This window comes from Streptomyces sp. GESEQ-35, assembly GCF_017948485.1.
Taxonomy (GTDB): Bacteria; Actinomycetota; Actinomycetes; order Streptomycetales; family Streptomycetaceae; genus Streptomyces.
This window is the reverse complement of sequence record NZ_JAFFSX010000001.1, coordinates 396,488-510,488: the sequence shown is the minus strand read 5'-3', so window position 1 is coordinate 510,488 and position 114,001 is coordinate 396,488. Positions and strand designations below refer to the sequence as shown.

The following is a 114,001-nucleotide window of genomic DNA, read 5'->3' as shown; positions in this document are numbered from 1 at the left end:
CTATCTGCGCGACGAACTCGGTATCAGCGACGACGTGCTGTCCCGGGTGAACGCGAAGATCGAAGACGTCGAGTCGCTCCTCGGTGCACTGAGCCTCGACGAATCCATGAAATCCAGTATCGCGCTGCGCCTTCAGGGCCTGGTGGCCAGGTGCAATGGAGTGGTCGAGCAGACGGACGTTTCCACGGTGGCGGACAAGCTGGAATCCGCTTCGGCCGACGAAGTCCTCGACTTCATCGATGAGGAACTCGGGCTCGTGTGAGACCGATTCAGGATCTCCGGCTTCATCAAAATTCTCGTGAGGACTGAAGAATGGCCACGGACGAAAAACTCCTCCAATACCTCAAGCGCGTCACCACCGAATTGCACAACCTGAAGAAACAGGGTTCGTCGCATGCGGGTGAGCCCATAGCGATCGTGGGCATGGCATGCCGGCTGCCGGGCGGTGTGGCGGGTCCCGAGGATCTGTGGCAGCTGGTCCGCGACGGCCGGGACGCCGTTGCGGGGTTCCCCGACGACCGTGGCTGGGAGCTGGAGGGCCTGTTCGACCCGGACCCCGACAACCCGGGCACCTCCTACACCGACCAGGGCGGCTTCCTGAAGGGGGCGGGCCTCTTCGACGCCGGATTCTTCGGGATCTCGCCGCGTGAGGCGCTGGCGATGGACCCGCAGCAGCGGCTGCTCCTGGAGTCGTCGTGGGAGGCGCTGGAGGGGGCGGGCATCGACCCGGTCTCGCTGAAGGGCACCGACGTCGGCGTGTTCACCGGGGTGTCCAGCCAGGGCTACGGCTCCGGTGCCGGTGGGGTCGCACCGGAGCTGGAGAGTTTCACCGGTACCGGAGTCGCATCGAGCGTGGCCTCTGGCCGGGTGTCGTACGTCTTCGGCTTCGAGGGTCCTGCCGTGTCCGTGGACACGGCCTGCTCGTCGTCCCTCGTCGCCATCCACCTGGCCGCGCAGGCCCTGCGGCAGGGCGACTGCTCGCTGGCCCTGGCCGGCGGCTCGATGGTGATGGCGACACCCGGCACCTTCGTGGTGTTCTCCCGGCAGCAGGGCATGGCCGGCGACGGCCGCTGCAAGGCGTTCGCGGACGGCGCGGACGGAATGGGCCTGTCCGAGGGCGCGGGCGTGGTGGTCCTGGAGCGGCTCTCGGAGGCACGGGAGCGCGGGCACCGGATCCTCGCGGTCATACGGGGCAGCGCCGTCAACCAGGACGGCGCCTCCAACGGTCTGACGGCTCCGAACGGTCCGTCCCAGCAGCGGGTGATCCGCAAGGCGCTGGCCGGTGCCGGACTGGTCTCGGCGGACGTGGACGTGGTGGAGGCCCACGGGACCGGTACGGCCCTGGGCGACCCGATCGAGGCGCAGGCGCTGCTGGCCACGTACGGACAGGGCCGGGATCCTCAGAAGCCGCTGTGGCTCGGCTCGTTGAAGTCGAACATCGGACACACCCAGGCCGCCGCGGGCGTGTCCAGTGTCATCAAGATGGTGCAGGCGCTGCGGCACCGAGTGCTGCCCCCGACGCTGCACGCACAGGTGCCGACGACCGAGGTCGACTGGTCCGCGGGCGCGGTGGAGCTGCTGACCGAGGCCAAGGAGTGGCCGCAGAACGGTCACCCGCGGCGCGCCGGAGTGTCCTCGTTCGGCATCAGCGGGACGAACGCCCACCTGATCCTGGAAGAGGCGCCCGAAGAGACGGCGAAACCGGAGCCGGCCGTTGAGGACGCGGCGCCCGGTGGTGTGGTGCCGCTGGTGGTGTCGGCGCGGAGCGAGGGCTCCCTGGCGGGCCAGGCCGGTCGGCTTGCGGCGTTCGTCCGGGAAGCCGATCAGGTGTCGCCGGCGGGAATGGCCGGGGCCCTGCTGGCGGAGCGGGCGCTGCTGCCCGAGCGCGCGGTGATCCTGGCCGGTTCGGACCAGGAAGCCCTGGCCGGACTCGGGGCGCTGGCCCGGGGCGAGCACGCCGCCGGCCTCGTGACCGCCAGGGCGGCCGGCTCGGGCGGACCGGGCAAGGTCGTCTGGGTGTTCCCGGGCCAGGGCTCGCAGCGCGTCGGCATGGGCCGGGAACTGTACGACCGCCACCCGGTCTTCGCCACGGCCCTCGACGAGGTGTGCGAGCAGTTGGACGCCTGCCTCGCCGGGTGGGTCGACCACCCGGTACGGGACGTGATCCTGGGTAGCGTGGCGAGCAGCGCCGAACTGCTGGACCAGACGGTGTTCACCCAGGCGGGCCTGTTCGCCGTCGAGAGCGCCCTGTTCCGGCTCGTGGAGTCCTGGGGCGTACGGCCGGACGCGGTCGTCGGACACTCGATCGGCGAGGTCGCCGCAGCGCACGCGGCGGGCGTGCTGTCGTTGCGGGACGCGGCGCGTCTGGTCGCCGCCCGTGGCCGGCTGATGCAGGCTCTGCCGCAGGGCGGGGCGATGGTCGCGGTGGCCGCGAGTGAGGCGGAGGTCGCCGGTCTGCTCGGTGAGGGCGTGGAGGTCGCGGCGGTCAACGGCCCCTCCTCGGTGGTGCTCTCCGGCAAGGAGGACGCGGTCCTTGCGGCCGCCGACCAACTGCGGGAGCGGGGACACAAGACGAAGCGCCTCGTGGTCTCGCACGCGTTCCACTCCGCGCGGATGGAGCCGATGCTGGCCGACTTCGCCGCGGAACTGGCCGACGTGGAGTGGCAGACACCGGAGATCCCGGTGATCTCGAACGTGACCGGGCGCCTCGCCGCCCCCGATGAGCTCACCGACCCGGAGTACTGGGCCGGGCACGTGCGGCGGCCGGTGCGGTTCGCCGAGGGGATCGCGGCCGCGGCCGAGTACGGCGGCACGCTGTTCGTGGAGCTGGGCCCGGGCGCCGCCCTGACCGGACTCGTCGAGGAGACGACCAACACCGCGGGCACCGAGGTGACCTGCGTGGCGGCACTGCGCGACGGCCGCCCGGAGGAGCAGACCCTGCTCGCCGCGCTGGCCGAACTGTTCGTGCGCGGCGTGCCCGTGGACTGGGCCGGGATGCTGCCCGCCGGGGCCACGACGGCACGCATGGACCTGCCGACGTACGCCTTCGACCACCAGCACTACTGGCTCCGGACGGCACAGGCCGCCACCGACGCGGCGTCGCTGGGACAGTCGGCGGCCGATCATCCGCTGCTCGGCGCGGTGGTGCGGTTGCCGCAGTCCGACGGGCTGGTGTTCACCTCACGCCTCTCGCTCAAGTCGCACCCCTGGCTGGCCGATCACGCCGTGGGCGGTGCGGTGCTCGTCCCCGGCACCGGCCTGGTGGAGCTGGCCGTACGGGCCGGTGACGAGGCCGGTTGCGGCGCGCTGGAAGAGCTCGTGATCGAGGCGCCGCTGATCGTGCCCGCCCACGGCGCGGTACGCGTCCAGGTCGCCGTGGGCGGGCCGGACGGGAACGGCTCGCGTCCCGTGGAGATCTACTCCCAGCGCGAGGACGCCCCCGGAGACGAGGACGCGTGGAACCGACACGCCGCCGGCACGCTGGCCGCCGCTCCGCCGGCCCGGCCCACCGGCTTCGACTTCGCCGCCTGGCCGCCGCCCGGCGCGCAGGCCGTCGACGTCGGCGACTTCTACAACGACCTGAGCGAGCGCGGCTACGGCTACGGCCCGGCTTTCCAGGGCCTGCGCGCGGTGTGGCGGCGCGGCGAGGAGGTCTTCGCCGAGGCGGCCCTGCCCGAGGAACAGCGGGAGAACGCCGACCGGTTCGGCATCCACCCCGCGCTCCTGGACGCCGCCCTGCACGCCGGAATGTTCGGCGCCGAGGCGGACACAGGGGAGGACGCCGGGCAGCCGGTACTGCCGTTCGCGTGGAACGGACTGGTGCTGCACGCCGCGGGCGCTCCCGCCCTGCGGATCCGCCTGACCTCCGGCGGCCCCGGCGCCGTGTCACTGGAGGCAGCCGACGAGACCGGCGGCCTCGTGGTCACCCTGGACTCCCTGGTGTCCCGGCCGGTCTCCGCCGAGCAGCTCCAGACGGCGACGGACGCGGAGGCCACCGACTCGCTGTTCCAAGTGGACTGGACCGAACTGCCCCCCGCTCAGGCCCCCGCTCCCGCGCCGTCGTGGGCGCCGGTCACCACCGCGGACGAGGTCGAGTCCCTGGCCGCCGGTGCACAGCTTCCCGCGGTGGCACTCCTGGAAGCCGTCGGAGACTCCGTACTCGCCCTGACCTCCCGGGTGTTGGGCGTCGTGCAGGCATGGCTGGCCGCGGACGGCCTCGACGACTCGCGGCTCGTGGTGACGACCCGCGGCGCGGTGCCCGCGGGCGACGGCGCGGTGACCGACCCGGCCGGAGCGGCGGTGTGGGGTCTGGTGCGTGCCGCGCAGGCCGAGAACCCCGACCGGATCGTCCTGATCGACGCCGACCCGGCCGCCGACGACGGAGCGGTGCCCGTGCTGGGCGCCGTACTGGCCGGCGGGGAACCCCAGGTCGCCGTGCGCGGCACGGCACTGTCGGTGCCCCGGCTCGCCCGCGCCACCGGTCAAGTCCCGGACGTCCCCGGGGTGTTCGCTCCGGACGGGACGGTCCTGGTCACGGGCGCCACTGGATCGCTGGGTGGCCTGGTGGCCCGGCATCTGGTCACCGGGCACGGCGTACGGCACCTCCTGCTGGTGAGCCGCCGGGGCCCGGACGCCGAGGGCGCTCAGGAACTGGTCGACGCGCTCACCGAACTGGGCGCGGCAGTATCGGTCGTGGCCTGCGACGTCTCCGACCGCGACCAGGCACAGGCCCTCCTGGAGTCGATATCCGACGAGCACCCCCTGCGCGGTGTGGTGCACACGGCGGGCGTACTGGACGACGGCGTGATCGGGGCGCTGACCCCGGAGCGCCTGGCGAAGGTGTTCGCACCGAAGGTCGACGCGGTACGTCACCTCGACGAACTGACCCGTGGCCTGCACCTGGACGCGTTCGTCGTCTTCTCGTCCGCCTCGGGTGTGTTCGGGTCGGCGGGCCAGGGCAACTACGCGGCGGCCAACGCCTTCCTGGACGGGCTGATGGCCGGCCGCCGGGCGGCGGGCCTGCCCGGGCTCTCCCTGGCCTGGGGCCTGTGGGAGCAGAACGCGGGAATGACCGCTCACCTCCGCGATGCCGACCAGGCACGGGCGAGCCGTGGCGGTGTCCTGGCGATCACGGCGACCGAAGGCCTGGAACTGCTCGACGCCGCTCTCGTGTCAGGGCAGTCGCTGCTGGTGCCGATCAAGATGGATCTGCGCGGGGCGCGGGCCGGCGCGGCGGCCGGCGGTGCGGTCCCGCATCTGCTGCGTGGCCTCGTACCGGCGGGACGGCAGCAGGCACGCGCGGCAGCCGGAAAGGAAGCCGACCTGCCCCGCAGGCTCGCCGGGCTCGCCGAGCCGGAGCAGGAGGCTCTGCTCCTCGACCTGGTGCGCGCTCAGGCCGCGGTCGTGCTGGGGCACAGCGGGCCGGAGAGCGTCCGCCCGGACTCCGCGTTCAACGAGGCCGGATTCGACTCGCTCACCTCGGTGGAGCTGCGCAACCGGCTGCGCGAGGCGACCGGCCTGAAGCTCCCCGCCACGCTGATCTTCGACTACCCCACCCCACAGGCCCTCGCCGGCTACCTGCGCGAGGAGTTCGGGGACACGACGGCGGCAGGCACTTTCGGCGCGACCCCGGCCGCCGTCGTGGATCCCGACGAACCGATCGCGATCGTCGGGATGTCATGCCGGCTGCCCGGCGGGGTGGCGGGCCCTGAGGACCTGTGGCGCCTGATCCACGAGGGCCGCGAGGGCATGTCCGCCTTCCCCGACGACCGGGGCTGGGACCTGGAGGGCCTGTTCGACTCGGACCCGGACAGCGCGGGCACGTCATATGTCGCCCAGGGCGGCTTCGTACGGGACGCAGGGCTCTTCGACGCGGGCTTCTTCGGTATCTCGCCGCGTGAGGCGCTGGCGATGGACCCGCAGCAGCGGCTGCTCCTGGAGACCTCCTGGGAGGCCATGGAGAGCGCCGGCGTCGACCCGACGTCGTTGAAGGGCACCGACGTCGGCGTGTTCTCCGGGGTGTCCAGCCAGGGATACGGGGCCGGGGTGGCCGCACCGGAGCTGGAGGGCTTCGCGAGCACGGGCACCGCGTCGAGCGTGGCCTCGGGCCGAATCTCGTACGTCTTCGGCTTCGAGGGCCCGGCGGTCACCGTGGACACCGCCTGCTCCTCCTCCCTGGTGGCTATGCATCTCGCCGCGCAGGCGCTGCGGCAGGGCGAGTGCTCGATGGCGCTCGCCGGCGGTGTGACGGTCATGGCCACACCCGTCAGCTTCGTGGAGTTCTCCCGGCAGCGTGGCCTGGCCGGCGACGGCCGCTGCAAGGCGTACGCGGACGGCGCGGACGGCACGGGCTGGGCCGAAGGCGTGGGTCTGGTCGTCCTGGAGCGCCTGTCGGTGGCGCGGGAGCGCGGACACAAGGTCCTGGCCGTGCTGCGCGGCAGCGCGGTGAACCAGGACGGCGCGTCCAACGGGCTGACGGCTCCCAACGGTCCCTCACAGCAGCGGGTGATCCGTAAGGCCCTTGCCAACGCCGGGATTTCCCCGGCGGACGTGGACATCGTGGAGGGACACGGCACCGGTACGGCGCTGGGCGATCCGATCGAGGCGCAGGCGCTGCTGGCCACGTACGGCCGGGACCGCGAACAGCCTTTGTGGCTGGGATCGTTGAAGTCGAACATCGGACACACCCAGGCCGCCGCGGGCGTGGCCAGTGTCATCAAGATGGTCCAAGCGCTCCGACATGGCGTGATGCCACCCACGCTGCACGTGGACGCGCCCTCATCCCAAGTGGACTGGTCGGCGGGCGCGGTGGAGCTGCTGACCGAGGCCAGGGAGTGGCCACGGGGCGGTCATCCGCGCCGGGCCGGGGTCTCGTCGTTCGGGATCAGTGGGACCAATGCCCATCTGATCCTGGAGGAGGCGCCTGCTCAGGAGGCAGAGCAGCCGCCGGTGTCCGGTGGTGTGGTGCCGTTGGTGGTGTCGGCGCGCAGTGCGGGTTCGCTGGCGGGACAGGCCGGCCGGCTCGCGGCGTTCATCGAGGAAGCCGACCGGGTGTCACCCGCGGACATGGCCCCGGCACTCGTCTCCAACCGGGCGTTGCTGAGTGAGCGTGCGGTGATCGTGGCCGGCTCGGATACGGAGGCACTGGCCGGGCTCCAGGCGCTGGCGCGCGGCGAGAGCCCGGCCGGCCTGGTCACCGGCAGGGTGAGCGGCTCGGGGGCACCGGGCAAGGTGGTGTGGGTGTTCCCGGGCCAGGGTTCCCAATGGGTGGGTATGGGCCGGGAGTTGTTGGATTCGTCGCCGGTGTTCGCGGAGCGGATCGCGGAGTGTGCGGCGGCGTTGGAGCCGTTCGTCGACTGGTCTTTGGTCGATGTGCTGCGTGGTGATGCTGAGTTGGAGCGGGTGGATGTCGTGCAGCCCGCCAGTTTCGCGGTGATGGTGGGTCTGGCGGCGGTGTGGTCTTCGGTGGGTGTGCTGCCGGACGCGGTGTTGGGTCACTCGCAGGGCGAGATAGCGGCCGCGTGCGTGTCGGGTGCGCTGTCCTTGGAGGACGCGGCACGTGTGGTGGCCCTGCGGAGCCAGGCGATTGCTTCGCAGCTGGCGGGGCGGGGCGGCATGGCATCCGTTGCGCTGAGTGAAGGTGAGGCGGTCGCACGGCTGGTGCCGTGGGCGGATCGGGTCGAGGTGGCGGCCGTGAACGGCCCGTCCTCAGTGGTGGTCGCCGGTGACGCCGAGGCGTTGGACGAGGCGCTCGCCGCGCTCTCGAACGACGGTGTCCGGGTGCGCCGGGTGGCGGTGGACTACGCCTCCCACACCCGGCACGTGGAGGACATCCGAGACACCCTCGCCGACACCCTCTCCGGCATCAACGCCCAGGCGCCCCTCGTGCCGTTCTACTCGACCGCGACCGGCGAATGGGTGGACCGGGCCGGGGTGCTGGACGGCGGCTACTGGTATCGCAACCTGCGCGGAAAGGTGGGCTTCGGCCCGGCGGTGGCCGAGTTGATCCGCCAGGACCACCGGACCTTCGTGGAGGTCAGTGCGCACCCGGTGCTGGTCCAGCCGATCACCGAGATCGTCGACGACGCCGATGCGGCGGTGACCGGCTCCCTGCGTCGTGAAGAGGGCGGTCTGCGGCGGCTGTTGGCCTCGATGGCCGAACTGTTCGTCCGAGGCGTGCCTGTTGACTGGACGGGCGTGCTGCCATCTGGCGGGACCGTGGACCTGCCGACGTACGCCTTCGACCACCAGCACTACTGGCTCCACCCGGCACAGACCGCCACCGACGCGGCCTCCCTCGGACTCGCCGGAACAGATCACCCGCTCCTCGGCGCCGTGGTGGAGCTGCCGCAGTTCGACGGGCTGGTGTTCCCCTCACGCCTGTCGCTCAAGTCCCACCCCTGGCTGGGAGATCACCGGGTCGGCGGCGTGGTGCTCGTCGCCGGCACCGGCCTGGTGGAGCTGGCCGTGCGGGCCGGTGACGAGGCCGGGTGCGGCGTCCTGGAAGAGCTCGTGATCGAGGCGCCGCTGGTCGTACCGGAGCACGGCGGGGTACAGGTCCAGGTCGCCGTGGGCGGACCGCGTGAGAACGGTTCGCGCACCGTGGAGGTGTACTCGCGACGCGAGGACGCCGCCGGTCGTACCGGCGCGGACGCGTGGACTCGGCACGCCACCGGCATGCTGGCCCCCACGACCCGGGCCGCCGGTGGGTTCGACTTCGTCGCGTGGCCGCCGCCCGGCGCGCAGCCGGTGGACATCGGCGGCGGCTACGACCTGCTCACCGAGGTGGGATACGGCTACGGGCCGGCCTTCCAGGGCGTGCGTGCACTGTGGCGGCGCGGCGCGGAGCTCTTCGCCGAGGTCGCCCTGCCCGAGGAACACCGCGAGAACGCCGACCGGTTCGGCATCCACCCCGCGCTCCTGGACGCCGCCCTGCACTCGCCGCTGCTGCAGATCGCAGCGGCGCCCCCTGCCGACGGGGACGTCGAAGGCGGGCCGGGTGGGCCGGAGTTGCGGCTGCCGTTCGCGTGGAACGGGCTGGTGCTGCATGCCGCGGGTGCCTCGGCGCTGCGGGTGCGGATCGAGCTGCCCGAGGGTGGCGACGCGCTCTCGTTCCAGGCTGCCGACGAGACCGGCGCCCTGGTCGTGACGATGGACTCACTGGTGTCCCGGGTGGTCTCCGCCGAGCAGTTGGAGACGGCGTCGGACACTGCGCGCACCGACTCGCTGTTCCGGGTGGAGTGGACCGAGTTGCAGCCGGTCCAGGGGGCCGAGCCCATGCCGTCGTGGGTGCCCGTGGCCACCGCGGAAGAGGTGGCAACCCTGGCCGACGATGTGGAGTCGGGCGCCGACACCCCGGCCGTGGCAGTTCTGGAAGCCATCGGCGGTGAGGGCGAGGAGGCCGCACTGGAGCTGACCACCCGAGTCCTCGAGGTGGTCCAGTGCTGGCTGGACGGGCCCGGCCTTGAGGACTCGCAGCTGGCCGTGGTGACCCGGGGTGCGGTGCCCGCCGGTGACGGCGTGGTGACCGACCCGGCCGGTGCGGCGGTGTGGGGTCTGGTGCGTGCCGCGCAGGCCGAGAACCCGGACCGGATCGTCCTCGTGGACACCGACCCGGCGTCTGGCGAGGGACCGGCAGCCGCCCTGGGCGCCGTGCTGGCCAGCGGCGAGCCGCAGGTCGCGGTGCGCGGCACGACGCTTTCCGTACCCCGGCTCACCCGCGCCACCGGTCAAGTCGCGGACACCTCTGCGGTGTTCGGGCCGGAAGGGACCGTTCTGGTCTCGGGTGCCGGGTCATTGGGCGGCCTGGTGGCCCGGCATCTGGTCACCCGGCACGGCGTACGACACCTGCTGCTGGCCAGCCGTCGCGGCCCGGACGCCGAGGGCGTGCGGGAACTGGTCGCCGAACTCGCCGAGCAGGGCGCGGCTGTCTCCGTCGTGGCCTGCGACGTGTCCGAACGCGAGCAGGTCGAGGCGCTGCTGGCCTCGGTTGCGGACGAGCACCCCCTGCGCGGTGTGGTGCACACGGCGGGCGTGACCGATGACGGCGTCATCGGGGCATTGACCCCCGAGCGCTTGGCGAGGGTGTTCGCGCCGAAGGTGGATGCGGTACGTCACCTCGATGCGCTCACGCGTGGCCTGGAGCTGGACGCGTTCGTCGTCTACTCCTCCGTGTCGGCCGTCTTCATGGGTGCGGGCAGCGGCAGTTACGCGGCGGCCAACGCCTACCTCGACGGCCTGATGGCAAGCCGCCGGGCGGCCGGTTTGCCCGGGCTCTCGCTGGCCTGGGGTCTGTGGGATCAGACCGACGGCATGGCGGCCAACACCGACGACCTCACCCGGTCCCGGATGAACCGGCGCGGCGGCCTCCAGTCGATCACACCGACGGAGGGCATGGAGCTGTTCGACGCCGCCTTGGGGTCGGGGCAGGCGCAGCTGGTGCCGGCCAAGCTGGACCTCCAGTCGCTGCGTGCCCAGGCCGCCGGTGGGGGAGTGCCGCACATGCTGCGCGGCCTGGTCCGCGCGAGCCGGCAACTGGCCCACGCGGCGAGCACCGGTGACCAGGGGCAGGCGCTGTCCGAGCGGCTGGCCGGGCTCCCCGCCGCCGAGCAGGCGACGGCGCTGCTCGACCTGGTGCGGGCCCAGGTGGCCGCGGTTCTCGGCCACAGCGCCACCTATCGGATCGACGCGGACCAGGGGCTGTTCGAGGTCGGCTTCGACTCCCTCACCTCCATCGAACTCCGTAACCGGCTCCGCGACATCACCCAGCAGAAACTCCCGCCCAACGTCGTCTTCGACTACCCGACGGCGGGACTGCTCGCCGCGCATCTGCACGAGTTGCTGTGCGGCGAACAGGCGGCGCAACCCGTAGCCGTCTCCGTGTGAAGCAGCGATCTCCAGACGAATGAAGGTGAGGAAAGTGTTCGACGCAGACAGGTATCTGGAACGGATCGGCTGTGCCGGGGAAACCGGTGTGGACATCGCGACGCTGCGGAAGCTGCACAAGCAGCACCTCATGACGATTCCGTACAACGGCGCCACCCAGGATTTCAGCGACGGGGTGCACCTCGTGGACCTCGACGAGGACGCCACGTTCGAGACGAGCATCGTCCAGGGGCGCGGCGGCACGTGCTTCCAGCTGAACCGGCTGTTCTCCCGGCTTCTGACGGAACTGGGCTACGACGTCACGCTGATGGCGGCCAGTACGGCCGAGGGCTGGGAGGCCTCCGGGCTCGACGTGGAGCACATGCTCAACCGCGTTGCCCTGGACGGCGACGAGTGGCTCGTGGACGTGGGCTACCCCGGCCCCTCCTACATCGAGCCACTGCTCGTCTCCGACACGGTGCAGAACCAGTACGGATGCCAGTACCGCCTGGTCGACCGCGGATCCAGGATCGCTCTACAGCGCCGCGGAAGGATCACGCGGTGGAGCGTCGTCTACACCTTCACGATGAAACGCCGGGAGTGGAGCGACTGGAAGGACCTGGAGAGCTTCCTCGTCCGGGAGATCGCAGCGGACACCGGACCGCAGGACGGCCAGAAGATCCTCTGCGGCCGCTCCTTCGACAACGGTCAGGTCGTCCTGAAAGGACGACGGCATCTGACGGTCCGTGACGGTCGCGAGGAGATACGCACCATCACGGACGACAGCGAGCACGAGCAGCTCGTCTCCCACATGCTCTCCGGCGCCTTCAGGTGACCCGTGCCCTGAACACCCCGAGCATCCCCACCCCCAACACCTGTCACCAGAAAGGGAAAACGATGGCGAAGGAAACAGCCGATGTGGTTGTGATCGGCGGAGGGCCGGCCGGCGCGGTCAGCGCCTACGTGCTCGCCAAGCAGGGGCATTCGGTGGTGCTCCTCGAAAAGGAGATGAGCCTCCGATTCCACATCGGCGAGTCCCTGCTGCCGTACATGATGGGCCTGTTCGAGCGGATCGGCCTGCGCGAGGCCGTGGAGGCCGAGGGCTATGTACGCAAGTTCGGCGGCGAGTTCATCGACCCGACCGAGAAGAAGTTCTTCGAGGGCGTCTTCCGCGCGGACTTCACCAAGCAGGGCGAGGGCCGGCACACCAACGCGTTCCAGGTCGAACGGGCCAGGTTCGACCGGATGCTCGCCGAGCAGGCCGAGGCCGCCGGGGCGGAGGTCGTCTTCGGCGCGGACGTGAACGAACTGCTCATGGACGGTGACCGGATGGTCGGCGTCCGCTACGAGCGCGACGGTGAGTCGCACGAGGTGCGGTCCACCTACGTGGTCGACGCCAGCGGCCGGACCGGGAAGATCGCCCACAAGTTCGGGCTGCGCAAGACCCTTGAGAAGCTCCGTATGGTCGGTGTCTTCCGGCACTACACCGGGCTCGACGAGCGCCACAACCTCGGGGTCGAGGGCGACATCCAGGTCGGCGCCCACGACGACGGCTGGGTCTGGGCGATCCCGCTGTCCAAGGACGCCATCAGCGTGGGCACGGTCATGCCGCGCGACGTGCTGCGCGCGTCGACACCGCAGAAGGTGTTCGAGGAGCACGTGGCGCGGATCCCGCGGATCACCGCGCGGCTGACCGGGACACAGCCCTCCATGGACCTCAGGATCGAGACCGACTACTGCTACCACGCGGACACGGTCACCGGGCCGGGCTGGCTCATGGTCGGGGACGCCGGCTGCTTCGGCGACCCCATGTTCTCCGGCGGGGTCCTGGTGGCGACGGCCACCGCCGTCCGCGCGGCCGAGACGCTCGGCGAAGCACTCGCCGACCCGTCGGCGGAGGAGCGCCTGATCCAGCGGTACGCCAACTACTTCAAGACCGGCTACGACACCTACATCCGGCTCATCCACGCCTACTACGACGGCGAACTGGTCGCCATGGCCGCCGACGCCGCCCGCTCCACCGACCGGGACACCCTGGAGAGGTACCTCATCCGGCTGATCGGGGGCGACTTCTGGAGCGAGCACAACTCGGTCGCCCAGGAGATGCGCCGGCGCAAGGAGTGGGACACGTTCGAGCCGTTCCAGCGGGTCTACGGCTGCCCGTCCTACCCCCACCTGGACGAGCTCGACCGCAAGGAGCGGTCCGAGTCACGTGTCCGCAAGGTGACGGCGGGCCGGTAGAGACGTCATGGCATCCATTCCGCTGCGCATCGGAGATCATTCGTACGACGTCCTCATCGGCCCCGGGGTGCGTACGTCGCTCGCCGAGGTCGTCCGACGGCTGGGCGCCAAGCGGGCCGTCGTCGTGTCGGCCCGCCCGGAGGAATGGGTGCCCGACACCGGTGTGGAGACCCTGCTGCTGCCGGCCCGGGACGGTGAACAGGACAAGACCCTCACCACGGTGGAGAAGCTGTGCGGCGAGTTCGTACGCTTCGGGCTCACCAGGTCCGATGTCGTCGTCTCCTGCGGCGGCGGGACGACCACCGACGTGGTCGGTCTCGCGGCCGCCCTCTACCACCGGGGCGTGGCCGTGGTGCATCTGCCCACCTCACTGCTGGCCCAGGTGGACGCCGGCGTCGGCGGGAAGACAGCGGTGAACCTGCCGGCCGGCAAGAACCTGGTCGGCGCGTACTGGCAGCCGAGCGCGGTCCTGTGCGACACCGACTATCTGTCCACCCTGCCACGGCGGGAGCTGCTCAACGGCTACGGCGAGATCGCCCGCTGCCACTTCATCGGCGCGGCCGACCTGCGCGGACTCCCGCTGCCCGACCAGATCGCAGCGAGCGTGAGCCTCAAGGCCCGCATCGTGGAAGCCGACGAACGGGACACCGGCATCCGGCACATCCTCAACTACGGCCACACACTGGGCCATGCGCTCGAGAAGGCGAGCGATTTCGCCCTGCGCCACGGTGAGGCGGTGGCCATCGGCACGGTCTACGCGGGCCGGCTCGCCGGAGCCCTCGGCCGTATCGACGAAGCGCGGGTGGCGGAGCACCAGGACATCGTCGAGTACTACGGACTGCCCGCCGCCCTGCCCGAAGAGACGGCACCCGCGGCCCTGATGCGGCTGATGCGGCACGACAAGAAGGCGATCAGCGGACTCGCGTTCGTCCTCGACGGGCCGACGGGCGCGGAACTGGTGGACGACGTGCCGCACGAGGTGGTCGCGCGCGTCCTCGACCGGATGCCCCGAGCGCCCCTGGCCGACCTTGTCGACCTTGTCGACACGACCGACATGGCGCGGTCATGAGGGAGCTACTCCAGTGGCCGGCCGACTCCGGCGGACCCGCCGACACCGCTCGACCGGTCGGCCGCCTTCTCGCGGGCAGGCTGGCGGACGCTCTGGCCCGGCCGGCCGCGCAGCAGCCGGACTGGCCGGACCCGGATCGGGCCAAGGACGTGGTGGCACTGCTGCGCTGCGCCGAGCCGATCGTCCGACCCGCCGAGACGGCACGACTGAGCGAGGAACTCGCCGCGGTCGCCCGCGGCGAGGCCTTCCTCCTCCAGGGCGGCGACTGCGCCGAGTCCTTCGCCGAGAACACCGAGGCCCACCGGCTCGCCAATCTGCGCACGCTGGCGCGGATGGCCGACGTCCTCACTGACCGCACCCGCCTGCCCGTCGTCACGGTCGCCCGGATGGCAGGGCAGTACGCCAAACCCCGCTCCCGGGCCGTCGACGCATCGGGGCTGCCCGCCTACCGCGGCGACATGGTCAACTCCGCCGAACCCACGCGGGCGGCCCGCACCCCCGACCCCGGCCGGATGCTGCGCGCCCACGCCGGTGCCGTGGACGCGATGGCTCTGATCCGCCGGCTCGGCCGTGACGGCCTGTCCACCGGCGATGCCCACGTCAGCCATGAGGCGCTGCTGCTCGACTACGAGCAGTCCTCACTGTGGGTGGACGACAGCGGCCCCGAGCCCCGACTGTCCAGCGGGCTCGGGCACTTCCTGTGGATCGGCGAGCGCACCCGCCAACTCGACGGCGCGCATATCGCGTTCGCCGAGCTGCTGGCCAATCCCATCGGCCTCAAAATAGGCCCGGGTACGACCCCGGAACAGGCCGTCGAGTATGTGCGCCGGCTCGACCCGCACACCGAACCCGGGCGGCTCACGCTGATCAGCCGCATGGGGCACACCCGCGTCCGGGACGTGCTGCCGCCGATCGTGGAGAAGGTCTCCGCCTCCGGCCACCAGGTGATCTGGCAGTGCGATCCGATGCACGGCAACACCTACACGTCGGCGAACGGATACAAGACCCGGCAACTGTCCGTGATAGCCGACGAGATCGCCGGCTTCTTCGAAGTGCACCGGCGGCTCGGCACCCACCCCGGCGGCATCCACGTCGAGGTGACGGGCGACCCCGTCACGGAATGCGTCGGGGGCACCGCAGGAGTCACGGAAACCGACCTGCCCGCCCGCTACCGCACGGCCTGCGACCCCCGCCTCAACGCGGACCAGGCGCAGGAACTCGCCTACGCCGTCGCAGAGTTGGCGGCGGACGGCGTCACGGACCTGAAGGCGGGGCTGCGATGACCGTACAACCTCCCGTCAGGTCCATCCAGGGCACCACCCGGCTGTACGCCGTCCTGGGGGACCCCGTCGCCCAGGTCCAGGCACCCGCGCTGATGAACCCGGTCCTCGCCGGGCTGGGCGTTGACGCGGTGGTCGTACCGGTGCACGCCCCGCCGCAGCACCTGGAGCAGATCGTGCGCGGCCTGAAGCGCGTGGCCAACCTCGACGGCATGTTCGTCACCGTGCCGCACAAGGCGGCCGTCCGCCGCCTCGCCGACCGGTGCGCCACGACCGTGGACATCGTCGGCAGCGCGAACGTACTGCGCCGCGAGGCCGACGGCAGCTGGCTCGCGGAGAACTTCGACGGCTTCGGCTTCGTGGCCGGTCTCGTCGGGGCCGGGCACGAGCCTGGCGGCAGCCGGGCGGCGCTCGTCGGAGTGGGCGGTGCGGGCAGCGCCATCGCCGCCGCGCTCCTTGCGGCCGGAGTCGACCGGCTCTTCGTGTACGACACGGACACCGTGAAGCTCACCGCGCTGGCCGCCCGGCTCGACGCGCAGTGGCCGGGCCGGGTGCACACCCTGAGCGGACCACACCTGCAAGGGGTCGACCTCGCGGTCAACGCCACACCGCTCGGGCTGCGCCCGGACGACGCACTGCCGTTCCCGCTGGACTCTCTGCCGTCGGGCGCCCTCGTGGCCGACATCATCATGAAACCCCGCGAGACCCGGCTCCTGCGGGAGGCCGCCGCACGGGGGCTCCGGATCCATCACGGCATTCACATGCTCGAGGGACAACTGAATTCCTATAGAGCCTTCTTCGACCTGCGGTAAACAACGCTGCTCACTACCGGATCAAGGGATGCGACAGCATTGACAGGGACTTAGTTTGGACCTGTTGTTGAGCTGTTCTGTGCCTTGCATCGAGTCACTTCCCATTTCTTGGAGAATCATGAACGTGCGACAGGCGCCGGAATTCCCCCAGTGGCCGCAGTACGACGCAAACGAGCGGGAAGGTCTCATCCGCGCACTTGAGCAGGGCCAGTGGTGGCGAATGGGCGGAAACGAAGTCGACACCTTCGAGCGGGAGTTCGCCGAATTCCATGGTGCTCCCCACGCTCTCGCCGTCACCAACGGCACCCACGCGCTGGAACTCGCCCTACAGTGCATGGGAGTCGGCCCGGGCTCCGAAGTCATCGTCCCGGCCTTCACCTTCATCTCCTCGTCGCAGGCGGCGCAGCGGCTCGGCGCGGTCGCGGTCCCGGTGGACGTCGACCCGCACACGTACAGCATCGACGTGGCGGCGGCCGCGGCCGCCGTGACGCCGCGCACCCGGGTCATCATGCCCGTGCACATGGCGGGCTTCCTGGCCGACATGGACGCACTGGGCAAGCTCTCCGCCGACACGGGCGTCCCCCTGCTCCAGGACGCCGCGCACGCGCACGCCGCCCGCTGGCAGGGAAAGCGCGTCGGCGAGCTCGGCTCGGTCGCCGCGTTCAGCTTCCAGAACGGCAAGCTGATGACCGCGGGCGAGGGCGGTGCCGTCCTGTTCCCGGACACGGAGATCTACGAGACGGCGTTTCTGCGGCACAGCTGCGGTCGACCCCGCACGGACCGCCGCTACATGCACCAGATCGCCGGCTCCAACCTGCGGCTCAACGAGTTCTCGGCGGCGGTCCTGCGGGCCCAACTCGGCCGTCTGGAACAGCAGATAACGACCCGTCAGCAGTGCTGGGCCGTGCTGTCCCCACTGCTCGACGCGATCGACGGCATCGTCCCGCAGCGCGGTGACGAGCGCACCGACTTCCCCTCGCACTACATGGCGATGTTCCGCGTGCCCGGCATCGGGGAGGCGGGCCGCAACGCCCTGGTCGACAGGCTCGTGGCGGCCGGCATACCGGCGTTCGCGGGCTTCCGCGCGATCTACCGCACCGACGCCTTCTGGGAGATGGGCGCCCCCGACGAGACCCCGGACCAGATCGCCGAGCGCTGCCCCCACACGGAGGCCATCAGCGAGGACTGCGTCTGGCTGCACCACCGCGTGCTGCTCGCCACCGAGCAGGACATGCACCGGACGGCCGAGATCATCGCGGACGCTGTGGCCGCCGTATGAGCGTCAGGACAGCTGTCGTCGGGCTCGGCTGGGCGGGGCGGGAGCTCTGGCTCCCCCTGCTGACCGAGCACGCCGACTTCGACTTGGTGGCCGTGGTCGACCCCGCGCCGGCCGCACTCGACGCGGCACCGGGCATACCCGTACACCCGACGGTGGACGCGCTGAACGCCCGCGCGGTCGACCTCGCCGTCGTCGCCGTACCCAACCACCTGCACGCCGAGGTCGCCGCAGGACTGCTCCGCAAAGGCATCTCCGTCTTCCTGGAGAAGCCGGTGTGCCTGACCTCCGACGAGGCCGACACGCTGGCCGCCGCCGAACGCGGCGGCGGCGCCATGCTCCTCGCCGGCAGCGCCGCCCCGCACCGCGGCGACGTGGGCGCCCTGGCGCGCCTGGTGCCGGAGTTGGGCCGTATCCGCCATGTCGACCTCGCCTGGGTGCGGGCGCGCGGCATACCGCGGGCCGGCGGCTGGTTCACGCAGCGCAGCAAGGCCGGCGGCGGTGTCCTCTTCGACCTCGGCTGGCATCTGCTCGACACGCTCGGGTCCTTGCTCGGCCCGGCGCGCTTCACCGAGGTCGTCGGCGTGACCTCGAACGACTTCGTCGGCACCGGCGACTGGAGCGCGGCCTGGCGGCAGGACGAACCCGTTGCCACAGCCGCCGGTGACGTCGAGGACTGCGCCCGCGGTTTCTTCGTACGCGACGACGGCGTCTCGGTCTCCCTGCGCGCCAGCTGGGCGTCGCACGAGGCGCGGGACGTGACCAGCATCCAGGTGGTGGGCAGTGCCGGAACCGCCGAGCTGAGATGCACCTTCGGTTTCAGCCCCAACCGCCACCCCCACGCCGAGCTGACGCTGACCCGCGAGGGCACCACCACCTCCCTGCCGGTGCCGGACGAACCCATCGGCCACGAGTACCGACGGCAGCTGGACGGCCTGGCCGGAATCCTGGCCGACCCGGGCCATCGCGGCAGAGCCATCAGCGAGGCCCGTACGACGGTCGGCGTCATCGAGGACTTCTACGCCTCGGCCCGTTCCACGCACGAGCAAACCGCCGTGCCCGCCCATCAGTAGGAGGTGAAGAAGCCGGTGACATCATCAGTTTCGACAGAGCGAGCCGACGTCCGGGAACGGGCCACAGCCCCGGGGACAGGCCGGCCGTTGACGGCAACGGAGCCGCCGCGGCCGGTCAGACGCGCCGTGATCTTCGATATGGACGGGGTCCTCGTCGACAGCTTCACGGTGATGTACGAGGCGTTCGCCATCGCGTACAAGGAGGTCGTCGGCGACGGCCCGGCACCGTTCGACGAGTATCGGCTCCACCTGGGGCGCTACTTCCCGGACATCATGCGCATCATGGGCCTGCCCCTGGAGATGGAGGAGCCCTTCGTCCGCGAAAGCTACCGGCTCGCGCCCCAGGTGCCCGTCTTCGACGGCATCGTGGAACTGCTCGTCACCTTGCGGGTGCGGCGACTCAAGCTCGCCGTGGCCACCGGGAAGAGCGGACCACGGGCGCGCTCCCTGCTCGACCAGCTGGGGCTGCTGCCCTTCTTCGACCATGTGATCGGCTCCGACGAGATCGCCCACCCGAAACCGGCCCCGGACATCGTGGAGCACGCCCTCGACCTGATGGGCATTCCGCCCGAGCAGGCCATCATGGTCGGCGACGCACCGACCGACATCGCCAGTGCCCACGGTGCCGGCGTGACCTCGGCCGGAGCACTGTGGGCGCTGTCCGACACCAGCGGACTGCTCGCCGCCGAGCCGGCTGTCGTGCTGCGTCGCCCCGGTGACCTCCTGTCCCTGTGCCCGTCCGTGCCCCGGCGACTGACGATCGACTGATCGGAATGGAGACGGCACTTCATCTCGGTGTCGACATCGGGGGCACCAAGGTCGCCTTGCGGGTGGAGGCGCCCGACGCCCGGTGCGTGCACGAGACCGCCTTCACCTGGCAGCCACGGCACAGCGCCGACCGTGACATCACCCAACTGGCCTACAGCATCCGCGAGTTGCGAGAGCGACTGGGTACGTCCTTCAGCGCGGTGGGCGTCGCGATGCCGGCGACCGTCGGACCGGACGGGCGGATCACCGCCTGGCCGAGCCGGCCCGAGTGGACCGACATGGACCTGGGCGCCGAACTGCGCACGCTGTTCCCCGATGCCGCCGTCGCCTGGGCGGACGACGGCGACCTCGGCGCCCTCGCCGAGGCTCGGCTCGCCGGCTGCGACGACCTCCTCTATCTGGGGGTCGGCACGGGCATCGGCGGTGGCCTCGTCATGGGGGGCGAACTGTGTCCGGGCCTCGGCCGTGGCTCGTTCGAGATCGGGCACACGGTCGTCGAGCTGGACGGCCCGGAGTGCGTCTGCGGCCGACGGGGATGCCTCCAGGCGATCGCCTCCGGCCCGGCGACGCTGCGTCACGCGGCCCGGCTGCGGGGGAGTGACGTCGCCTTCGACGCACTGCGGCAGGCCTGGTACGACGGACAGCCCTGGGCGGTCACCGCGCTGCGGCGCACCTGCCGCGCCCTGGCCGCCGCCGCGGTGAGCGTCCAGGAACTCGTCCATCCGCAACTCCTGCTGATCGGCGGCGGCTTCGCGAGCGGCATCCCGGGCCTGGACACCCTCGTGTCCGCGCAGCTCGCCGAGCTGGCCCGCCCCGGACAGCCACAACTCCAGGTCGGGCCCGCTTCGTTGGGGGCGCTCTCCTCGCTGCGGGGCGCGGTCGCGCTCGCCCGTCTGATCGGGCCCTGACCGGTCAGGCCGCCCGGTTCACCGCACCGGCCGGCGCGGACGCGCCCAGCCGGCCGCGCAGGTCGTCGATCAGCGCGGCGGTGTCCTCAGGGCCGTTCGCCGCACCGAAGACGTGGTAATCCGGCCGGATGAGCACGGCGGTCGCGTGGTGCTCGTCCAGGTACGCGCGGTAGAAGCCGTCCACGTCGATCGCGTCGGTCAGGTCCTGCCCGGTGCCCGCGGCCGCCCCGGGCGGCAACAGGCGCACCACATGGGTCCCGAGAGCGCCGAGGAAGGACCACCTGTCCTCACCGAGCGCGGGGCGAAGGTCGTCCGCGGTGAGCAGTACGAAGCCCCAGCCCACGATCTCGTCGAACAGGCCCGTGTCGCCCTGTACGCTCACCCGCCCCTGCGGCACCACCGCACCGGCCGGCGGCTCGGCGGGGTCCGCGGAGGGCCGGCGCAGCAGCCCGGCCGACAGCGGCTTCGCCGGCTCCGGTTGCTCCGGCCCGGTGCGGCCGCGTCGGCCCGCGAGGACCGTGGCATCCCGGTCCGCGGCGGCCTCCGGGTCCGTCACGCAGATCACCCTGCCCAGCTGGACCGACGAGAGGATCGACTCCTTCACGTGCTGTCTGCGTTCCTGGCCATAGGTGTCGAGCACGGAGGCGTCGGCCAGGCCGCGCAGCGTCAGATCCAGCTTCCACGCCAGATTGGTCGCGTCCCGGATACCGGAACACATGCCCTGCCCGGCGAAGGGCGGCATCAGATGCGCCGCGTCACCGGCGAGCAGCACACGGCCCGTCCGCCACTCGTCGGCCCAAGTGGCCCGGAATATATAGGTGGTGCTGCGCAGCAGAGTGGCGGTGTCCGGGGTGACGCCGAAGGGCTTGAGGAGGCGCCAGGCCGTCTCTTCCTTGTTCAGCTCGGCGCTGCTCTCGCCCGGCAGCCGCATGAACTCCCAGCGGCGGTGCCCCGGACCGCTGCCCACCAGGGTCGTGGGCCTCGCCGGGTCGCAGATCTGGACGTTGGTGGGGGTGAACTCGCGCGGCTCGTGCAGCTCCACGTCGCACAGCAGCCACTCGTAGGAGAATCCGAGATCGGTCACGGGAACACCGAGGTGCTCGCGGACAAAGCTGTTGGCGCCGTCGCAGCCCACGACCCACCGGGCGCGGACGGTGCGGGGCGTCTCTCCATCGCCCTCGACGGTCAGCGTCACCCGCTCCTCGTGTTCGCTGATGTCCACGACGCGGTGCCCGCGCAGCACCGTGATGCCGGGCAGCGACGCCGCCCTGGCCGCGAGGAGCTCCTCAAGGGCGGGCTGGTGCATGGTGTTGGCGTCCGGCCAGCCGTAACGCCCCTGCGGGGAGAAGGAGATGTCCAGCAGCGTCCGTCCCGCCGCGGTACGCCACTGATAGCCGGTGGCCGGCTCCGTGATCCGGCCGAAGTCGGCCCCGATGCCGGTGGCCGCGAGAAGCCGGGCCGTCTCCCCGTCGAAGCTCGTCGCCCGCGGCAGCAGATACGGCCGGGGGCGGCGTTCTAGGACGGTCACGCGCCAGCCGCGCTGAGCGAGCAGCACCGACAGGGCAGCGCCGATCGGCCCGTTGCCGACGATGGCCACGTCCGTGTCCATGGTGGACATCGTGATCCCCATTCGCAAAGGGTCGGAAAAATCGCGAGCGTTGGAAATGGCGCGTAAAGAAAGGCGAAACGAAACCAGCACTTCGCCGTTCTCGATGGCCCCTGATGCGGTGCCACCGGCAATGCGTGACTATCCGACCCCCGAGGAACTGGCCGAAATGCGCAGGCGGTTCAAGCGGACCTGGTTCGCCTCCCAGGCCGCCAGGATCGTCGCCCGGCGGCCCGAACCCGGTCAGCCGGCGAGGGAGAGCGCTCGGGCCGGGCACAGGTCGACGGCCTCGGTGACCGTCGGCAGGAGTGCGCTCCCGGGTTCGGTGTTCAGCACCACGACGATGCCGTCGTCCTCGCCCTGGTCGAACACCTCGGGCGCGATGAGCGCGCACTGACCCGCGCCGACGCATTTGTCGGTCTCCGCGACTATCTTCACGGTGATTGCCTCCTACGGGGTGAACGGCAGGCCTTTGGCCATGATGCCCGAGGATGCGAAAACGACGTCACCCCGCCGGTGAAACTGATGCCGCTCCTCCAGAGAAACTCAAGTTCGCTTCAATTCCAGGCAGGTTCAGTATGCGAAGCGCACTGCGGCAGGATCACAGCGGGACTATCAGATCGAGGGATACCGGGCCCGCCGTGCCGCTCCTAGTTTGAGTGATGAATCCTGGAAGGAATTTCTGGCCGTGCCTCAACCACCGGAACAGTTCGGAAAATGGCTCCGCCAGTTCCACCCGGCGCCGGACAGCAGTGTCCGCCTCGTATGCCTCCCGCACGCCGGCGGGGCCGCGAGCTTCTACTTTCCGCTGTCCAAGGCGCTCGCGCCCACCGTGGACGTGCTGGCGGTGCAGTACCCAGGACGCCAGGACCGGCGCCACGAACCGCACATCACCGTGCTGTCCGACATGGCAGACGAGATATTCGCCGCGGTACGCCACCTCGACGACCGCCCCCTGGCGCTGTTCGGACACAGCATGGGCGCCGTCCTCGCCTACGAGATCGCGCTGCGCATGCAGGACGCCGGCCTCCCCGCGCCCCTGCGTCTGTTCGCCTCCGGCCGGCGGTCCCCGTCCAGCACGCGCGGCGAGAAGGTCGATCCGCGGTCGGACGAGCAGATCGTGGCCGAGCTGCTCCGCCTGAGCGGTACCCCCGCGGCCCTGATCGCCGACCCGGAGATACGAGAAATGATCATGCCCGCGATCCGCAGCGACTACCAGGCCGTCATGGCCCACCGCTGCGAACCCGGACGAAAGCTGGAGTGCCCCCTGACGGTGCTCACCGGAGACAGCGACCCCCGCGTCTCGATCGCCGAGGCGGTGGCCTGGGAAGAGCACACCACCGGCCCGACAGAGCTCCAGGTGTTCCCGGGCGGCCACTTCTACCTCGTCGACCAGAGCGCTCCCGTGACGGCACTCCTTGCAGACCGACTGGCCCGCCAGGACGCCGCTACGCGTCGCGAAGCCAGGATCTGAGATGGTCGGGATGAGCTCCGCGCCCGTACCCACCATTCCCCACCACTCGCTGCTGGTGTTCCTGCTCCAAGTGGCGGTTCTGCTTCTTCTGGCCACGGCCCTGGGGCAGTTGGCCGCACGGTTCCACCTGCCCGCGATCGTCGGCGAGCTGCTCGCCGGCGTGATCGTCGGCCCCTCACTCCTGAGCCACGTATGGCCCGCTCTCGCCGACTGGCTGCTGCCCAAGGAACCCGGCCAGCTCCATCTGCTCGACGCAGTAGGGCAGTTGGGGGTCGTGCTGCTCGTCGGCATCACCGGCATGGAGCTGAAGTTCGACCTCGTCAGACGGCGCGGCGCCACCGCGGTCCGAGTGAGCCTCGCCGGTCTGCTTCTGCCCCTCGGGCTCGGCGTCGGCATGGGCTACCTGCTGCCCGCCTCGCTCATCCCCGGCGGCACGAGTCCGACGGTCTTCTCGCTGTTCCTCGGTGTCGCCATGTGCGTCACCGCGATCCCGGTGATCGCCAAGACCCTCATCGACATGAACCTCCTGCACCGCGACATCGGCCAACTGACCCTGGCCGCCGGTGTGTTCGACGACGTCGTCGGCTGGTTCCTGCTGTCCATCGTGTCGGCGATGGCGACGGCCGGGCTGACCACCGGAACGATCGCCACCGCCCTGCTGTACCCCGTGGGCGTCGTGGTGACCGCCTGGCTGGTGGGCCGCCCCCTGGTGAAGTGGGCGCTGCGTGCGGCGGGCCGCTCCGCGTCGCCTGCGCCTACCATCGCGGTGGTGACGCTGATCGTCCTGTTGGGCGCGGCGGCGACCCAGGCGCTGCGACTGGAGGCGGTCTTCGGCGCCTTCGTGTGCGGCGTACTGATCGGCACGAGCGGCGAACTGGACGGCAAGAAGCTGGCCCCGCTGCGGACCACGGTGCTCGCCTTCCTCGCCCCGGTCTTCTTCGCCACGGCCGGTATCCGGATGGACCTGTCCGCGCTGGCCAGGCCCACCGTCCTGGCCACGGCGTGCGCGGTGCTCGCCGTGGCGATCCTCGGCAAGTTCGTGGGTGCCTACGTCGGCGCGAAGATGAGCGGACTGGGCCGCTGGGAGGCCCTCGCGCTCGGCGCCGGCATGAACTGCCGCGGGGTGATCGAGATCGTCGTGGCCATGGTGGGCCTGCAACTCGGGGTACTCGGCGCCGAGACGTACACCATCATCATCCTCGTCGCGATCGTGACCTCGCTGATGGCGCCGCCCATTCTCCGCTTCGCCACGGCCCGGATCGATGAGAACGCCGAGGCGGAAATGGCCAGGGCCGACACGATGACCCGCGATCTGGCGTCCCAGCCGCCCGCCTCGGTGTGACGGACCGGGCAGCGGGGCGCACCGTGGCGCCGACCGACGTGAGCGCCGAAAGGGGCGAGGTGTGACGAGGACGGCCGACGGCCGCGGACAACTGCTGGCCATCAGCGATCTTCACGTCAGTTACGCCGACAACCGCGCCCTCGTCGACAAGATGCACCCCGAGACGGACGACGACTGGCTCCTGGTGGCCGGAGACGTGGCGGAGACCGTCGCCGACATCCACTGGTGCCTGAAGACCCTCGCCGGCCGCTTCCGCAAGGTGGTCTGGGCCCCCGGCAACCACGAGCTGTGGACCCATCCGAAGGACCCCGTCACCCTGCGCGGTGTCGCCCGCTACGAGCACCTGGTCGAACTGTGCCGGGAACTCGGCGTGCTCACGCCCGAGGACCCCTATCCCGTCTGGGACAGCCCCGGCGGCCGCGTGGCCGTGGCACCGCTGTTCCTGCTCTACGACTACTCCTTCCTCCCCGCCGACTGTGCCGACAAGGACGAGGGGCTGGCGTACGCGCACGGCACCGGCGTCCTCTGCAACGACGAGAACCTGCTGCATCCCGACCCCTACCCGAGCCGCGAGGCCTGGTGCCGGGCCCGGGTCGAGGCGACCGAACGCCGGCTCGCCGAACTCCCCGACGACCTGCCGACGGTGCTGGTCAACCACTACCCGCTGGACCGGCATCCGACGGAGGTGTTGTGGTACCCCGAGTTCGCCATGTGGTGCGGCACCCGGCTGACCGCCGACTGGCACCGCCGATTCCGCGTGGCAGCCATGGTGTACGGCCATCTCCACATCCCTCGGACCACGTACCACGAGGGCGTCCGCTTCGAAGAGGTGTCCGTGGGCTACCCCCGCGAGTGGCACAAGCGCCAGGGCCCGCCGGGAAGACTGCGCCGGATCCTGTGATCGCAGAACTGCTCCCCGGATCCGTGGCCGTCGCGGAGACGTACGGCGACGATGAGGCCGCGCCCCTCTACCCCGAGGAGCGGGCACTCATGGCCGACGCGGTCGAGAGGCGCCGCCGTGAGTTCGCCACCGTGCGGGCCTGCGCCCGCCGCGCCATGGCGGAGCTCGGCAGGGCGCCGCGGCCCATTCCCAGCTGTCCCCGTGGCGCCCCGTGCTGGCCGCCGGGCCTGGTCGGCAGCATGACCCACTGTGACGGCTACCGCGCCGCCGCCGTGGCCCACGCCACCGACCTGGCCTCAGTCGGCATCGACGCCGAACCCCACGCCCCGCTCCCCAAGGACGTCCTGGACGCTGTCCGTCTGCCCTCCGAACAGTGGCGTCTGCGGTATCTGTCCGTACGGCATCCCGCCGTGCACTGGGACCAACTGCTGTTCAGCGCCAAGGAGTCCGTCTACAAAGCGTGGTTCCCGCTGACCGGGGACCACCTCGACTTCGCGGACGCGGACATCGAGTTCGAGGCCGCCCCGGGGTCGCCGCCGCGGGGTGGATTCCGGGCCGCACTGCTGGTCCCGGGGCCGCTTGTGGGCGGCCGGCGGCTCACGCACTTCGAGGGACGGTGGGTGGTACGCAAGGGCTTGGCGGCCACCGCCGTGACGGTCCCGCACACCTGACGGGCCGAGCCCGACCTCAACCCCTGGATTCGGAACCGGTGGCTCTCACCGGGCGTTTGCGCTCCCGGGGGCCGTGCCCGAAATCTGGCTCCACGCTCTCGTCAATTCCACACGCGAGGCCACATTCATCTTCCGGAAGATCTTCTTCAGATGGAAGGCAACGGTGTGACCGGAGATGAACAGACGATCTCCGACTTGGGAGTTGGTGAACCCCTGGCTCACCAACTCGGCCACGGCGGCCTCGGTATTGGTGAGCGAGCTCGTGTTCACGCTGCCCTGACCGGCGTACTGCGGATAGCGGCCCCGCCGCACTCCGAGTGAGCGAAGGCGGCTCACCACCCTGCGGGCGTCTCGCGGAGCCGCGGAATTCGAGTAGCCGTCCACCGCCGATTCGAGGGCCGCGACCGCCCGTGCACGCTCCGCAGGCCGTGCGGCGAAAAGCTTTCCGGCGTCTTCACCGGCGGACGCACGGGCCCACGGGTCCAGATGCGAGGCGGCCGCGGCAATGACCCTCTCCGGATTCCTTTCCAGGAGTCCGGCGGCGTGCTTCGCCGCCGCCGACACGGAACGGAGCCCGGGGTTGCGCGCCGCGAGCTCGGCGGCCACCGAGACCACACGCCGGGCGAGCGCTTCGTCGCCCAGCTTCCGCGTGGCCCGAACGAGCCAGGCGGCAGCGGCGGGCTGTGACGCCAACAGCTCCAGGAGCAGCCGGTCGTCCATGATGATGCCCACGATGAGCTGGGCAGCGCTCGTCGCGCCACCCTGCACCTCAAGGAGCTGGGCGGCAGCCCAGGCACACTGACTCGGCCTGTGGGCCGTCTGGCCGAGGAGAGCGCAGTCCCGCAGTTGATTCGCGAACTCCATGCTCACGCTCATGTTGCCCTGCCGCAGGGCGCTCAGCGCCATCACGGTGTGCGCATCGGGCAGAAAGTGGTGGGGGCCGGTTCGCTGCGCCTGGTCAACGCCCTTGCGTGCGAGATCGACAGCGGTGTCGACATCCCCCTTGGCGAACGCGAGATCCGCCGCGCAGAGCATCGATGCCGTCGCCAGGCTGCCGCCCACCTCGGGCCGTGCCGCGTGGAGTTCGTCCGCGTCTGCAAGTGCCCGCGCTCCGGACGGAAGATCGCGGATGCTGACCAGCAATGCGGCGTACCAGATCTTTGCCAAACCCTTGCAATTTCCGGTGCATTCAGGTTCTGTTTGACCGGCGGAGTTCGCCAAGCGAATGCCTTCTGCGAGATCACCGCGCGACCAGGCGGAAAAAGAGGACTCGGACAGGTGGGCGGTTTCGCATGGGCTGCTCTGACAGACGCGCATGACGGAGAAGGCGGGTGGTAACCGCAAGCGAAACGGAGAATTGAGCATCACATCTCCTGCCATGGGATCCGTGTTGTCCGAGTAAGAGTAGGGCGGGGAGTGCGGCAGCGGCGATGCCGAACGACGCAGAGTATGGGGGGAGTCGACCAGATTGCGAGCGACCTTTGAGTGGCATGGCAAGGAGCGCGGCCCGGCGTGGGCTCAAAAGCGACTTGAACTATCAGCACTGATGGTGGCGCGACGCGTTGGGCGGCGACAGCATGGAGGCCGTCCTGTAGTTCGCGGGTGAATGTGAATACCGAGGTGGCCACCTTGAGCGTCGTGCTTCTCTTGAACGGTCCCAATCTGGGCATCCTGGGCCGACGCGAGCCGGAGATATACGGCACCGACACACTTGCCGACATCGAAGCGGCGGTCGCCGAGGAGGTAGGCGTCCGAGGATGGGAAGTGACCTCCGTACAGCACGATTCGGAAGGGCAGCTCGTCGGCGCCATTCACCAGCACAGCGAGACCACTGTCGGTGCCATCGTCAATCCCGGTGCCCTGATGATCGCCGGCTGGAGTCTGCGCGACGCGCTCGCCAGCTACGCCCCGCCGTGGATCGAGGTGCACCTCAGCAACGTATGGGCCCGCGAACAGTTCCGGCACGAATCGGTGATCGCCCCGCTGGCCAACGGCGTCGTGGTCGGCCTGGGAGCCTTCGGCTATCGCCTCGCAGCCCAGGCGCTCATGCACCTGCGTTCGGCGCCTTGAGTCCTGTCCTTGTCCGCTCGTGCGTCGCCGGCCCGGCCCGCGGCCGCCCTCTGGGACAGGCTCGCCGCCGCGACGCTCCGCCAAGAGGGGTGAATGGAGCATCCTGAGGTCAGTCTCATCGTTGCGCCGGGCATGAAGATCATCGCTGCGACCGCGCTCGCCGGTGCGGTCCTCCTTACGGCTGCCATCCCCGCCTCGGCGGACGACGGGCCCATCGACTTCGGCATCTTTCAGGGCGTCAACGACACCAAGGGCTCAGATTCCGCGGACTCGAACCCGACCTGGAGGCGGGCGGACAGTGGGACAGGCGAGACCGTCCCGAGGTCGGCCTTGGCAATGCTGGTCGACGACCTGACGTGGTCCGGCAGGCAGTGACCAGAAGCTGGAGCCGATGAGCAAGGGGACTGCCCGCCCTCGCCGAGCCAGTCCTGTCACCTGGCGGTTGCCATTCGTCAGCCTTGGTCAACGCCGGCCAGAGCATCGGCGATCAAGCGCGTGGCGAAGTCGTCGGTGCCGGTAATCCGGTTGATCTGCTCCGCGAGCAGGACGGCCGTGGCTTCCAGCGGATTCATCTCGGCGTCGGTCCATTGTCCGTACTGTGCGCGCCACAAATTGGGGCTCAGACCGGTGCCTGCGGCGACGAGCAGGCCGGCCATGGTGGGGATGACCTCGGGACGAAAGGTCTTGGGCATCATGCGCATCGTGGCCACGAGGGTGGGCACCACGTACTCGATGACGTCCTTGTCGTGGTCCTCGCAGGCCGCCCGCAGCCACTTCATGAACATGTAGATGAGCGTGCACGCTCCGTCCAGCAGCGCATCGGCTCCCGCAGGACCCAGGGACGCGGCGAAGTGGTCGACCAGCTGCTGCTGTTCGGCGTCGGTCTCGGTCTTACTGTCGTAGATCGCTTTGAGCCGAGAGTCGACCATCATGAGCGCTGCGCCCACATCGCCGACGGGAGCGTACTCGGGGTCACAAGGCGATGACACAGATACTCCTCCTCACATGACCGCAGCGCACAGCGCGGCACGTCCGTACCGTAGACCGCGGATCGGACGGGGGTCTGGAGAATCCTGATGAACGGTCCTTTAGTGGCTACGCCGTTGCGTCAGCGGGTCGGGCGGAGGAAAGCGGGCGGTGTGTACTCGGTGAACGTCGGGGCCACCGGCTTGGTCTGGCCGGTCCCGAAGTCGAGCACCTTCTGGTACTCGGGACCGAACTCTCCGACCACGGTGTCCAGCCTCGACGGGTCGAGGTTCCCCCACCGTCCGGTCTCGATGTGGCGGTGCAGTGCGAGCAGCGAGACGATCTCCTCCGCAGCGGAGTAGGAGCAGTGCCCGCCGCGAGCGAGGTAGAGCTGTCGGAACTCGGCGTTGCCGTGCTGCTCCACCTGGTCCGCCCACCACGGCACCTGGCCGTTGACGGCCCCGCCGTCACCCGTGGTGTGCAGGGTGAGCGTCGGCGTCTGCGCCGTGCCGTCGACCAGACCGTGCTGCTTGGTGTACGCGACAGCGGCCGGGTCCGCGCTGATCCGCTCCGCGCCGGCGAGGTTGTCCAGGTCCGCGTCGAGGTCCAGATCCGCGGCGTTGTACGCCTCGCGGACGAGGTCGTGCCGGCTGGACTCGGCGAGTTGGCGCCGGTAGTCGATGCCGGTGTTCCACGACGGGTTGCCGCCGGCCCGCGCCTCCAGGTCGAGGCGACCCGTGGGACCGAGTCCGTAGCCGTACGCGAACTCGACCCACATGGACTGCGCGACGATCCGCTCGGACAGCTTCTTCGGCTCCGGTTCGAACGGCGAGAACCAGGTGGGGATGTTGGCGATCGCGCCGGCCAGCGCCAGCCGTGCACGTCCCTCCTCCGAACCGCGGGCGTCCCGTACCGCCGCCGCCAGCGCCTCGGCGTGCGCCGCAGCGGTGGCTGGATCGGTCGGCCGTACCAGGTCGATGTCCGCGTTCGGAGCCAGCAGCGTCTTCACGACGAACTGGATGTCCAGCGCGGTGTTCCACGAGCCGGGTGTGTCGACCTCGCTACAGAACCCCGCGGTGCCCGCGAACCTGTGGGGATGACGCTCGGCGAGCTGCGCCGCGATCACCGCGCCCTGCGACATCCCGTAGCTGATGGTGCGGCGAGGCTTCCCGATCTTCGCCTGGAAGTGGTTCAGCAGCGCGACCTGGTCGGTCATGGCGTCCTCGACCGCGTAACCGATACCCCTGTTCTTGTACTCGGACGCCGCCAGTGCGTACCCGTGCCGCAGCAGCCAGCTCTCCGTCGTGTCGTGCACCGTGAGCGCCACCTTCTCCGGCAGGAAGTCCTTGAGGTAGTACCCGTGGCTGTACAGCACCAGGGTGCCGTTCCACCGCTCCGGCATCTCGATCCGGTACGGGGCGCCGTTGATGGCTCCCTGGTGCGTACCCTTGCCGCCCGGCTGTTCGTCGGCGTACGCCCCGCCCGAGGAAACCGCGGTGAGACAGACGGCCACTGCCGCTGCCAGCATCTTGATCACGAACCGCATGCTGTCCTTCTCCGTTCACTCGACGCCTACCTGAACGGAATGACTGCCGTCGGCTGCGTTTCTCATCGCGGCCACAACCTCCGGCCGACTCACCGGTCTGAGTCATCGGGGTTTCATGGGATCGGAACAGCAGATCGCCTTCTTCCTCCGGGGGCTGGAGGACGGCGACACCTGGCGGCGTGCGGCCGCGGCGAAAGGGCTGGGCAGGGTCGGGCGGGACGAGCACGCCTGGGCGCTTGTCGGATCTGCGGACGACCGTGCACCCGAGGTGCGTGAGGCCGCGGCCTTGGGGCTCGGCCGGCTCGGGGTCGCCGAGGCGGGCCGTGGGGTGCTGCCCGCCCTGATGGGTGACGAGGATCCGTGGGTACGACGCCGGGCCTCGCGCGCTGCGATCCGGCTCGGGCTCGACGACCCGGCGATCGTGGACTCCTTCTCAACCCTGCTCCGCGATCCGGACCATCACCTGCGGATCAACGGTCTGGATGGCTTGACGGCCCTGGGCGTGCCCGGTGATGTTCCCGCGCTCGTGGCGCTCCTGGGCGACCCGGAAGGCGCCGTGTGGGGACGCGCCCGCGGCCTGGTGTACAGCTTCCGGGACGACCCGGCCGTCAGCGCCGAAGTGGTCCGTACGGCCGAGCAGGGCACGGGAGAGGCTCGTGTGCAGGCTCTCCAACTGCTTCCGAGGCAATGGACCGAGCGCCTCCTCGATTCGCTGGTCAAGGGTCTCCGCGACGAATCGGCCCAGGTGCGGACTGCGGTGGCGGGTCGACTGCTCGACGTGGAGGATGCGCAGACGCAGAACGCGTTGGTGGAGGCTCTGGATGCCGAACGGGCCGCAAGCGTCGCGGCCTTGTTGTTGCATGGGCTGGGCCGACGGGGCGAGGAACGGGTGACCGGGCCGGCGACGCGATGGCTCGGCGATGCCACGGCCGGCCAGTCGGCCGCGTACGCGTTGGGGGCCGCGGGGACGCGGACCGCCGCCGGGGTGCTGCGTACGGCCGTCACCGACCCCGCGTTGCCCGGCCGTACGCGTGCGGCCGCCGCGAAGGCCGTTGGGCAAGCGGGGCGATGGGACGCCGTCTGGCTGCTGCTTCCACTCCTGGACGACCTCGACGGCGAGGTGCGCGCGAGCGCGGTGGACGGCTTGGACGCGCTGGTGGACGACGGACTCCGCCCCTGGGAACGCCGTTCTGTGGCCCGGGCGTTGGTGGCCCACCTCGCCGCCGACCCGAACACGGTCTGGCAGACGCACAACGCGCTCATAGGCCTGGCGGAGGCGCTGCCCGGCCTACGGCAGATCGTGGACCGGACCCCTTCGCCCGATGTACGGGCCGCTGCGCTCTCGCTCCTCGACACGGACAACGCCACCGACGGGAACACCGGCCAGGACCTGGCGCGTTTCGTGCATGCCCTGGACGACCCGGACGAGACGGTCCGCTTCCACGCCGCGGAGGGCTTGGCCCGGCCGACGATCGCAGTGAAATCCACAGAATGCATAGGTTGTTGCATTCCGGGAGTGCCTTGTTGTTCGGGCGCTCCCCTGCAAGTTATTGGCCCGAGCGTCATCACGCCCAACCGTTTTCCCCGCTGCATTTGCCGTGTAGCGTCGCGGTGAGATGTCGTGGTTGGCAGTGGCGTGCCCGTGCTGTGGTGCGGGTGTGTTGTTGTAGGTGACCGGGGCGTTCTTCTCCAGGGCCGCGTGGTGCGGTTCCTGACACTGACTGAGAGGCACCAGCATGGCCAGCGGAACCGTCAAGTGGTTCAACGCGGAAAAGGGCTTCGGCTTCATCGCCCAGGACGGCGGCGGACCGGACGTCTTCGCGCACTACTCCAACATCAATGCCTCCGGCTTCCGTGAGCTTCAGGAAGGCCAGTCGGTCACCTTTGACATCACGCAGGGGCAGAAGGGCCCGCAGGCGGAGAACATCACCCCTGCCTGATCTTTGACGTCAGTAGGTCCCGGAGCAGATGCGCCGGGACCTGCTGCGCCACGGGGACACGTCAGGGCGTGCGGGCGGGCGTGGCGGCCTGCCAGGCAAATCCGTCCGGGTCGGTGAACGGCCCGGTGTCGCCGCCGATCGTGATCCGGTGGGATCCCGTGCCGTCGGGCGTGACGCCGGCGTCCTTGGCGAGGGCTCGGCGCCGGTACAGGGCCAGCTTGACGGGACTCGACCCAGCTTCGAACTCGACGTACATGCGGCCGAAGCTCTTCCCCACGGTGAGGCCCTGGTCGACGTAGAACCGTTTGCTGGCGGCCACGTCGGCGACTCCCAGCAGGAGCACGATCTGGTCGATCTGGCGGGAGACGGGGCCGGTGTCCTTCTTTGCGGAGGTCGCGACCTTCCAGATCGTCCCGTCCGGGGCCTGTACGACACCGCCGTAGCCCCAGAGCGATTTCGTGGCGGGCTTGAGCGGAGTGGCGCCTGCGTCTAGGGCGCTGTCGATGAGGCTGTTGACGGTGGCGGGCTGGGGCACCGTGAGCGACAGTGTGAATCCGCGGAAGCCGGTTGTGGGTGCCTCGGAGGCGCTCAGCTGTATCTGCGTGTCCAGGCCGAAGGCGTTGGTGTAGAAGCGGTCGGCGGCCGTGGGGTCGGCCACCTCGAGGGTGACGGTTTCGATGGATGCCATGGCCATCACGCTAGGTGCGACTCGGTGACCAGTGCTTCTTGATTCCTGACCGGTAGGCGGACTGGGGACGAGGGCGCCTCCTGCCGCGATGAGTTTCGGCCGGGGCGCGAGTCTGTTCTGGTGACAGTCGTAGGGCGTCGTACGACGCTGCGCGGCACGAGACACCACGGAGGACACCATGACGAACCCGCCGGATGACCCGACCACCGCGCTGCCCGGCCGCCCGCCCGTCGTCGACCTGGCCACCTGGCAGACCGCCCGTGACGAGCTGCTGGTCCGCGAGAAGGCCCACACCCGCGAGGGCGACGCGCTCGCCGCGGCCCGCCGCCGGCTGCCGATGGTGGAGCTCGACGGGACGGTCGAGGTCGTCGGACCCGGCGGCCCGGTCCCGTTCCTGGACCTGTTCCAGGGCCGCGACGAGCTCGTGGTCTACCAGCACATGTGGTACGACGGCGCGCCGCACCAGGGGCAGTGCGAGGGCTGTACCACCACGGCCTGGCACATGAAGGACGCCGTCTATCTCAACGCCCGCGGCGTCTCGTTCGCCATCCTGACCACAGGCCGGTGGGACGAGGTGGCCTCCTACGTCGAGTTCATGGGCTACACCCAGCCCTGGTACTCGGTGCGGGGCGTGGCGGCGCCGATCGGCGGGGGAATGGGGCACATCGTCTCTTTCCTGCGAGACGGCGACCGCGTGTTCCTCACCTACTCCACGACAGGCCGTGGCAACGAGCCGGTCAACGGGTCCCTCGGCCTGCTCGACATGACGCCCTACGGCCGCCGCGAAGGGTGGGAGGACAACCCTGAGGGTTGGCCCAAGGCCGCTGAGGCAGGCTCGCCGGTCGGTGGGCATGGCTCGCCGATCTGCTGGTACTGGCGCTCGGACGCGGACGGGACCGCCACCTGGGGCCCGACCAGCCGCCCCGTGCCGCAGTGGACCCGCCCCGGCGCTAGCCCCGTGGAGACCCTCGGCAGGCACGGCCACCACCACTGACGCGCCTCGGCCGACGGCGTCGGCGAACGGTGCCAGGTGCCGGGCGGTGGGGTCCTGCCCGGCGAGCAGCGAGTCGGTCAGCTCAAGCTCGTCCGCGCGCCCCACAAGGTTGGGCTTCCTGGGGATGGGCCACGTGCAGACTCCTGGTGGGCTGCCCATCACCGTCGGGTACTTCCGGGTTCATACGCGCGTACGTCCCGCAGCGCGGGTGCTCACTCGCGACGCCCGTCGGACGGTGTCTTCAACAGCCGTTCCAGCTCCTTGCCGGCCTCGTCGTACCCGGCGTCGGAGATCCGCTGGACCGCATCCGTGGCCTGGAGGCGACGCAAGAGCGCCTGTGCCGGCTCGCTGCCGGGCGTCTGGCGTCGCTGCCCACCGAGGTCGGTGCCCACCTGGAGGACCTGGCCCGCTGGGGATTCACGCCTCGATGGGCGGACCTGCAACGCGACCTGTGGATCCTCGTGTTCGCCACCCACCCAGACCGTGCGATCACCCTGTTCCACGACCAGGCCGAGATCCTGGCCGACCCAGGGCTACGGCAGCTCTTCCTCGACTACGACCACGCGCACGATCTCAGCGACTCGGCACGCTCATTCGCGCCCACCTGGACGCGTGACTCGGGTCGCCTCGATCCGCTTCGTGCGCGGGGCACGGGCGGAGGGGCTGGGGTGCCATAGGAATTCCCTATAGCGCCCGCTGACATTTGGTCTTTGCCTCTCTTTCTTTTCCGGCCGTACGGTGAAACAGCTCGACGAGGTGCTCACCGCGATTTCTCCGAAGATTCGTGCTCTGCCCTTTTCCGTCGAGCGGACGAAATATGTGATGGAGAGGACCGGTGGCATGACCACGAGCGGAAACGGATCGGGAAAGCGGGAACTCGCGGGAAAGCGGGCCCTGGTCACGGGTGGTTCTCGCGGTATCGGAGCGGCCGTCGTGCGCCAACTCCTGGACGCGGGTGCCGAGGTGCTCACAACCGCCAGGTCGGCGTCGAGCACGGTGCCGGAGGGGGCCGCCTTCGTGGAGGCGGACGTACGGACACGGGCCGGCGCGGAGGCGCTCGCCGCGGCCGCGCAGGAGGTGCTCGGCGGGGTGGACGTCCTGGTCCACAACGTGGGTGGGGCGCAACCGTACAAGGGCGCCTTGGCCATCCCTGACGATGTGTGGCAGGACGCGCTGGACCTTAACTTCCTGGCGTCCGTGCGGCTGGACGCGCTGCTGGCACCGGGGATGCGGGAACGGCGTTCGGGGACGATCGTGCACGTCTCCTCGGCCGCGGTGCCCACCGTGGCACCCCCGTTCCTGCACTACGTGACGGCGAAGGCGGCGCTGGAGGCCTACAGCCGGGGGCTGGCCGCGGAGCTGGCCTCGTTCGGAATCCGGGTCAACACCGTGTCTCCCGGCAGAACCGCCACCCCCGGCGGTGAAGCAACGAGGGAGCAGTGGGCGCGCATCGACTCGGGGCCGGGCCAGGACACCACCACCCCTCCGCTGGGGCGCGATGGTCAGCCCGAGGACATCGCCCATGCGGTGCTGTTCCTCATGTCCGACCGGGCGAGCTGGCTGACCGGGAGCAATCTCGTCGTGGACGGCGGCGAATTCCCCAGGGGTTGACGGAAACGGTATTCCGGAACGCCGGATTCGAAAAAGGGGAATTCAGCGACGCCGACTTCCATCTCGCCGGTCAGGACACCGGTGAGAAGGAAGCGAATTCGGACCAGGTCTCCTTGCGCAGGAGTTCGAGCAGCGCCGTCTCCGCCGGACCCGCGCCGTGCCGGACCACGGCGATGACGGGCTGGGACACGGCCGGGAACACCGGGCGCGCGAGGTGCTCGTGACCGTGGGGCACCGCGGAGGCCGGGACGAGTGTCACTCCCAGCCCGTGGGCGGCCCAGCGCGCTGCCGTTGCCGTCTGGGACACCCGGGCGGCCGTGGTCGGGGTCAGATCGTTGTTCCGCAGCACGTTCAGCAGCACGGCGTCGAGCGCGCTGTCGCGGTCGAACCTCACCCACGGCTCCCCGTCCAGTTCACGCAGCTCGACCCGGTCCGCGGCGAGTTGCGGATGCCCGGCGCCCAGCACCACGACGAACTCCTCGTCGCCGAGGTGGTGGGCGTCGTCGGGGCTCTGCTCGCACGCCGCCATCAGGGCGAGGTCCAGCACGCCCCGGCGCCCCAGCCGCTCCAGCTCGGCGGAACTCGGCTCCTCGAAGACGGTGACCTCCAGCCGCGGGAAGCGGCGACGCAGCGCGCCGAGCGCCCCCGGCAACTGCCGTGTGCCGAAGCCCAGCTGCACCGCGACCATCAGCTCGCCCACCAGCTCATCGGCACCGGCCCGCGCCGTCGCCCTCGCCCGCCGCGACGCGCTCACCGCGACCTCCGCCTCCCGCAGGAACGCGCGGCCGACCACGGTGGGGACCAGTCCGGTCGGCGTGCGGGCGAACAGTTCCACGCCGAGTTCCCGCTCCAGGCCGCGGATCTGCTGGGACACCGACGGTTGAGCCACGTGCAGCAGCTCCGCCGCCGCCGTCACCGAGCCTTCCTCGGCAACGGCCAGGGCGTACTCGTACTGACGAAGGCTCATCGGCTCCCGTCCCCTCCCAGCAGTCCACCGCCCGTTGTCATGGCCGTAAAGGCTGTTACAACACGGGAGGCGGCGGGTTTACTCCATGTGTGGGTCAGGGCTTGCGGGCCACGCCGCCGTAGACGTCGGTGGGCTTGGGCGTGGTGCCGGGCTCGGGGCGCCACAGGGGGCAGGAGACGATGCCGGGTTCGAGCAGTTCCAGGCCCTCGTAGTACGCGGCGATCTGCTCGGGGCTGCGCAGGACGTACGGGATGGCGCCGGTGTCGTCGTAGCCCTGCTGTGCCCGCTTGAGTTCCTCGTCCGTGTCCGTGCTGTCGTAGTGCACGAAGTAGCTGCCGGGACACAGGGCGGCCTGGAGGCGGCGGACGATGGACTGGGCCTCCTCATAGTCCTGGATGTGGCCGAGGATGCCCATGAGCATGAGGGCGACCGGCTGGTCGAAGTCCAGGATGCGGCCTGCCGCTTCGAGGATCTTCTCCGGTTCGTGCAGGTCCGCGTCGACGTACTCGGTGATGCCTTCGGGGGTGCTGGTGAGCAGGGCCTGGGCGTGCCGGAGGACGAGCGGGTCGTTGTCGGCGTAGACGATGCGCGACTCGGGTGCCATCCGCTGCGCGACCTGGTGGGTGTTGTCGTACGTGGGCAGGCCGGTGCCGATGTCGAGGAACTGGCGGATGCCGAGTTCGCCGGCCACGAAGGTCACCGTGCGGATCAGGTACTGGCGGGAGGCGCGGGCCATGGTCTCGATGTTCGGCGCGGTCTCGCGGTAGGCGTCGCCGGCGAGTCGGTCGACCTCGTAGTTGTCCTTGCCTCCCATCCAGTAGTTCCAGATGCGGGCGGAGTGCGGCACCGTGGTGTCGATCCTGGACAGTGCTTCTTGGTCGGGGGCGGGCCGGCCGTCTGTCATGGAGGTTCTCCTGCCGTGCGTCACGAGGTCTGTTACCAACGTACCGTCAACTGCTGCTTGTTCCGGCTGAGTTCGCAGCGCGCAGGGGCGCCTGAGCGGGGCGGGTGGCCGAGGTCGCCCATGTCGAGGGTGACGACGGGGACGTGTTGTGCGAGGGTGCGCATCGCCCGCGCGTAGGCGTCGGCCGCCTCGGCGAAGTCCATGGGGGCGGGCCACGGGAAGTGCCCGGGTGCCGTCAGGTGAACGAGGGCGCCGTCGCGTTCGGCCACGGATTCGGCGAAGTCGAGTGCCTCGATCCAGGTCACCCGGGAGTGGCCGCGACGCAGCGGTCCGTAGACGAGTTCATGGATGATGCTGCCGTCGAGGGCCACGCGCCCCGGTGCCGCGAGGAGTTCGCGGTAGGGCCGGGTCGGGTCCACATGGTGCAGACGGTCCGCCAGGTGCTGGATCAGGTAGCCGTGGTGGGTCAGCCCGGCGATGAGGCGACTGCGGGAGATGCCGTCGGGGCCCTCGATGACCAGCGTTCGGTGGCGGATGAGCGCCTGCGGGAGGTTCATGCCGCCGCCTCGGGGCCGACCCTGGTGGTTCGGCGCGAAGCTGTGCGGCCGGGGCGGGTGGAACGCACGGTCCGGCGGGGGAGTCGGGGCGACGCGCGCATACCACTCCTTCGAGGCGACGGACCTGTTCAGTGTGGACGGACGACCCGCACGGCGGGAGTGGGCGTGCGGGTTGTCCGGTTGTGCGGACGTAGTGGTGTGCCGGGCGGGGTGGGTGCTCAGGCGACCAGGAAGTCGGCCTGGCCGGCCTTGGCGCCCTCCAGGAACACGATCATCTCGTCCCGTGAGTAGACCAGCGCGGGACCGTCGGGGTCCGTGGACTGACGGAAGGCGACGCTGCCGTCGGACAGCCGCTTGGCCTCGACGCAACTGCCGCCGTTGGTACCGCTCCAGGGCTTGTGCCAGCCCTCGGTGCCCAGCTCGGAGGCCGACATACCGCTGTAGATGGGGCCCTTGGATCCCATGATCACAACTCCTTACGCAGTTCACCCAGGATGGCCCGGGTTCGATCAACCGGCTCCGCCTGCACGGACATCCGGTCCAGTACTTCGAGATAGGCGACGACGTCCTCCGGCCGGTCCACGTAGACCGCGCCGGCCAGGCTCTCCATGTAGACGATGTCGGGCAGTTCGGAGAACCCGAAGCGGAAGTGGTGGAAGGGTCCGAAGGCGCCGGGGTGGGCGCCTGCTGTGAAACGCATGATCTGGATCCGGACCTTCGGCATGTCCAGGGCCTCGTGCAGCCGGTCGATCTGAGCCCGCATCACCTCGGTCCCGCCCACCGACCGGCGCAGCACCGTCTCGTCCAGGACGGCCCAGAGGGCCGGTGCGTCCGGCTTGGCGAGCAGATCCTGGCGTTTGAGTCGCAGATCGACGCGGCGGGCTGTCTCCTCCTTCGGCTCGTCGGGGAAGCCGACGCGCATCAGCGCTGCGGCGTACTCGTGCGTCTGCAACAGGCCGGGGACGTAGTGGGGTTCGTAGAGACGGATGACCGACGCTTCGCTCTCCAGGCTCACGTAGGCCTTGAACCATTCCGGGAGCACATCGCGGTACTGGTACCACCACCCGGGCTGGTTCGCCTTGCGGGCCAGTTCGAGGAAGTCCTCGATCTCCGCGGTCGGGACGCCGTAGGTGCGCAGCAACTCCTTCACGTACGGAATGCGCAGCCCGACCTCGGCTTTTTCGATCCGCCGGACCGTGAGCGGGGTGACCTCGATCGCCCGCGCCGCGTCCTCGAAGGACACGCCGGCCTGCTCCCGGAGTTGCTTCAGCCGCTTGCCGAGGACCATCCGCAGGACGGTGGGTGCACTGCCGCTCGAGCGGTTCTCGCTCACGTCCTACCCCCCTCAGAGGCCATCTCAGCGTGCAGTTTGCCACGCCGTCCATGACACAGACAGAGCGATGCGGATCGATACGAAATTATCAGAACGCAGGTTGCGGATCGAGTATCTGCGCGACGATAGTTCTCGTGGGACCTCTCGCGCTGAGCGGCGCGGCAAGGTCAACTCTGCCCCGACGGCGCTTACTTGACGGCTCGGCAGGTGCGGCGAAGCACACGGACTGAGCGAGACCTGGATGGCCACCGTGACCGACGGACACGCAAGGAGCCCGGGCAAGGGCCCCGCCGGAGGCAATGCGGCACTGGCGACCGCGCTGAAGGAGTCCGGCTGCTCCTACGCCTCCCTCGCCCTTCGGGTCAATGAACTCGGTCACTGCCAGGGAGCCGACTCGAGCTATGACAAGGCGTCGGTGACCCGCTGGCTCCAGGGACAGCAACCCCGCGGCAGGACACCGGAGTTGATCGCCGCTGTACTGTCCGAGCGGCTCGGCCGCGGCGTGTCACCCGCGGACCTCGGCTTCCATCCCGACCAGCAACGCCCGGTCGTGGCCAGGACGCTCGCATACGGCGAAGACATGGCGGACACGCTGCACGCGCTGGCCGAACTGGGGTCGACCGACATCTCCCGGCACAGCCTGCTCGGCTCGGTTCCCTTCGTCGCGGGCGCCCTGACCGACCCTCAGCGCGAGTGGCTGCTGTGGCTGCTGGAGAACCAGGACGCCGGGCAGCTGACGCCGGTGGCCGACGGCGGCCCGGTCGAACAGGTGCACGCGATGATCGCCATGTTCGACGAGATGGACAACCACTACGGCGGCGGCGGGGTGCGCACCAGCATCGTGCACTATCTGTCCACCGAGGTCGTCCCCATGCTGCAACGGCGCGGCACGTCACCACAGGTGCAGCGCCCGCTGTACACCGCCGCGGCCAGGCTCGCCGCGATGGCCGGCTGGAGCTCGTACGACGCGGGGGAGTACGGGCTGGCCCAGCGCTACATGATCCAGGCGCTGCGCCTGTGCGCCGAGGGCGGCGACCGGGTCCTGGGCGGGCAGATCCTGGCCGGACTGTCCCATCTGGCCACCAGCCTCGGCCGTCCCGACGAGGGGGTGTGCCTGGCCCGGGCGGGCATCGTCACCGCCAAGGGAGCGGGCAGCCCGCTGGGCCTGATGCGCCTGTACGCCATGTCGGCCCGCGGACACGCGGCCCAAGGCCACGCGCGGCAGGCGGGCGAGGCTCTGCGCCAGGCCGAGCGGCACCTGGATGTCAGCCGGGGTACCGAACAGGAGTCGCCCTGGGTGCGCTTTCTCGACGGCCACTATCTCCAGGCCGAATCAGCGCTCTGCTTCCGCGACCTGGGACTCGCCGCCCAGGCCGAGCGCACGGCGAGCGAGTCGGTGAGCGCCAACGCCGACCGCCGCAGGCGCCAGGCCATCAGCCGCTCCGTATTGGCCACGGCCCACCTTCAGCAGAACCGGCTGGACGAGGCCGTCGGCACCGCCACCGAGGCGCTCGACACCCTCGCCACCGTGCACAGCGAGCGCTCCATCCAGGCCCTGCGCGACTTCCGCAGGCGGCTGGAGCCCCGCCGCCATGAGCCCCTTGTACGGGAGTTCGAGCGCCGGTCCCGGGTGGTGCTGGGGGCCGCGGCGTGACCCGGCGACCCGCCTCAGTACCCGTCCGGAGACGGGGCGTTCTGCGCCCGGTCCACCGGCAGATGGGCCCCGGAGACGCCACTCGACCAGTCGGACAACAGGAACGCCACCACCCGCGCCACCTCCTGCGGTGCGACCAGCTCTCCGCCCGGCAGCTCCGCCGCCGCGAACCCCGCGAACCGCTCGGGATCCTCCCGGCGCATGCGATCCCAGCGGCGGCCGGGAATGAGCATCGACCCCGGGGAGACGGCGTTCACTCGGATCCCGTCCGGGCCGAGTTCACGGGCGAGCGACGCGGCCAGGTGGATCTGGGCCGACTTCGCGGCCCCGTACTGGATCGGCGGCCCCGGCTTCCAGCCGGAGATCGACGAGATCAGCACGACCGAGCCGCCGCCCGCATCCCGCAGATGCGGGATCGCGGCACGCACGAGCCGCACCGCGTGGCCGACGTTCAGCTCCCATGTCGCGGCCCAGTCCGCGGCGTCCGTCTGCTCGAAGCCGCCGCCGCGAGAGCCGCCCGCACACGCCACCACCCCGTCAAGACCGCCGAAACGTTCCGCCGTTGCCATGGTGAACTGCTCCAGCCTCGCTGGCTCGGTGACGTCGAGTGCCTGGGTGAACAAGGGCCTGCCGTCCTCGCCCGCCAGCGACCCAGCCATCGTCTCCAGGTCGCGTGCGGTACGCGCACAGGTCGCCACCCACGCCCCCTCGGCCACCAGCAGCCGCACGATCTGCTCGCCCAGACCCCGTGTGCCGCCCGTGACGAGCACACGCTTGCCGCGCACGCCGGACCCTCCATCGGACTCCCGGCGTGCCGCCCCCGCCCGGCTGTCGTGCACGTTCCTCACGCTCTCGAACATACCCCCCGCACCACTACGCGTCCGCAACCGGACAACCCGCACACCCCCTGGTCCGGCCGCCGGTCCTGGTTGTTGGCTGCATATGCAGCCAACACTTCCCCCACCGCGCTGCACCCACAAGGAGGACCCATGACGGCACCCAGGGCCCAGCGCCACGGGCCGTCGCCCCGCTCCGCACACGCCCCACAGGCAGACCGTGCCCCCAGTGGTCAGCCGCATCCGACCGTGATCCAGGTGAACAGACCTCCCCACCTCCACGCCACGATCCCCGCCCAGCCCTCGCGTGCCGCAGACGTGCGGCACATGGTCACCGAGCAACTCCGTCGGCTGCGGCTGCCGCCGGAGTACCTGGACAACGCCGTCCTCGCCACGGACGAGCTGTTTGCGAACGCGGTCCGGCACGCACGCACCGGCCCCGGCGACACGGTCACCCTCACCGTCGAGTGCACCGAACAGGAGGTGCGGGTGACGGTCGCCGACCACTCACCGCTCCTGCCGCGGCCGCGCACGGCGGATGGAGCCGAGGAGTCGGGTCGTGGGCTGGCCATCGTCGCCGCGCTGGCCGACGACTGGGGTGTCTCACCCCCGGAGCCCGGCAGCCCGGGCAAGCGGGTGTGGTTCACCCTGGAGCTGGGGTTGGAGCGGTGAAGAGCGCGCTGGGGCGCCTGACGCAAGGCGGGGAAAAGACGAGGGGCGCCGCGGACGAGAGCCGTTTCGCCGGCACGTCGGCGTCGGTGGCCGCCCTCGCCGCGGAACTGCAGCACCGGGCCGACCACGAACGGGACCTCATGCGGCGGGCGCAGGCCGACCGCACCCCGCAGGGCCGGCACGACATCGTCGCGTGCCGCCGCGCCAACACCGATGCCCTCAAGGCCGTAGTCCACCGCGATGGTTGGCCGACCGCCGACCGGGTGGGCGCCTCCGCCTCGACCGCAGCCCTGATGATCCTGCTGCACGCCCCGGACCTCGACTTCCAGTTCTCCTGCCGCGACCTGATCGCCCAGGCCACCCTGGACGGCCGATGTCCCGCCGTCCATCTCGCTTACATCGCCGACCACTGCGCCGTCGAGCGGGGTCTGCCGCAGTTCTACGGCACCCGCGTCAACCCCGGTACGTTGCGCCCGTACCCGATACGCCAGCCCGAGAGCCTCGACGAACGCCGCCGTGACGTCGGCCTGGGGCCTCTGGAGGAGCAGATGGAGGAGCTGAGGCAGGGTTGTTGAGCGCTCAGTCACAGATCCTGTGACTGAGCGCCTTGGCTTGGCCTGGCCGCAGTCGTTACGCCGGGTCGACGCGGAAGACGCTGCCACCGATGGCGAGCACGTACAGCTCGCCGTTGCCGCCCTGCGCGAACGAGACGACCTCGCCGCCGTTGGCTCCGAGGTCGTTCACGCCGGTCACCTTGCCGTTCTCCATCTGTAGAGAGCGGACGGTGCCGTCGCAGTAGTCGCTGAAGACGTACTGACCCTTGAGGTCCGGGATCGCGTTGCCTCGGTAGACGTATCCGCCGGTCACCGAGCAGCCCAGTCCGGTGCGGTCGTACTCGTGGACCGGCGGTACGTGGTTCGCGGGCTCCGTGCCGCCACGGAAGGGGTGGTTGCCCTCCATCTGGGACCAGCCGTAGTTCTCGCCGCCCTTGCTGTTCGCCGGGGCCCAGTCGATCTCCTCCCAGTCGCTCTGGCCGACGTCACCGATCAGCAGGTCGCCCGTGCCCGTGTCGAAGGAGAACCGCCACGGGTTGCGCAGCCCGTACGCCCAGATCTCGTCCTTGGCGTTCGGGTCGTCCACGAACGGGTTGTCCGGCGGGATCGCGTACGGCTCGCCGCCGCTCGGGTCGATCCGCAGGAGTTTGCCGAGCAGCGTGTCGAGGTTCTGCCCGTTGCCGTGCGGGTCGCCGCCTGCGCCACCGTCGCCGAACGCGATGTAGAGGTAGCCGTCGGGGCCGAACTTGATGTCGCCGCCGTTGTGGTTGGAGTAGGGCTGCGTCTGGGTGAGGACGGTACGCCGCGTGTCCGGCTGGATCTTGCCGTCCCGCATCGCGAACTCGTCCACGGTGCTGGTGCCTTCGAGGTTCGTGAACGAGATGTAGAAGTGCGCGAACTCCTTGTCGAACGCGATGCCCAGCAGGCCGCGTTCACCGTCGGTGGTGGTCTCGCCGGAGATGTCGAGAACGGGTTCGCCGAGCCCTTGATCGTTCAAAACCCTTACGGTGCCTGCGCGTTCGGCAATCCAGACCGTACCACCGGGACCGGCGGCGCCGGCGGTTGGATTCTGGGCCGTGGCCACATTCTTGAGGGCGACCTTCGCCGCCTGCCGTGGGGTGGCGGACTCGTCGGCGGACGCCGTGGTCAAGGCGAGGGAAGCGACCAGGCAGATGGTGCCGATGATCGCCGAGCTTCTGGTGCGAACTCTCACCGTGATCCTCCTAGAGGCGGTGAATGGGGGGAGTTCACCCGGCTGCTAGGGCAGGTTCAGGGGGGTGTCGCCCGCGCCAGCACGCAACCTGGGTGGGGGATGGTGTGCTACTGGCATGGCTGAGGATACTGGGACAGAGGTGTTTGGTGTAGACCAGGAATCCGCCGATCTCTCTTCGATCCGCGGAGTCGCAGTTCGGGTAGTCCTGGCTGGAGACCGTCATGCGCAGGGAGCTGCCACCCGGTAGACGATCCCGTCCGCCTCGACGACCACGAACAGGCCCATCCCAACCCTTGTAAAGGAGTCTTTAGAAAGATACCTTTACATCCATGTCAGAGCCAACGCCCAAGGCCGGCACGCCGCGGCGCTCCGTCCATCTCGCAGACCCGCGTGCCCTGCGCGCCTACGCCCACCCCACCCGTATGAAGCTGGTTGGGCTGCTGCGTGTCGAGGGTCCGTTCACGGCGACCCGCGCTGCGGAACTGACCGGCGAGTCCGTGGCGAGCTGCTCGTACCATCTGCGGATACTCGCCAAGTACGGGCTGGTCGAGGAGGCCGAGGGAGGTCAGGGCCGGGAGAAGCCTTGGCGGGCCACGGCCCGGTACACCGAGTGGCGGGATGCCGACAGTGATGCGGCCGAAGCTCTCAGCACGGCCGTCGCAGAGCGGTTCTTCGAGCAGATGACGCACGCGGTCGAGACCCGACGGCAGCTGCCGCGCGAGTGGCGCGAGGCGGAGCAGTTCGGTGACGACATCGTCTATCTGACAGCCGCCGAACTCACCGAGTTGAGGGAGCGGTTCTCGGCGCTGCTGGATTCCTACGGAGAGCGGGCCGACGACCCGTCACGGCGCCCGGAAGGGGCAGAGCCGGTGACCGTACTGCGCGTCGCGTTCCGCAACCGCCGCGGGGAAGCCTCGTCATGAACCACCACCCGGACATACACCGCCACCTTCACGCCGCCCGCGCCGCCGAGTTGCGTGCGCAGGCCCGCGCCTGGGAGCTGCGCCGGACCGCCGGCGCCGGCGATCCGGTCCGGAGCGGCGCGTCGCTCCGGGCTCGCCTCGGCTGGCTACTGGTCGAGGCCGGCCTGCGGCTCCTGCACTCGCCGGCGCCACCGCACCCAGCGGAGGGCTGAGAGGCGTAAGCGTTTCGTCGGCATCCATCTGGCGGAGACCCGATACAGCACCGTCTCCCTGAGCTCCTGGGCCGTGTCCGTTCCGCCTGTGCGTAAATCGTTTTATGTGTGCTCGCGGTATGCTTGCCTCGCCCATGAGGCCGCTGTCGCGGCTGGTTGCACTGCCGATATCGCGAGGGGGTGGACGCCATTTCGGCTCGCCCTGCCCGCATTCAGGATGTCGCCGCCGCCGCAGGCGTCTCGGTGTCCACGGTGTCGAACGTGCTCAACCGGCCCGAGCGAGTCAACGCGCAGACCGCCGAGCGGGTACGCAACGCGGTCGCGGCCCTCGACTACGTCCCCCACCCGGGAGCCGCCGGCCTGCGCACGGGTCACTCGTCCTCGATCGGACTGGTCCTGCCCGACGTGGCCAACTCGTTCTACGCGCGCATCGCACGGGGTGCCGCCGAGGCGGCGTACACGCATGGCTATGCGCTTGTCCTCTGCCACAGCGGGGACCAACCGGAGCGGGAACAGGGCTACTTCACCATGCTGGTCGAGCAGCGGGCCGTGGGCGTTGTCGTCGTTCCGCTCAGCGCCGATCCGAGCCGGCTGACCCGGCTGCGTGACCGCGGCATCCCGCTGGTTCTGGCCGACCGCGCGATGCCCGACCGGGACGGCTGCTCCGCGTCCGTCGACGACATCGCCGGCGGCCGTATCGCGGTCCAGCATCTCCTGGACCGCGGGGCGCGCGACGTCCTCGTGGTCAACGGAGAGCGCGGGATCCGCCAGTGCGCCGACCGGTTCCAGGGCGCCCGGCAGGCCGTGCGCAGCCGACGTGAGGCGACGTTGGACCAGGTCGTCGCCGAGGAGATGACGGTGGCGTACGGCACGAAGATCGCGGACCAGCTCGAGGACCTGCCCGACGGGGTCTTCTGCACCAACGACTTCCTCGCCGCGGGACTGTGCCGAGGACTGGCCGACCGCGGCGTGCGCATTCCCGAGGACGTGCAGGTGGTCGGCTACGGCGACCTCGACATCGCGGGTTTCGGCGCGACGACCCTCACCACGGTCCGGCAGCCCGTCGAGGACCTCGGCCGGGCCGCCGTCGAGATGGTCCTCGACGAGATCGAGGCCCGCGCCGAACACACCCACGAGACCCGGGTCTTCGCGCCCGACCTCGTCCTGCGGGACTCCACACGGCCGCCCACCGACCTCTAGTCGGACCGCGCAATCCGAAGAATCACCGGTCCCAGCAGGCCCGACGGCAGCTGGTCCGGGAAGGCCCAGGCGGTCGGCGTGGCCTCGGCGAGATACGGCGCAAGCGTGTTGTACACGGTCACGTCGACCCGGACGGTGCGTCCCGCGGCCCCGGGCAGAGTAAAGCGGTACGGAACGCAGAACGCCTCGCCGACGACCTCCCCGTCCAGCGACACCTCTACGCTGCCCCGCACCCGCCCCAGATCCAGCACGGGGTCCGGCCCCGGTGGCACCTGAAGCGAACGCGAGTAGGTCACGCCCCCGCTCCAACCGCCCAGCCCCATCGAGCTCCAGGCCCCCAGAGTCAGCGGCGCCGGTACGGTGCGCACACGCACCGGCCCGCGCCACGCGGACCCGCCCCGCAGAACCGTCGTGGGCGAGGTGACGACCTCGACTTCCGTGGGTTCGCCCAACGGCTCGTCCAGCATGACCACTTGGCCGTCGAGCGCATGCTCCGCGCCGTCGCCGACCCGCACCTGCGCGGCAAGCTCCAGCGGCAGATCGACCGACACCGTGCCCGCGGGCACGGTGAAACGGAAGCGTTGCGGCGCGGCACGGACGTCGTCGGTGGACCGCACCGGCAGCACGGCGCCGCCCAGCACCGACGGGCCGCTGAGCCACTCGGCGTCCGGCAACGGGTGGGGCCGTACCACCGCGTGGCAGTGCTGCAATTCGCCCCGCCTGTCCGCGTCTTCGACCGTACGGCCGTACCACCCGCCCGTCTCTGCCTCCCAGCCCGCGCCACTGACCACTGCCGCCGACCGCGCCACCAGGTCGACGAAGACCGCGTCCCGAACGCCGTCGGTCACGACGTCGAGTACGTGATCGCCCGCCCCGAGCGTCAGTTCGTGGCGGAAGAACATGGGCACCGCACCCCAGTCCGCCTCGTAGTACTCGACCTTCTCCTGCCGCGCCACGACGGTGCCGTCGAACAGCACGGTGACCGCCGTCGCGGCACCCACGACGAGCACCGCCTCCGTACCGTCGTGGGGGAGGCGAAGCCGCGCGCGATACGTCACCGGACCCTGCGGCCGTACTCCCTCGGGCAAGCGCATGAAACGGGGCCGTGGCGGGAATCCGCCCGGCTCGGACAGGCAGAAGCAACTGCCCAGCGGTGTACCGGCCTTGGCGGAGATCGTGGAGGGCCGGCCCTGCGCCTCGGACAGTTCGTACTCGAGCACATTGCGGGACTGGGCCACTGTCACCCGCGCCGAGGCCAGGTATCCGCCACGACCCGTGTCCAGTTGCCGGCCGTTCCACCACACGCGCTTGACCGCCTCCGCACCGACATGCAGGTCGGCAGCGCCCCGGTGGTCGGTCTCCACGATGGCCCGGACGCGCGCCGCTTCTCCGTTGCCCGGTACCGGAACGCGTACGAACTCCTCGTTCACCAGGCCCTTGGTGCCGAGCAGCCCGCCCGGATCCGGGATTCCGCGGCTCGACGAGTACACCGCCACATCCCAGTCCGGGGCGAGGGGCAGTTGTCCGGCCAGCACTCGCTCGACGGACCCGGCGTCGAGCGGCTCCACAGCCCGGGCCGAGGGCACCAGGACGCGGACCCGGTTGCCGTACGTGACGCGCGTCTGCTGCCACACCGCGTCCGGCCCCTCGCTCTCGGTCCACCGCATGTCCCAGATCTGCGGCTCGGCCACGGACGATTCCGCGGGCAGCGCCAGATCGCCCCACGTGTTGTCCATGGTGGGGACGAGACGGCCCTGCCAGCCGGTCGAGATGTCGATGGCCCCGGCCGGCCCGGGCGGCACTGTCGCCCGGCTTGACGGTGTGCCCTCGCGCCATACGACGAGTGCGGCGGGGGCGCCGTCCAGCCGTACCTCGATGGTCGAAGAGCCGTCGTCGGAGACGGTGACGCGTGCCGGATTGCGCGTGCCGGTCGCCGGGTTCCAGACCTCGGCCTCGGCGACCGGGGCGCGGACGGTGACGGACGAAGTGCGGGCGTAGCGAGCCGGATCGACGACGTGGTTCTTCCTTGGCCGGGGAGAACTGGTGCGAGGCTCGGGCACGCCGGCGTCGGGGAAGGTCCCCGTCACCAGGGCGACCCCGTCGCTTCCCATCCGCCTGACGAGCAGCGGCACTTCGCCCGTGGCGTGTCCGGCCGCGTCGGCCACCGCTGCCGCTCCGGCCTCGGCGTCACCCACCCGCTCCAGCCGCGGATGCGCCAGCAATGCCGCTACGACGGAGTCGTCACCGGCCATACCGGCCGCCGCTGTCGGGGGCTGCCCCACGACCACGACCCGTCCACCGGAGTCGAGCAGTTCGGTCAGCCGACGCGCCGTCTCCTCCTCCAGGACGCTCGTCGAGGGCAGCAGCACCACGCTGTAGTCGAGGTCCCTGATGCGCAGAGTGCCGTCGACGGGCTTGGCGCGCTGGATGGAGTCGTCGTCGATGACGTCGAAGGCGACGCGGTTCAGGTCCAGGGCGCCGACCCGGGGGCGCAGCCAGTTGTTCGTGCCGCACAGGTCCAGGTAGTGCTGTTGCGTCTCGTCGGCTTCGGCATGGCCGTCACCGAGCCGGCCGTCACCGAAGTGGCGGACGGGCGCGTCCAGCGGGACGAGGGACTGCATGGTGGCGGTGGGATGCAGGACCGCCACATCGGCGTCGTAGCTGCCCCAGGACATGATCGAGCAGATCCGGGCCACGGCCCGCGAGAACGCCGGGTACTGCTTCCAGTAGGGCTGGCGCCAGTCGGTGGACGGCGGCGCCCACTCGAACCAGCCGCCCGCGGTGCCGAAGTAACTGGCGTGAGGGTTGAACAGGTTGGCGCCGCTGCGCAGGAACGGCAGCAGCCAGTCGTAGGTGTCCTCCAGGGTGCCGCCCCAGCCGGAGGAGTGGAACGCCTCCATCCAGACGCGCTCGTGGCCGTAGAGGTGGGCCATGGACGAGTGGACCTTGGCATCACCGTGGTGGTCGCTGCCGGCCGCGCTGAACCAGCGGTGGGTACGGAAGTAGTCGGTGTAGAGCTGTGTCGACTGGGCCGGGTAGCCCGCGCGGGCCGGGTTGCTCTGGTCGCAGCCCAGAAGCATGCCGCGCTCGCGGTGCCAGGCGGCGAGCGGCCGGAACAGGGCCTCTTCGGTGAGTTCCGTGCGGACGCCGTAGTAGTCGGCGCGGACCTTCGCCGCCCTCGCGGTGGTGCGCGTACCGAACAGATCCGGGAGGTGGTCGAGGAGGTCGTAGCCGCGCCGGGTGCGGAACTCCTCCGCGAAGCGGCGGCTCCAGGAGTTCGTGCCAGGCAGTTCGTCCTGGAAGCTGCCCGCGATGACGTTGCCCAGGTATTCGGGGACGCTGCGGTCGAATTCGTGGTGGACGGCGTCCATCAGTGCCTCGACGGCGTGCGGGTTGAGGTAGTCGAACGCCGTGGGGACGGTGGTCACCAGCTGTACGTGGGTGCCGTCGGGGGCCGCGGTCGGGTCGGGCAGGCGTCGGCCGTCGGCGTCGTACGCGCTCACCAGCGTCTCGGCGTCCCGCAGGGCCACCGTGCCCCGGTCCACGGTCGCGGTGCGGAAGCGCAGGGCCAGGCCCGATGCCTCGGGGTGCCGTCCGGTGACGCCGCCTTGGAGATTGGCGCCGGAGAAGCCGATCTGGTCGTAGAACCACAGGCGTATGCCCACAGCTGCGGCGACCTCGCAGGCGTCGGTGAAACGGGCCCACCACTCCTCGCTGAACCACGCCGGTTCGTCGGCCCGGGCGCCGAAACTCGGGCCGCTCGGCGCCAGGTTGATCACCACGAGGTTGTGGATGCCGCCGTCCGCGAACGCCCGCATCTGCCATTCCAGACGGTCGCGGGTGACCTTCGCGCCCGACCACCACCACAGGGGAGTGGGGCCGAAGTCCCGGGGCGGATCTTCGAAAAGCTGCTGAAGCGCGGGGGAGAGCACGGATGCGATCCTTCCCCTAAAACGTTTTTAGGCCGCCTTCACCGTAGGGGAGCTGGAGGGCTTGCGCCACGGTCGCGGTGAGTCCGGAAGCGGTTGGTACTGGAGGGTGGTTGTCTGCGCGGCACCTTGTTGGAACGTTTTTTGTTCCCTATATTCTCTGCGATCCGGCCCGGAACCGCGATGTCACGAGACGACGGAGTCGCATCATGGCCGAACAGCCCATTCCGAAGCAGCTCTGGAAGGCCGCAGCCCTGTCCGGCATGGCCTCTTACCTCGATGCGGGCCTGATCGTCAGCATCTCGGTGAACCTGGCCATCTACCGCGACAGTTACGACATGGGCGTGTGGATGGCGGGCGCGATCAGTGCGATCGTCACCATCTGCATCGCCGTCGGGTCCCTCGTCGGCGGACGGCTCGCCGACATGTTCGGCCGCCGCAGGGTCTACAACTGGGACATCTTCTGCTTCGCGTTGGGTGCGCTCGTCATCACGCTGGCGCCGGACGACATCACGCTGCTGATCGGTGTCCTCGTCGCCGGCCTCGCGGCGGGCGCCGACCTGCCGACGTCCCTGGCCGTGGTCTCGGACGCCGCACCAGCTCCGGCCCGTGGGCGGCTCGTGGCCTTCACGCAGGTCATGTGGATGCTCGGCATCACCGTCGCCATCTTCCTCGGCTTCGTCCTGTCAACCACGGGCATGACCGGAGCACGCATCATCACCGGCCAACTGGCCCTCGCCGCGCTCGTCACCTGGCACCTGCGGTCCAAGCTGAAGCTGGCCCCCGAACAGCAGGCCTCCGCCGTGGAACCGGAGGACGCGGCCGTCCCGCGCGGCGTCGCGCTGAAGAACGTGTGGACACGGGCCGCGCTGTTGCCCATGGCAGCGACGTTCGCCTTCTACGTCACCTGGGGACTGGGCGCCAACACCTTCGGCCAGTTCGGCACCTACCTGCTGGTGACCGTCAGCGACGCCTCCCAGAGCCTCGCCACCGGCATCAACCTGGCCTTCATCCCGATCGGGGTCCTGCTGACGATCGCCTTCGTCCGAGTCGCCGACAGCCCTCTGCGCGACCGGCTGTTCTATGTGGCCGCCGCCGTGCAGATCCTGGCGTTCGTCATCGCGTCCCTGACCGCCGGTGCGCTCGTCGGCATGCTCGTCTTCTTCGTCCTCTACCAGCTCTCCAACCCCTTTGCCGGAGAGGCCAACTACAAGGTCTGGTCGCAGCTCACTCTGCCCGCGGACACGCGCGGCACCACCCAGGGGCTCACCTACGCCCTGTCGCGCGGGGTCTTCGCGGTCGCCGCGTTCTTCACGCCGGCCCTGGCCGACCACAGTCCGGCCGTCCTGCTCTGGTCCATCACCGTGTGCATGGCGCTGTCGGCCGGAGCGGGTGCCTTCATCATCCGCGTCCTTGTCCCGCGTGCGCCCGCTGCCGCCCCCGCCCCGGCCGGCCTGCGGATCGCCGGCGCCGGAGCGCCGAAGCCGACCTCGCCAGCGCCCTGAAGGAGCACTTGCCATGACTACGACCGCCTCCACGACGGCAACGACCGCGGGCGGCGCCGCCGAACGGGCCTCCCGCTTGCGCGAGTTGCTGCCACCGGCCGCCCGCCGCCGCACCCGGATCGGACTCGTGGCCGGCGGACTGGGCACGTACTGGCCGCAGTTCCCCGGGCTTCTACCGCAGTTGAAGGAGTCGGCCGGCTACGTCACCGAGCGCCTCCGGGGTATGGACGCGGAGGTGACCGACGTCGGGTTCGTCTCCGACGCCGAGGAGGGCGCGGCGGCAGCCGAACAACTGCGCCGGGCGGACTGCGACTTGATCGTGCTGTTCCTGACGACGTATCTGACGTCGTCGATGGTCCTGCCGATCGCCCGGCGCTCGCACACACCGGTCCTGGTCATCGACCTTCAGCCGACCGAGAAGATGGACCACGCGTCCTTCGACACCGGAGCCTGGCTGGCCTACTGCGGACAGTGCCCGGTGCCCGAGGTCGGCAACGTCTTCCGCCGGGCCGGCATCCCCTTCCGGTCGGTGTCCGGCTGGCTGCGCCAGGAGTCCGCCTGGCAGCGCATCGAGCAGTGGATCCGTGCCGCCCATGTCCGCGCCGCGCTGCGGCACGCCCGGCACGGTCTCATGGGGCACGTGTATCCGGGCATGCTCGATGTGTCGACCGACCTGACGCTCCTGCCCACGACATTCGGCTCGCACGTGGAGGTGCTGGAGTTCGACGACCTACGGCACCGGGTGGAGAAGGTGACCGACGCGGAGACCCGGGAGCGCATGGCCCTCGCCCGTCAGGTCTTCACCCTCGACGACAGCGTGGTGGACGAGGACTTCGCGTGGGGCGCGACCGTCTCGGTCGCCCTCGACCGACTCGTGGCGGACTTCGGGCTCGACACCCTCGCGTACTACCACCGGGGCCTCGACGGCGAACTGCACGAGCGGCTCGGCGCCGGGATGATCCTGGGCGCCTCCCTGCTGACCGCCCGGGGCGTACCGGCTGCCGGCGAGTACGAGCTGCGCACCAGCCTCGCCCAACTCGCCTCCCAGGCCGTCGGTGCCGGGGGTTCGTTCACCGAGATCCAGGCCCTCAACTTCGAGGACGGCGTGGTGGAGATGGGCCACGACGGACCCGGACACCTCGCGGTCAGCTCCCGAGACCCCTTGCTGCGCGGGCTGGGCGTCTACCACGGCAAACGCGGCTGGGGCGTGAGCGTGGAGTTCGACGTCCAGCAGGGCCCCGTCACCCTCCTGGGCCTCGGCCAGGACGCCGACGGCAGCCTGTCCTTCGTCACCTCCCAGGGCACCGTCGTCCCGGGCCCGCTGCTGAAGATCGGCAACACCACCAGCCGGGTCGACTTCGGCCGGGACCCCGGCGAGTGGGTCGACGCCTGGAGCGCCACGGGCGTCGGCCACCACTGGTCCCTGGCCGTCGGCCACCACACGGCGGACTTCCGGTCCGCCGCGAGCCTGCTCGGCATCGATCACCGGGAGGTGTGACGGGGGCCGGATTGCCCGTTCAGTGCGGCGGGGACTGGTCATGTTCGCGCGACGACGTCAGGTTCTCGGCGATTCGGTCGATGCCGAAGCCACTGATCAAGAGGCGTTCCTTGCGGTTGCCGGTGAGGAGTTGACTCCAGTCGACGAAGCCGCCGTCGGCGACTTCCAGCTGTTGGTCGTCCACACCGGCAAAGATTTTGAAGCAGATTCCCGTGTAGTAGCCGCGTCCGGTCGTCCGATCGGGGTCCTCGACCACGGATGCGCCTGGAAGCGCGGCGAGGTCACCCCGTATCCGTTCGATGACCGGGCGGTTGGAGTCCTCCAGGCAGGTGAGCCGGATCTGTGTGCGCTGCGATCCGGCGGCGGCCAGTGCCCGTGCTGCGAACCGAAGATGCTGGGCCAGCTGCTGGTATTCGAAGGACCGGCTGCCGGTATCCCGTCCGGCGGTCACCAGGCCGAATATCTGGAAGTGGGCGAGCATTCCGGGGTTGTCGAAGTGCTGTGCGCGAGTCACTCGTTGACTCGCCGCGAGGCGTACCGGCACGTTTGAACGAGGATCTGCGGCCAGGGCCAGCGAACGTCGCACCGACGCCTCCAGAGCCAACCCGTTCGTCGGGTCGGCGGCAACCTCGCTGCCGCGGATCGTCGCGATCACCTTGCGCGGATCGACACTCGCGACACCTGAATGCGCGGCCAGAGGCAGGACCGGGGCAAGCACAAGCATCTCGAAGTCGTCGGACAACGCGGCCACGAAGGCGTCCTCGGCTCGGCGGAGCGCGGTGAAGCGGGTCGGTGCCGGTGCGACGAACCGATCACTGCGATAGCGCCGCATCACATCCGCCGGCGAGAGCCGGTCTGCTCGGCGCCGGAACACCTCCAGCAGAAGCGTTGTCAGATCACCACCGGACAAACCGTCGGTCATCAACTCCAGCAGCTCCGGGCCGAGAGGCCGGTCCAGGACGCGTCGCAATGCTGGGTTGGCCGGGATTTCCCGATGGGAATCATCACGCTTCATGAGCAGGGAGTATCGCGGGACGGGTTTTGGCTTGGCGAGGGATTATCGCCATCAGGTCGTCGTTGGCGACGGTGGGCCGTCCGCCGGTCGTGCCGCCGGCACGGGTTCCAGATCTTGCGGATCTTGCCGCTCTTCGCTCCGCGCATCGTGACAATGACGACGGGCAGGCCTGTGTCCCAGAGCGTCGTCCCCTGCGTGCCGCCCGAACTCTCATACAGCTCCACCTGGTCGTGCACCCACTGCGCGGGACTCGGCTCGTACTCGCCCTCAAGAGGCATCTTGTTCCCTGGTGGCGGCTGGTTTTGCCGTGTAGCGTCGCGGTGAGATGTCGTGGTTGGCAGTGGCGTGCCCGTGTTGTGGTGCGGGTGTGTTGTTGTAGGTGACCGGGGCGTTCTTCTCCAGGGCCGCGTGGTGCGGTTCCTGACACTGACTGAGAGGCACCAGCATGGCCAGCGGAACCGTCAAGTGGTTCAACGCGGAAAAGGGCTTCGGCTTCATCGCCCAGGACGGCGGCGGACCGGACGTCTTCGCGCACTACTCCAACATCAATGCCTCCGGCTTCCGTGAGCTTCAGGAAGGCCAGTCGGTCACCTTTGACATCACGCAGGGGCAGAAGGGCCCGCAGGCGGAGAACATCACCCCTGCCTGATCTTTGACGTCAGTAGGTCCCGGAGCAGATGCGCCGGGACCTACTGCGCCACGGTAGGGCGTGCGGCCGGAGTCCCCCTCAAGCGGTGAAGCGCCTCTGGATGTCAGGGCGTTCGGCGAGGTGTTGGGGATAGCCAGGGCCGAGGCGCGGGTGAGTGTCGTCGGCTGTCATCGGTTCTTTGCAGGAGGCGCAAACGACCTCGGCGTCACTTTCGTGACCGCAGCGGTCGTGGTGGAAGACCACGGGCGGTCCCTGCGTGCCGCTGAGCCAGCGATTACCCCAGGCGTTCATGGCAGCCAACACGCCGAAGAAGTCGCGCCCCTTCTCGGTAAGTACGTAGTCGTAGCGCACCGGCTCGTGCTGGTAGGCCTTCTTCTCCAGGAGGCCCTCATCGACCAGGCGGCGGAGGCGGTCGGTCAAGGTGTTGCGGGCGATGCCGAGTTCCTGCTGGAACGCGTCGAACCGCTTGATCCCGTAGAAGGCCTCCCGCAGGACCAGCGGCGTCCACCAGTCCCCGAGCATGTCCATCGTGCGCGCGACTGAACACGGCCAGTTCGCGAAAGAGGTCCGCCTCATGGCCTCAGCATATAGGTCTCACCATAGGACTTAGCATTTCGGACTTCTGGATGCGCATACCGAGCTCATCCGACCGCACGATCAACGCGTTGTGCGCGGACCGGTTGTGGTTGTCGATGTTCCAGAGCGTCGCGGTGCCGACCAGCGTGCCGCCGTTCAACTCCACCACGGAGAACGGGACGTGCCCCTGCTAACCAATGGGGTAGGCCCTGGCGGTAAGGCGCTCGAAAACCAGTGGAGCAGCGCCGCTGAGCGCCACTACCGTGCTGCCGAGCCAAGTCGTCTGGGCAAGGACGTGCCGTTGTACACCGTGTGAGACCTCCCGAGAGCTGATGTGTCGCGCGTCGCGCATGTGCGCCGCGCTGCTTTTTGCTGCGGACTTCTCACTGAAACCGGTGTACTTCTGTGCTCAATAGCTGGGTGGTCATGCCCACCTGCCTGCCGACCGTTCTCCGCCGTTGCCACGCGTGCGCGTCCGACCGCTTGCGGGCAAACGGCAAATTTCGCGTCAACGCACACCACAAACTCATCGACGCCTGGCTCCTCGCGCTCTGCACCGCTTGCGGGGAAACGGCAAAGCTCACGTTCCTGGAACGGGTGAACGTGCGCTCCGTACGACCTGAGCTGCTGGACCGGCTGCATGACAACGACCCTGGCCTGGCAGCTGAGCTGCTCCAGGATCCGGTTGTGCGGCGCCGTAATCGCATCGCCCTCGACTGGGCGGGCGCCTGGCGCCTCGACACCGGCGGATCGGATCACCTTCACCGCGAGGTGATCGACGTCTCGGTCCGCTTCGTGGCGCGGATCCCTGTCCGTCCGGTGCGACTGATCGCTGAAGGCTGCGGTCTTTCGCGGGCCGAGGTCGAGAGACTGATCACGGAGGGGAAAGTCGTTTCGGCAGTCCGGCTGAGCGGCAAGCTCTCCGGCGACTTCACCTTCACGCTCAAGCGCTGAGCTCTCCTCGGGACCAGGGGCCTGTCCGGCAGATCCGCCGGACAGGCCCCAGCCCGCCACGGCTTCGAAGCCGCTGTGTCAGTGCCCGCCTCTACGGTTTGCCCATGACTCCTGAGATGTGGGACCGGCTAAGTGCCTTTCGTGACGAGGCGATCGCGCGAGGCTTACCCGCCGACGACGTAGAGCGATGGCTGGCCACCGCCCGGCCTTGCGCGACGCTGAGGCGGGACGGGGACGGGGACGGGAACAGGCCGGTCGTGGGCCAGTTCGGTGGTCCGCTCCTGCTTCCGGCCGAAACCCCTGACCCCGCCACCCCCTTCGTCGCCTCCATCGACCTCGCGGCCCTGCCCGCCGACGCGACGGACCTGCCCCTGCCTCCCGATGGCCACCTGCTGCTGTTCGCCTTCCCGGAGACCGACGACGACCCCGAAGCCATGGGCAGCGTGGTGTACGTTCCCGCCGGCACGGCCGTGGCGGAACGGGACAGACACGCTTGGAACCCCTTCGAATTCGAGGACAACGAGGCGATGTTCGAGGCGTTCCCGCAGGGTCCGCTGCGGGCGACGACCGATGTGTCACTGCCCTACCACGGGGCGGTCCCGTCCTCCGAGGGCCCCGGGGTCGTACCGTTCCCCGGGCATCCCCGCTCCGAGGAACTGGCCAAAGTGTGGGAGCGCATGCAGGCTGACAACCCCACCAGGGCGCACCTCCAGATCGGTGGATACGCCGATGAGGAGGCCGTCTACACCGACCCGGTCGCGGATGCCGTGGCCAGGGCCGTGAGAGCGGCGGAAGCGGGCCGGTGGGAGGGACCGGTTTCGGCTGACGTCTCGGACTGGGTGCTCCTGGCAGACTGGCCGGCCGGCATAGACGGGGGCTGGGAGAGCGCCACCGTGCACTGGGTTATCCAGCGCGAGGACCTGACCGCGCGGCGCTTCGACCGCGCGTTCACCTCGGTCTTCTGGAACCCCTGACCTGTGCCTGGGTGGGTTCGGGCTACCGGCCCGGCTCGCGCTCGATGTCACGGACCAGGTCGAGGGCGTGGCCCAGGGTGGTGAGCCGGGCGTCCAGCGTCTCGCCGGCGGGGTAAAGGCGTACGGTGTCGATGCCGGCGTTGCGCCACACTCGCAGCCGGTTCCGCACCATGGTCTCGGTGCCGATGAGCGTGGTGCCCAGCACCATCTCGTCGGTGACCAGTTCGGCCGCGCCGTCCCGGTCGCCGGCCTGCCAGCGTTCGCGGACCTCGGCGGCGACGTCGGCCCAGCCCTGGCGGCTGTATGCGTTGTTGTAGAAGTTGGTGCTCGCGGAGCCCATGCCGCCGAGGCTGAAGGCCAGTTCCTTCTTGCGGCCGGCCACCATCGCCCGGAGTGCGTCCTCGTCCTCGGCGAAGGCCACCTCGGCGCCCTGGCAGATATCGAAGTCCGAGCGTGAGCGGCCGGAAGCGGTGAGGCCCGCGTCCAAGTGGTCGAAGTAGGCCTCTTTGGCTCCCTCGGGCACGAAGCTGGTGCCGAGCCAGCCGTCGGCGATCTCGCCGGTCAGGCGCAGCATCTTCGGTGAGAGGGTCGCGAGGTAGATCGGGATGTCGTGCTCGGCGCGCATGGACAGACGCATGGGCTTGGCATCCCCGCCGGGCAGCGGGATCTGGAACTCCCGCCCGGTGTAGGAGACTTTCTCACCCGCGGCGGCCTGCCGCACGATCTCTACGGTTTCCTTCGTCCGGGACAACGGCCGGTCGAAGGGCACGCCGTGCAGTCCTTCGATCACCTGCGGGCCGGACGGGCCGAGTCCCAGCAGGAAGCGCCCCTGGGAGATCTGCGACAGGGTGATCGCCGCTCGGGCGATGGCCATCGGCGTGCGGGTGGCGAGCTGGATGATCCCGGAGCCGAGCAGCATGCGCTCCGTCCGGGCGGCGAGATACCCCAGCGGCGACGGCGCCTCGGATCCCCAGGCCTCAGCAACCCAGCAGATGTCCAGGCCCAGCTTCTCCGCCTCGGTGACGAAGTCCACCGTCTCCGGCCAACTGCCCCCGGACGCCTCGATCGTGGTCGACGTACGCATCACACACTCGCCTTTCCGGGCTCTTCCGCAAGCGTTTTGATCGCCGTGAGAGTGACGCCGATGTTGGCCTCGAACTCCCGCATCCGTACGAAGACGATCTTCTGTTCCTTCTCCGGCATGCGGTCGATGGCAAATGAAAGACCCGACCTGCCCGGTCCCAGCTGCATCCACTGCCGCAGCAGCGTCCCGCCGTCCTTGGGTTCGAGGGTGAATCGCCAGATCGACGAAGGCTGCTCGGGGTCCTCGACCGCCCAGGTGAAGACTCTGGGCGGCTCGTACTCCACGACGTGGGAGGTGGTGGCCCACTCACCCAGCGCCTCGTGGCTGCTCCGGCCCACGAACCGGACGCCGGGCGCGGGTTGTGTTGCCCCGTCCAGCCACTCCACCGACTGCAACTCCGCGCTCATGCTCGGCATCAGCTCGAGGTCGGTCACCAGCCCCCATACCCGTTCCGGCGGGGCGGCGATCCAGATCGGCACCTCGACCGTCGGCTTGTCCGCGTAGCGCGCGCCCGTCCACTCCATGGCCCGGCGGCCTCCTCTGTTCGTCGGTCAGTGCGCAGTGCATCTGGGTCCTCCTCACGTTCAAGGGGAGGCACGGCGCCCAGCATCGACTAGTGAGTCTATCTACGCAACTGTTCAGGTCATTCGCTTTCCGAAGACACCAGGAGCTCCTGGTGGAACCGCAGGGCGCCGAACCCGCCGAGCCTCCCGCGCTCGCTGAGCGCGACTGGGTCCCCCCACCTTCTTCGTCAACGGACGTAGGCACTACGGCGCGTACGACATTGCGAGCCTGGCCGCTGGAATCACGTATGACACGGTCTCGGAGCTAGTTCGCTGTTCACGGATATGAACTTTGCTCACGTGGGTGTTCAGGGATGGGGTCGTCGTGTAAGACTCCGTCAACTTCCTTGTGACACTGTCGAGTTGGAAGGGTGGAGCGATCGTGAGTGTTCCTCGGCGGACTCTGCTGGCCACGGCGGCCGGTGCTGCGGCTGCATGGACTTCTACGGTGCCGGCGGCACAGGCGGCTGCCGGCGGCGTACCGGCGTCCACGGAGCCGACCCTCCGTGCGGCGGCGGACTATGCGGTGGAGAAGCTCCGTGCTGTCGCCCCCGGCGTAAGCGCATTTCCCGTCGGAACGAAGTTCGAGAAGTGGGTCTATTCCCAGAACGGCGACTGGGTCGGCGGGTTCTGGCCCGGAACACTGTGGATGGCGTGGCTGTACAGCAGAGACGACGCATTCCGCACGCTGGCGCTCGACTCGGCGAGAAAGCTTGCTCCCCGTCAGAACGACACCACCACGCACGATCTCGGATTCCTCTTCTATCCGTCGTGGGTCACCGCATGGCGTCTGACGGGCGACGACACCTGGCGGGAGGGCGCCGTACGGGCAGCCGACTCGCTGATCCTTCGGTACAACCCGAAGGGGCGTTTCATACGGGCATGGGGCGCACTGAACGATCCGAACAATGCGGGCCGGGTCATCATCGACACGATGATGAATCTCGATCTGTTGGCCTTCGCGAGCAGACAGACCGGAAACGGGAAGTATCTCGACGTCGCCGTGGCGCATGCGGACACCGCTCAGCGGGTGTTTCCGCGTTCGGACGGTTCGACGCCGCATGTGTTCGACTTCGACCCGGCAACGGGGGCGCCGATCGGCCCGGCCACGGTGCAGGGATACAGCCCGACCTCATGCTGGTCGCGCGGACAGGCCTGGGGGCTGTACGGGTTCACCACCATTTATCGCCGGACCGGGGATCCACAGTTCCTCAACACCGCGCGGCGGCTCGCCGACTTTGCGGTGGGGGCGCTGACCGCGGACCACGTCCCCGTATGGGACTACCGTGCGCCGCAGCAGCCCCACGACATCAAGGACGCCTCGGCCGGCGCGATCATGGCCTGCGGTCTGCTCGACCTGTCCGCCGTAACGGGCAGGCCCGAGTACCGCGAGGTGGCGCTCCGGCTGCTCACCGCGCTGTCGCAGACCTGCCTGACCAGAAAGTCGTCCCGAGCTGACGCGGTCGTGGCCCGCTGTACCCGCAATCGGCCGGCCGAGGACGGGATAGAGATCTCGCTCCCGTACGCCGACTACTACCTCTTGGAAGGCATCCTGCGAGTGCTTCAGCCGCAGGATGTCGACCGGGCGATCGACCTGTCACCCGCGCCGATGTGATGGTTATGTCGTCCACAGCCCGCCGCCCGCGCCGCCCGGTACACGGCGGCGCGGGCGGCGATGCGCTCGGATGCGGTGGGCGGGCGTTGCCCTTGTGTGAGGCAAGGTCAGGGCAGGATGGCGTCGACGTAGCCACCGTCCACCCGGAGCGCACCGCCCGTGGTGGCGGAGGCGAAGGGGGAGCTGAGGTAGACCACCATGTTGGCGATCTCCTCGGGTTCGATGAGGCGTTGAAGCAGGGACTGGGGGCGGTGCTGGACCATGAACTGGTGCTGCGCCTCGTCCCAGGGCAGTTCGTCGCCGACGAGCTGGCGGACGAAGTCTTCGACGCCGCCGGTGTGTGTGGGGCCGGCGATCACGGAGTTGACGGTGACTCCGGTCCCCGCGGCCGCTTTGGCGAAGCCGCGGCTGACCGCGAGGAGTGAGGTCTTGGTCATGCCGTAGTGGATCATCTCGGCGGGGACCGCCACGGCGGAGTCGCTGGCGAGGTTCAGGATTCGGCCCCAGCCCTGCTCCGTCATGCCCGGCAGGTAGGCGCGGATGAGCCGTACGGCCGAGAGCACGTTGACCTCGAAGTAGCGTCGCCACTGCGTGTCGTCGATCTCCAGTGCCGGAGTGGCGCCGAAGATGCCGAGGTTGTTGACGAGAATGTCCACTTGGGGGAAGGCGTCGAGTACGGCACGGGTGCCCTCCTCGGTCGCCAGGTCGCCGGTGGCGCCCACACTCTCGTCGTTGCCGGATTCGGCCCGTAGCTCCTGGACGGCCTGCTCGACGCGGGTACTGCTGCGGCCGTTGACGATGACGCGTGCGCCGGCGCGGGCGAGGCCGACGGCGATGGCGTGGCCGATGCCTTGGGTCGATCCGGTGACCAGGGCGGTCCGTCCGGACAGATCGATATGCACAGGTGATGCCCTTCTTCAGTAGGGGAACGAGGGAGGGGTCAGGGCACGTCGGACCGGGTCCTGTCGGAGGACCACGGAAGTCGAGGTTTTCACGGATGCGGGCCTGGGCGACGGACCTGGGGCACGATGGCGAAGAATTCCGCGGAGCGTGCTCGAGTCGAACGCGGCGGTGAACAGGGCCGCCGAGCGACCCGGGACCGGCCCTTCCCCGGCCGGATTATCCTTTCCGGCCATCGCCGTCCACCGCTACCTACCTGCCGAGAAGCCGCGAAGCGGGGTGCACCTGGGTCAGGACGTCCTCACCGCGCTGCGAGCGGCGACCGGCCAGGCCGTCACTCCTGCGGCGTCTCCCGGATCTTGGCAAGCGTCAGGACACCGCCGCCGATGCCCCATCCGGCGTCGGCGACCTCTTCGACCAGTACGAGGGTGGTGGCGCGGGCGCGGTCGCCGAAGATCTCGGCGTACAGGTCGGTCGTGCGCGTGATGATCTGCTCCTTCTGCTCTGCGGTGAGGGTGCCGGCGGGGACCTTGAAGTTCGCGAATGGCATGGTGCTCTCTCTTCGTGCAGGGGGCGCCGGAGCTGCTCACCACGAGCAGGAGGTCGACCCCGAGGGGTCAACCATCCGTCCGAGTCACCTGCTCCGGCCAGGGCTGAGCCCACCCAGGGGTCACCAGCCCCTGGCTCGGACCCCGCCCCAGAGGCGACGATGAGCGGGTGAACCTTCCCGAGCTTGCGGCGTTCCTCAGGTCCCGGCGTGATCGGATCCGGCCGGCGGACGTCGGCCTGCCCGCCGGGCCCCGGCGCCGGGTGCCCGGCCTGCGGCGCGAGGAGGTTGCGCAACTGGCGGGCCTGTCGGCCGACTACTACACCGAGCTGGAGCGCGGACGCGGCGCCCAGCCCTCGTCCCAGACACTGGCCGCCCTCGCCCGGGCGCTGCGGCTGGGCGGCGACCAGCGCGACCACCTGTTCCATCTCGCCGACCGGCCGCTGCCCGCGTCGGCGCGTGGCGCGAGCGCCCGGCACGTCCAGCCCGCCTTGCTCGGGCTGTTGGACCGGCTGGCCACCACCCCTGCGCAGGTCATCACCGACCTGCACGAGACCCTCGTCCAGAACGAGCTGGCCGTGGCACTGGTCGGCCGGGCTCCGGAACCGCGCGGCCCGGCCACCGGCTTCGCGTACCGCTGGTTCACCGATCCGGCCGCCCGCGCGGTCTACCCGCCCGAGGACCATCCGCACCACTCACGGGTCTTCGTCGCTGACCTTCAGGCGGTCGCCGCCCGCCGGGGCCGCGACAGCGAGGTCGCCGGGATGACGGCCGCACTGCGGCAGCGCAGCGCGGAGTTCGCTGCCCTGTGGGACACCCACGACATCGGCCTGCGCCGCACCGATCACAAGCGCATCGTGCACCCCACGCTGGGCGTCATCGAGTTGGACTGCCACAGTCTGTTCAGCGAGGACGGCCGCCAGCGCCTCCTGTGGTTCACGGCCCCGCCCGGAACCGAGGGCGCCGCTCAGCTCGGGCTGCTCGGCGTCATCGGCACGCAGGACATGGCGGCGACCGAAGGCACCTCCCGCACCGAAGGCGGCGTCCACGCGCCCTAGGAGACCTTGGCCGAACCGGCCGTCGCCGTCTCCTCCTCGGCCGCCGCCAGGGCGCGGTTGCGGCGGACGGAGGACCAGAAGGACGAGCCGATCAGGACGACGCCGACGAGGCCGGTGATGACCTCGTTGATCTGGTACTGGATGGTGACCATGAGGATCACGGCCAGCGCGCCGATCGCGTAGTGCGCCCCGTGCTCCAGGTAGACGTAGTCGTCCAGGGTGCCCTCGCGGACCAGGTAGACGGTGAGGGACCGGACGTACATCGCGCCGATGCCCAGGCCCAACGCCATCAGGACGATGTCGTTGGTGATCGCGAACGCGCCGATCACACCGTCGAAGGAGAACGACGCGTCCAGGACTTCGAGGTAGAGGAACATGAAGAACGCGGCCTGACCTGCCAGTACGACGGGGGAGCGCTTCTCGCCGGTACGTTCCGCCTTCTCCTGCTCCTCCTGTTCGCGTTCCTCCTCCGCCTCCAGGCGGTCCTCGAAGAAGCCGGACAGACCCCCGACGACCATGTACGTGATCAGGCCCGCGATGCCGGAGATCAGCACCGTCTGCGCCTTGTCGACGTGGGTGCCGCCGTGCTGGTGGGCGTGGGCGGCGAAGGTGAACGCGGTGATCAGCAGGACGATCAGGGCGATGCAGACCGACAGCATGTCGACCTTGCCCAGCTTGGCCAGCGGGCGCTCCAGCCGGCCGAGCCACTTGATGTCCCGGTCCGCGAAGATGAAGTCGAGGAAGATCATCAGCAGGAACATGCCACCGAAGGCGGCGATCGCCGGGTGGGCGTCGGTCACCAACTGCTGGTAGCGGTCCTTGTCGGTGAGCGCCAGGTGGACGGCGTCGTACGGATTGAGCTTGGCGGTGATGGCGACGATCATGACCGGGAAGACCAGTCGCATGCCGAAGACCGCGATGAGGACGCCGATGGTGAGGAAGATCGTCTGCCAGAAAGGTGACATCTTCTTCAGGATCCCGGCGTTGACCACCGCGTTGTCGAACGACAGCGAGATCTCCAGGACCGTCAGGATCGCGATGACGCCGAACGCCGTCCACCCGCCGTACAGCACGCCTGCGGCCAGGCCGAGCGCGGTCGCAGCGAACGACCAGCGGAAGGTCTTCAGAAACACCGGTTGCCCCTTCCCGTTGTTGTGCGGGCGCCCGCGGGCGGGCACCGAACAGCCCCGATCGTCACCGGCGTTGTCTATCATGGCTGTCTGACGCCGGGGTGTCGCGGCGAGCGCCCCAGTCGCCAAGGCTGACGCCGGCGCCGAGGTCCGAGGCCAAGGCGCCGCACGGTTGTCCGAGCCAACTGGCAGAGTGTCCGACATGGAGCAGCAGGAGCAGCGCACGTCAGTTCGCCTCGTTGTCGTGGACCCGGATCTCGATGCTCAGTGCGAGCGCGTAGAGGAACACTTGCTGGCGCCCTTGGCTGAATCTGCCGGTGGGGCGCGTGATCACGCGCGGTTCGCGGAGGGACTCGCGGCCTTCCGGCATATCCGGGAGACACTGGCCGAAGCGGTGGCGCGGGGACCGCGGGTGTGGACGCCGAATGGTCGTTGGGAACACGAGGGCCTGCGCATCGCCAGCCTGCCCACCGAGGAAACAGACCTGCTGTACGCGCTGTTGCGTGAGCTGTCCGGGATCCTCGTGGCACCGCCGGATGCTGCCGACCCGTCAGGTGTGGCCGCCGTGCTCCGCGGCGGCGTCCTTTCTGCCGAGGAGACCGCGGTCGGCCTGGTCGGTGCCCTGGCGCGTGTGCTCTCGATGGTGGACCTCACTCCCGACGCTGACACCGCCACTCTCTTCGCCGTGTTGGAGGCAGCCGACGGCGAGGACGTGAGACTGACATACGCCCAGGATGAGGCGTGGCAGCGTCTCGCCCACCGGGTCACCATGCTGCTGACCGAGTCCGCTCCGCTGCACCGCTTCCTGTACTGATATCGCCTCGCACGTCTAGGTCCACGGATGAAACGAACCGGGGGGCGTGTCACTCTCAGCCTGGGGTGGGGTCTTTGGGGCGCAGGGCGGCCAGCCGAGGGATCAGCGTCGCCGCCGTGGCGCCGAGTACGGCCGTTCGCTCCGTGTCGCTGAGTTCCGGGCTGGTCTCGATGCGCTCGCGGCAGGAGACGGCGAGGTCGCGGCGCAGATAGGGGTAGTCGGTGCCGAACACGACGCGGTCGATTCCCACGACATCGCGCAGCATCCGCAGCACGGGGTCGCTCCAGGACAGTGCGGTGTCCCAGTACAGGCGGCGGAAGGTCTCAGCCGCTGTCGCGCGGGCTTCGGCTCCGGGGATGACCTGCATCTCGTCGATGATGCCGAACCGCCCGGCCAGGTAGGGCAGGGTGCCTCCGGCGTGGGAGAAGACGTACTTGACGTCAGGGGTCCGGGCGAAGGTGTTGCTGTAGTGGAGTTGGGCGATGGCCCGGGTGGTGTCGGCGGGGAAGTCGATGAGCGAGTCGGGCAGTCCGAGTGCATGGGCGCCGGGGTCGGGCGACGGGTTGGGGTGGACGAACACGACAGCCGCGCGCCGCTGCAACTCGTCGAAGAGCGGGCCGAAACGTGGGTCCCCTAGGTAGGCGCCCTGGACGTTGCTGAACAGTACGACGCCGTCGAGTCCGAGGGTGTCCAGGGCGTGGTCCAGTTCGGCGAGCGCACCGTCGATGTCCGGCAGAGGAAGGCAGGCGAAGCCTCCGAACCGGTCGGGACGGTCGCGCTTGAGCTCGGCGGCGAGTTCGTTGCACCGTCGTGCCAGTGTGCGGGCCGTGGCGTCGTCGCCGGTATGCGCTCCGGGCGTACTGATGGAGGTGACGGCGACGTCGATGCCGGCGTCGTCGAGGAAGGACAGTGTGCTCGCGCGTGACCAGGGTGGCGGTGCGATGCCGCCCACCGGGTGGTCGCCCTTGTTGGTCGCCTGCCAGAAGAAGTCGGGCAGCATGTGGTGGTGGATGTCCACGGTGAAGGTCATGGGGGTGTCCGGGCCTCCGTGGTCAGCCGGCGTAGACGCGCTGGTAGATGCGTTCGGCCACCATGATGACGGTGACGTTGGTGGTGGCGGAGGGGACCTCGGGGATGATCGACGCGTCGGCGACCCGCAGCCCGCTGACGCCCTTGACGGCGCCGACGGAATCGACGACGGCCCACGGGTCGGCGGAGCCGCCCATCGGCACTGTGGAGGTGGGGTGGCCGTAGATGGCCGGATTCGCGGCGATGATCCGGGTCAGGGCGTCGTCGTCGGTCACCGCGTCGCCGGGGGTCATCTCGGCCGCGACGAACGGTGCGAAGACCGGGTTGCGGGCGATGGCGCGCCCGAGTTTGACGCCTTCCAGCATGCGCCGGACGTCGCGATCGGTGCCGAGGAAGTTGGCATCGATGAGCGGGGCGTCGCCGGGATCCCGGCTGGCCAGCTTCAGCGTGCCCGTCGACTCGGGCTGGACGAGGGCGGCCATCACCACGATCGCCCCTCCGGTGGGGCTGTAGGAGCCGTCCATCAGGTGGGTGGTGGTGACGTGGAGGTCGAGTTCGTCGCCGACGGCCTCGCTGGAGGCGGTCCACAGGAGGGAACCGACCGCGGGGGTCATCTCCAGGTGGCCGGGGGCCAGCGCGTAGGCGTTGTAGTAGCCCGGCTGGTCGTGAAGCCGCTGCCCGACGGGCAGGTCGGCGATGACGGGGATGTCCAGTGCGGTCAGGTCGGCGGCCGGGCCGATGCCGGAGCGCAGCAGGATGGCCGGGCTGCCGTATGCGCCGCCGCAGAGGATCACCTCTCCGCCCCGGTACTCCGTGCCGTCGGCCGAGAGGACGCCGGTGGCGGTCGTGCCGTCGAACAGCACGCGGTCGATGTCGACGTCGCCGCGGATGGTGAGGTTGGGCCGTCGGCGTACCTCTGCGGTGAGGTAGACCAGGCCCGTGTTCTGCCGGACGCCGTCGACCACGTCGACCGGGTAGCCGTCGGCGCCGTTCTGCTCGGCGCCGTTGAAGTCGTGCACTCGCTTGAAGCCGTGCGCGACGGCTGCCTCGACGAATCCCCGGAGGGACGGCGTCAGTTCGCTGTCCGTGCGCTGCCGGATCGGCAGCGGGCCGGTCCGCCCGTGATAGGCGTCGTCGCCGGTGGGGGTGTTCTCCAGCAGCTTGAACGCCGGGAGTACGTCGTCGTAGGACCAGCCCTCGACACCGTGCTCGCCCCATTTGGCGAAGTCGGCGGCGCGGGCCCGCAGTGCGACGCAGGCGTTCACCGCGGAGCTGCCCCCGAGCACCTTGCCCCGCGGGGTCGGAAGCTGTGGTGCCTCGTCGGTGCCGCGCGAGGTGTAGCCCCAGTCGTGATCCGGGTCGGCGATCCGGTTCGCGTCGAGCAGGGCGGGCGGGTAGGCGTCGGCGGCATACACACGCCCGGCCTCCAGCAGTAGGACCGTGCGCGCGGGGTCCTGGCTGAGGCGGGCCGCGAGGACCGCGCCGGCCGAACCTCCGCCGACGACTACCACGTCAGCGGTCGCGGGTACGTCAGACATGGGGATCTCCTTGTGTTGCGGGCGGTCGAGCCTGGTCGCTTGCCTCAGTTGCCTCAGTTGGCGAGCGTGCCGTCGAAGTCGACGGTGGCGTGGGTGCCGTCGCAGAACGGCTTGTTGCCGGACTGGCCGCAGCGGCACAGGGACATCTCGTCCGGGTGCGGGATTTCCCGGCCGTCGACATCGGTCAGGCGTACGGGCCCGGAGACCAGGTAGGGGCCGTCCTCGCTGGGGGTGATCGTGACGTCGGCCATGGGAAGTGTCCTTTCTCAGAAGGTTCAGAAGACCCGGAGGGTCTTGCTGATGGGCAGTCGGCGGATTCGCGTTCCGGTGAGGGCTGCGATGGCGTTCGTCAGGGCGGGTGCGGCGGTGGGCACGCTGACTTCGCCGACGCCGGTCGGCGGCTCGCCCGACTCGATCAGATGTACGTCGATCCTGGGCACCGACTGCATGCGCATGACGGGGTAGCGGTCGAAGTTCTGGGTGAGGATCCGGCCGCCGTCGTCGAGCACGACCTCGCCCCACGCGGCGGCACTCAGCGCGTAGATGAGGCCGCCTTCGACCTGCGCGCGGATCAGGTCCGGGTTGACGGTGATGCCGCAGTCGAGTGCGAAGGTGATCCGCTCGATGTGGACGCGTTTGCGGTTGTCGAGGGAGATCTCGGTGACCTGGGCGCTGTGGGACAGGAAGCTGCTGCACGCGACGCCCCGAGCGCGGCCTTCGGGCAACGGTGTTCCCCAGCCTGCCCGTTCGGTGGCCAGGTCCAGCGCCCGCAGGGTGCGCGGATTGTCGGCCAGCAGGTCGCGGCGGAGGTCCACGGGGTCGCGTCCGGTGGTGGCCGCGAGCTCATCGATGGCCGACTCGCGGGCGAACTCGGTGTGGGAGTTGCCGACCGACCGCCACACCATGATGGGGACGCCGGTCTTGACGTTGGTGGTCTCCAGCTTGAAGTTGCCGAGCGCGTACGGCGGGTCGACGGCGCCGCTCGCCGTCATGTGGTCGACGCCCTTGCTGAACAGCACCTCGGCCACGAACGGCAGGTTGACCGAGGTCGGTTGGGCGGCGATCTGCTGATGGAACGAGGTGGGGCGGCCCTCCGCGTCGGCGCCGGCCCGGACCCGGTGCACGGCCATCGCCCGGTAGCGGCCGCTCTTCATCTCCTCCTCGCGCAGCGACTGAAGCTTGACCGGGTGCTTCCAGCCCAGCGCCTTCGCAACCTGCACAGCTTCGCTCGTCGGGTCGTTGCCGGAGCTGCTGTGCAGACCGAACGACCCTCCGGCGTACGGGACATGCACCCGGACTCGGTCCTTTTCGATGCCGGCCGCCGCGGAGGCCGCCATACGTGTGTACTCGGGGCCCTCGGTGCCGGCCCAGACCTCCAGCACGCCGTCGTCGCCCATCCGGCACACGGCGTTGTTCGGCTCCATCGGGGCGTGCGCCAGGTAGGGCAGCTCATAGACCGCGTCCACGACGTACGCCGCGTCCGCGAGCGCGGCCGCCACGTCGCCGTCCTCCCGGGCCGTCACGGCCTGCTCGCCGGATTCGACCAGCCGCCGGTGCTCGGCCAACAGCTCCTCCGAGCTGCGCAGTTCGGCCTTCTGCTCGTCCCAGTCCACCCGGAGCGCACGCAGCCCCCGCTGCGCGGCATCGAAGGTGTCGCCGACCACCGCAATGCCCTCGTCGATCTGCACCACCGCGGTCACCCCCGGCTCGGCCAGCGTCGCGCTGTCGTCGACCGCGGCCGGTACGGCGCCGAACTTGGGGGGATGCAGTACCACCGCGGTCAGCAATCCAGGCAGGGAGACGTCGATGGTGAACCGCGTCGTGCCGAGGATCTTCCCGGGAGAGTCGACCCGGAGCCTGCCCTCGCGCCCGATCAGCTTGTACTGGCCCGGATCCTTCGGACGTACGTCGTCCGGCACCGCCAACTGCTCGGCGCGCGCCGCGAGTTCACCGAATCCGGCCTGCTTCCCGCTCGAGTGGCGCAGCGTGCCCGACTCGATCTCGACTTCTTCCGCCGGCACCTGCCAGGCCTCGGTCGCGGCCGCGATCAGCCGCGCCCGCGCCCGGGCGGCGGCCAGGCGGTAGCGCTCCCAGTACCCCTGCGTCGAGGTGGACGCGCCGGTCAGCTGGATGAACCCGCCGCCCGCCGGGGTCCCGTACACATCCCCGCCCCCGTCGGGCCTGGTCCCGTTCGCCGCGTTGACCACCCGGACCGAGGAGACATCCGCGTCCAGTTCCTCCGCCACGATCGTCGCAAGGCCGGTGTGGGCGCCCTGCCCCATCTCGATCTGGTTCGAATAGGCGACCACGGTCCCGTCCTGGTGGATGCGCACGTACGGATGGACCGGATCGGCCAGCTCCTCCGGCGTCAGCGGCTGCATCTCCAGCTCCGGCGCAGTGTCCAGCCGCTGCGGGGCGCGGCCCTCGGCCAGCGCGTCGGCGGCCTGGCCGATCGCGTCCCGGATGCGCGGATAGGTGCCGCATCGGCACAGGTTCCCGTTCATCCACCGGGTGACCGTCGCGTCGTCCGGTGATCGGTCGGTCTCCAGCAGGGCGGCAGCGGCCAGGGTCTGGCCGGGCTGGCAGTAACCGCACTGGACCACGTTGCCCCGGTACCAGGCGTCCCGGACCGCGTCGATGACCGGGCCCGACGCACCTTCGACGGTGGTGATCGCCTTCCCGGTGGTGCGCTCGGCCGGTGTCTGGCAGGCCTTGGTGTTGCGCCCGTCGATCAGCACCGTGCACGCCGCGCATTGGCCGATCCCGCAGCCATACTTCGTTCCGCGCAGTCCCAATACGTCCCGCAGGACCCACAACAGCGGACTGGCCGCGAAACGGTCGTCGACTTCGACGTCGGCACCGTTCACGTTCAGCTTCACGAGAGCCTCCCGGGCTTCGGAGCGGGCGGCGCGGACACAGCTTCTGCCGCCGCCGGGTCGTCACCGCGCCAGAGTCGTCACCGGCCAGGTGAGAGGTCATCACCCGATTCCGGTGATGCGTCATGTCCGTCTTTTCGATGGAACGGGTCAGTCGAGCCGTGCGGACAGGAACTCTCCGGCCCTGTCCAGCGCAGCGGCCGCCTCGTCGAGAAGCGGAAGGTAGGCCTGGAAGACGTGCGGCACCCGAGGGGTGATGTCCAGGGTGACCTCGACGTCCGCGGCGGCGGCCTGCTGGGCAAGGCGTACGGCGTCGTCGAGGAGGACCTCGTGGGACCCGACCTGGATGAGCAGGGGCGGCAGGCCGGACAGGTCCGCGAAGACGGGGCTGATCAGGCCGAGAGCGGCGTCCTGTCCAGCCGTGTAGTCGGTGACCCGGGGCTCAAGGAGCTGCCGGCTGAGCAGCGGGTCGACCTTCCGCTTGGTTTCCATGGTCGTCCCGGCCAGGGTGAGGTCCACGTACGGCGACATGACGTAGGCCGCGGCCGGCAGGTGCAGCCCGTGATCGCGGGCATTGACCAGGGTGGCGAGGGCGAGCCCGCCACCGGCGGACTCTCCTGCGAAGACGATGTCCGAGGGGGCGATGCCGTCCTGTAGGAGGGCTTCGTAGGCTGCCAGAGCATCGTCCACCGCTGCCGGATACGGATGCTCGGGGGCGAGCCGGTAGTCGACGGAGAGGACCTTGGCGCTGGTCCGCCGGCCGATCTGCGAGGCCAGACCGGCGGCGCTGAGGGCGTCCCCCAGCACGTAGACGCCGCCATGGAAGTACAGAACGAAGTGCCGGGGTTCGACGCCGTCGACCGTGATCTCGATGGTGGGGACACCGCCCAGCGTTGCCGACTTCGCGGTCACATCGGCGGGCAGCGGCTGCGCCGACGTCAACTCGCGAAGCAGGCGCCGTTGTTCGCCGACCTCGCTGTCGACGGGGAAGGCGGACTGACGCAGGATCGCGTCGAGGGTCTCCTGCTGCTCGGTGCTCACGGAACGTCTCCCTTCGGTGGGGGGTGGTTCGGCCGCGCACTCTGCCGGTCCGGTCCAGCCCGGTCCGAGAGGTCCTGATGGAGCCGGGGCCGGACCCTGCGGACTTCGAGGAGATCGAGGCCGAGGGCCTCGATCTCGGAGAGGACGCCGAAGAGCGCCGCGGCGTCCGGCAGCAGCCCGGTGAGCACGGTTTCGGTGCCCTGCTGCTCGGGCACGAACGCCGGGAATGCCGTCAGCAGGGTGGGGCCGAGGTGGCCATTGACCCGGATCTGATACAGCACGGGGTCATCACCCATACGCCCATGGTCGTGGGCGGTCAGGTGAACGGGCGTCACCGGAATCCGGTGATCGTACGAGGCTCAGCTACGGCCGTTCGACAGCAGCCGCAGCTCACGCCCGCGCTGCACCGCCGAGGAACGGTCGCCGGCGCCGAGCTTGGCGTAGATCCGGCGGATGTGGGTGTTGACGGTGTTGGGCGAGACCGACAGCTCGGCGGCGATCTCGGGCCGGGTGAGGTTTGTCGGCAGATAGCGCAGGACGCGCAGCTCACTCGGGCTGAGCTCCTCGGCCGGCGCCGAAGCCGGCCGGTCCGGCCCGGCCGGGACGCCGCCGCGGACGACGCCGAGGATGTCGGAGACCAGCGCGGCGTGCGACGTCCTCGGGTGCAGGTCCTCGAGCAGTTCCCAGGCGCCGGTCATCGCGAAGGGCAGGATCATCCGGTCCGGCTCGGCGAGGTTCAGCGCCTGTTCGACGGCTGCCGCCGCTGCGTGCTTGTCGCCCAGGTCGCGGCAGGCCAGCGCGTCCAGGAGATGGGCCTCGATCGAGGTGAGAAAGGAGCTGACCGGGGCGGTGCCGTCGAGGACCGACCGGAGTTCGCGGCGGGCGCCGGCAGGGTCCTGTTCGGCGAGGCGGATCACCGCTGCCGCGTTGCGGATCTCCCCGGCGGCGGCCCGCCGGTCGTCGAGAGCGGCGAGGGCCGACCGCGCCTGATCGACCATCCCGAGGCGGGCCTGAGTGGCCGCCGTCAAGGCGGTGACCCGGGACCACAGTCCGTGCTCGCTCACCATGCGTGCCTGTACCTGCTCGGCGGCGGTCAGCTCGGCCAGAGCCTCGCGATGGCGCCCGCGCGCCGCCAGAAGCATCGCGGAGATCATGCGTACCAACAGCCGGATACCGGGTTCGCCCTCGGACGAAGTGCCACGCCGTGCACGGTCCAGCCACTGTTGCCCGCGGTCGAACTCGCCGGTGCAGATCAACGTCCCGGCGAAGGACGCCTGTGCGGGGACGATCACCGGCTCGGTGTCCCAGCCGTACCGGGCGGCCAGCGCCAAGGCCTGCTCACAGCGTTGCCGGACCACGGCGAAGGAACGGTTTCCGGAGGCGTATCCCAGGTGGGCGAGGCAGGCGACCTCAAGGTAGGGACGGCCGATGTCGTGGGCGAGTGCGGCGCCCTCCAGAAGGTGCCGCTCGCTGTCGGCGAACCGCAGCGACCAGGCCTCGGTGACACCCAGGTTCAGGAGTACGAGGGCCCGCAGGTCGCCGGCGAGCGCCACCTCGGTGTTGGACAGACCGGTGGCGGGGGAGGGCAGTGCGTCGGCCTGCTCGAACACGGCGTCGAAGTGCCCGCGCAGCCGGGCCAGCAGCAGGTCCAGGGACACGATCGCCGTCCGCAGCCGATGCCGGCGGTCGGGCGGTGTCGTGGCGGCGTACGACCTGGCGATATCGAGGTGCGCCTGCGCCTCCTCCAGACGGTGCTGGTGCAGGTCTGCGTTGGCGTACACCAGGGCCAGCTCCGGGAATTCCTCGCCGGTGCGGGCCGGGAAGGAGCGCAGCAGTGCCACGACGGTTCCGGCCTGTCCGTCGAGGGTGAGGCTGACGGTGTGATCGGTGAGCAGACGGGCTGCCTCAGCCCAGTCGCCGGCGGCTTGCAGGTGCCGGATGGCATCGGCGGCCTGGGCGTGTTCGGTGAACCAGCGCGCGGCCAGCCGGTGCAGGTCCGGGATGTCACCGGGGACGGTGCGGCGCAGTTCCAGCCGGAGCAGGTCAGCGAACATGTGGTGGTAGCGGAACCAGGTGCGGCCGGGGTCGAGCGACACGACGAACGCGTTGGCGTCCTCCAGATCCAGCAGGATGCGTTCCGATCCGGTCGCACCCGTGAGCAGATCGGCCAGCTCACCGTTCACCTGGTCCAGCAGGGAGGTGCGCAGGAGCAGACGCTGCACGTCAGCAGGCTGCCGCTCCAGCATCTCGGCCATCAGGTACTCGGCGACCGTACGGTGACTGCCGGAGAACTCGGAGACGAACCGTTCGGGATCCGGGTGCCCGGCAAGGGAGAGCGCGGCGAGCCGCAGCCCGGCCGCCCAGCCCTCGGCGCGCTGGTGCAGCATGCCGGCCAGGTGGTCGGGCAGCACGATTCCGGCGACGGCCAGGAACTCGCGGGTCTCGGCATCGGTGAAGCGCAGCTGCGCGGCGCGGATCTCGGCCAGTTCGCCGGCCAACCGCAGCATGTGCAGGCGCAGCGGTGGGTCACGGCGGGTGGCCACGATCGCGTGGGCGCCCTGGGGGAGACCCGTCAGCAGCGCCGCCAGCTGCTCGGTGGCCGCTGCGGAACCGAGCTCGTGCAGGTCGTCGATGACCAGGAAAAAGGGCCCGCGGGACGCCGTGATCTCGGACAGAACCTTGTCCATCATGGCGCCGCCGTCGAAGCCGGGTGTCACGGGTGGCGGCTCCGCAGCGTCCCCGGTGCCTGCCGCGGCGCGGACCGCGTCCAGCAGAGCGAGCCAGAAATGCTGCGCGTCCTGTTGGCCCGGTCGGACGGACATGAACGCGATACGGCGGTTCTGGCCAGGCCGGTCGGCCCACGCGCGCAGGAGCGACGTCTTCCCGCTGCCGGCGGGCGCAGAGATCACCGTCACCTGCTTCTCGGCCGCGCGGTCCAGGGCGGCGATCAGGTCGCGGCGGTCGATGAGCCCGAGGCGGCCCCGACCCGGTGCGTGGCCTGAACCCGCTGCGGCCAGTGGGTCGGGCATCGCGACATGTCCTTCAGGCACGCGGCCAGCGTAACCGACGTCAATCACCGCATCCCGGCGACGACCTGTCACCTTCACCGCGGTGATCCTGAGCATGCGCTGAAGGGCGCATCAAGGTCGTGCAGCGATTGCAGAGGGCGCCAGGGCTTCGACGAGTCCAGTTCCCGGCCGTGGACCGCGTGACGCTGCGGCATGAGGTCGGGAGCGGTGCGAGCCGACAGGAGACGGCATGACAGAACGCGGACAGGAACTGGGCGGGACCTTCCCGCTCGGTCCGCTGCGGGTGCACCGGACCGGCTACGGCGCGATGCAACTCGCCGGCGACGGGGCCTTCGGGCCGCCGCGAGATCGCGACGAGGCGCTGCGGGTGCTGCGCGCCGCGGTCGACGCCGGGGTGGACCACATCGACACCGCGCAGTTCTACGGCGCGGGCACGGTGAACGAGCTCATCCGGGAGGCGCTGCACCCCTACCCGGACGGCTTGGCGATCGTGAGCAAAGTGGCCGCCCGCCGCGGCGCCGACGGATCGTTGCGGCGCTTCGACGAGCCGCACCAGCTGCGCCAGGGCATTGAAGAGAACCTCGCCACGCTCGGCGTGAGCAGCCTGGCCGCTGTCAACCTGCGCATGATGGACCCGTCCGCGGCACCGGACAGCCGGTTCGACGCCCAGCTGGCGGCACTGGTGAAGGCCCGCGAGGAAGGGCTCATCGAGGGCGTCGGCCTCAGCAACGTCTCCCGGCGACAGCTGCTGCGAGCCGTCGCACAGACGGAGATCGTCTGCGTGCAGAACTTGTTCAACCTGGCGGACCAGCGGTCCATGGACGTCCTCATGGAATGCGCGGAACGGGACATCGCCTTCGTTCCCTTCTGCCCGCTGGGACTGCCCGGGGAGGTACGCCACCAGCTGCTCGGGAACCCTGCCCTCGCCGCGCTGGCCGCCCGGCTGTCCGCCACCCCGGCCCGGATCGCCCTCGGCTGGTTGCTCGACCTCTCCCCGAACGTCCTGCTCATCCCCGGAACCCGCACGCGAGCCCATCTCGCCGAGAACCTCGCCGCCGCCGGTGTCGGTCTCGACGACGCGGCCCGCGCCGAGCTGAGACGGCACTTTCCCACTGCCTGACCGCCAGGAAGGAGACGGGCCGACTGCGGATCACCGGATTCCGGTGACGACCTCTCACCTGCCCGGCGAAGAGCCTGACATCGAGCAACAGAGGCCCGAGGAGGAACCGGCATGAACAACGAGCAGATCATCCGGAAGGCGTACCAAGTAGCCGAGGACAAGGACATCGAGGGCTGGCTCGGGGCCTTCACCGAGGACGGAACGTTCACCGACGAGTCGATCGGCGAGACCTACCGCGGTAGGGACCTCTACTTCCCTGTGGAGAACTACGGGCGGGCATTCCCCGACATGCACCGCGAGCTCTACCAGCTCTACGTGAGCGGGGACATCGTCGTCGTGCAGTTGGCACTCCAGGGCACTCACGACGGCCCGCTGAGCGTGGCCGGCGGGACGCTGGACCCCACCGGGAACCGGATGGACGCCCCCTGTTGTGACGTGTTCGAGCTGGTCGAAGGAAAGATCAAGCGGTTCGACTGCTACCCGTCCGGGAGCGTGATCCTCGCCCAACTCGGCGTCCTCGGCGCCCTTGAGGCAGCCGTTCGCCCGGACAACTGACGGCTGGGCCTCATTCCCTCAGGAGACTTCATGACTGACACGAACACCGCCTCGGCCACCTCCCCTTCCTCTGCCGAAACCGCCCGGACTTACCAGTGGTACGCGGGCGGACAGTGGCGCGATGCCCCGTCCGTCTTCGACGACTTCGAGCCCTACACCGGCAAGGTCTACGCCCACGCGCCCGACTGCGGACCGGAGGAAGCCAAGATCGCGATCGAGGCGGCCAACGACGCCTTCCCCGCCTGGGCCGAAACCCCGCCGGCCGACAAAGCACGACTGTTCTTCAAGGCCGCCGAGATCGTCCGCCGCCGGCGCGATGAGATAGCCGCCGTCCTGGCCCGTGAGACCGGCAGCACCATCCCGTTCTCCACCTTCCAGCAGGATCTTGTTGCCGCGACCATGGAACAGGCCGCCAACTGGGTGTACTTGCCCAAGGGCGAGGTGCTGCAGTCCAACCTGCCCGACACCCACTCGGTCGGAGTGCGTCGACCGCTCGGGGTCGTCGCCAGCTTCACCCCGTGGAACGGCGCGAACATCCTGTCGTGGCGCGCGGTGCTCAACCCGCTCGCGGCCGGCTGCACCGTTGTGGTCAAGCCTTCGGAGTACGCGCCGATCTCGGCCGGCCTCATGGTGGCCGAGATCGCCGAGGAGGCCGGATTTCCACCCGGCGTGGTCAACGTCGTGCCCCACGCACCGGGTGCGGCCGCCGGGATCGCCGACGAGTTCTTCGCCAGTGACGAGGTGCGCGTCATCAACCTCATCGGCGGCGTCAACACCGCCCGCCTGCTGGCCGAACGGGCCGGGCGCACCCTCAAGCGCACCGTTCTGGAGCTCGGTGGCTACAACCCGATGCTCATCCTCGACGATGTCGATGTCGACTATGCGGTGCGCATGGCCACCTTCGGGTCGTTCTTCCACCAGGGGCAGATCTGCCTGAACACCCGCAAGATCATCATTCAGCGCGGGATCTACGACGAGTTCCTGGAGAAGTTCGTCGCGCGCACCAAGACCCTGCCGTCGGGTGACCCGCTGGACCCGAAGACGATCATCGGCCCGCTCGTGCACCAGGGCGCGATCGATGTGATGGACCAGCGCATCTCCGAGGCCGTGTCCCTCGGCGCAAAGGTTCGCACCGGAGGAACCCACGAGGGCCTGGTGTACCAGCCGACCATCCTCACCGACGTGCCGTACGAAGCTACCGCCGCCCATGAGGAGACCTTCGGCCCGCTGGTCATCGTCGAGCCCGTCGACACTCCCGAAGAGGCCGTCGCGGTCGCCAACCGCGTCCAGTACGGGCTCACTTCCACCATCCTGGCCGGCGACACCTACCGTGCCTTCGAACTCGCCCCGAAGATCCTGCACGGCATAGTCAACGTCAACTCCCCCACGGTCAACGACGAAATCCACGCGCCGATGGGCGGCGTCCGCGACAGCGGCTGGGGTCGGACCGGTCCCGACAGCATCGCCGACTTCACCGACGTCATCTGGATCAACGCCACCAGGAGCGAACGCCAATTCCCCTTCTGACGACCCCGTCCATGGTGTCGACTCCTCATCCTCACGTTCGTTTCGGCGGACGTGATCGGGTCAGCCCTGTGTAGCGGTGTGCGACTCCGCCGGGAAGCAGATACTCGGCCAGCAGGTTGCCGGCGCGGTGGGACGGCAGCCCCATGTCGTGGAGGAGTTCGTCCGCGCAGTGGATGTCGTAGGGGCCGAAGTCGTAGCCGTCGGAACCTGGCAGTACCTGCTCCTGCCAGGCGAGGCGGGCGTCGATGGCCCCTTGCATCTCCCGCTCGCCCGGGGTGGTGCGCAGCCTCGCCCGGAAGTAGCAGGTCAGCCAGTGCGCGGTGAGTTCCATGCCCATGATGTTGTTGAAGACCTGCCGGAAGCCGACGAACGCCAGCCGCTCGGCACCGGGTGGGACGATGCCTCGGTAGAGCCTCAGCCGCCCGGCGGAATCGTGTGCTTGCACTGCTGGATCCAGGAACGGGAAGACCTTGCGGTGCCCCGTGGCGAACACGATGACATCGGCCGCCACTTCCTCGCCGGTCGCCAGTCGCAGCCCCTTGTCGGTATACGCCTCGACGGCACTGACCTTGGGGGAGATCAGGCCGCGGCGGACGGCCCGCGCGTAGCCGCGTGGCATCACGCCCGCGTGGGCCAGGTGGAAGGGGAGTGTGTGAGCGGGCCGCAGCTGTCTCGGCAGCCGGTACAGCCCGGTGGACATCAGCATGTCGCGGGTGATGAGCCACCACAGTGCTCGCTTGATCCGGTCGTCGACGCGGTCGATCGGACGGACGCAGGCCGGATCGTGGTACCGGGGCAGGAGCGCCTCACCGAGCCGGCTCAGCAGGATCCACTTGTAGCCGACCGTACCCAGGAGAAGCCGCTCGGGGACCATCCAGTTGACCTTGCGCTGCACGATGGTGGCCGAGGCCGCTTCGCGTGCGGCGCGGGTGATCAGCTCCAGTGCGGACTTGCCGCCGCCCACGACGACCACGCGCCGGCCGTCGAATGTCCCGGCCCGCACCTCGTTGGAGTGCAGCACGGTCCCGCGGAACAACTCACGCCCGGGCAGTTCTGGCAACCGGGCATGATGATGGGCCCCACTGGCGACAACGACATAGTCGAATGTTTCGCGCTGAACCTCCGCCGTCTCGTCCCCGGTGGGCCGAGAGCCGATCAGCCAGCCGGAGGCGCCGACCCTTCCTGGCCCATCCACTGGCCGGATGGAGACCACCTCGGTGCCGGGCCGGACGCGGCCCAGCACTCCGAAGGTCTCGGCGTAGTTCTCCAGGTAGCGTTGCGTGTCCTCCGCGCCGGCGAAGTGCAGGCGGTTGGGCAGGTCCGCGAACTCGAAGAGGCGGAGCGAGGACTGACTGGCCAGCCCGTCGTAGCAGCCCTCCGCTGACCAGATCCCGCCGACCTGCCGGTACTTGTCGAAGACCGTGACGTCGAAGCCGTTCTCCAGCAGCACCTTGGCGGTGACGATTCCCCCGGGCCCCGCCCCGACCACACACGCTCTCATCAGCGCCCGCTCTCCCTGGGTGATCACCGTGTCCAGCTCGCTCATCATCCCGGTTGCGGACTCCCATGCCCAGCACATGGAGCCGTACGGACTGAGCGAGCCTCGCTCACGCCGCCGCCCGCAGCGGAGTTCGTGCGCTGAGGGCGGCGGAGAACTGGTCTGTCACCTGGTCCAGTGCCTGCCTCGTGCCCGGCTCGACGTCGATTCCGCCGTCCTGTCGCACCTCGATGTGCCGGTCCAGCACGAACCAGCCAGGGGTGATGTGGGCCGGGTCCATGGAGGCGAGTACCGGGCGCAGGGCGTAGTCGATGGCCAGGACGTGGGCGGTGGTGCCGCCGGTCGCCAGCGGCAGCACCGTCTTGCCCCTCAGGGCGTGCTGCGGCAGCAGGTCGAGCAGCGACTTGAGCAGGCCGGAGTACGCGGCCTTGTAGACGGGGGTGCCGATCACGACTCCGTCCGTCCGCTCGAACTGGGCGGTGGCCTCCACGATCGCCGGGTGACCGAAGTCGGCGTGCAGCAGAGCCTCGGGCGGGAGTGTGCGGACGTCCAGAGGGATCACCTCGTGTCCCTGCGCCGTGAGCCGGGCGTCGAGGTCGCGCAGGAGACGGGCGGTGCGGGAGGTGGGGGAGGGGCTTCCGGAAACGGAGAGAACGGTCGCCATGAGGTGTCTCCTTCAGAGGGCTTTGCCCGGGTTGAGGATGTGGTGCGGGTCGAAGGCCGCCTTGATGCGCTGCTGCAACGCGTGCTGTTCCGGGCCGAGTTCGTCCGCGAGCCACCGCCGCTTGAGGGTGCCCACGCCGTGCTCCCCGGTGAGGGTGCCGCCCAGGCGCAGTGCAGCGGTGAAGATGTCGCCCGCCGCCTGCCAGGCCGCGTCAGGGATGCCGGGGGTGCCGGGGTCGAGGACGAGGATGGGGTGGAGGTTGCCGTCCGCGGCGTGGGCGAAGGTGAAGATCCGTACGTCGTGACGCTCGGCGATGGCCGTGATCTCGCGTACGGCGGCGGCCAGTTGGGTTCTGGGCACCGCGATGTCCTCGATCAGCACCCGGCCCAGCCGCTCCAGGGCGGGCAGGGCGAGCCTGCGGGCCGTGAGGAGCCCGGCCGCCTCCGCCGGGTCGGCGGTGGTTTCCACCGATGTCGCGCGCCCGTCCAGCAGCTGTACGGCCAGTTCCGCCTCGGTCGCGGCGGCGTGTCCGTCGCACTGTAGAAGCAGCAACGCTCCACCACGGGATCGCAGGTCCGTGCCCTGCGCGTCGTCCACGGCAGCCAGCACCGGCCCGTCCAGCAGCTCGGCCATGGAGGGCTCCAGCCGGGCGGTGGTCAGCACCGACACGGCCTCGGCGCCCTCGGCGAAGGTGTCGAAGTACGCGGCGATGGTGACTGTCGACTCCGGCACCGGGCGAAGTCGCAGCGTGGCCGCGGTGATCACGCCCAGGGTGCCTTCGGAGCCGGTGAGCAGGGCCGTGAGGTCGTAGCCGGTGACCCCTTTGACGGTGCGCCGGCCGGTGCGTATCGGCGTGCCGTCCGCGAGGACCACGTCGAGGCCCAGCACGGCGTCCCGGGTCACCCCGTATTTGGCGCAGCGCAGCCCGCCCGCGTTGGTGGCGATGTTGCCGCCCACGGTGGAGATCGCCGCGCTCGCCGGATCCGGCGCGTAGCGCAGCCCGAACTCGCCTGCCGCTCGGTCCAGTTCGGCGGTGATGACACCCGGTTCGACGACGGCGATCTGGTCGTGCGGGTCGAGGTCGAGGATCCGGTTCATCCTCGACAGATCCAGTACGACCGTGCCGGTGCCGGCGTTCGCGCCGCCGGACAGGCCGGTCCCGGCCCCGCGCGCCACGACCGGCACCCGCAGCGCGTGCGCATGCCGCAGTGTCGTCCGCACGTGCTCGGCGCTCGCTGCGTGCACGACGGCAAGGGGCTCGCCGTCCGGGTGGCTGCCGGAGCGGTCGGCGGCGTACGGGGCGGTGGCCGCGGGGCCGGTGATGAGGGCGTCCCCCGGCAAATCGCGGCTCAGGGCTGTCAACAGGGCCTCGGTGGTACCGAGTTGGGCGACGGTCATCCGTTGCCCTCCAGTGCTCGGCTGCCGATTGCGAGCAGTGCGACGTCCTCCTGCGGGGCGTGCACCGGGGCGCACTGGACGTCGCGGAAGTGGCGCTCCAGCGGGTTGTCACGGCTCAGCCCCGGATTGCCCAGCAGCCGTACCGCCAGCCCGACCGCCTCGACGGCGTGCCGGTCGGCCAGGATCCGGGCGCCCAGGGCGAGTTCGGGGGTGCACGTGTCGTCGGCCGCGTCCACCCGCTCGGCGCCGCCGAACACCAACTGTTCGGCGGCGTCCAGGCGCAGGGCGATCTCACCGGCGGCCCGCCGGAAGCGTTCCGTACGGGCGACCGGGTGGCCGAGGTTGGCGGGGACCCGTTCTCCCGCGAAGCGGTGGAAGTACCGCTGGGCCGCGCGGGCCACGCCCAGGTACAGGGCGGCGAGCGGGAGATGTAGGCCGGCGGCCGCGCGGTTGTCCTGCTCGGCGCCTGGACCGTGGTCGGCGATGTCGACCACGTTCCCGGCGGAGATCTCCACCTGGTGCAGTGCGATGTCGTGGCTCCCGCTGGCCCGCAGACCCAGGTGGTCCCAGGGGTGGGTGATCTCGATGCCGGGGGAGGCGCCGGGTACGGCGAACGTGCCGACCCGTGGGGTGGGTTCGTCGGTGGTGGCCCACACCAGCAGCCAGTCGAGCCCCTCGACGCCGGTGGCGAACCGCTTGCGCCCGGTGAGGGACCAGCCGGTCGCCGTGCGCCGGGCCACCGTCGCGGGCAGCCCGCCGCGCGCGGGTGAGCCCAGCTCGGGCTCCACCCGCACGTGGTTGAGCAGCACCGGCCTTTCGGCCGCAGCGGCCAGCACCTGCCCGTACAACTCCTCGGGCCAGTGCGCCCGTACGGCCTGGCGGTGGTGGATGGTCAGGTTCATCGCCGCGATCAGCGCCACCGAGGGATCGCCCTTGCCCAGTGCGTGCAGGATGCGCGCGGCGGCGGCGACCCCGAGGCCCGGACCGCCGTAGCGCTCGGCGACGGTGGCGGTCAGCAGCCCCGCCTCGTGCGCGGCCCGGATCCCGTCGGCGGGGAAGGCGCCCGTGCGGTCGTAGGCGGCGGCCGTGGCGGTGAGCCGGTCCGTCACCGAGGCGAGGGCGGCGAGATCGGGCACGGGCAGCCGGAGAGCGGTCGTCATGAGGAAAGGGCCTTCCGCAGCGGGGAGTTGAGACGGTCGGTCCAGAACGCGGAGACCTTCAGGGGCTGCTTGAGCGCACCGAGCTCCTGGAAAGAGTCGGCGACCGTCTGCTCGGACGCGGTGGCCTTCGCGGTCACGGTCTGCACCTCGGTCCTCCGCTGTGCCTCGCCCTCCTCGAACTCTTCCAGCGCCTCCTCCAGCGGCTGGTGCGTGGCGGTGGCGACGACCTTCGCGTACTCCTGCTGGTGCCCGTCTCGGACATACGCGTACGCCTGGTCGATACGGGCGAGCAGATCGGCCAGTGCCTCGCGCTCGGCCGCGCTGCCGAGCGTTTCGTCGGAGGCGGTCCACAGGAAGTTCCCGGAGAGGATGTCCCTGCCGGAGCCGATGGTGCGGGCGCCCTGCTGATGGGCGGCGATGATCGCGTTGCCGTATCCGGCGAAGGCGTCGATCGAGCCGCCGTTCAGCGCGGCCAGCGCCTTGTCGGGTTCCAGCGGGGCTGCGGTGATGTCCTCCCAGCCGAGTCCGGCCTGCTTGAGCAGCTCGTAGAGGAAGTAGTGGGCGGTGGTGTTCTTGACGTAGCCGACCTTCTTGCCCTTGAGCTGCGCGATCGAGGTGATGTCCGAGCCCTTGGGGGCCACGACCTCCTGGTTGAGGGTGTTGCCGCGTTGTACGGCGACGACCTTGAAGTTGGGCTTGCCGTCGGCGGCGGCGAACACCGGCGGGATCTCGCTGGAACTCGCCACGTCGAGCGCCCCGGCCCGGACCGCCTCCAACTGCTTGTCGCCTCCCTGGAAGAGGCTCCATCTCACCTGGTACGGCGTGTCGTCGAGGTGGGCGAACTTCAGCAGGGCCTCCTCGCGCTTCCACCCGGTCGCGCCCACGCGCAGCGTGACGGTTCCGCCGCCGTCCTCCGCGCCCGCGGGGCCACCGCAGGAGCTGAGTACGGCAATGAGGAGTCCGACGAGTGGCAGAGCGCGCCAGGTCCGCCTCACGCGGCGGCTCCCGTGGCGGCGCGGTGTGCCAGCTCCTGGCGGACCAGGGGGAGGACGTGACGGGCGTAGTCGACAGCGTCGTTGAGCGGGTCATAACCCCGGATGGACAGCAGCTCGCAGCCGATGTCGACGTAGTCGAGCAGCGCCTTGGCGACCGTCTCCGGGGAGCCGACCAGTGCGGTGGAGGCGCCGGCGGCGTTGGTGGCCGAGGCGGGTGCGGTCCACAGGCAACGGTCGTGGACCTCGCCGCGCTCGGCGACGGCGAGCAGCCGCTGGGAGCCGACGTTGGCGGGAGTGCCCTGGCCGAGCGCCGGGTAGTGGCGCTGCTTGGCGCGCTCGGCGTGGTTGGTCTGGATCGAGCCGAGGATGCGGTGGGCCTTCTCCCAGGCCAGCTCGTCGGTGGGGGCGATGATCGGGCGGAACGACACCCAGATGCGGGGGTGGGGTCGGCCGGCGGCGTCCGCGTGGGCGTTGACCGCGGCGATCTGCTCGGCGGTCTCCTTCAGCGGTTCGCCCCACAGGCCGAAGATGTCGCCCTGCTGCCCACCCACCCGGTAGGCGTCCTCGGAGGAGCCGCCCACGGAGATCGGGATCGTGCCGTTGTACGGGGTGACGTCGGAGCGGAAGCCCTCGAAGCGGTAGTACGGGCCCTCGTGGGAGATCGGTCCGTCGGCCGCCCACACGTCACGCAGGATCTGTATGTACTCGTCCGAGCGCGCGTACCGCTCGCTCTTGCTCAGGTAGTCGCCCTCACGGCGCTGCTCCTCGTCGCTGCCGCCGGAGATGATGTGCACCACCAGGCGCCCCTTGCTGATCCGGTCCAGTGTGGCCAGGGCGCGGGCCGCGTGGGTCGGGAAGACCACTCCGGGGCGGTGGGCGAGGACGGGCTTGATGCGCTCGGTGTGGTTGGCCACGAACTGCGCCAGTTGCAGCGCGTCCGGGGAGGCCGAGTGGTAGGTGACGAGGGTGTAGTCGAAGCCGCCGTCGTCCAGGGCACGGGCGTAGCGGCGGGCGTAGTCGACGTCGATGCCCTTGCCCGCGGTGGGGTCGCCCTCGGTGGCGGGGTTAGGATGGACGGCGCTGATGAACTCGACCGGCATGGCGGGACTCACTCCTTGACGAGGCTGGTGTCGACGTGGTCGGCGACGGTCGGGTTCGGGGTGAGGACGCCGATGCCGTGCATGGTGTCGCCGACCTTCTGCACGGCCTGGACGACCTGCGAACTCACCGGCAGCAACTCGCTGTTGGCCTGACTCACCAGCGTTTTCGCGACCTCGGGGGAGGCGCCGTTGTTCTGCTGGATGGCCTTGGCGTAGTCGTCCGGGTGTTCCTGCGACCAGGCCAGTGCTGTGTTCAGCCGGCGCAGGTAGTCGGCGATGGCGGCCTTCTTGCCCTGGTCGGCCAGCGCCTTCTCGGAGGCGCCGATGAAGCCGTAGCCGCTCACGCGCCCGTCGGCGCCGTTGACGAGGAGGCGGCCGCCCTGCTGCTCGGCGACGGCCTTGTAGACCCCGAAGGTGGCCCAGACCTCGATCTTGCCCGAGGTGAACGCGGCCTGCGCGTCGGTCGGCAGCAGGTACTGCACCTTGACGTCGTCGTAGCTCAGCCCCGCCTGTTGGAGCACGTGGGCGAGCAGGTACTCGGCGATGGACCCCTTGGCAGAGGAGACCACGACCTTCTTGCCCTTGAGGTCCTTGACGCTCTTCACCGAGGAGTCCGCGCGGACCACGATCCCGGTGTGCGTGCCGTCGTTGTGCAGCGCGCCCACCGCCTTGACGGGCACACCGCCGGAGAGCGCCTGGAGGGTGGGGAGGTCGGCGGCGTACGAGGTGTCCGCGGCCCCCGCCTGCACGGCCTGGAAGAGCGGTGCCGCACCCTCGAACTCGGCCCACTTCACGTTGTACGACGTCCCCTTGAGGGCACCGGAGGCGTCGAGCAGTGTCTGGAGGTTCCTGGCCTGGTCGCCGATGGTGAGGGTCACACGCGATGAGGAGCCATCGGAGGCGGCCTCGCTGTTCCCGCCGCAGGCGGCGGTGGCGAGGAGCGCGGCGAGGACGAGTGCGGAACTCAGCGCACGGCTGAGGCGGTTGACGGGGCTCATGCGGATGCCTCTTCCAGGGGATGCGCCGAGGCGTCGTGGACGCCCAGGCGGCGCAGCAGTTCGCCGCGGAGTCGTACGAAGTCGGGGGAGCCGAGGTCGCGTGGCCGCTCCAGGCCGACTTCGGCCTCGTACGCGATCCGCCCGCCGTCCATCACCAGGACCCGGTCGGCCAGCAGCAGCGCCTCCTCCACGTCGTGCGTGACCAGGAGCACCGAGCAGCCGTGCCGCTGCCACAGATCTGCCACCAGCCGCTGCGCCTTGCCGCGGGTGAGGGCGTCCAGGGCGCCGAACGGCTCGTCGAGCAGCAGCAGTTCGGGCTCGCGCACCAGGGCGCGGGCCAGCGAGACCCGCTGGGCCTGGCCCCCGGACAGGGTTTTGGGCCAGCGGTCCGCGTACTCCTCGATGCCGACCTCGCCCAGATAGCGCTCGGCGAGCGCGCGGTCAGGAGAGCCCGGCAGGCCGAGCACGACGTTGCGCCATGCACGCAACCAGGGCATCAGCCGCGGCGACTGGAAGGCCACCGAGCGGCGCTCCGGCACGGTCACCTCGCCATCGGTCTCGCTGTCGAGCCCGGCAAGGATCTTCAGCAGCGTCGACTTGCCGCAGCCGCTGTGGCCGAGCAGGGCGACGAACTCGCCCTGGCGGATGGTGAGATCCAGGCCGTCGATGACGGTCTTGTCGTCGAAGGCGCGGGTCAGTCCGCGGACCTCGACATGGGTGCTCACACGCGTACTCATCACCGTCACGCTCCCTCACCGTCGAACGAGGCCCGCCAGGACAGCAGCCGCCGCGACAGCAGCCGTACGGCGAAGTCGCACAGCAGCCCCAGTACGGCGTAGACGACGAGGCACAGCACGATGACGTCGGTCTGGAAGTACTGCTGTGCGTTGCTCATCAGGTAGCCGATGCCGGCGTCCGCGTTGACCTGCTCGGCGAAGACCAGGGCGAGCCAGGCGGTGGACAGCGCGTACCGCAGCCCCACCAGAGCCCCGGGCAGTGCGGACGGCAGGATCACGTACCGGATCAGACCGATACGGCCGAGCCCCACCATCCGTCCCGCTTCGATGAGTCGGGCGTCGGCGGAGCGGATGCCGCCGTAGATGTTGAAGTACAGCGGATACGTCACACCGAGCGCGACCAGCGCGATCTTCGGGGTCTCGTCGATGCCGAACCAGACGATGAACAAGGGGATCAGGCCCACCCAGGGGATGGCCCGGAACATGCCCATCGACGCGTCGATGACGTCCTCGCCCAGCCGGAACAGTCCCGCGGTGAGCGACAGCGCAAGCGCGGCGGCCGCACCGATGACGAACCCGATCGCGGCGCGGCGGCCGGACGCGGCGATGGCCTGCGGCAGTTCACCGGTCCCGGTCAGGTCGACGGCCCGCTGGACGACATCGACGGGGGAGGCGAGGACGGACTCGGGGAGCACACCGGTGGTGCTCGCCAGGAACCACACCGCCAGCAGCCCGACCGGCCCGGCGGCCCGGCGCACACTGCGCGGCACGCGAAGAGCGGGGCGCCTACGTGGGCGTGCCGGGCGGCGGTCGCTCTTGGTGAGGGTCGGGGCCGGTGGCGTCGTCCGCGTTGGGTGCGTCGGCGGAGACGTCCCGGAGACTGCGGTGTTCGGGGAGGGCATGGGTGGCCTCTCGGGAAGGAGTCGGGGGATGTCGGGGTTTCAGTACGGTCGTTCGCCCAGCACGGCCGGGCGGTCGGGGTCGGCGGACCAGGCGGACCAGGAACCGGGGTACAGCGCGGCGGGGATGCCGGCGTGGGCGAGTGCCGCGATCTGGTGGGCGGCCGTCACGCCGGAACCGCAGTAGACCGCCACGTCGGTGGCGTCATCGGCACCCAGCGCCGTGAACCGCACGGCGAGTTCCTCGACGTCGCGGAAGGTCCCGTCGGGATTGAGGTTGTCGCCCGTGGGGGCGGACAGCGCACCGGGGATGTGCCCGGCACGCGGGTCGACCGGCTCGTTCTCGCCCCGGTACCGCTCGGCGGCACGGGCGTCCAGCAGTACACCGGCACGGGCGACTTCGGCCGCCGCGTCCGCGTCGAGAACGGGCAACTGCCCCGGGCTGAGCACGATGTCACCCGGCGCGGGAACCTCGGACTCCCCGGTCTCCGTGGGCAGTCCGGCCGCACGCCAGGCGCCCAGCGCTCCGTCGAGGAGCGTCACCCGCTCGACTCCTGCCCAGCGCAGCAGCCACCAGGCGCGCGCGGCGGCGGTGTTGCCGTTGTCGTCGTAGACGACCACCGGGCGGCCCGCGGTGAGGCCCCAGCGGCGTGCCCCCGCTTGCAGGTCCCCGGGGTCGGGGAGGGGATGGCGACCGTCCTCGGGCGTGGGCGCGGCCGCGAGTTCGGTATCGAGGTCGACGTACACGGCGCCGGGGATGTGCTCCTTGAGGTAGTGCTCCCGGCCGTGCGGGTCGCCGAGCCGCCACCGCACGTCGAGGACGACAGGACTCGGATCGCCGCGGCGCAGCAGGGAGTGCAGCTCGGCAGCATCGGTCAGCACGGGGGCGGTCATGCGAGGTCCTCCCGTACGGCGATGGGCGCGAGGTCCGGGGAGAGCCGCAGCCGCTCCAGGAACAGCACGATCGTGGCGGCGGCCGTGCGATGGGTGACGTCGTTGAGGGCGTCGTGCCGGGTCCCGGCCAGGCTCACCAGCTCAACGCCGGGCAGTGCGCGGTAGGCGCGGCGGGCCTCCTGGAGGGGGCTGACCGTGTCGTCGGCGCCGTGCAGAGCGAGGACGGGGACGGAGATGCCCTCCAGGGCAGGCAGACCGGCAGGAGCCGTGTCCGTGAGAGCACCGCGCCGGAACGCGACGTCGGAGGTGAGCCTGCCCCGGTGCGTGGGGCAGGCGGTGCGCTGATCGAGTTCGGCCTCCCAGTCGGGCGTCGCCACGAGCGCCTGCGATGCGGTGGGCAGCCCGGCGAGGATCAGCGCGTCCAGGCCTGGTGTGCCACGCGCCGCGAGCCACGCCCCGTACAGAGCCCCGGCGTCGGACCCGACCAGCACCCGGGGGCCGGGCAGTGTCTCGTCGCGCAGCAGTTTGGCGGCCTGGTCGGTGACCGTCTCCGGGTCGGGGGAAGGATCAGGCAGGGCCCGCACGCGGTAGCCGTCGGCGGCGACACGGCGGCCGAACCGCTCGTACACACCGCCGTGTTCGCCGCGGCCGGGGAGAACGACGAGGGTGCCGCGCGGGGCGATCCCCTCTGGTTCGGCCCAGGCGTGGACAGGCTGAGGAGAGCTCATGGTGACTCGATTCATCGGGGGGCTCAGGGGGCCCGCGGGGCGCGCAGGTGGCGTAGGCGGGGGAGAGCGAGACGCGCACATGCGTCGAGAGCCCGCACAGCTCCTCGGCGTGCGGGATCAGCTTGTCCGGTTCCGGATCAACGGAGCATCGCGCGTGCGCTGATCAGCAACAGCGCATCGTGACGGCGAGGCCGAGGTCGACCACCCGCCGCCGTGTCAGCCGGGTGCCCGCACCGCAGCACACCGCCGACCCGATGGCCGACGGCCGGGGTCCGGTGCTGAGGGGGCGCGGCCCGCAGGCCGACGCGTTGGCTGTACGCGGCATGCGCCCAGCATGCAGGAGACGAAAGCCATACGTCCAACGACGATTCGCCATCGAAACCGATCACGATACTTAATCGATTGGTGCTAGCCTGCGCCAATGCGACCGGTCCTGGACATTGTGGCGCTGCGCAGTCTGATCGCCGTCGCCGACTACGGCGGCTTCCACCGCGCGGCCGGCGCGCTCGCGCTCAGTCAGTCCGCGGTCAGCCAGCACGTACGACGGCTCGAGAAGACGCTCGGCTGTCCCGCCGTCGAACCCGACGGCCGCAAGACCCGGTTCACCGCGCACGGCGCCCAACTCCTTCAGGAGGCACGGCTGATCGTGGGAGCGCACGACGCGGCCGTGCGCAGGTTGCTGGGCGAGGACAGGCCGGGAACCGTCACCGTCGTCATCGGTGCCACCGAGCACGGCGCCGACCAGATCCTCCCGGTGCTCACCGAGGCCGTACGGGAGGTGAGTGCGGGCGCCGAGGTCCGGGTGCGGATCGACCGCTCGGCGCGATTGACGGACGCGGTCGACCGCGGCGAACTCGACCTCGCCGTCTATGTCACCGAGGCGACCGCCGCGGCCGGCAACCCCGTGGGCGGACTGCCGCTGCGCTGGTACGCCGCCCCTGGCTGGAGGCCGCCTGTCGCCCCCGCAGCGCTGCCGCTGGTCGCGATCAACGAACCGTGCGTCATCCGCCGCCGCGCCCTCACCGCGCTGGCCGCCGACCACACCCCGGCCACTGTCGTCGCCGAGGCCGGATATCTCGCCGGCGTCCTGGACGCGGCCCGGGCCGGACTGGGCGCCGCTCTGCTCGCCGTGCCCGGTGGCCAGCACCCCGAGGGGCTGAGCCCGGTCATGGGCCTGCCCGCCGTATCTCCGGTACGGCTCAGTGCGCGCCCCCGGCATGGCGCGGACCCCTCGGTGACCGGCGCCGCCGTCGAGGCGGTCCGCGCACTGCTCGCCGCCTGCGAGACCGGCCGACCGTAGCGGAGAGGCCGGGCCACTCCCACGTGGTGAGCCCCCCGGAGGTCGGACGCGGCGGATGTTCGGCGTCCACGTGGGGATGTCCAGCGCGTTTGGGCCGGCGCATACCAACGCTCGCCGTGTCCGGGCCCTGTGCCGGTCTCACAGATGCTGGTCTACGGCGACCTCGGTCATGACGCTTCTCCCGCCAAGGCGCGCAGCGTGCTCCGGACGTCGTCGGACCCCAGGATGTCGCGGCTCACCACCTCCACGTCCACCCCGCAGGGACGGTCGTCGTCCAGGCGGGGCACGGCCTTGCGGATCGCGCGGTGCAGGAAGTCCGGTCCCCGTCCGAGCGAGGGCGGCGCCGCAAGATCCACGGCCTGCGCGGCCACCACGGCCTCCACGGCGAGGAGTTGACGCAGGCGGGTGAGCATTGTCGTCAGCCTCCGGGCCCCGAGCGCCGCGTTGGTCGAGTCGTCCTCCACGGCGTGCGCGCCGTGGCGGGGGTCGGTGCTCACCGGTACGGACAGCATGCGGATCTCGGCGACGAGCGCCTGCGCCGTTTTGGCCAGCGGGGCGAAGCCCGAGTGCTCCGGACCGTACGGCGAGAGGTTCGCCGGCAGTCCGCTCACGGCGGGATCGAGCAGCCGTCGCATGCGCTCGGCCGACAACGACGCGGTCTGCGTCAGGGCCAGCGCGAGCGTGTCGAGGGCGAGGGCCAGGGCGGGGGTGTGGAAGTTGCCGGACGAGAGGATCTCGCCGGTGTCGGCCAGGACCACCGGGTTGTCGCCCAGGCCGTTGAGCTCCGGCCCGAGCGAGGCGTCGGCGAATGCCAGCGCGGCGTGCATCGCCCCGTGGACCTGGGCCGCGCAGCGCAGGCTGATCGGGTCCTGGACCCGCCGTGCGTGCCGGGGATCGACCAGGTCACCGCCGGTCAGCAGAGCGAGCAGTTCGTCCGCCGCCCGGGACTGACCGGGGGCGGGACGCAGGCCCAGCACCCGCGCGTCGAGCGGGCTCGTGTTCGCCCGGAAGCCCTCGTAGGTGAGCGCCGTGACGGCCTGGGCGAGGGTGAGGACGGCGGCCGCCTCGTGCAGGGCCAGCGCCCCCTGCCCGGCCGCCAACGGGCTTGCACTGCACAGGACATGGCCGTCCCTCGGGCCCAGCTCGGCCGGGTCGAGACCGGCCCGCCGCAGCGCCGTGCCGCCGTCGAGCACCTCACCGCCCAGCTCCGCGCTGCCCTCACCGATGACGACCAGACCGACATGGGCCATCTGGACCAGATCGGCGGCGCCGATCGATCCCATCTCGGGTATCACCGGATGGACCCGCGAGTTGAGCATCGCCACCAGCAGCCGCAGAATCTCCGGCCGCACTCCGCTGCCCCCACCCGCAAGGCCGTTCACGCGGGCGAGGACGGCGGCGCGGACGACGGGGACGGGCAGTGGATCGCCGACCGCGTTGGCCCGTCCCCGGACCGTACGGACGCTGAACAGCTCCAGCTCGTCCCGTGGCAGTGCGTACGACGAACGGGAGCCGAGGCCCGTCGTCAAACCGTACGTCGGCACCTGGCGGTCCACCACGTCGTCCACGATGGCCCGTTCGCGCTCCAGCCGAGGCAACACCTCGTCCGCGAGGGCCACTTGGACGCCGTGACGGGCGACGGCGACGACATCGTCGTACGACAGAGTCCTGCCGTCGACGCACACCCCGGTCACGAGAACCTCAACTTCTGGCCGAGGCCCAGCTCTTCGGCCTTCTGAAGCATGGCGGCGCCCAGCGCGATGTCGGAGAGGGAGAGGCCGCGGTGCCAGAACAGGTTCGTCTCCTCGGCGCTCTCCCGGCCGGGCTTGCGGCCGGCGACTATCTCGCCCAACTCCGCGTGCAGACGGGACTCGTCGAGCCGGCCGGAGTCGACGTGGGCGCGCAGGGCGCCGAACGGCCCGGCGTGCGCCTGGCCCCAGTCGTCGACGACGATCTTGTCCATGATGTCGGTGAGGGAGAGCTCGACGGCGCTGTTGGTTCCGTACGGCACGACCAGGGCTCCGGGTGCGATCCACTCGGTCCTGAGCAGCGGCTCCGGCCGCTCGAGACGTGACGCCTCCACGACGATGTCAGCGTCCTCCACACAGGTCTGCCAGTCCTCGGTCACGATCACCGGCTTGCCGAGATCCCGCTCCAGTCGCTCGGCGAAGGCCCGGCGGCTTTCGGGGCGGCGTGAGTGGACGCGTATCTCGCCGAGGTCGAAGATCCGGTCGAGCAGCCGCACGTTCCAGTACGACGTGGCTCGGGCGCCGATGTGCCCCAGCACCTTGGCGTCCGGGCGGGCCAGATGGCGTGCGCCCAGCGCGGTGAGGGCGCCGGTGCGCATCTCGGTGAGGGCGGTGGCATCGAGGACCGCCACCGGCATACCGGTGCGTGGGTCGAAGAGGTTGAGCAGGGCCATCTCGGAGGGCAGGCCGGCCTTGTAGTTGTCGACGTAGTCACCCACGATCTTGACTCCGGCCAGGGCGAGCGGGGCGACGTAGCCGCGCAGCACGTTGAAGTGGCCGTTGAATGCCGGATCGGGCCGGAGGTGGACGCGCGGTTCGATCACTGTCTCGCCCGAACCCTGGGCGCGTAGTCCCTCCTCGACGGCGTCGAGTATTTCGATGTCGGTCAGCTCGAGCTGTGCGATGTCCGAGCCGTTCAGGAAGGTGAACCAGACCGGTTCCATGGGATGTGTCCCCACTTCTGAGCTGGGTAATTGCTGATTTCGTACGAACGTAATACGCCGTTTACAAAAGGCCATTGACTGCCATTCAGTCACCCGTAACTCTGCATGACCATATGCAGTCGGGTAAGGGGCAGCCTTGATCAGATTCGACGCGGTGAGCAAAAACTATCCAAACGGAACCACAGCCGTGGACGGACTGTCCCTGGAACTGGCCGAGGGTGGCATCACGGTCCTCGTCGGTCCCTCCGGCTGTGGCAAGACCACCACTTTGCGCATGGTCAACCGCATGGTGGAGCCGACGACCGGCACGGTGAGCCTGCGCGGCCGTGACATACGAGAGATCAACGCGCCCGAGCTGCGCCGCGGCATCGGGTACGTGATCCAGCATGCGGGGCTCTTCCCGCACCGGACCATCCTCGACAACATCGCGACCGTGCCGCTGCTGCTCGGCTGGAACCGGAAGAAGGCACGGGCCCGGGCGGCGGAGCTGCTGGAGCTGGTCGGGCTGCCGAGTGAGATGGCCAAGCGCTATCCCAACCAGCTCTCGGGCGGGCAGCAGCAGCGCGTCGGGGTGGCCAGGGCGTTGGGCGCCGATCCGCCGGTGCTGCTGATGGACGAGCCGTTCAGCGCGGTCGACCCGATCGTCCGGGCCGAGTTGCAGACGGAGTTCATCCGGCTACAGAAGGAGCTGAACAAGACGATCGTGTTCGTCACCCATGACATCGACGAGGCGATCAAGCTCGGCGACAACATCGCGGTCTTCCGGACCGGCGGCAAGCTCGCCCAGTTCGACACCCCCGAGCGGCTGCTCGCCCACCCCGCCGACGAGTTCGTGGCCGGCTTCGTCGGCCAGGACCGGGGCATCCGCCGGCTGTCCTTCGTCAAGGCGGCCGAGGTGCCGCTGCGCGACGGTGCGGTGCTTCCGGCGGCCTCGCCCGTGGCGCGCGCCCGGGCCGCGGACGAGCCCTGGGTGCTGGTCGTCGACGACGAGCGGCGACCGCTCGGCTGGGCCGAGGCCGCCGCGCTTCCGGAGAGCGGCACGCTCGCGGACGCACCTCTGACGCCGCTCGGCCACACCTTCAGCCTCGTCGGCGACTCGGCGCGGGCCGCGCTCGATGCCGCGCTCCTGTCTCCCTCCCGGCTCGCGGTGGGTGTGGACGTGGACGGCGCGGTCGTCGGAGTCGCGGACGCCTACGAGCTGTCCGCCGTGATGGCCGCCGCCGAGACCGCCAAGGCGGGGGTGGTGAGCGATGAGTGACGGTGAGCCGCTGGTCCGCTGGGGCTGGATCGGTGATCACGCCGGCGAACTCGCCGACTACACAGGCGTCCATCTGCGACTCGGTCTGCTTCCGGTGCTGTTCGGACTGATCGTCTCCGTGCCCCTCGGCGTCCTCTGCCACCGCTGGCGATGGCTGTACCCGCCGGTGTTGACCGTGGCCAACATCCTCTACTCGATACCGTCACTGGCCCTGTTCATGATCTTCGTCAAGTACACGGGGCTGACCGAACAGACCGTGATGATCCCGCTCACGCTCTACACCCTGTCGGTTCTGGTGCCCAACGTCGTCGACGGCCTCGCCTCGGTCCCCGAACCGGTCCGGCAGGCCGCCACCGCAATGGGCTTCGGCACGGTCCGCCGTATCGTCCAGGTCGAACTGCCCATCGCCGTACCCGTCGTCATCGCCGGCGTGCGTGTCGCCGCCGTCTCGTCCATCAGCCTCGTGGCCGTGGGACAGCTGATCGGACAGGGCGGTCTCGGCTACTACATCACCCGCGGCCTCCAGCTCGACTTCCCGACCCCGATCGTCACCGCGATCGTGCTGATCATGCTGCTCGCACTCACCACCGACGCCCTGCTGGTCCTGGCGCAGCGGCTGCTCACCCCGTGGTCCCGGAGCAAGGTGACGGCGTCATGAACGATCTCCTGAACCAACTCCGGCTCATCGGAGACTGGTTGACGTCCTCGGCGCAGTGGCACGGCGACGAGGGAATCCCCCAGCGGCTCCTGGAACACCTCACCTACAGCGGCCTGTCACTGCTGTTCGCCGCCCTGATCGGGCTGTCGCTGGGGCTGCTCGTCGGCCACACCGGCCGGGGCGCGTTCGCCGTGGCCAGCGTGGTCAACCTGGCACGGGCGATCCCCACCTTCGGCCTGGTCGTCCTCGTCGTCACGCTGGCCGGCCTCAGCACCACGCCCGTGCTGGTCGCCCTGGTCGCCCTGGCGATCCCGCCGATCCTCATCAACACCTTCGAGGGCGTGCGGGGCGTGGACCCCGCCACCAGGGACGCCGCGCGCGGGGTCGGTATGACCGAGTGGCAGGTCCTGGTGCGGGTGGAGGTGCCGATGGCGCTGCCCCTGATTCTCCTCGGCCTCAGGATCGCCGCCATCCAGGTGGTGGCCACCGCGACCGTCGCCGCCTATCCCGGTCTCGGTGGCCTGGGCCGTTTCATCGTCGACGGGCTCTCCCGTAACGACTACGAGCTGGTCGTCGGCGGTTCCGCCGTCGTCGTCGTGCTCGCGCTCGTCGTCCAGATCCTGTTCAACGCGCTGCGGCGCGCCGTCGTCTCGCCGGGCCTCAGGGTCTCGGCGTCCAAGTCCTGAGCTGTTTTGAGAAAGGGAACTCCCCATGAGAGGCATGTACCGCGCCGCCGCCTTCGGTCTGATCGCCGCACTCTCGCTGACCGCCTGCGGCAGCGGCGACGACAGCGACAGCAATCCGTTGACCGGCAGCAGCGGCGACAGTGACAGCAAGTCCCTCGTCGTCGGTTCGGCCAACTTCCCCGAGAACCAGCTGCTGGCCGAGATCTACTCGCAGGCCCTGGAGGCCAAGGGTCTGAAGGTGACCCGCAAGTTCGACATCGGGGCCCGCGAGGTCTACTACGACCAGGTGGTCAAGGGCGGCATCGATGTCTTCCCGGAGTACAACGGCGCCCTGCTGGCGACCGCGGTCGACAAGTCCAGCACCTCGACGAGCACGGATGCCATCAACGCCGAGCTGAAGAAGAAGCTCCCGTCGTCGGTGGAGGTCCTCGACTCCGCTCAGGCCCAGGACAAGGACTCGGTCACGGTCACCTCCGAGACCGCCGAGAAGTACAACCTCAAGACCCTTGCCGACCTCAAGCCGGTCGCGGGGGACTGGACGATCGGCGCCGGCTCGGAGTTCAAGACCCGCACCCAGGGATGGATCGGCCTTAAGAAGATCTACGGTGTCGAGTTCGGGAAGTTCCAGCCGCTCGACGCGGGTGCCCAGAGCACCCTGCTGAAGCTGCTCAACTCGGACAAGGTGCAGGCCGCGAACATCTACACCACCGATCCCGCCATCGTCGAGGACAAGTTGGTGGTGCTGGAGGACCCCGAGAACCTCTTCTCCTCGCAGAACGTCACCCCCCTCGTCTACAAGTCCGCGGTCGACGACACGGCCAAGGCGGCCCTCAACGCCGTCTCGGCCAAGCTCACCACCGAGGACCTGGTGGAGATGATGAAGAAGCTCGTCACCGACAAGGAGGACGCGAGCGCCGTCGCCGAGGAGTGGCTGACGTCGGCCGGGCTCGTGAGTTGACCGGTTCGAGTACGCCGACGGGCCTCGCACGGCTGCATCAGCTCTTCGAGGGCCGTCGGCTCACCCCCACACAGCGCCGCATCGCGCACTGTCTGGTCCGGCAGGCGCCCGCCGTGCCCTTCCTGTCGAGCGTGGAGCTGGCCCAACTGGCCGGGGTGAGCCAGCCGTCGGTGACCCGCTTCGCGACCGCCCTCGGCTTCGACGGGTATCCGGCGCTGCGCCGGCACGTGCGGGAACTCGCCCTCACCGCCGCCCCGGAGGGGCACCCGCACAACCCGTACCAGCAGGCGGTGCAGGCCGAGATCGACAACCTGCGGCGGCTGGCGTCCCTGCTCTCGGACCCCGGGCCCGTGGCCGAGGCGGGCCGGCTGCTCGCCGTCTCCCGGCCGCTGCCGGTGCTCGGGCTGCGTGCGTCCGCCGCTGCGGCTCGGGGTTTCGCGTACTTCAGCGCGAAGGTCCACCCGGACGTACGTCTCCTCGACGAAGGCGGCTCACTGCTCGCCGACCGGATCGACGCCGCTCGGCACGCCGGTGCGAGCGCGCTGCTGTGCTTCGCGCTGCCGCGCCACCCGCGCGAGGTCCTCGATGCGCTCGCCCATGCCCGGGACGCGGGGCTCACGGTGGTGACGATCGCCGACGGCACGTTCGCCCCGGTGGCCGCCCACAGCGATCTGCTCCTGCCGGCGGCGGTGGGCAGGGGCCTGGTGTTCGACACGGTGAGCGCCCCCATGCTGCTGGGGCAGGTCCTCCTGGAGGCGATGTGCGACGCGCTGCCGGAGGCTCAGGTCCATTTGGAGGAGTTCGACGCGCGGGCCGCGGTGCGGGGGCTGTTCGTCGACTGAGGGAGGGGGCTCACGATCCTTTCGTTCAGCGGGTGAGCAGGCCCCGGCCGCGCAGTACCCGCCGCTCCAGCGGGCTGAAGATCAGCAGGTCGATGGCGATGCCGACGAGGAGGATCAGGAAGATGGCCAGGAACACCTGGGACATGCTGCTGTTGTTGCGCCCGTTTTCCAGCAACTGGCCGAGACCGACGCCCAGATCGGGCGAGGAGGCGATGATCTCGGCGGCCATCAGCGACCGCCAGGAGAACGCCCAGCCCTGCTTCAGCCCCGCCAGGTAGCCGGGGAGCGCCCCGGGCATCACGATGTGCCGGGCCCCGCGCAGTCCGGTCGCGCCCATACTCCGCCCGGCACGGAGGAACAGTGGCGGGATCTGGTCGATGCCCGCGACGAGGCCGTTGGCAATGGACGGGACCGCGCCGAGCAGGATCACGGCATACATCATCGAGTTGTTGAGGCCCAGCCAGAGCACAGCCGGGGGCACCCAGGCCACGGAAGGCAGTGACTGGAGACCGGACAGGATGGGGCCGATGGCCGCCCGGACGAATTTCACCCGGGCGACCAGCAGGCCGAGCGGCGTACCGATGGCGAGTGCCATCAGGAAGCCGAGCAGGCCGCGCGAGACGCTGGTCCAGATGTATTCGAGCAGCGTGCCCTGCCGCCAGGCGTCGGTCACCTCGTCCCACACCGCGGACGGCGATGGCAGCTTGTAGGCGGCGACGACCTCCGCCCACACCAGCAGCTGCCAGACCACCAGCACCAGTGCGACGGCGGTGATGGGCGGCAGCACCTTGCGTATCAGGGTCTCGCGCAGCGGCGTACGGCCGGTCTGTACCGAGTCCAGCGCGTCGAGCCCTGCCTCCAGTCCCGCCAGGCCTTGTGCGTCCTGGCGCTCCCCGGCTGCCGGGGAGCCGTCCTTCTTGATGTCGACGCCGGGGTCAGTGCTGGCCATGACGGCGGATCTCCCTACGCAGTTCGTCGGTGATCTCGATGGACAGCTCGGCGACCGCACTGTCCTCGATACGCCGCGGCTGCGGAATGCCGACGGTCCACTCCCGGGCGATACGCCCCGGCCGCGAGGACAGGAGCACCACCCGCTGGGCCAGCTTCACCGCCTCCCGCACGTTGTGCGTCACGAACAGCACCGACAAGCCCGTCTCGCCCCAGATACGGGTCAGCTCGTCGTGCAGCACGTCACGGGTGATCGCGTCCAGCGCGGCGAACGGCTCGTCCATCAGCAGCAGCCGGCTGTCCTGGGCCAGCGCCCGGGCCAGCGCGACGCGCTGCCGCATACCGCCCGACAGCTCGTGCACCCGCTTGCCGTACGCACCCTGTAGCCGTACGAGTTCCAGCAGGCGTTCCGTCTCGGTGCGGCGCTCGGGCTTGGCCACGCCGCGCAGCTTCAGCGCGAGTTCGATGTTCTTGCCCGCGGTCAGCCAGGGGAACAGCGCGTGCTCCTGGAACATCAGGGCGGGCCGGCCGTGCGTGTCGATCGAGCCGGCGGACGGCAGGTCCAGTCCCGCGACGAGGCTGAGCAGCGTGGACTTGCCGCAGCCGGAGGCTCCCAGGAGGGTGACGAACTCGCCCGGTGCCACATCGAGTGTGATGTCGTCCAGCACGAGCTGCTGCCCGCCGGGCGTGCCCGGCGCGGGGAAGGACTTCGAGACATGCTTGATACGGGCGGCATGCGTTGCCGCCGTGGTGTCCTCGGCAGCCCTGGCGATCGTGGTGGCCACGGTCGTCACCTCCTGGGAACTCATCGGATCCGGTGGATCGTTACTCGGCGCCGAGACCGGCATCGTCGACCTCGTCCTTGCCCTCGGCCTTGAGGACCTTGTTCAGCGGTGCAAGGTCGTAGATGCCCTTCAGGCTGGGCTCCTCCAGCAGACCGGCCTTGACGGCGTGTTCGGCCTGGGCGTCGAGGGTGGAGGCCAGCGGGTCGTCGAGGAAGGTGATGGACTTCCAGGCCGGGTCGATGACTTCGGCGGGCAACGCCTTGCCCGACAACTTCTCCAGCGCCGCGTTGGCGGACGCCTTGGCCTCGTCCGGGTTGGCGTTGATCCACTCGTTGGTCTTCACGGAGCCGCGCAGCACGGCTTCGACGACGTCCGGGTGCTCCTTGAGGAAGTCCTGCCGCACGATGATGTTCGTGATCACGAACTCCTTGTCCGGCCACAGATCGGCCTCGTCGAGCAGCACCTCGGCGCCCTCGGCGACCAGCTTGGACGCGGTCGGCTCCGGCACCCAGGCGCCGTCGATGGAACCGGACTTGTAGGCGTCCGGGGTGATCTTGTTGTCCGTACGGACCACGGAGACATCGCCCTTGCCGCTCTCCGCGTCGACCTTCCAGCCCTTCTCCGTGATCCAGTTGAGGAACGCGACGTCCTGCGTGTTCCCGAGCTGCGGCGTGGCGATCTTCTTGCCCTTGAGGTCGTCCAGGGACTTGATCTTGTCCGGGTTGACGACGAGCTTCACGCCACCGGAGGCGGAACCGCTGATGATGCGCAGGTTCTTGCCGTTCGACTTGGTGTAGCCGTTGATGGAGGGGGAGGGGCCGATCCAGCCGATGTCGATGGCTTCGGCGTTCAGCGCCTCGATCTCGGAAGGGCCGGCGTTGAAGGTCGACGGCTTGATCTTGGTGCCGCCGAGCTCCTTCTGGAGCAGGCCCTCCTGGACGCCCACCAGAGCGGTGGCGTGCGTGAGGTTGGGGAAGTAGCCGATCTTCACCTCGTCGACGGAGAGCTTCTTGGCGTCCGCCGCGACCTCGGTCTGCTTGTCGTCATCAGCGGACTCGGAACCGTAGCCGCAAGCGGTCAGCAGCAGGGGGAGCGCCGCGATGACGGCGAACGTGCGCAGGATGAGCGGTCTTGCGGCAGACACGGAGGTGTCCTCTCAAGGAATGGGTGATGAGGGAGAGGCGGAAAGCGCGAGGCGTAGGGCCCATGGGCAGGCACCGGCACTCCGCTCGCACCGCGGGCCGAAGGATGGTGATGGTCTGCGCGGTTGAGTGTTCTCATGACCCCCCACAGATCCCTATTATTCCCACCTGGTTGATAGGGATCGTGGCAGAAGGCGGCGTCCGCCCCAAGGGGGTGTCCATATGATGGGCGCGACTGTCTCGCTTTTCGGGATCCATCGATGACGTCGGCAATGACCTCGGCCTTCAGTGGCCCGTCGTGCAGGCTGCCGGGCAGGAGCAGGTGCCCCGGCCCGGCAGCCGAGGGGTTCAGGCCGCGGCGGGGGTGTAGTGGGAGGCGTCGTCACCCTCGATGACGTGGCTGAGGGTGCCGTCGACACCGGCGGGGGCGTCGCCCGAGACGGTCGCCCGGTGCAGCAGGCGCGGCAGGTCGCCGTAGTCGTCCGGGGCGTAGTGCTGGGTGATGCGGTTGTCGAACAGGACGAGGTCGCCCGGCGTCCATGCCACCCGCACGATGTTCTCCGGGCGGGTGACGTACGACTGGAAGATACGCAGCAGGTCTCGCGAGTCGGATGGGCCGAGGCCGACGATGCTCTGGGCGAAGCCGCCGATGAACAGCCCCCGTTCCCCGCTCTCGGGATGGACGCGGACGACCGGGTGGGCGGTGCGGTACTTGCGGGAGACGAAAAGCCTGCGGTGCTCGGCCGCCTTGTCGCTCTTCGGGGCGGCGTAGTCGTAGTCGTTGGTGTGCACCGCCCACAGCTTGTCCGCAAGCTCGCGCAGCGGCTCGGGCAGATCCCGGTACGCGGCGGCCGAGTTGGCGATGAGCGTGTTGCCGCCGTAGGGCGGGACCACGATGCTGCGCAGCGTGGATGCCTTCGGGGGCGTACGGACGAACGTGACGTCCGTGTGCCACTGGTTGGCGCGGATGCCCTCGTCGCCGTCGACGGGGAGGATGTTGGGCTGGCCCTCGACGGAGGGGACGGTCGGGTGTGCGGTGGTGAGTTCGCCGAAGAGCGAGGCGAAGCGGAGCTGGCCCGCGTCGTCGAGGTGCTGGTCGCGGAAGACGAGCGCCTTGTGTTCCAGGAGTGCGGAGTTGATCTCGGTGACGACGGCGGGGTCGAGGTCGGTGGAGAGATCCACGCCGTGGATCTCGGCGCCGATACGGCCGCCGATCCTGCGGACGTCGAAGCCGGTGTTGGTGGTCATGTGCGGGTTTCCTTTCGGTCGGTGATCATCATGAGGTGATGGGCAGAGAGGTTCCCTTGGCCCCAGGCGGGCCGAGGTGAGGGCCCAGGGCCGCCAGCCGGTTGGCGGGACGGGCCAGGCCGTAGTGCTCGCGCAGGGTGCGGCCGCCGTACTCGGTGCGAAACAGGCCACGCCGCTGAAGGACCGGCACGACGTGGTCGACGAAGTCCTCCAGGCCGCCCGGCAGATGGGGCGGCATGATGTTGAAGCCGTCGGCGGCGCCCTGAACGAACCACTCCTCGAGCTGGTCGGCTATCTGCTCAGGGGCGCCGGCGAAGACGCGGTGGCCGCAGGAAGGCGTTGAGATGCAGTTGACGGGGTCTGGGCGCGGTCATGAGGTTCCTCGGATCGGAGGCAGCGAGACGAGCGGGGGACAGGGGGAGCGCGGCGCGTGGGTCAGTTGGTGGCGGGTACGCGCCAGGAGCTGAGCCGCCGCTCCACGGCCACCAGGAACTGGTTGAAGGCCACGCCGATGGCGGAGATCGTGATGATGCCCGCGTACATCTGCGGGATCGCGAAGTTGTACTGCGAGGCGTTGATCAGATAGCCGAGGCCCGCCTTGGCGCCGATCATCTCGGCGGCGACCAGCACCAGAATGGACACCGCTCCGGCCAGCCGGATGCCGGTGAACATCACCGGAACCGACGCCGGGAGGATGACCTTCTGGAACAGCCGGGGCGCGGACAGGTCCATCGACTTCGCGAGCTTCAGCAAGGTCGGGTCGACGGTGCGGACCGCGCTGATGGTGTTGAGCAGGATCGGCCAGGTGCACGCGTACACCACGATGGAGATCTTCGAGGTCTCGCCGATGCCCAGCAGCAGTACGAACACCGGCAGCAGCGCCAGGGCGGCCGTGTTGCGGAACACCTCCAGCAGTGGGCCGAGGAGGTCGGCGACCGGCCGGTACCAGCCGATCAGCAGGCCGAGTGGCACGGCGACGGCCACAGCGAGACCGAATCCGCTGAACGAGCGCACCAGGCTGGCGCGTGCGTTGTCGGCGAGCTGACCGTCGGCCACCAGCCCCCACCAGGCGCGGGCGACCTCACTGAAGGGAGGCAGGAAAACCCGGTCGACCAGGCCAAGTCGAGGTGCGGTCTCCCACAGCAGCAGTAGCGCCACCATGGCCGCGGATTTGGTCGCCCCCTTCAGCATCAGGTACGGCAGTCGGCGGACCCGGGCCGTGAGGGAAGGGACTCGGCGTACGTCCGACGATCTGGCGCGAGGCGGCGCGGACGTGACAGGGGAAGGGGCAGGGACGGGCTCGGCGGCGCTCGCAGCCTCCAGCGACGTGGTCTTGTCGGTGGCCGTGCCGGTTGTGGGGCTCATACGGAAGCCTCCTCCTTCTCCAACTGCTGGGCCCTGGCCACCTCGTCGTGCAGCAGCGACCAGATCTGGTGCCGGTGCCGCGTGAACTCGGGACTGGAGCGGAGGTCGTCGGTCGCCGTACGGGAGCCGAAGGCGACCGGCACGATCTGCTTGATGCGGCCCGGCCTGGATGTCATGACGGCGACGCGCCGTCCCAGGTAGACGGCCTCGTCGATGCCGTGCGTGATGAAGACGACGGTTTTGCCGGTGCGCTGCCAGATGCGCAGCAGTTCGTCCTGGAGCGACTCCCGGGTCTGGGCGTCCAGCGCGGCGAACGGCTCGTCCATCAGGAGCACATCGGGGTCGTAGGCGAGGCTGCGGGCGAGCGCCACCCGCTGGCGCATCCCGCCCGACAGCTCATGCGGGTGCCGGTCCTCGAACCCGGTCAGGCCGACCAGATCCAGGAACTCCCTGGCGCGTGCGGCTCGTTGACGCCGTGGGACGCCGGTGGCCTCCAGACCGAACTCGACATTGGCCTGTGCCGTACGCCAGGGCAGCAGCGCGTACTGCTGGAACACGATGCCCCGGTCCAGGCCCGGGCCGGTGACGGGTTTGCCGTCCAACAGGATCCGGCCGCCGGTGGGTTGGGTGAGGCCGCCGAGCAGATCCAGCAGCGTCGACTTTCCGCAGCCGCTGGGACCCACCAGGACTATGAACTCGCCGGGCGCAATCTCCAGATCGATGCCGTCGAGGGCGGTGAAACGGGTGGTCTGCCGATGCCCCGTCCGGTCCTTGACGGTGAATTCCTTCCGTACGTCCTCGAACACGATCTTGGGTGTGATGGATTCCGGCATGGGATTCAGCTCCCGCTTGTCGAGGCGGACGAGTCAGCTGAGGGAGTCGATGCGCCGCTTGCGCCGGCGGCGTTGAATTCATTGGTATAGAGGTCCGAAAGCGTGACCTGGCCCTTCTGGATTTCGCCGCGGTCGGCCAACCAGTCGATCCACAGCTGGAGTTCCTTGCCGGTGATCCGGCCTGCGGTGTCGGTGACGCCGTAGGAACGCCAGTACTTCAGGGGTGCGGTGTCTTCGTTGCGGCCGCGCTTCTCCACGATGTCCGTCATCCGGGCGATGACTTCTTCATGCGGAGTGGAACGGGACCACTCGATTGCTCTTCCGACGGCGGTGACGAAGATCCGGGCCGTGTCGGGACTCTGCTTCAGGAAGCGGTCGGTCATCACGTAGGTGCCGGCGCTGAATGCGCCGAGCAGTTGATAGTCGGTGAACAGCGGGCGGATGCCCCCGGCCGCGAGGGCCTTGTCGCGCAGGATGCCCCCGAGTACGGCCACGTCGATCTGCTTCTGCCGCAGGGTCTGTTCGGTGTTGACCGGAGGCACCACGAGGGGCTCGACCTTGTCTATGTCCGCCCCGGACAGACCGCCTCGCCGCAGGTAGATGTCGAGCATGGCCTCGGAGTGGGCTCCGAGGGTGTTCATCCCGACCTTCTTGCCGATCAGGTCCCGGGGCGAGCGGATCGGGCTGTCCTCAAGGACGTAGAAGCCGCTGTAGGCGTACTTGTCGGACCCGTAGTAGCTGATGACGGCCTTGATGGGGGCCTTGTTCGCGGCCAGTTTGACGACCGCGCCGTTGAACGCGCCGCCGAAGTCGATCTGGCCCGTGGCCGCGGACTGGATGTCCTGTGGTCCGCTGATCGTGTTGCCGACCCACTTCAGCTTCACGTCCTCCAGATAGCCGAGATCCTCGGCCAGTTCGGGCAACGTGACCTGACCCGCCGAGCCCTGATACCTGAGCGTCTTGGTCTGGCCCTTGCCGGAAGTGGCTCCGCTTGCAGTGGTGCCGCAGCTCACGGCCACCGCCGAAAGACCGAGCAGTGTGAGGAACTGGCGTCGGGTCGATGCCGTCGTGACCATGGAAGGGTCCTGTTCAAGATTGATGGAGCGGCTGGAATAGGGGCACTGAGTTTCTGAGTTCGTCTCTCCCGCTGGGAATGGGAAGGAGGCCCTCAAACCGTTCGTGATTCGGGCCGCGCGCAGTTCCGAAAAGGCGAGGAGCGAAGCCAAGAGGTTTCTTGGTGTGTGGAGTGGCCCAAATGGGAAGGGGGCCGCATCAGAAATGGCTGCGAGGAGTCCACGCACAGATGGCGCTGGCCTGACGTCGCAGATCGACGTGCAGGCGCGCGGCGAGGTTCTCGGACGTGCTCACAGCCAAGAGACTTGCAGCGGATTCCAGCCACGTCAATGTCGCCTGCGTATGCGTTGCGTATTCTCAACTGTCCGACATACGGCTGAAGTGCCGCGTTCACAATTCTCTGGCCGCGCGATGGCGTGGTGACTGCCGTTTATGCCGGCCCCGGTCCGTCAGCGCAGTGCCCGAACGTCATTGCCGCCGGTCAGGCGGGCAGGACGAACGGAGGATGGGCGCCGTTGAGGAAGTAGTCCCCGACATCGCGGAGCCGGTGGGCGGCGGGCTCGTACAAGGTGTGGGTCCGGGCGTTGCGCCAGAAGCGGTCCAAGCCCAGCCGCGAGGAGGTGGAGCGGGCGCCGATGATGTCGAGGGCGCGGGCGGTGGATTCCTGCGCGGCCCTGGAAGCGGCGGATTCGGCCATGGCCACGAGGACGGAGATGTCCGCGTACTCGTCGTAGGTGAGGTCTTCGCCGCGTGCCAGCCCGCCGTGCACGGCTTCCAGCGCCTGATCGGCGAGTGCGGACGCGGCGCGGGTGAGGACGGTGAGTTCTCCGTAGGCGGTCAGCACCTGCGGGTCGTGGCGGGTACCGACCGGCCAGGCGGGGTGCCAGGGTGCGTGGCCCGTCCTGCTGTACTCACGGGCTTCGGCGAGCACCCCCTCGGCCATGCCGAGACAGAGCTGGACAGAGAGGAGGCGCCCGGCCGGCGACGCCAGCGCGGTCCGGGGCGACAGGATGTCCTCGTCCGCGGACAGGGACCCGAGAACGTCGTCGGCACTCACCCGTACGTCGTCGAACTCCACGCTGCCGCCGGCCGCGAGCCGCTGGCCGAAGGTGTCGGCGTCGCCGTCGATCACCACACCGCGGCGGACGGGATCCACCACGACGGCGAGTGGTTCACCCGTGTCCTCCCGCACGGCGCGCACGGCGACGCGGTCGGCGACCTGGATCCCGGTGGTGTAACTCTGCCGACCGCCGAGCGTCAGGCCGCCGGCCGTCCTGGCCAGCATCAGAGGCGGCTCCTGACGGGCGAAACCGCCACCCCAGCACCACTCCTCAGCCGCGGACCGCTCCTCGATCTGCGCGGCGAGGGCGGGCTCGGCGAAGAACCGGGCGCTCCACGACAGGAAGTAGTGACAGCCCAGCAGTTGACCGATCGCTCCGTCGGCCGCGGCGATCTCCCGGACAACGGCGTAGGCCGTGGGCCAGTCCGCGCCTCCGCCCCCGGACTCGGCCGGAATCAGGAGCGTCAGCAGTCCCGCCTCGCGCAGCCGGGACACCTCGTCGAACGGGACCTTGCCTGCCTGCTCCCTGGCCACCGCATCCGTGGCCAGGTCGTCCGCCGCCTCCCGGGCCACGCGCAGCCAGTGCGCACGGCCGGGCCCGCTGCTCCGGTCGGGTTCCGAGGCGGGGCCGGACGGCACAGTGGCAACGCCCATGTCGGTGGTCTCCTCAAGGTCGATGGCAAGGCGCGGTGCTGGGGCGCTCCTGCTGGTCGGGCACGTACTTGTACCCCATACGCCGTACGGTGACGATCCGGTGCCGGTGAGCCTCGCCCAGCTTGCGGCGCAGGCGGGCGATGTGGACATCAACGGTGCGACCGTCGCCGATGTGGTCGTAGCCCCAGACGGCGGACACCAGCCGGTCGCGCGAATGCACCTGGTGGGGACGGAGAACGAGATGCGCCAGCAGCGCGAACTCCAGGTAGGTGAGGTCGAGTTCCCGTCCGTCCAACTCAGCGACGTGTCGCGCGGGATCCACGCGGACGCCGTCGTCCCCCGTCGGCTGGGCAGGAGCCGAGTCCGTTGCGGTGACCGGTCGGATCTCAGGCCGTGGCCCGTCCTTGACGAAGAGTTCGGCGGGATCGGTGCCCTCGGGGACGAGCAGGAGATAGCCGACGAGCGGCGCGGACGTGTTTCCCTCGGTGCCGCTCTGCGTGGTTTCGCCCACCAGGCGAAGATGGCGCGTGTCGGAGAGCGGCGGATCCAGTGGAGTGGCCGGGGCCGGAACTGCTGTGGTCATGGCGGTTGTCCCTCGAAAGTCTGTCGGGCCATCAGGCGCAGGTAGTGGATTCGCCTGATCGCCTGGGAAAGACGGAGTGGAGTGGCACGGGCGATCGTGTGAGCCGCGGGTGCCTTATGCGCGACAGCAGGCGGCGCTGACGACGTGACCAAAGTCGACATGCCGACGACGAACGAGTCGTTGCTGCGTGCGGGACATGTACATCATCCTGCGCATCCCCCGCTGGACCCGTCAAGACTTTCCTAGTAATTCGATAGGGAAAGTGGGAAAGGGCTCGCGTCGGGAGTGCTGCTCACAGGTCACCGCCGATCGCGGGACGGGCGTCGGCGGCCGTCGCCGCGCGCGTAGTACCGCTCGACGTAGTACTGCCCCGTGCTGAGCACGCTGGTGACCGCGATGTACCAAATAGTGGCGACCATCAGTAGCGGGATGACCTGGTACGTCTGGTTGTAGATCAGCTGCACCGAGTACAGCAGGTCGTGCACGGCCAGCACGCTGACGATGCTCGTTCCCTTCAGGGTGCCGATCAGCATGTTCCCGGCGGTCGGCACGATGGAGCGCATCGCCTGGGGAATGACGATCCGGCGCAGGGTACGGCGCCTGCTCAGGCCGATTGCCTGGGCGGCCTCGGTCTGGCCGGAGTCGACGGAGAGTATGCCGCCGCGCACCACCTCGGCGGCGTAGGCGGTCTCGTGCAGGGTCAGGCCGATGACGGCGGTGAGGGTGGGGCCCAGCAGGTTCACCGTCTTGACGGTGACGAACTGCGGGCCGAACGGGATGCCGAGGCCGAGCGTGGGATACAGGGCGCCGATGTTGAACCAGAACAGCAGCTGCACCAGTAGCGGAGTGGACCTGAAGATCCATACATATCCCCAACTCAGCGTGCGCAGAACAGGGTTGGCGGACAGCCGCATGACTGCCAGAACGGTGCCGAGCAGGAATCCGAGAACCATCACCACGCCGGTCAGCCACAGGGTCAGCAGCAGTCCGTCGAGCACGGCGGCGGTGGTGAAGTACCGGCCCACCACGTCCCACTGGAATGCGTCGTTGCGAACAACGGAGTTGAGCACCATCGCGAAGACCAGCAGCGCGGCGGCAGCTGTCGCCCAGCGGCCGATGTGCCGGCGCGGCACGATCAGCGGCATGTCGGGGCCAGGAGTGCCCGCCCGCTCCGGGGGATTCGTGGCAAGGGTTGATGTGACATCGGAAGGCGTGACCATCGGGAGGCTCTCCGGGTGAGGGAATCGCAGGCGTGGGTGACCACCCGGAGGCACTCGTTCGGGAGCGCAGCGGCACAGACGCTACGCGGGTACGGTGCGGCCGGGGCTCGGCGTCGTCACATTCGCCGCGTCCCTCAACGCAGCCGGAGGAGCTGCCGCGCTGGGCGTCGCAGATCCGTCGTCGAGCGTATGGGGCCGCGGCCGGGCTATGTCAACAACGCGTGGGAGGGGCCGGCCGAGGCGGTCCGGCATCCGAGCGCTCCTTGACGAGGAGCGCGAGTTACTGCTCAATTAATCGCATGAATGCCCAGCAGTGTTTGGTCACGCGCGACCACATCGACTTCGGTCGAGTGTGTTCCGCGGCGTGTTGCGTCTGACTCGGCAGCGGGCCGTCTGACCGGCCCTTCCCTCCCTCGGTGACCCCGTCGCGGGCCGAGTTCTCTCTTCACGCGCGCTGCCGCAACCGTGTTCCTCCCGACGCCCGGCGTCGTCACACCCGCACCGACCCGTCTCCCTGACGGTCTGTCACTCATGCCTCCACGCAAGGCCGTTCCGCCATGCCTGCGTGCGGTCGTTTCCGAAAGGCCACTCCCATGCCCGTGGAATTCCTCGGCATCGCCGCCACCAACGACGGCTCCGAAACCACGCCGCGCTCCGGCGCCGCCTTCGACAAGGAGTACACGCTCCGGCTCGCCCGGGCGCACGAGGACCACGGCTGGGACCGGGTGCTGTTCGCCTACGGCTCCGGATCGCCGGATCCCGCACCGGCCGCCGCGTACATCGCGAGCAGGCTGGGCCGCCTCCAGATCCTGCTCGCCCACCGGCCCAACGTCTCGTACCCCACCTTCGCCGCCAAGACGTTCGCCACTCTCGACCAGATCAGCGAGGGCCGGCTGACGGTGCACTTCATCACCGGCGGCAACGACCACGAGCAGGGCCGCGAGGGCGACACCCTCACCAAGGACGAGCGCTACGCCCGCACCCGCGAGTACATCCGGATCGTCAAGAAGATCTGGACCACCCACGAGGCCTTCGACCACGAGGGCGAGCACTACCGCTTCCACGACTTCGTCAGCGACGTCTTCCCCGTCCAACAGCCCCGCCCGAACGTCTCGTTCGGCGGTTCGTCACCTGCCGCGTACGCCTCCGGGGGCGCCGAGGCCGACATCTACTGCCTGTGGGGCGAGCCGCTGGCGAAGACCGCCGAGCAGATCGAGACCGTGAAGGCCGCCGCGAAGGCCGCGGGCCGCACCGACGTCCCCCGGATCCAGGTCGCCTTCCGCCCGATCATCGCCCCGACCGAGGAGCTGGCCTGGGAGAAGGCCCACCGCACGGTCGGCGCCATCCGGGATCGGCGCGAGACCGGTCTCGTACGGCACCACCGCAGCGGCGCCCCCGAAAACACCGGCTCACAGCGGCTGATCGCCATCGCCGAGGCGGGAGAGCGCTACGACCGCGCCCTGTGGACCCCGACCGCCGCCGCGACCGGTGGCGCGGGCAACTCCAACGCCCTCGTCGGCACTCCGGAGACGGTCGCCCAGGCACTCCTCGACTACTACGACCTCGGCGTCGACATCCTCTCCGCCCGCGGCTACGACCTGCTGGGCGACGCCATCGACTTCGGCAGGTACGTGATCCCGATCGTCCGCGAGGAGGTCGCCAAGCGCGACGCGGAGCATGCGGCACGCGGTACGCAGACCCTCGCGGCGGTGAACTGATGACCTCGGCACCGGAGTTGACAGTCATCCAGGTGCCCGTATCCGACCTCCGGGTCGAGCCGCTGCTGCGCGAACTCGGCCACGAGTACTCGACGCTCCCCCAACTCTCGGCTTCGCTCGAGCTGGGGGGACCCCCATCGGCAAGGACGCCCACGCCGAGATCGCCCGCTACCCCGACGAGGAGTTCACCCCGCCGTACGGCGGACTGCTCCTCCTGCTGCTGCTGGAGCGCGGCGAACCGGTGGCAGGAGGAGCCTTCCGCCGCTACGACGCGACCACGGCCGAGTTGAAACGGATCTGGACGCACTCCGCTCACCGGAGGCGGGGGCTTGCCCGCCGGGTCGTCGCCGAGCTGGAGCGTGAGGCGGGCGCACGCGGCTACCGGCGGATCTACCTGACCACCGGGCCACGCCAGCCCGAGGCACGCGGTCTGTACCTGGCCACCGGCTACACACCGCTGTTCGACACGACCGCCGACCCGGAAACCATCGGCCCGCTGCCGTTCGAGAAGCACCTCCCCGTCACCACAGACACCGGAAAGGCCACCGACCTGTGAATCTCCCCGGGTTCAGAAGCCGCCTGCGCAGCACCGCCGCCCTCGCGCTGCTGCCGCTGCTGGCGCTGACCGCATGCGGCTCCGGTGACACCGACGCGGCGGCAGTGGGCGCTCAGGCCTCGCCCGCACCGACCGACGACCCGATCGCCGCCGTACGGGAGGTGGACGCCGTCGCCGCCCTGCTGCCCGCCGACGTGCGTCAGGCGGGCACCCTACGGGTGGGCAGTTCGATCGGGTTCCCGCCGGGCGCGTACTACCCGAACGGCTCGGACAAGGCGCCCGCAGGCCAGGACATCGACATCGCCGACGCGGTCGCCAAAGTGCTCGGCGTCAAACTGGAGCGCCAGGACGCCTCCTTCGAGACGATCCTGCCCGCCCTCGGCAGCGGCAAGTACGACTTCGGTACCGGCAACTTCGGCGTCACCACCGAACGCCTGAAGACCATCGACTTCGTCACCTACATCAACGACGGCCAGGGCTTCGTGGTGAAGAAGGGCAACACCGCGCTCGGCACGAAGGTCACCGGGATCATGTCGACCATCAACGGCCTGCGCTACCAGGCTGCCCAGCCCGCCTCGCAGACCACCTTCCTGGGCGAGTTCCACCGCCTGGACGTCGGCTTCGCCTTCAAGAAGCGCTCCCCGCTCACCGAAGCGTTCCAGGCGGCCGTCAACGAGCTGATCGAGGACGGCACGTACGGCCGGATCCTCAAGAAGTGGGGCACCTCCGCCTCCGCGATCGACGCCTCGCGGGTCAACCCGCCCGAGCACAGGTGACCCATGAGCAGCGACACCGTCACAGAACCGACCACAAAACCGGTCGAAGACCCGGCCGAGCTGAAGGTCGTACCTGCCCGCCACCACGCCCGCTGGGCCGCGGGCATCGCCGTAATCGTGCTGGTCGCCCAGTTCACCCATGGCCTGGCGGCGAACCCCGTCTGGGAGTGGCACGTCTTCCGCGACTACGTCTTCTCCGAGACGATCGTCCAGGCGGTGTGGGTGACCCTGCAACTCACCGCATACGCAACTGTGTTGGGCTTTCTGCTCGGCACCGTGCTCGCCTTCATGAGGCTGTCGCGCAGCCCTGTGCTCTCGACCGTCGCCTGGACCTACATCTGGATCTTCCGGTCCATCCCGATGATCGTCCAGTTGGTGTTCTGGTTCAATCTCAGCGCCCTGTACGAGGAGTTGGGCGTCGGCATCCCATTCGGGCCGGTGTTCTGGTCCGTAGACAGCAACAGCCTGATCGGCACCATCGGCGCCGCCATCATCGGGCTGTCGCTGCACCAGGCCGCTTACGCCGCCGAGATCGTGCGCGGCGGTGTCATCTCCGTCGACCACGGACAGCTGGAGGCCGCCGCGGCGCTGGGGATTCCCCGGCTGCGGCAGATCCGGCGCATCGTGCTGCCGCAGGCCATGCGCGCCATCCTGCCCACGGCCGGCAACGAGATCATCGGCCTGCTCAAGGGCACCTCGGTGGTCTACGTGATGTCCATCGGCGAGCTCTTCTACCAGGTGCAGGTCATCTACGGCCGCAACGGCCGGGTGATCCCGCTGCTGTTGGTCGCCACCGCCTGGTACGTCGTACTGACCTCCCTGCTGTCGGTCGCCCAGTACTACGTGGAGCGCCGCTACGCCCGGGGCGCCAACCGCACCGCGCCGCCCACGCCGCTCCAGCGCGTCCGGCGCTTCGTGGCCGCCCAACGACTCGTGGCCACCCGACAACTGACGGAGAAGACATGAACGACGTCATGGTCGACGTCCACGGCGTCCACAAGAGCTTCGGCCCCCTGCCGGTGCTGCGCGGTGTCGACCTGAAGGTGCGCGCCGGCGAGGTCACCGTGATCCTCGGCCCGTCCGGCTCCGGGAAGTCCACGCTGCTGCGCACCATCAACCACCTGGAGAAGGTCAACAGCGGCTGGATCAGCATCGACGGCGAACTCATCGGCTACCGCCGTTCCGGGGACAAGCTGCACGAGCTGAAGGAGAAGGACGTTCTGAAGCAGCGCACCCATGTCGGGTTCGTCTTCCAGAACTTCAACCTCTTCCCGCACCTGACCGTGCTGGAGAACCTCATCGAGGCGCCGGTCTCCGCGCTGCGCCGCCCGCGCAGGGAGGCGGTGGACAGTGCCCGCCGGCTGCTGGAGCGGGTCGGACTCGCCGACAAGACCGACGCCTATCCGCGACAGCTCTCCGGCGGCCAGCAACAGCGTGTCGCCATCGCCCGCGCGCTCGCCCTCGAACCGAAGGTGCTGCTCTTCGACGAGCCCACCTCGGCGCTCGACCCGGAACTGGTCGGTGAGGTCCTCGACGTCATCAAGGATCTGGCCCGGACCGGAACCACCATGATCGTCGTGACCCACGAGGTCGGCTTCGCCCGCGAGGTCGCCGACACCGTGGTGTTCATGGACGGCGGAGTCGTCGTGGAGCAGGGGCCGCCCGCGGCCGTCCTGGACAACCCGCACCAGGAGCGCACCCGCGCCTTCCTCTCCAAGGTCCTCTGACCGGCCACCCTCACCCCTGCCTCTGTTTCGCACGCCCACGCAAGGAGAACGACCGTGTCCACCACCCTCGCCCGCCGCCGCACCGCCGCAGCCGCCGCTCGGACTCACCACCGCCCTCGCCCTCGCCGCCTGCGGCAACCCCACCGACGGCGGCACGACCGAGGTCGCGGCGACGTCGGGCGCCAAGACGAAGATCA

The 114,001-nt window shown here is 69.8% G+C and carries 101 protein-coding genes and 6 pseudogenes (2 of these 107 cut by a window edge); 50 read left to right on the top strand and 57 right to left on the bottom strand.

All coding sequences use genetic code 11. From position 1 onward, the window contains the following. The 11 genes and pseudogenes from KCH87_RS02380 to KCH87_RS02330 all read left to right on the top strand — a co-directional run. Nucleotides 1–262: pseudogene (locus KCH87_RS02380) on the top strand (SDR family NAD(P)-dependent oxidoreductase); its annotated part reaches 5,246 nt to the left of the window's first position; the annotation flags it as partial. A gap of 50 nt (nt 263–312) precedes the next feature. Continuing rightward, a complete protein-coding gene (locus tag KCH87_RS02375) occupies nt 313–10,884 on the top strand; it encodes a type I polyketide synthase (protein WP_210583634.1) in 10,572 nt (3,523 codons plus the stop codon). Nucleotides 10,885–10,918: 34 nt separating this feature from the next. Further along, complete coding sequence (locus KCH87_RS02370; protein ID WP_210583633.1) at nt 10,919–11,698, top strand: arylamine N-acetyltransferase; 780 nt, start codon at nt 10,919–10,921, stop codon at nt 11,696–11,698. A gap of 62 nt (nt 11,699–11,760) precedes the next feature. After that, nucleotides 11,761–13,104, top strand: coding sequence for an NAD(P)/FAD-dependent oxidoreductase (locus tag KCH87_RS02365; RefSeq protein ID WP_210583632.1), 1,344 nt, complete (start codon nt 11,761–11,763; stop codon nt 13,102–13,104). Between the two features lie 7 nt (nt 13,105–13,111). After that, entirely contained in the window at nt 13,112–14,173 is a 1,062-nt protein-coding gene (locus KCH87_RS02360) for a 3-dehydroquinate synthase (RefSeq protein WP_210583631.1), read from the top strand. Continuing rightward, complete coding sequence (locus KCH87_RS02355; RefSeq protein ID WP_210583630.1) at nt 14,170–15,456, top strand: 3-deoxy-7-phosphoheptulonate synthase; 1,287 nt, start codon at nt 14,170–14,172, stop codon at nt 15,454–15,456. The genes KCH87_RS02360 and KCH87_RS02355 overlap by 4 nt, the downstream gene beginning before the upstream one ends. Then, entirely contained in the window at nt 15,453–16,265 is an 813-nt protein-coding gene (locus KCH87_RS02350; RefSeq protein ID WP_210583629.1) for a shikimate dehydrogenase, read from the top strand. The genes KCH87_RS02355 and KCH87_RS02350 overlap by 4 nt, the downstream gene beginning before the upstream one ends. Nucleotides 16,266–16,383: 118 nt before the next feature. Continuing rightward, the gene (locus tag KCH87_RS02345; RefSeq protein WP_210583628.1) at nt 16,384–17,544 is read left to right on the top strand and encodes a DegT/DnrJ/EryC1/StrS family aminotransferase; all 1,161 of its coding nucleotides are present in this window, start codon (nt 16,384–16,386) and stop codon (nt 17,542–17,544) included. Next, entirely contained in the window at nt 17,541–18,614 is a 1,074-nt protein-coding gene (locus KCH87_RS02340) for a Gfo/Idh/MocA family protein (protein WP_210583627.1), read from the top strand. Before KCH87_RS02345 ends, KCH87_RS02340 begins: the two co-directional genes overlap by 4 nt. A gap of 126 nt (nt 18,615–18,740) precedes the next feature. Further along, entirely contained in the window at nt 18,741–19,382 is a 642-nt protein-coding gene (locus KCH87_RS02335) for an HAD-IA family hydrolase (RefSeq protein ID WP_308298728.1), read from the top strand. Nucleotides 19,383–19,387: 5 nt separating this feature from the next. Next, on the top strand, nt 19,388–20,290 hold the full coding sequence (locus KCH87_RS02330; protein ID WP_210583626.1) for an ROK family protein: 903 nt from the start codon (nt 19,388–19,390) through the stop codon (nt 20,288–20,290). Between the two features lie 4 nt (nt 20,291–20,294). Here the strand turns inward: KCH87_RS02330 and KCH87_RS02325 are convergent, their stop codons facing one another. Both KCH87_RS02325 and KCH87_RS02320 read right to left on the bottom strand, forming a co-directional pair. Then, a complete protein-coding gene (locus KCH87_RS02325; RefSeq protein ID WP_210583625.1) occupies nt 20,295–21,920 on the bottom strand; it encodes a bifunctional 3-(3-hydroxy-phenyl)propionate/3-hydroxycinnamic acid hydroxylase in 1,626 nt (541 codons plus the stop codon). A 219-nt stretch (nt 21,921–22,139) separates the two neighbouring features. Further along, complete coding sequence (locus KCH87_RS02320) at nt 22,140–22,334, bottom strand: ferredoxin (protein WP_210583624.1); 195 nt, start codon at nt 22,332–22,334, stop codon at nt 22,140–22,142. 250 nt (nt 22,335–22,584) lie between these two features. On the opposite strand from KCH87_RS02320, the gene KCH87_RS02315 reads away from it, so the two are divergent. From KCH87_RS02315 to KCH87_RS02300, 4 genes are all read left to right on the top strand, one after another. Further along, entirely contained in the window at nt 22,585–23,370 is a 786-nt protein-coding gene (locus KCH87_RS02315; protein WP_210583623.1) for a thioesterase II family protein, read from the top strand. Nucleotides 23,371–23,380: 10 nt separating this feature from the next. Beyond that, a complete protein-coding gene (locus KCH87_RS02310) occupies nt 23,381–24,712 on the top strand; it encodes a cation:proton antiporter (RefSeq protein ID WP_247195556.1) in 1,332 nt (443 codons plus the stop codon). A 61-nt stretch (nt 24,713–24,773) separates the two neighbouring features. Beyond that, nucleotides 24,774–25,613, top strand: coding sequence for a metallophosphoesterase (locus KCH87_RS02305; RefSeq protein ID WP_210583621.1), 840 nt, complete (start codon nt 24,774–24,776; stop codon nt 25,611–25,613). After that, the gene (locus KCH87_RS02300; RefSeq protein ID WP_210583620.1) at nt 25,610–26,284 is read left to right on the top strand and encodes a 4'-phosphopantetheinyl transferase superfamily protein; all 675 of its coding nucleotides are present in this window, start codon (nt 25,610–25,612) and stop codon (nt 26,282–26,284) included. The genes KCH87_RS02305 and KCH87_RS02300 overlap by 4 nt, the downstream gene beginning before the upstream one ends. Nucleotides 26,285–26,329: 45 nt before the next feature. Here KCH87_RS02300 and KCH87_RS02295 read toward each other — a convergent pair whose 3' ends face one another. Next, nucleotides 26,330–27,649 carry a LuxR C-terminal-related transcriptional regulator gene (locus KCH87_RS02295; protein WP_210583618.1) on the bottom strand — a complete coding sequence of 440 codons (1,320 nt, stop codon included), beginning with the start codon at nt 27,647–27,649 and terminating at the stop codon, nt 26,330–26,332. Between the two features lie 264 nt (nt 27,650–27,913). Between KCH87_RS02295 and KCH87_RS02290 the strand changes: the two genes are divergently transcribed. Both KCH87_RS02290 and KCH87_RS02285 read left to right on the top strand, forming a co-directional pair. After that, entirely contained in the window at nt 27,914–28,354 is a 441-nt protein-coding gene (locus tag KCH87_RS02290; protein WP_210583616.1) for a type II 3-dehydroquinate dehydratase, read from the top strand. A 132-nt stretch (nt 28,355–28,486) separates the two neighbouring features. After that, on the top strand, nt 28,487–28,729 hold the full coding sequence (locus KCH87_RS02285) for a hypothetical protein (protein ID WP_210583614.1): 243 nt from the start codon (nt 28,487–28,489) through the stop codon (nt 28,727–28,729). A gap of 77 nt (nt 28,730–28,806) precedes the next feature. Here the strand turns inward: KCH87_RS02285 and KCH87_RS02280 are convergent, their stop codons facing one another. Both KCH87_RS02280 and KCH87_RS02275 read right to left on the bottom strand, forming a co-directional pair. Next, complete coding sequence (locus KCH87_RS02280) at nt 28,807–29,343, bottom strand: hypothetical protein (RefSeq protein ID WP_210583612.1); 537 nt, start codon at nt 29,341–29,343, stop codon at nt 28,807–28,809. 119 nt (nt 29,344–29,462) lie between these two features. Further along, on the bottom strand, nt 29,463–30,866 hold the full coding sequence (locus KCH87_RS02275) for a hypothetical protein (protein ID WP_210583610.1): 1,404 nt from the start codon (nt 30,864–30,866) through the stop codon (nt 29,463–29,465). Nucleotides 30,867–30,981: 115 nt separating this feature from the next. Between KCH87_RS02275 and KCH87_RS02270 the strand changes: the two genes are divergently transcribed. Further along, nucleotides 30,982–32,481: a HEAT repeat domain-containing protein gene (locus tag KCH87_RS02270; protein WP_210583608.1), complete on the top strand. Its 1,500-nt coding sequence runs from the start codon at nt 30,982–30,984 to the stop codon at nt 32,479–32,481. A gap of 121 nt (nt 32,482–32,602) precedes the next feature. Then, nucleotides 32,603–32,806, top strand: coding sequence for a cold-shock protein (locus KCH87_RS02265; protein ID WP_210583575.1), 204 nt, complete (start codon nt 32,603–32,605; stop codon nt 32,804–32,806). A gap of 61 nt (nt 32,807–32,867) precedes the next feature. Here the strand turns inward: KCH87_RS02265 and KCH87_RS02260 are convergent, their stop codons facing one another. Further along, complete coding sequence (locus KCH87_RS02260) at nt 32,868–33,494, bottom strand: glyoxalase (protein WP_210583606.1); 627 nt, start codon at nt 33,492–33,494, stop codon at nt 32,868–32,870. 178 nt (nt 33,495–33,672) lie between these two features. On the opposite strand from KCH87_RS02260, the gene KCH87_RS02255 reads away from it, so the two are divergent. After that, nucleotides 33,673–34,488 (top strand): DUF899 family protein, encoded by an 816-nt coding sequence (locus KCH87_RS02255; RefSeq protein WP_210583604.1) that lies wholly within the window; start codon nt 33,673–33,675, stop codon nt 34,486–34,488. A 212-nt stretch (nt 34,489–34,700) separates the two neighbouring features. On the opposite strand, the gene KCH87_RS02250 is transcribed toward KCH87_RS02255, so the two are convergent. Further along, on the bottom strand, nt 34,701–34,991 hold the full coding sequence (locus tag KCH87_RS02250) for a hypothetical protein (protein WP_210583602.1): 291 nt from the start codon (nt 34,989–34,991) through the stop codon (nt 34,701–34,703). 337 nt (nt 34,992–35,328) lie between these two features. On the opposite strand from KCH87_RS02250, the gene KCH87_RS02245 reads away from it, so the two are divergent. Beyond that, nucleotides 35,329–36,099 carry an oxidoreductase gene (locus KCH87_RS02245; RefSeq protein ID WP_210583600.1) on the top strand — a complete coding sequence of 257 codons (771 nt, stop codon included), beginning with the start codon at nt 35,329–35,331 and terminating at the stop codon, nt 36,097–36,099. Nucleotides 36,100–36,169: 70 nt separating this feature from the next. Here KCH87_RS02245 and KCH87_RS02240 read toward each other — a convergent pair whose 3' ends face one another. The 5 genes from KCH87_RS02240 to KCH87_RS02220 form a co-directional block, all read right to left on the bottom strand. After that, nucleotides 36,170–37,066, bottom strand: a complete 897-nt coding sequence (locus KCH87_RS02240; RefSeq protein WP_210583598.1) for a LysR family transcriptional regulator — start codon at nt 37,064–37,066, stop codon at nt 36,170–36,172. A gap of 94 nt (nt 37,067–37,160) precedes the next feature. After that, on the bottom strand, nt 37,161–37,970 hold the full coding sequence (locus tag KCH87_RS02235; RefSeq protein WP_210583596.1) for an SAM-dependent methyltransferase: 810 nt from the start codon (nt 37,968–37,970) through the stop codon (nt 37,161–37,163). Nucleotides 37,971–38,002: 32 nt separating this feature from the next. Next, nucleotides 38,003–38,527 (bottom strand): hypothetical protein, encoded by a 525-nt coding sequence (locus KCH87_RS02230; protein ID WP_210583594.1) that lies wholly within the window; start codon nt 38,525–38,527, stop codon nt 38,003–38,005. Nucleotides 38,528–38,745: 218 nt separating this feature from the next. After that, complete coding sequence (locus KCH87_RS02225) at nt 38,746–38,991, bottom strand: DUF397 domain-containing protein (RefSeq protein ID WP_210583593.1); 246 nt, start codon at nt 38,989–38,991, stop codon at nt 38,746–38,748. A gap of 2 nt (nt 38,992–38,993) precedes the next feature. After that, nucleotides 38,994–39,860 (bottom strand): helix-turn-helix transcriptional regulator, encoded by an 867-nt coding sequence (locus KCH87_RS02220; protein ID WP_308298727.1) that lies wholly within the window; start codon nt 39,858–39,860, stop codon nt 38,994–38,996. Between the two features lie 241 nt (nt 39,861–40,101). Between KCH87_RS02220 and KCH87_RS02215 the strand changes: the two genes are divergently transcribed. Further along, nucleotides 40,102–41,514 (top strand): hypothetical protein, encoded by a 1,413-nt coding sequence (locus KCH87_RS02215; RefSeq protein WP_210583591.1) that lies wholly within the window; start codon nt 40,102–40,104, stop codon nt 41,512–41,514. A gap of 14 nt (nt 41,515–41,528) precedes the next feature. Here the strand turns inward: KCH87_RS02215 and KCH87_RS02210 are convergent, their stop codons facing one another. Continuing rightward, a complete protein-coding gene (locus KCH87_RS02210; protein ID WP_308298726.1) occupies nt 41,529–42,299 on the bottom strand; it encodes an SDR family oxidoreductase in 771 nt (256 codons plus the stop codon). A 309-nt stretch (nt 42,300–42,608) separates the two neighbouring features. Here KCH87_RS02210 and KCH87_RS02205 point away from each other — a divergent pair, with 309 nt between their 5' ends. Together KCH87_RS02205 and KCH87_RS02200 are read left to right on the top strand one after the other, a co-directional pair. Next, nucleotides 42,609–43,022, top strand: a complete 414-nt coding sequence (locus KCH87_RS02205; RefSeq protein WP_308298725.1) for an ATP-binding protein — start codon at nt 42,609–42,611, stop codon at nt 43,020–43,022. Then, the gene (locus tag KCH87_RS02200; RefSeq protein ID WP_374198938.1) at nt 43,019–43,597 is read left to right on the top strand and encodes a DUF6624 domain-containing protein; all 579 of its coding nucleotides are present in this window, start codon (nt 43,019–43,021) and stop codon (nt 43,595–43,597) included. The genes KCH87_RS02205 and KCH87_RS02200 overlap by 4 nt, the downstream gene beginning before the upstream one ends. 55 nt (nt 43,598–43,652) lie before the next feature. On the opposite strand, the gene KCH87_RS02195 is transcribed toward KCH87_RS02200, so the two are convergent. After that, a complete protein-coding gene (locus KCH87_RS02195; protein WP_210583585.1) occupies nt 43,653–44,789 on the bottom strand; it encodes a sorbosone dehydrogenase family protein in 1,137 nt (378 codons plus the stop codon). 329 nt (nt 44,790–45,118) lie between these two features. On the opposite strand from KCH87_RS02195, the gene KCH87_RS02190 reads away from it, so the two are divergent. From KCH87_RS02190 to KCH87_RS02180, 3 genes are all read left to right on the top strand, one after another. Further along, nucleotides 45,119–45,712: a helix-turn-helix domain-containing protein gene (locus KCH87_RS02190; RefSeq protein ID WP_210583583.1), complete on the top strand. Its 594-nt coding sequence runs from the start codon at nt 45,119–45,121 to the stop codon at nt 45,710–45,712. Then, nucleotides 45,709–45,924, top strand: coding sequence for a hypothetical protein (locus KCH87_RS02185; RefSeq protein WP_210583581.1), 216 nt, complete (start codon nt 45,709–45,711; stop codon nt 45,922–45,924). The genes KCH87_RS02190 and KCH87_RS02185 overlap by 4 nt, the downstream gene beginning before the upstream one ends. 180 nt (nt 45,925–46,104) lie before the next feature. Beyond that, nucleotides 46,105–47,124, top strand: coding sequence for a LacI family DNA-binding transcriptional regulator (locus tag KCH87_RS02180; protein WP_210583580.1), 1,020 nt, complete (start codon nt 46,105–46,107; stop codon nt 47,122–47,124). Here KCH87_RS02180 and KCH87_RS02175 read toward each other — a convergent pair. Then, nucleotides 47,121–51,056, bottom strand: coding sequence for a glycosyl hydrolase (locus tag KCH87_RS02175; protein ID WP_210583579.1), 3,936 nt, complete (start codon nt 51,054–51,056; stop codon nt 47,121–47,123). The genes KCH87_RS02180 and KCH87_RS02175 overlap by 4 nt on opposite strands. Before the next feature lie 206 nt (nt 51,057–51,262). Here KCH87_RS02175 and KCH87_RS02170 point away from each other — a divergent pair, with 206 nt between their 5' ends. Both KCH87_RS02170 and KCH87_RS02165 read left to right on the top strand, forming a co-directional pair. Then, on the top strand, nt 51,263–52,558 hold the full coding sequence (locus KCH87_RS02170) for an MFS transporter (protein WP_210583578.1): 1,296 nt from the start codon (nt 51,263–51,265) through the stop codon (nt 52,556–52,558). A gap of 13 nt (nt 52,559–52,571) precedes the next feature. Then, on the top strand, nt 52,572–54,056 hold the full coding sequence (locus KCH87_RS02165; protein ID WP_210583577.1) for an L-fucose/L-arabinose isomerase family protein: 1,485 nt from the start codon (nt 52,572–52,574) through the stop codon (nt 54,054–54,056). A 19-nt stretch (nt 54,057–54,075) separates the two neighbouring features. On the opposite strand, the gene KCH87_RS02160 is transcribed toward KCH87_RS02165, so the two are convergent. Both KCH87_RS02160 and KCH87_RS48780 read right to left on the bottom strand, forming a co-directional pair. Then, a complete protein-coding gene (locus KCH87_RS02160; protein ID WP_210583576.1) occupies nt 54,076–54,981 on the bottom strand; it encodes a hypothetical protein in 906 nt (301 codons plus the stop codon). 200 nt (nt 54,982–55,181) lie between these two features. Continuing rightward, nucleotides 55,182–55,349: pseudogene (locus tag KCH87_RS48780) on the bottom strand (nitroreductase family deazaflavin-dependent oxidoreductase); the annotation flags it as partial. A 167-nt stretch (nt 55,350–55,516) separates the two neighbouring features. On the opposite strand from KCH87_RS48780, the gene KCH87_RS02155 reads away from it, so the two are divergent. Further along, nucleotides 55,517–55,720: a cold-shock protein gene (locus KCH87_RS02155; RefSeq protein WP_210583575.1), complete on the top strand. Its 204-nt coding sequence runs from the start codon at nt 55,517–55,519 to the stop codon at nt 55,718–55,720. Between the two features lie 78 nt (nt 55,721–55,798). Here the strand turns inward: KCH87_RS02155 and KCH87_RS02150 are convergent, their stop codons facing one another. Both KCH87_RS02150 and KCH87_RS48775 read right to left on the bottom strand, forming a co-directional pair. Next, nucleotides 55,799–56,296 carry a helix-turn-helix domain-containing protein gene (locus tag KCH87_RS02150; protein WP_210583574.1) on the bottom strand — a complete coding sequence of 166 codons (498 nt, stop codon included), beginning with the start codon at nt 56,294–56,296 and terminating at the stop codon, nt 55,799–55,801. A gap of 82 nt (nt 56,297–56,378) precedes the next feature. Continuing rightward, nucleotides 56,379–56,486 (bottom strand): annotated as a pseudogene (locus KCH87_RS48775) (N-acetyltransferase); the annotation flags it as partial. Nucleotides 56,487–56,701: 215 nt separating this feature from the next. Between KCH87_RS48775 and KCH87_RS02145 the strand changes: the two are divergent. Further along, nucleotides 56,702–57,250 carry a DUF1062 domain-containing protein gene (locus KCH87_RS02145; RefSeq protein WP_210583572.1) on the top strand — a complete coding sequence of 183 codons (549 nt, stop codon included), beginning with the start codon at nt 56,702–56,704 and terminating at the stop codon, nt 57,248–57,250. Nucleotides 57,251–57,507: 257 nt separating this feature from the next. Further along, nucleotides 57,508–58,224 carry a DUF1963 domain-containing protein gene (locus tag KCH87_RS02140; protein ID WP_308298724.1) on the top strand — a complete coding sequence of 239 codons (717 nt, stop codon included), beginning with the start codon at nt 57,508–57,510 and terminating at the stop codon, nt 58,222–58,224. Nucleotides 58,225–58,246: 22 nt separating this feature from the next. Here KCH87_RS02140 and KCH87_RS02135 read toward each other — a convergent pair whose 3' ends face one another. Together KCH87_RS02135 and KCH87_RS02130 are read right to left on the bottom strand one after the other, a co-directional pair. Further along, a complete protein-coding gene (locus KCH87_RS02135; protein ID WP_210583568.1) occupies nt 58,247–59,308 on the bottom strand; it encodes an LLM class flavin-dependent oxidoreductase in 1,062 nt (353 codons plus the stop codon). Continuing rightward, complete coding sequence (locus KCH87_RS02130) at nt 59,308–59,832, bottom strand: SRPBCC family protein (protein WP_210583566.1); 525 nt, start codon at nt 59,830–59,832, stop codon at nt 59,308–59,310. The genes KCH87_RS02135 and KCH87_RS02130 overlap by 1 nt, the downstream gene beginning before the upstream one ends. Nucleotides 59,833–60,319: 487 nt before the next feature. Here KCH87_RS02130 and KCH87_RS02125 point away from each other — a divergent pair, with 487 nt between their 5' ends. Then, on the top strand, nt 60,320–61,486 hold the full coding sequence (locus KCH87_RS02125) for a glycoside hydrolase family 88 protein (protein ID WP_374198937.1): 1,167 nt from the start codon (nt 60,320–60,322) through the stop codon (nt 61,484–61,486). Nucleotides 61,487–61,593: 107 nt separating this feature from the next. On the opposite strand, the gene KCH87_RS02120 is transcribed toward KCH87_RS02125, so the two are convergent. Continuing rightward, a complete protein-coding gene (locus tag KCH87_RS02120; protein WP_210583562.1) occupies nt 61,594–62,388 on the bottom strand; it encodes an SDR family NAD(P)-dependent oxidoreductase in 795 nt (264 codons plus the stop codon). A 332-nt stretch (nt 62,389–62,720) separates the two neighbouring features. Next, complete coding sequence (locus tag KCH87_RS02115; RefSeq protein ID WP_210583560.1) at nt 62,721–62,936, bottom strand: tautomerase family protein; 216 nt, start codon at nt 62,934–62,936, stop codon at nt 62,721–62,723. Between the two features lie 167 nt (nt 62,937–63,103). Between KCH87_RS02115 and KCH87_RS02110 the strand changes: the two genes are divergently transcribed. Further along, complete coding sequence (locus KCH87_RS02110; RefSeq protein WP_210583558.1) at nt 63,104–63,991, top strand: helix-turn-helix transcriptional regulator; 888 nt, start codon at nt 63,104–63,106, stop codon at nt 63,989–63,991. On the opposite strand, the gene KCH87_RS02105 is transcribed toward KCH87_RS02110, so the two are convergent. Continuing rightward, a complete protein-coding gene (locus KCH87_RS02105) occupies nt 63,988–65,124 on the bottom strand; it encodes a DUF475 domain-containing protein (RefSeq protein WP_210583556.1) in 1,137 nt (378 codons plus the stop codon). The two genes, KCH87_RS02110 and KCH87_RS02105, sit on opposite strands and share 4 nt — an antisense overlap. A 298-nt stretch (nt 65,125–65,422) precedes the next feature. On the opposite strand from KCH87_RS02105, the gene KCH87_RS02100 reads away from it, so the two are divergent. Next, a complete protein-coding gene (locus KCH87_RS02100) occupies nt 65,423–65,935 on the top strand; it encodes a hypothetical protein (protein ID WP_247195553.1) in 513 nt (170 codons plus the stop codon). A gap of 55 nt (nt 65,936–65,990) precedes the next feature. Here the strand turns inward: KCH87_RS02100 and KCH87_RS02095 are convergent, their stop codons facing one another. From KCH87_RS02095 to KCH87_RS02065, 7 genes are all read right to left on the bottom strand, one after another. Continuing rightward, nucleotides 65,991–66,965, bottom strand: a complete 975-nt coding sequence (locus KCH87_RS02095; RefSeq protein WP_210583553.1) for an amidohydrolase family protein — start codon at nt 66,963–66,965, stop codon at nt 65,991–65,993. Nucleotides 66,966–66,987: 22 nt separating this feature from the next. After that, on the bottom strand, nt 66,988–68,502 hold the full coding sequence (locus KCH87_RS02090; RefSeq protein WP_210583552.1) for a GMC family oxidoreductase: 1,515 nt from the start codon (nt 68,500–68,502) through the stop codon (nt 66,988–66,990). A gap of 53 nt (nt 68,503–68,555) precedes the next feature. Further along, nucleotides 68,556–68,753, bottom strand: coding sequence for a CDGSH iron-sulfur domain-containing protein (locus KCH87_RS02085; protein WP_210583551.1), 198 nt, complete (start codon nt 68,751–68,753; stop codon nt 68,556–68,558). 24 nt (nt 68,754–68,777) lie between these two features. Further along, nucleotides 68,778–71,381 carry a molybdopterin cofactor-binding domain-containing protein gene (locus KCH87_RS02080; protein WP_210583550.1) on the bottom strand — a complete coding sequence of 868 codons (2,604 nt, stop codon included), beginning with the start codon at nt 71,379–71,381 and terminating at the stop codon, nt 68,778–68,780. A gap of 147 nt (nt 71,382–71,528) precedes the next feature. After that, nucleotides 71,529–72,419, bottom strand: a complete 891-nt coding sequence (locus KCH87_RS02075; RefSeq protein WP_210583549.1) for an alpha/beta hydrolase — start codon at nt 72,417–72,419, stop codon at nt 71,529–71,531. Then, the gene (locus KCH87_RS02070) at nt 72,416–72,715 is read right to left on the bottom strand and encodes a hypothetical protein (protein WP_210583548.1); all 300 of its coding nucleotides are present in this window, start codon (nt 72,713–72,715) and stop codon (nt 72,416–72,418) included. Before KCH87_RS02070 ends, KCH87_RS02075 begins: the two co-directional genes overlap by 4 nt. A 63-nt stretch (nt 72,716–72,778) precedes the next feature. Next, a complete protein-coding gene (locus KCH87_RS02065; protein ID WP_210583547.1) occupies nt 72,779–75,469 on the bottom strand; it encodes a LuxR C-terminal-related transcriptional regulator in 2,691 nt (896 codons plus the stop codon). A 208-nt stretch (nt 75,470–75,677) separates the two neighbouring features. Here KCH87_RS02065 and KCH87_RS02060 point away from each other — a divergent pair, with 208 nt between their 5' ends. The 3 genes from KCH87_RS02060 (at nt 75,678) to KCH87_RS02050 (ending at nt 78,650) form a co-directional block, all read left to right on the top strand. Continuing rightward, nucleotides 75,678–76,568: an oxidoreductase gene (locus KCH87_RS02060; RefSeq protein WP_210583546.1), complete on the top strand. Its 891-nt coding sequence runs from the start codon at nt 75,678–75,680 to the stop codon at nt 76,566–76,568. A gap of 111 nt (nt 76,569–76,679) precedes the next feature. Next, nucleotides 76,680–77,123: a nuclear transport factor 2 family protein gene (locus KCH87_RS02055; protein WP_210583545.1), complete on the top strand. Its 444-nt coding sequence runs from the start codon at nt 76,680–76,682 to the stop codon at nt 77,121–77,123. 30 nt (nt 77,124–77,153) lie between these two features. Then, the gene (locus KCH87_RS02050) at nt 77,154–78,650 is read left to right on the top strand and encodes an aldehyde dehydrogenase family protein (RefSeq protein WP_210583543.1); all 1,497 of its coding nucleotides are present in this window, start codon (nt 77,154–77,156) and stop codon (nt 78,648–78,650) included. Between the two features lie 31 nt (nt 78,651–78,681). On the opposite strand, the gene KCH87_RS02045 is transcribed toward KCH87_RS02050, so the two are convergent. The 12 genes from KCH87_RS02045 to KCH87_RS01990 all read right to left on the bottom strand — a co-directional run bounded on the left by KCH87_RS02045 (nt 78,682) and on the right by KCH87_RS01990 (nt 90,046). Then, entirely contained in the window at nt 78,682–80,199 is a 1,518-nt protein-coding gene (locus KCH87_RS02045) for an NAD(P)/FAD-dependent oxidoreductase (RefSeq protein ID WP_210583541.1), read from the bottom strand. A 58-nt stretch (nt 80,200–80,257) separates the two neighbouring features. Further along, the gene (ssuE, locus tag KCH87_RS02040; RefSeq protein WP_210583539.1) at nt 80,258–80,812 is read right to left on the bottom strand and encodes an NADPH-dependent FMN reductase; all 555 of its coding nucleotides are present in this window, start codon (nt 80,810–80,812) and stop codon (nt 80,258–80,260) included. A gap of 12 nt (nt 80,813–80,824) precedes the next feature. Next, nucleotides 80,825–82,210, bottom strand: a complete 1,386-nt coding sequence (locus tag KCH87_RS02035; protein WP_210583537.1) for an FAD-binding oxidoreductase — start codon at nt 82,208–82,210, stop codon at nt 80,825–80,827. Then, a complete protein-coding gene (locus KCH87_RS02030; protein WP_247195552.1) occupies nt 82,207–83,370 on the bottom strand; it encodes an acyl-CoA dehydrogenase family protein in 1,164 nt (387 codons plus the stop codon). Before KCH87_RS02030 ends, KCH87_RS02035 begins: the two co-directional genes overlap by 4 nt. Then, on the bottom strand, nt 83,367–84,365 hold the full coding sequence (locus KCH87_RS02025) for an ABC transporter substrate-binding protein (RefSeq protein WP_210583535.1): 999 nt from the start codon (nt 84,363–84,365) through the stop codon (nt 83,367–83,369). Before KCH87_RS02025 ends, KCH87_RS02030 begins: the two co-directional genes overlap by 4 nt. Further along, the gene (locus KCH87_RS02020; protein WP_210583534.1) at nt 84,362–85,465 is read right to left on the bottom strand and encodes an LLM class flavin-dependent oxidoreductase; all 1,104 of its coding nucleotides are present in this window, start codon (nt 85,463–85,465) and stop codon (nt 84,362–84,364) included. Before KCH87_RS02020 ends, KCH87_RS02025 begins: the two co-directional genes overlap by 4 nt. A gap of 8 nt (nt 85,466–85,473) precedes the next feature. Then, nucleotides 85,474–86,463 (bottom strand): ABC transporter substrate-binding protein, encoded by a 990-nt coding sequence (locus tag KCH87_RS02015; protein ID WP_210583532.1) that lies wholly within the window; start codon nt 86,461–86,463, stop codon nt 85,474–85,476. Further along, on the bottom strand, nt 86,460–87,200 hold the full coding sequence (locus KCH87_RS02010) for an ABC transporter ATP-binding protein (protein WP_247195551.1): 741 nt from the start codon (nt 87,198–87,200) through the stop codon (nt 86,460–86,462). The genes KCH87_RS02015 and KCH87_RS02010 overlap by 4 nt, the downstream gene beginning before the upstream one ends. Before the next feature lie 5 nt (nt 87,201–87,205). After that, entirely contained in the window at nt 87,206–88,102 is an 897-nt protein-coding gene (locus KCH87_RS02005; protein WP_210583530.1) for an ABC transporter permease, read from the bottom strand. A 39-nt stretch (nt 88,103–88,141) separates the two neighbouring features. After that, nucleotides 88,142–88,993, bottom strand: a complete 852-nt coding sequence (locus tag KCH87_RS02000) for a sulfurtransferase (protein WP_210583528.1) — start codon at nt 88,991–88,993, stop codon at nt 88,142–88,144. Then, nucleotides 88,990–89,721: an alpha/beta hydrolase gene (locus KCH87_RS01995; protein ID WP_247195550.1), complete on the bottom strand. Its 732-nt coding sequence runs from the start codon at nt 89,719–89,721 to the stop codon at nt 88,990–88,992. The genes KCH87_RS02000 and KCH87_RS01995 overlap by 4 nt, the downstream gene beginning before the upstream one ends. Before the next feature lie 163 nt (nt 89,722–89,884). After that, the gene (locus tag KCH87_RS01990; RefSeq protein WP_210583524.1) at nt 89,885–90,046 is read right to left on the bottom strand and encodes a hypothetical protein; all 162 of its coding nucleotides are present in this window, start codon (nt 90,044–90,046) and stop codon (nt 89,885–89,887) included. Nucleotides 90,047–90,142: 96 nt separating this feature from the next. Between KCH87_RS01990 and KCH87_RS01985 the strand changes: the two genes are divergently transcribed. Further along, the gene (locus KCH87_RS01985; RefSeq protein ID WP_210583523.1) at nt 90,143–91,021 is read left to right on the top strand and encodes a LysR family transcriptional regulator; all 879 of its coding nucleotides are present in this window, start codon (nt 90,143–90,145) and stop codon (nt 91,019–91,021) included. A 167-nt stretch (nt 91,022–91,188) separates the two neighbouring features. On the opposite strand, the gene hutH is transcribed toward KCH87_RS01985, so the two are convergent. Both hutH and KCH87_RS01975 read right to left on the bottom strand, forming a co-directional pair. Continuing rightward, nucleotides 91,189–92,715, bottom strand: a complete 1,527-nt coding sequence (gene hutH / locus KCH87_RS01980) for a histidine ammonia-lyase (RefSeq protein ID WP_210583522.1) — start codon at nt 92,713–92,715, stop codon at nt 91,189–91,191. After that, nucleotides 92,712–93,713, bottom strand: a complete 1,002-nt coding sequence (locus KCH87_RS01975) for an ornithine cyclodeaminase family protein (protein WP_210583521.1) — start codon at nt 93,711–93,713, stop codon at nt 92,712–92,714. Before KCH87_RS01975 ends, hutH begins: the two co-directional genes overlap by 4 nt. Nucleotides 93,714–93,849: 136 nt before the next feature. On the opposite strand from KCH87_RS01975, the gene KCH87_RS01970 reads away from it, so the two are divergent. Genes KCH87_RS01970 through KCH87_RS01950 form a run of 5 tightly spaced genes read left to right on the top strand, consistent with a single transcriptional unit; the run spans nt 93,850 to nt 98,115 of the window. Continuing rightward, nucleotides 93,850–94,971 (top strand): ABC transporter ATP-binding protein, encoded by a 1,122-nt coding sequence (locus KCH87_RS01970; protein ID WP_210583520.1) that lies wholly within the window; start codon nt 93,850–93,852, stop codon nt 94,969–94,971. Then, nucleotides 94,964–95,629, top strand: coding sequence for an ABC transporter permease (locus KCH87_RS01965; RefSeq protein WP_210583519.1), 666 nt, complete (start codon nt 94,964–94,966; stop codon nt 95,627–95,629). The genes KCH87_RS01970 and KCH87_RS01965 overlap by 8 nt, the downstream gene beginning before the upstream one ends. After that, entirely contained in the window at nt 95,626–96,315 is a 690-nt protein-coding gene (locus KCH87_RS01960; RefSeq protein WP_210583518.1) for an ABC transporter permease, read from the top strand. Before KCH87_RS01965 ends, KCH87_RS01960 begins: the two co-directional genes overlap by 4 nt. A 34-nt stretch (nt 96,316–96,349) precedes the next feature. Continuing rightward, entirely contained in the window at nt 96,350–97,273 is a 924-nt protein-coding gene (locus KCH87_RS01955) for an ABC transporter substrate-binding protein (protein WP_210584028.1), read from the top strand. Then, nucleotides 97,270–98,115 (top strand): MurR/RpiR family transcriptional regulator, encoded by an 846-nt coding sequence (locus KCH87_RS01950; protein ID WP_247195549.1) that lies wholly within the window; start codon nt 97,270–97,272, stop codon nt 98,113–98,115. Before KCH87_RS01955 ends, KCH87_RS01950 begins: the two co-directional genes overlap by 4 nt. A 25-nt stretch (nt 98,116–98,140) precedes the next feature. Here KCH87_RS01950 and KCH87_RS01945 read toward each other — a convergent pair whose 3' ends face one another. From KCH87_RS01945 to KCH87_RS01895, 12 genes and pseudogenes are all read right to left on the bottom strand, one after another. After that, on the bottom strand, nt 98,141–99,064 hold the full coding sequence (locus KCH87_RS01945) for an ABC transporter permease (protein ID WP_210583516.1): 924 nt from the start codon (nt 99,062–99,064) through the stop codon (nt 98,141–98,143). Continuing rightward, complete coding sequence (locus tag KCH87_RS01940) at nt 99,051–99,872, bottom strand: ABC transporter ATP-binding protein (RefSeq protein WP_210583515.1); 822 nt, start codon at nt 99,870–99,872, stop codon at nt 99,051–99,053. Before KCH87_RS01940 ends, KCH87_RS01945 begins: the two co-directional genes overlap by 14 nt. 16 nt (nt 99,873–99,888) lie before the next feature. After that, entirely contained in the window at nt 99,889–100,992 is a 1,104-nt protein-coding gene (locus KCH87_RS01935; protein WP_210583514.1) for an ABC transporter substrate-binding protein, read from the bottom strand. A 346-nt stretch (nt 100,993–101,338) separates the two neighbouring features. Further along, on the bottom strand, nt 101,339–102,238 hold the full coding sequence (locus KCH87_RS01930; RefSeq protein ID WP_210583513.1) for a TauD/TfdA family dioxygenase: 900 nt from the start codon (nt 102,236–102,238) through the stop codon (nt 101,339–101,341). Between the two features lie 28 nt (nt 102,239–102,266). After that, nucleotides 102,267–102,566 (bottom strand): annotated as a pseudogene (locus tag KCH87_RS48770) (LLM class flavin-dependent oxidoreductase); the annotation flags it as partial. 107 nt (nt 102,567–102,673) lie between these two features. Beyond that, nucleotides 102,674–103,429, bottom strand: coding sequence for an ABC transporter permease (locus tag KCH87_RS01920; RefSeq protein ID WP_374198946.1), 756 nt, complete (start codon nt 103,427–103,429; stop codon nt 102,674–102,676). 170 nt (nt 103,430–103,599) lie between these two features. Continuing rightward, the gene (locus KCH87_RS01915) at nt 103,600–104,436 is read right to left on the bottom strand and encodes an ABC transporter ATP-binding protein (RefSeq protein WP_210583509.1); all 837 of its coding nucleotides are present in this window, start codon (nt 104,434–104,436) and stop codon (nt 103,600–103,602) included. A gap of 5 nt (nt 104,437–104,441) precedes the next feature. Further along, complete coding sequence (locus tag KCH87_RS01910; protein ID WP_374198936.1) at nt 104,442–105,662, bottom strand: ABC transporter substrate-binding protein; 1,221 nt, start codon at nt 105,660–105,662, stop codon at nt 104,442–104,444. Nucleotides 105,663–105,708: 46 nt separating this feature from the next. After that, nucleotides 105,709–105,804: a putative leader peptide gene (locus tag KCH87_RS50675; protein WP_374198935.1), complete on the bottom strand. Its 96-nt coding sequence runs from the start codon at nt 105,802–105,804 to the stop codon at nt 105,709–105,711. A 187-nt stretch (nt 105,805–105,991) separates the two neighbouring features. Beyond that, the gene (locus tag KCH87_RS01905; RefSeq protein ID WP_210583507.1) at nt 105,992–107,224 is read right to left on the bottom strand and encodes an acyl-CoA dehydrogenase family protein; all 1,233 of its coding nucleotides are present in this window, start codon (nt 107,222–107,224) and stop codon (nt 105,992–105,994) included. A 13-nt stretch (nt 107,225–107,237) separates the two neighbouring features. Further along, nucleotides 107,238–107,807, bottom strand: a complete 570-nt coding sequence (locus tag KCH87_RS01900) for a winged helix-turn-helix domain-containing protein (protein WP_210583505.1) — start codon at nt 107,805–107,807, stop codon at nt 107,238–107,240. A 299-nt stretch (nt 107,808–108,106) separates the two neighbouring features. Next, a complete protein-coding gene (locus tag KCH87_RS01895) occupies nt 108,107–109,027 on the bottom strand; it encodes an amino acid ABC transporter permease (protein ID WP_210583503.1) in 921 nt (306 codons plus the stop codon). 593 nt (nt 109,028–109,620) lie between these two features. Between KCH87_RS01895 and KCH87_RS01890 the strand changes: the two genes are divergently transcribed. From KCH87_RS01890 to KCH87_RS01865, 6 genes and pseudogenes are all read left to right on the top strand, one after another. Next, the gene (locus tag KCH87_RS01890) at nt 109,621–110,745 is read left to right on the top strand and encodes an LLM class flavin-dependent oxidoreductase (protein ID WP_210583501.1); all 1,125 of its coding nucleotides are present in this window, start codon (nt 109,621–109,623) and stop codon (nt 110,743–110,745) included. Further along, nucleotides 110,745–111,301: pseudogene (locus KCH87_RS01885) on the top strand (GNAT family N-acetyltransferase). The gene KCH87_RS01890 and the pseudogene KCH87_RS01885 overlap by 1 nt, the downstream one beginning before the upstream one ends. Continuing rightward, on the top strand, nt 111,298–112,077 hold the full coding sequence (locus tag KCH87_RS01880) for a transporter substrate-binding domain-containing protein (protein WP_210583499.1): 780 nt from the start codon (nt 111,298–111,300) through the stop codon (nt 112,075–112,077). Before KCH87_RS01885 ends, KCH87_RS01880 begins: the two are co-directional and overlap by 4 nt. Nucleotides 112,078–112,080: 3 nt before the next feature. After that, nucleotides 112,081–113,043, top strand: a complete 963-nt coding sequence (locus KCH87_RS01875; protein ID WP_210583497.1) for an amino acid ABC transporter permease — start codon at nt 112,081–112,083, stop codon at nt 113,041–113,043. Next, nucleotides 113,040–113,804 carry an amino acid ABC transporter ATP-binding protein gene (locus tag KCH87_RS01870; RefSeq protein ID WP_282612893.1) on the top strand — a complete coding sequence of 255 codons (765 nt, stop codon included), beginning with the start codon at nt 113,040–113,042 and terminating at the stop codon, nt 113,802–113,804. The genes KCH87_RS01875 and KCH87_RS01870 overlap by 4 nt, the downstream gene beginning before the upstream one ends. Nucleotides 113,805–113,858: 54 nt before the next feature. Continuing rightward, nucleotides 113,859–114,001 (top strand): annotated as a pseudogene (locus KCH87_RS01865) (ABC transporter substrate-binding protein) (it continues 845 nt past the right edge of the window).

What these genes read in the sequence shown, in the direction of transcription:
- KCH87_RS02375 (WP_210583634.1), top strand. Translation starts at nt 313, where the DNA reads ATGGCCACGGACGAAAAACTCCTCCAATACCTCAAGCGCGTCACCACC.
- KCH87_RS02365 (WP_210583632.1), top strand. Translation starts at nt 11,761, where the DNA reads ATGGCGAAGGAAACAGCCGATGTGGTTGTGATCGGCGGAGGGCCGGCC.
- KCH87_RS02360 (WP_210583631.1), top strand. Translation starts at nt 13,112, where the DNA reads ATGGCATCCATTCCGCTGCGCATCGGAGATCATTCGTACGACGTCCTC.
- KCH87_RS02355 (WP_210583630.1), top strand. Translation starts at nt 14,170, where the DNA reads ATGAGGGAGCTACTCCAGTGGCCGGCCGACTCCGGCGGACCCGCCGAC.
- KCH87_RS02350 (WP_210583629.1), top strand. Translation starts at nt 15,453, where the DNA reads ATGACCGTACAACCTCCCGTCAGGTCCATCCAGGGCACCACCCGGCTG.
- KCH87_RS02345 (WP_210583628.1), top strand. Translation starts at nt 16,384, where the DNA reads ATGAACGTGCGACAGGCGCCGGAATTCCCCCAGTGGCCGCAGTACGAC.
- KCH87_RS02340 (WP_210583627.1), top strand. Translation starts at nt 17,541, where the DNA reads ATGAGCGTCAGGACAGCTGTCGTCGGGCTCGGCTGGGCGGGGCGGGAG.
- KCH87_RS02330 (WP_210583626.1), top strand. Translation starts at nt 19,388, where the DNA reads ATGGAGACGGCACTTCATCTCGGTGTCGACATCGGGGGCACCAAGGTC.
- KCH87_RS02325 (WP_210583625.1), bottom strand. Translation starts at nt 21,920, where the DNA reads ATGGGGATCACGATGTCCACCATGGACACGGACGTGGCCATCGTCGGC.
- KCH87_RS02310 (WP_247195556.1), top strand. Translation starts at nt 23,381, where the DNA reads ATGAGCTCCGCGCCCGTACCCACCATTCCCCACCACTCGCTGCTGGTG.
- KCH87_RS02295 (WP_210583618.1), bottom strand. Translation starts at nt 27,649, where the DNA reads ATGCTCAATTCTCCGTTTCGCTTGCGGTTACCACCCGCCTTCTCCGTC.
- KCH87_RS02285 (WP_210583614.1), top strand. Translation starts at nt 28,487, where the DNA reads ATGAAGATCATCGCTGCGACCGCGCTCGCCGGTGCGGTCCTCCTTACG.
- KCH87_RS02275 (WP_210583610.1), bottom strand. Translation starts at nt 30,866, where the DNA reads ATGCGGTTCGTGATCAAGATGCTGGCAGCGGCAGTGGCCGTCTGTCTC.
- KCH87_RS02270 (WP_210583608.1), top strand. Translation starts at nt 30,982, where the DNA reads ATGGGATCGGAACAGCAGATCGCCTTCTTCCTCCGGGGGCTGGAGGAC.
- KCH87_RS02265 (WP_210583575.1), top strand. Translation starts at nt 32,603, where the DNA reads ATGGCCAGCGGAACCGTCAAGTGGTTCAACGCGGAAAAGGGCTTCGGC.
- KCH87_RS02260 (WP_210583606.1), bottom strand. Translation starts at nt 33,494, where the DNA reads ATGGCATCCATCGAAACCGTCACCCTCGAGGTGGCCGACCCCACGGCC.
- KCH87_RS02255 (WP_210583604.1), top strand. Translation starts at nt 33,673, where the DNA reads ATGACGAACCCGCCGGATGACCCGACCACCGCGCTGCCCGGCCGCCCG.
- KCH87_RS02245 (WP_210583600.1), top strand. Translation starts at nt 35,329, where the DNA reads ATGACCACGAGCGGAAACGGATCGGGAAAGCGGGAACTCGCGGGAAAG.
- KCH87_RS02240 (WP_210583598.1), bottom strand. Translation starts at nt 37,066, where the DNA reads ATGAGCCTTCGTCAGTACGAGTACGCCCTGGCCGTTGCCGAGGAAGGC.
- KCH87_RS02235 (WP_210583596.1), bottom strand. Translation starts at nt 37,970, where the DNA reads ATGACAGACGGCCGGCCCGCCCCCGACCAAGAAGCACTGTCCAGGATC.
- KCH87_RS02230 (WP_210583594.1), bottom strand. Translation starts at nt 38,527, where the DNA reads ATGAACCTCCCGCAGGCGCTCATCCGCCACCGAACGCTGGTCATCGAG.
- KCH87_RS02225 (WP_210583593.1), bottom strand. Translation starts at nt 38,991, where the DNA reads ATGGGATCCAAGGGCCCCATCTACAGCGGTATGTCGGCCTCCGAGCTG.
- KCH87_RS02215 (WP_210583591.1), top strand. Translation starts at nt 40,102, where the DNA reads ATGGCCACCGTGACCGACGGACACGCAAGGAGCCCGGGCAAGGGCCCC.
- KCH87_RS02190 (WP_210583583.1), top strand. Translation starts at nt 45,119, where the DNA reads ATGTCAGAGCCAACGCCCAAGGCCGGCACGCCGCGGCGCTCCGTCCAT.
- KCH87_RS02185 (WP_210583581.1), top strand. Translation starts at nt 45,709, where the DNA reads ATGAACCACCACCCGGACATACACCGCCACCTTCACGCCGCCCGCGCC.
- KCH87_RS02170 (WP_210583578.1), top strand. Translation starts at nt 51,263, where the DNA reads ATGGCCGAACAGCCCATTCCGAAGCAGCTCTGGAAGGCCGCAGCCCTG.
- KCH87_RS02165 (WP_210583577.1), top strand. Translation starts at nt 52,572, where the DNA reads ATGACTACGACCGCCTCCACGACGGCAACGACCGCGGGCGGCGCCGCC.
- KCH87_RS02155 (WP_210583575.1), top strand. Translation starts at nt 55,517, where the DNA reads ATGGCCAGCGGAACCGTCAAGTGGTTCAACGCGGAAAAGGGCTTCGGC.
- KCH87_RS02150 (WP_210583574.1), bottom strand. Translation starts at nt 56,296, where the DNA reads ATGAGGCGGACCTCTTTCGCGAACTGGCCGTGTTCAGTCGCGCGCACG.
- KCH87_RS02135 (WP_210583568.1), bottom strand. Translation starts at nt 59,308, where the DNA reads ATGCGTACGTCGACCACGATCGAGGCGTCCGGGGGCAGTTGGCCGGAG.
- KCH87_RS02130 (WP_210583566.1), bottom strand. Translation starts at nt 59,832, where the DNA reads ATGGAGTGGACGGGCGCGCGCTACGCGGACAAGCCGACGGTCGAGGTG.
- KCH87_RS02115 (WP_210583560.1), bottom strand. Translation starts at nt 62,936, where the DNA reads ATGCCATTCGCGAACTTCAAGGTCCCCGCCGGCACCCTCACCGCAGAG.
- KCH87_RS02095 (WP_210583553.1), bottom strand. Translation starts at nt 66,965, where the DNA reads ATGACCTTCACCGTGGACATCCACCACCACATGCTGCCCGACTTCTTC.
- KCH87_RS02090 (WP_210583552.1), bottom strand. Translation starts at nt 68,502, where the DNA reads ATGTCTGACGTACCCGCGACCGCTGACGTGGTAGTCGTCGGCGGAGGT.
- KCH87_RS02085 (WP_210583551.1), bottom strand. Translation starts at nt 68,753, where the DNA reads ATGGCCGACGTCACGATCACCCCCAGCGAGGACGGCCCCTACCTGGTC.
- KCH87_RS02070 (WP_210583548.1), bottom strand. Translation starts at nt 72,715, where the DNA reads ATGGGTGATGACCCCGTGCTGTATCAGATCCGGGTCAATGGCCACCTC.
- KCH87_RS02060 (WP_210583546.1), top strand. Translation starts at nt 75,678, where the DNA reads ATGACAGAACGCGGACAGGAACTGGGCGGGACCTTCCCGCTCGGTCCG.
- KCH87_RS02055 (WP_210583545.1), top strand. Translation starts at nt 76,680, where the DNA reads ATGAACAACGAGCAGATCATCCGGAAGGCGTACCAAGTAGCCGAGGAC.
- KCH87_RS02050 (WP_210583543.1), top strand. Translation starts at nt 77,154, where the DNA reads ATGACTGACACGAACACCGCCTCGGCCACCTCCCCTTCCTCTGCCGAA.
- KCH87_RS02045 (WP_210583541.1), bottom strand. Translation starts at nt 80,199, where the DNA reads ATGATGAGCGAGCTGGACACGGTGATCACCCAGGGAGAGCGGGCGCTG.
- ssuE (WP_210583539.1), bottom strand. Translation starts at nt 80,812, where the DNA reads ATGGCGACCGTTCTCTCCGTTTCCGGAAGCCCCTCCCCCACCTCCCGC.
- KCH87_RS02035 (WP_210583537.1), bottom strand. Translation starts at nt 82,210, where the DNA reads ATGACCGTCGCCCAACTCGGTACCACCGAGGCCCTGTTGACAGCCCTG.
- KCH87_RS02030 (WP_247195552.1), bottom strand. Translation starts at nt 83,370, where the DNA reads ATGACGACCGCTCTCCGGCTGCCCGTGCCCGATCTCGCCGCCCTCGCC.
- KCH87_RS02020 (WP_210583534.1), bottom strand. Translation starts at nt 85,465, where the DNA reads ATGCCGGTCGAGTTCATCAGCGCCGTCCATCCTAACCCCGCCACCGAG.
- KCH87_RS02015 (WP_210583532.1), bottom strand. Translation starts at nt 86,463, where the DNA reads ATGAGCCCCGTCAACCGCCTCAGCCGTGCGCTGAGTTCCGCACTCGTC.
- KCH87_RS02010 (WP_247195551.1), bottom strand. Translation starts at nt 87,200, where the DNA reads ATGAGTACGCGTGTGAGCACCCATGTCGAGGTCCGCGGACTGACCCGC.
- KCH87_RS02005 (WP_210583530.1), bottom strand. Translation starts at nt 88,102, where the DNA reads ATGCCCTCCCCGAACACCGCAGTCTCCGGGACGTCTCCGCCGACGCAC.
- KCH87_RS02000 (WP_210583528.1), bottom strand. Translation starts at nt 88,993, where the DNA reads ATGACCGCCCCCGTGCTGACCGATGCTGCCGAGCTGCACTCCCTGCTG.
- KCH87_RS01995 (WP_247195550.1), bottom strand. Translation starts at nt 89,721, where the DNA reads ATGAGCTCTCCTCAGCCTGTCCACGCCTGGGCCGAACCAGAGGGGATC.
- KCH87_RS01990 (WP_210583524.1), bottom strand. Translation starts at nt 90,046, where the DNA reads ATGCCGCGTACAGCCAACGCGTCGGCCTGCGGGCCGCGCCCCCTCAGC.
- KCH87_RS01985 (WP_210583523.1), top strand. Translation starts at nt 90,143, where the DNA reads ATGCGACCGGTCCTGGACATTGTGGCGCTGCGCAGTCTGATCGCCGTC.
- KCH87_RS01975 (WP_210583521.1), bottom strand. Translation starts at nt 93,713, where the DNA reads ATGGAACCGGTCTGGTTCACCTTCCTGAACGGCTCGGACATCGCACAG.
- KCH87_RS01965 (WP_210583519.1), top strand. Translation starts at nt 94,964, where the DNA reads ATGAGTGACGGTGAGCCGCTGGTCCGCTGGGGCTGGATCGGTGATCAC.
- KCH87_RS01960 (WP_210583518.1), top strand. Translation starts at nt 95,626, where the DNA reads ATGAACGATCTCCTGAACCAACTCCGGCTCATCGGAGACTGGTTGACG.
- KCH87_RS01955 (WP_210584028.1), top strand. Translation starts at nt 96,350, where the DNA reads ATGTACCGCGCCGCCGCCTTCGGTCTGATCGCCGCACTCTCGCTGACC.
- KCH87_RS01945 (WP_210583516.1), bottom strand. Translation starts at nt 99,064, where the DNA reads ATGGCCAGCACTGACCCCGGCGTCGACATCAAGAAGGACGGCTCCCCG.
- KCH87_RS01940 (WP_210583515.1), bottom strand. Translation starts at nt 99,872, where the DNA reads ATGAGTTCCCAGGAGGTGACGACCGTGGCCACCACGATCGCCAGGGCT.
- KCH87_RS01930 (WP_210583513.1), bottom strand. Translation starts at nt 102,238, where the DNA reads ATGACCACCAACACCGGCTTCGACGTCCGCAGGATCGGCGGCCGTATC.
- KCH87_RS01920 (WP_374198946.1), bottom strand. Translation starts at nt 103,429, where the DNA reads ATGCTGAAGGGGGCGACCAAATCCGCGGCCATGGTGGCGCTACTGCTG.
- KCH87_RS01915 (WP_210583509.1), bottom strand. Translation starts at nt 104,436, where the DNA reads ATGCCGGAATCCATCACACCCAAGATCGTGTTCGAGGACGTACGGAAG.
- KCH87_RS01905 (WP_210583507.1), bottom strand. Translation starts at nt 107,224, where the DNA reads ATGGGCGTTGCCACTGTGCCGTCCGGCCCCGCCTCGGAACCCGACCGG.
- KCH87_RS01900 (WP_210583505.1), bottom strand. Translation starts at nt 107,807, where the DNA reads ATGACCACAGCAGTTCCGGCCCCGGCCACTCCACTGGATCCGCCGCTC.
- KCH87_RS01895 (WP_210583503.1), bottom strand. Translation starts at nt 109,027, where the DNA reads ATGGTCACGCCTTCCGATGTCACATCAACCCTTGCCACGAATCCCCCG.
- KCH87_RS01890 (WP_210583501.1), top strand. Translation starts at nt 109,621, where the DNA reads ATGCCCGTGGAATTCCTCGGCATCGCCGCCACCAACGACGGCTCCGAA.
- KCH87_RS01875 (WP_210583497.1), top strand. Translation starts at nt 112,081, where the DNA reads ATGAGCAGCGACACCGTCACAGAACCGACCACAAAACCGGTCGAAGAC.
- KCH87_RS01870 (WP_282612893.1), top strand. Translation starts at nt 113,040, where the DNA reads ATGAACGACGTCATGGTCGACGTCCACGGCGTCCACAAGAGCTTCGGC.